This window comes from Rummeliibacillus suwonensis, assembly GCF_007896435.1.
GTDB classification, from domain to species: Bacteria; Bacillota; Bacilli; order Bacillales_A; family Planococcaceae; genus Rummeliibacillus; species Rummeliibacillus suwonensis.
Genome location: NZ_VCBL01000003.1, coordinates 34,144 through 149,486, shown reverse-complemented (window position 1 = coordinate 149,486; position 115,343 = coordinate 34,144). Strand labels below are relative to the sequence as shown.

The following is a 115,343-nucleotide window of genomic DNA, read 5'->3' as shown; positions in this document are numbered from 1 at the left end:
CTGCAGCCACGAATGCTTTAACACCTGGTATAATTCCCATTAAAGGATCGATTTTCGTATAATAAATACCGAAAATAACACCTGCTGCACCAGCTAAAGCAGAGCCAATGGCAAATGTGATTGAAATTGTATTATCGACATTAATCCCCATCAAGCGAGCTGCCTCTTCGTCATATGATACTGCACGCATCGCTTTACCGATTTTCGTCTTATGTACTATGAATTGTAGAATAATCATAAGAACAATTGAGACTGATAAAATCATAATTGATTGCATAGAAATCTGCGCACCTAAAAAATGAAAAGACTTATTAGGAATAACGTCCGGATACGCCTCCGGTTGTGCACCACGGAAGAATATCGTCGTATATTCAATTAAAAGAGAAACACCAATCGCTGTAATTAATGCAGCAATTCGCGTCGCATTTCTCAAACGTTTATAAGCTATACGTTCAATCAGTACCCCTAATATTGCACAAACAACCATTGCTAATATCAATGCTGGGAAAAAACCTAATCCCCATCTTGCAATAGCAAAAAAGCCTATAAATGCACCAATCATGAATACATCACCGTGTGCAAAGTTAATCAGCTTGATAATGCCATATACCATTGTATAGCCGAGAGCAATCAACGCATAGATACTACCGAGTGAAATACCATTAATTAATTGTTGCAACCACTCCATTAAAATCTCACTCCTTTTCCAGACCATAAATAAACGACAAAAGGGAGGACAGTGCCCCCCTTTTATAAAACTAAAAATTAAGGATTAACTTTAGAGTTGAACACTTGCTTACCGTCTTTAAACTCAAGAACTGTTGCTGATTTAACTGTGTTGTGTTTGTCATCTACTGAGAATTTACCTGTTACTAATGACAAGTCTTTCGTACTTGCTAAAGCATCTTTTACTTTTTCACCATCTGTTGAGCCAGCACGTTCGATCGCATCTTTTAACCAATAAACCGTATCGTAACCAAGTGCATTAAATGCATCAGGTGCTTGATCACTGTTTGCAGCCTTAAATGCTTTAACAAATTTTTGGATTTTTTCATCTGGGTCTTCAGAAGAGTAATGGTTTGTGAAATACGTTTTGTTGAGCGCATCTTTACCAGCTAACTCAACCATTTTAGGAGAGTCCCAACCGTCTCCACCCATTAACGGTACATCGATACCAGCGGCACGAGCTTGTTTAATGATTAAGCCTACTTCTTCATAGTAACCTGGGATATAAATGAAATCAGGTTTCTTTGATTTTAAACGAGTCAATGTAGATTTAAAATCTGTATCTTTGGCAACATAAGATTCTTGAGCTACGACTTTACCACCATTTTTTTCGATCGTATCTTTAAATGCTTTTGCCAATCCTTTTGCATAATCACTTGCGCTATCTGAGAAAATTGCTACATTTTTTGCTTTTAAAGTATCTAAAGCAAATTGCGCTGCCACTTGACCTTGGAATGGGTCAATGAAACATGTACGGAAAGCATATTCGTTTACTTCGCCTTTTTCATTAACAGTGACTGTTTCAGATGTTGCAGATGGTCCAATAACAGGCATCTTGTTTTTATTTGCAATTTGAACTGCAGCTACTGTATCACCAGAAGTAGCAGAACCAATTTGAGCTACAGCTTTTTCTTGCGTTGCTAATTTAATCGCAGCAGCTGTTGCTTCAGCTGCATCTGATTTATTATCAATTTCAACTGGCACGATTTTCTTACCATCGATACCACCGGCTTTGTTGATTTCATCAATGGCTAGCTTTGCACCTTTTGAAATGCCAGAACCATAGGAAGCTACGGGACCAGATAATTCTAAGTTCAAACCAACTTTGATCTCATCGCTATTTCCGCCTCCACCACCAGAGGATTTTTCATCTTTATTTCCACAACCTGCTAGAACGCCAACGACCAAAGATGATGCTAAAAACACTGATGCATATCGTTTTAATTTTTTTGAACTCAATATAATATCCCCCTTATGGAAACTATACTTTCTTCAATATTCAGATAAATACATATAATTCTGAATATTAATTTGATATAGCTTTAAAAACCTTGTTAGACTTTTTTACAAACCATATTGTAAATGATTCAGACGATTTAGTCTATATTAATTTTTTAGTAAATTTATAATATTAAAAATAGTATTTCCAATTTTTATTTTGAAAACATGAGACTACAACAAGCTTAGTCTCCTTAAACTTTCCGTGATCATGTGATAAATAAAAAACGGTCTGACGGCTCTAAATCATTTGTAGAATCAAGTTTTAACGTTATTTTCAGTCACCATTTAGATGACATGAATAAGTCCCTATATAGGCCTTCTTGAAATCTTTTATTCCATAGATGGCTTTTCCTTAGATTCAAAAATCAACACGCGCTCATGCATGTTATAAACAGAAGTATTCGGCACTAAAATATCTTTTATCATTTTAAATTGAGTTTCATCTCGCAAAAATTGAATGTATTCAAAGGATGGATAGTATAATATCACATATATTTTTCGGGGATATAATTGTTGTGATTTCCATATATGACGAATGATATGGCGAAAAATCCGAATGGAAAAAGGATTGAAGAAAAAGAAGATATTATCGGTCGGTTTTATTTTATATTGTTCAGCCTTAACATGAAGAAAATTTACGGGTGCAGCCACTAGATGATGTTCCTTCGAATATTGCGCCTTGTTTTGTAAGGCATCTTGCACATAGCTTTTGTTCATTTCAATCCCAAGTGTCTCAATATGATATCGATAATTCACATAAAAGACAACTCGGCCTTTACCGCATCCAAAATCGACAAAACAATCCTTTTTTTCCAATTCAATTTGGTCAAAACATAGATCTAATACAGTATAAGGTGTTGGCTCATAAGGATAATAATTGGCGAACAATTGAAAATTTTTTTGTTCTTCCGTCGTTTGTATGTGTAATAATTCATCATATTGTTGATCATTCATAGAGAGACACTCCATTTATTTTAGGGATAGGCTGAAGCCATTTCACAAATCTATTTTCAGTTTCAAAATACGAATTTTTAAACGGTGACAGCTAAATATTCAGATTTCATGAGGGATAAGGACTATTTACTATTACACAATAAAGTATACCAGAGCTTAGAAATGCATATTGCATCAGATGTGTTGATTATCCATTTTTATCCGTCTAAATATAGATAATTAGCTCTTCTACTATTGACCCGATATTGGGAAACTTGCTTTCTTTTATTGTGGGATAAGTGGAACGGACAAATGGCTATCCTGATCGCTGTGCTAGACGATCAATGATAGCCATTTACCAAGTATAAAGTGTAAAATTGGGTGGGATTTCACTGCCTGCATCGTCGAACAGATACAGGCAGTGACTGCATTACTCCATTACCATTTAGCTCGTATTTTCCCCCTACGTTTAAATATAAATACTGTAATGATTGCCAGTAGCAATACGACTACAGCTATACCATTCAAGATCATTGTTTGTTTAGAAGTGCCTGATGTCTCCTGATTTTTCTCCGCATTTGGAAATTGACCCTGTCCCATCATTCCATCACCCGGCTGTCCTTGGGCTCTACCACCGAATGTTTTTTCGCTGTTATCGTTTGGACTTATTCCATTCTTTTTAGAGTCATTAGAAGAATCATCTTGGTTAACAGTTGAACTATTTTTCTTTGAATCAATAGATGTTTGACTATTTGAGTTTACTGTAGTTGTTTCTCCATCTGATGCCTCAGCTGATAGTTGCTTTAATATAGCTACCGAGCGTTGTTTCGCAAATTGCGATAAGCTATTATCTCCTGAGACTGCCTTTTCAAAATCCTCTGTTGTATAGAACTTTGTGGGATCCTTTTCCACATATGGCTTGATCAGCTTGGCGATTTTAGCCGTTTCTTTGCTGATTTGTTCTTCAGTTAAATATTTTGTTGCTACTTCTTTTAAGTAGCTTTCATATTGTTTTTGATATTTATCATTAGATAACAAAACATTGAGTAAGGGACGCTCTTCTAAAGTTGTTCCAGATACTGGATTTGTGATACTAAAGTTAATACTAGATTCGGCTAGTAAATTATTATTAGATCCTCCTGCTGCTCTTTGCCCCTTAGCATCGCTCTTTTTGGTGTCCTTCTCTTGCTCTTGGTCCTGTGCTTTTTCTTCTTTTTGACCGTTATTATTTGCATTCTGATCATCTTGTTGAGTCGATGGTAACTCATCATTTTGTGGGGGTTGCATACCTCCTTGACCATTTCCATCCATTGGCATTTGACCTTCTGGAGGCTGCCCACTTGGAGGCGATGGCCTATTATCCTTCCCTATGTCGTTATTTTGTTTGGAAGAATTATTGCCTGTTGCTGAACGAGCGGTTTGTTGGTTATTATTTTGCAACTGTGGTCCTCCACCGCCGCCGCCAACACCAAAACCACCAAAGGACATATTGTAATCCCACGGAATGATATTAAATTTTCCATTTTCTTCATACAAATAATAGTTATGTTTTAAATTACTTTGGTAACTGTCCAGATTGACTAATGCTGTATTTACGGCAAAGTAACGCAGAAGATTGTCTACATTTGCTGTATCTTCAAGATTTTTTCCTTTATTATTAATCGCTTTTAGGAAATTAATGGTTGCCTTCTTTGAATCCTTATCCACCTTAGTTTTAGCATTTAATCCTGAATAGTCATCTAAATCATTACTAATCCATTTTAAATCACTGCCTGTACCATCTGGCTTATAAAGCGCCCCAGTATTTGTCTTAAAGTTCTTTGCTAAAAACGTTTCATCTACCTGTTCAACACCTAGAAATAAACCGCGATCCTTGCCGTTGACGGTTACATACATATAAGAATAGGATGGAGTCGGCAATCCCATCTTTTCCATCAATTGATAGGAAAGATATTCACGCATCAGTGTCGCATCACTATAATTGTTATTCAGATTCAATTTTTTCAAGCCATTTAAACTTTGTTCGTCATTGTAATAATCAAAATCTATTTTTAGACTATAACGGTCTGAATCTTCATCATTGGCGACTTCACGCAATGATAAATTTCCTTTCGTACGAACCCCAACATGCTCGACTTTTTTACCATTGACGGTAACGGTTGCTTCTTTCATTTCTTCTTTCAATGGATTATCAAGCATGTCCTGCCAATCTGTATCCGATAACTCAATATCTACTGTTGTTACTTTATCGTGATTAAACACTTGTGATACGTAACTGGTTTCCGTATTCTTTGATTTTATCGCTAAGTTTGGTAATATCCCGACAGCACAAATAAACACCATCACGAGTACAGCGAGAATACCATAAACTACTCTATTTTTAATCATGCTGTAACTCCTTTACACGATATTTATTACGCTGTGAAATTCCCATCATAGCTAAGCATTACCGCCGAACGAATACCTTGGATAGAGATTAACTCATTGATGAAATGCGAGTCATTTTCCTTTACACGTATTTCATAGGTGGCCTCTAAGTCATCTCCAGGCATCACAGATTTAGATTTTAATATATATTTTTTGGATTTTTCCTTAATAACATGTTCCATTGAGGCTTCTACTGAAGCATCATCATACTTCACGACCAACAAATAAGGATTCTCAATCGTAATCTTGTTCACAAAAAGGATGAGGACTAAGCCGATCAAAATAGATCCAATAATAACTAGCGGTATAAAACCTGCACCACATAAAATTCCTGATACGATAGCCCAAAACAAATAGACTAAATCCATTGGATCCTTAATAGGGGTACGGAAACGGACGATAGATAACGCGCCGACCATTCCAAGAGATAGTAAAACATTTGAGGAAATGCCCATAATAATGAGTGCCGTAGCCATTGTCATAATCATTAAGGAAATATTGAAGCTATGGGAATAAATAACTCCTGAAAAAGTTTTTTTGTAGACTGCATATATAAATAGCCCAACCAAAAACGCAACGAGCAATCCAATAAGTGAATCTGTCAGTGAAAAACTTGATGTTTTTTCAATAAAACTCGATTTAAAAATATCGTTAAAATTTATATTATCCATTTATCTTACTTCCTCCAATCTATTATCCATACATACGACTTAGTTGATATTTCGAATAGGCATCTGGTCTACGATCCATCATTTGTAAGGTCAGCTTAATGATATCTGGTAGATATTCATCATACTTTACCTCTAAAATCATTTGTGATGGATCAAATACAGGCACCATTGCTAAATCCGGATTGAAAAGATCAATATTTCGAAAACTCGACTTAATCTGACTATCAAATGTGATACGAACATTGCCATACGGGTAGGTATAAGCTTCCCGAACATAATCTACCACTGTTACAGGTTTAAGTTGATATAAAGACATTTGAATGTACAACTCGCGAATTAATAGTCTCTGATCGTTTTTCATCCATTCGATTTCACCAATACTCAGCCATTCATATTCATGTTTTGTTATGCAACATTTTTCCTTAAAGGTTAAATTGTTGCGTTTGCTTTTTTTCTCTAATTTAATGACACTTGAACTATTTCCGTATATACGAATACGATATTTGTCTCTTTTGAAATAGCCCTCTTTTTTCTCATTCAGAATTTTATTATCAAAATTATCAAAATAAACACTCCGAATAACATACCTACCATCTCGTCCAGCATTTGTATCAAGCTTCATAACATGCTTTAGCTTATTTTTTAAAATGGTATAATCCACTTGTGAGATGGCATGCTTTAACTCTTTGCGCCCTTTTACTGTAAAATCATCTTGATAACGCATGGATAGACACCTCTTTTAACTGTTGCTTGTACTACTATTGGATGTTGAGCTACTGTCTTTATCTAATTTATTTTTGATATTGTAATCTTTATAGAGGGAAGCTAACCATGAGCTATAATTATCATTGATTTTCTGTTCAATGACTGCGTCTTTTACTTTATCTTTTACATCTGCAAATTTAGCTTCTTTTGCATCCTTTTTACCTGTTACTTTAATAATGTGATAACCATAAGATGATTTCACGATATCGCTTGTTTCCCCCACTTTTAGTGAAAATGCCGCATCCGCAAAATCTTCATCCATATCACTTTTGGCAAAGTAACCTAGATTTCCTCCGTCTGATGCATTGCTTGAATCTTGTGAGTATTTTTTCGCTAGTTGATCCCAATTACCGCCATCATTTAATTTAGCTAATACCGTTTCAGCTGTTTTTTTATCGTTCAATAGGATATGGCTTGCCTCCACCTGTGCTGCCTGATTATATGTGTCTTTATTTTCTTTAAAATAACTTTTTAATTCTGAATCTGTAATATCGAGAGTGGGCACCATTAACTTTTTAGTTAACAAGTATATTTTTACACTTTTCTTGGCATCGCTCATTGTCATGTTATTAGAAGCAAGTGCTGATTTTAATGCCTCTTCGCTGCCATATTGTGTGGCTAAAGTATCCAACTGTGACTCAATTGCCTTTTTAGAAACATTGACATGCTGTTTCTCAGCCTCTAGCTCTATCACTTTATCTGAGATCAATGTATCTAGAACGGTTTTTCCATATTGCTTATTTAAAGCTGAATCCAATTCTTCCTGTGAGATTTTCACATCACCGATTTTCGCCACATAGTTATCTTTACTCACCAGATAATAAGTCACTACTGCTACGACACATATAAATGGAATACCAATAGCTAAAATCAGCTTTTTGCCTATTCCTTTTTTCTTATTTGAGTTCCATTCATTCATCTATATCTTCCTTCCTTTTAGGTGTTAGGTTATTTCACATCCTCTACAATAATTACTATACAAGCTGAATGTGTCAGTTGAATGTCGAGGAAAAAATCTTTAGAAAAATAAAACACTCTATCTCCCAGATGTATTTTTGAAGGAAAAAGTTTGGACATATTAGTATGTATTATGTTTTTCAAAGCGATTGGACATGAATTTCTCTTTGAAACAATTTTTAAGTACACAAAAAAGGGCATTCGATAAGTTTTGTATCCCATAACTTATCGAATGCCCTTTAGCTTTTCTATCCCCTATCAGCGGCTCGTAAAACCTACAACTGTGTGAAATTTCACCTTATAATTTTGGAATCATGACCTCAAAAATCGTGCCGCTTTCAGAACTCTTGATCAAACGAAGGTCTCCACCAATAGATTGTGCCATCATTTTACTTAATGGTAGCCCTAAGCCCAGACCATGAACTTCATATTTTTTATTTTCTCCCCGATAGAAGCGTTCAAAAATAAGTGTTTGCTCTTCCGCTAGAATTCCTCCGCCTGTGTCCGCAACACGAATAAGCACAGCATCCGTTGCTTCGCTGAGTGTAACGGTAATTTTGCCATGACCTTTCATTGCCTGTTTGGCATTTGTAAAAAGATTCGTAAATACTTGTTGAAATCTGACAAGATCAATTTCTACCTGTCTAGGCTCTGGTAATGTGATCAATGTCAATTCAATATCTTCTGTATCCTGTGTCAGCTCCCATTGTGTGACCGTCTCTTGTATCGTTTGATTGATTTCAAGTTTTTCAAGTTTCACAGGAATGGCATTCACAGAGAATGAATTAAACGCTAACAGATCTCCTACCATTGTTTTTAGCTTAGTCGTTTCATTGACAGCCATTCGTATAAATTCCTTTTGGTCTTCGCCTTCAACGACTCCATCCTGAATGGCTTGCAATAGACCACTGATAGAGGTGACTGGTGTTTTTAGTTCATGCGTTACCCCTGCTAATAGCTCAGTTCTCATGGCCTCTAACTGTTCTAATCTTGACGCCATTTCTTTGAAGGAATGCACGAGTTCATATATCTCTTCTTCTTTGATATTATCTGATAGTTGGATATTATAATTGCCATCTTGCACTTGCTTGGCTGCATAGGCCACATCCTTAATCGGTCTGGCTAAACGACGCGACAAGAAATAAATAGCCCCTAATCCTAGCAAGGCTAAACCAACAATCATAATCGCCAACTGACCATATTCTTGATTTAAATGTGTCAGATGCTCTTTTGTTTCCGTAATAATAATGTATCCGACTGTCTTATCATCGATTTCGATTTTCTTTTTAATCGCATAATACGATTGCATAGAATCTTCTGATTTGAATTTGATCGTTTCTTTTTTAGATGACATGACAGATTCAGGTATGGTCTGCTGCTCCATCGGTCCTTTTGGGCGATTGGTAGATAGAATATTCCCTTCCGTATCCACAATATAAATATTGGGGTTGATGCCCATATCGATAAAACGTTCCCGTTCTCTAAATACTCCAGGGTCTACTTTATTGCCGCTTGGAGTTCTCGAAGGCTCTGTGGATGAATTATTGGTAATATTATCTTCCAAACGGTTTGTAATTTCTTCCCCCATGAATTGAAGCATATCTAATCGATTTTGTAACGTTGTGTGGCGTATCCAGATAGCAGACAAAAACGCGACAATCGTTAGTCCGATACATAAAGTAAGCAAATAGCGACTTGTCCAATATTGCGTTAAAGAAACCCTTTTATGATTGATATGATTTGACACTTAATTGATACCCCAATCCACGCAATGTTTTGATTTCACCTTCTGTTGCAGGCCAATCCTTCAATGCCTTGCGTAGCCGTTTAATGGCTAAGTCTACAGCACGGTCACTACCATCATATTCCCATCCCCAGACTTGATCAATAAGTTGATCTCGCGAAAATGTATGATTAGGATGCTCTGCAAGAAACATCAGAACTGATAAATCTCTTGGCGTTAAATCAATTTCATGACCGTCTATCATCACTTGATGGGATTGTAGATTGATTTCTAGACTGCCAAATTGACGTTTGGGCCCTGTATCTCCTTGTGTTCTTCGAAGAACAGCCTTAACACGCGCCACGACTTCCTCTGCTACAAACGGTTTTGCAATATAGTCGTCAGCCCCTTCGTTTAGCCCTTCTAATCTATAATTGACATCACCTAATGCAGTAAGCATAATGACTGGACAATTACTCTCTTGTCGAATCTCTTTTAAAATTTGCCATCCATTTTTGCCCGGCAACATAACATCTAACAAAACAATGTTAGGACTACAAGCATGAAATTTTTCGATTGCTTCGGTACCCGTGAATGCCTGCTCTGTTTGAAAATGTACCTTTTGCAAATATGCCTTTAACACTTGGCTTATGGCAAATTCATCTTCAACAATCAATACTTTATCCATCGCTTGACCCCCATTCATCTTTTTTACTTATACATTATCATCTCAATAAGTCAGTAAGATGTCTAATCGCTGCTCTGTTTAAGATGGATTTAAACAAAAAAACTCTACTAATGTGAAATGGACCTTCACATCAGTAGAGCTATTATCTATCATTAAGCTAATTTTTCTTCATTTCCAAAATAATTGTCGTATTTTTCTTTATCAAGACGGCCTTCCCATTTAGCCATAACAAGTGAAGCAAGTGAATTACCTACTACGTTTACAGCTGTACGAGCCATATCAAGGATACGGTCGATTCCTAGGATAAAGGCTAACCCTTCGAGTGGGATATTAACAGCCGTTAAAGTGGATAGCAATACAACGAATGATACGCCTGGAACACCTGCAATCCCCTTAGAAGTTACCATCAATGTAAGAACCAATGTAATTTGTTGACCTAATGTTAAGTCTATACCATACATTTGGGCAATAAATAATGCAGCGATCGATTGATATAAAGTTGAACCATCCAGGTTAAAGGAATAACCTGTTGGAATAACGAATGATACGATATCTTTTGGAACGCCGGATTTTTCCATCTTCATCATAATACGTGGTAATACAGATTCAGAACTTGAAGTTGAATACGCTAACAATAATTCATCTTTCAAAATGCGAATAATGTGGAAAATACTTAGACCACAAATTTTAGCAACTACTCCAAGTACAATGACAACAAATAAAATCATCGCTAAATAAACAAGGATCGCTAACTTTCCTAATGGAATCAATGATTTTACGCCAAATGTTGAAACAGTTACTGCAATTAACGCGAATACGCCGAATGGAGCGAATTTCATAATTGTATTGGTTACCCAGAACATAGCTTCTGCTACGCCTGAGAAGAATGCTAAAACTGGTTTTCCTTTTTCACCGATTGCCGCAACACCTAAACCAAATAATACGGAGAAAAAGATAATGGCAAGCATGTTACCATCTGACATGGCTTGTACAATATTTGTTGGTACGACATTAATAATCGTCTCAGCAAAGCCGCCACCTTCTTTTACTGTTTTACTTGTCTCTACATAAGTTGAAATATCACCTTTTGTTAAATGAGACATATCTACGCCAACACCAGGATGGAAAATATCTGCTGCTGCGATACCAATGACAATAGCAAATGTCGTAATAACTTCAAAATAAACGATTGTTTTAATACCTAATTTACCAAGCTGTCTAAAATCCCCTTGACCAGCTACACCAACGATCAATGTTGATATGATAATTGGTACAACAATCATTTTGATCATGTTCATAAAGATTGTGCCAACAGGTTGAAGATATTTTGTCACACTTTCATTTCCGTAGAAAATAGCTCCAACTATTACACCAAGAATCAGCCCGATGAGAATTTGCCAAGCTAATCCTAATTTGAATTGTTTCATAAAATAAGTCACCCCTTCAAAATATGATTGCTTTCTATATCAAGAAGCAAAATCATAGCCTAATTATATGGGCAACTTATAAAATCCGACATTATCCGACATTTTAAATGATATAAAAATTCAAAAAAAATCATTTTTTATATAACTTTTCTATTAAATAGATAAGTATTATGCCGAAATGAGATTGATATTTACATATTATTACTTATTTTAATGAATGTTTGAATTTTTCGTTAGCTTCTACATATAAAACTTGTAAAAACTTTTTCACATTGATTTTGGTTTTTCTAGGTGCTGGTTCATTTTCCTGAATATTTTTCATCAACGTTCGTATTTCGGCAAATTCGAAATAACGAGGTGCATAGTATTCAAATTCTGGATTTGTATAATCCACCGCTCCAAGCGTTGCTAAATTACTCATTGCTATAGAGATTGTTCGACGGATACGCTGTTCAATCGCTTTACTTTCTTTCATGATTTCTATACTATTAAATTTCGTTTGGCTAGCCAATTGTTCATAAATATCTTTTAATGGCGGAATCTGAATAGTCTTTTCTTTGCTAGAAGACAAGAAATCGATAATAGATACGATATCGTCACTTCCTACTTCTCCGAGAATACCCATGTCATTTAGGATGGATGACACCATATCCTTAATCGTACGATGAGATTCCTCTTTTGTTTCTTCTTCAAAATGTAATATAGACTTTCGAATAGTCAGAAGAGATTTTTTTAGTAAAAGCCGTTCAGATGTTTTTTTCAACACACTTTGTACTTCAATGCGATTAATCGGTTTGTGTATAAAAAATTCAATATCTTTTTCATAAGCTTCACCGATCATTTCTTTATTTTCAACTTGCGATATCATGATAAAGTTTCCTTTAAATCCTTGATTACGAAGCTGATCTATTGTTTCGATACCATCTAAACTCGGCATCAGAAGATCAATTAGCACAAAATCTGGATCGCTCGATACAATCGGTTCCAATGCATTGACGCCGCTATCAGCTTCTCCAATGACTACACCCATATCCCCTTCTAGAATGATCTGTTTAAGCATACGTCGACTCGCTGCATCATCATCTACAATAAAGTATCGCAAGTTTACTTCACTCCTTTTTGTATGTTCTTGCGAGGTATCTTGATATGGAAAATAGTTCCTATGGATGGACATTCAACATGAATTTGGCCGTCTAGCATTTGAACAATCTCTTGCACATGAGATAAACCGATCCCCGTTGCAGCTACACCTTGTTGGTTATATTTTGTTGTAAAACCCGGTTCAAAAATAACATCCAAATCATCTTCGGCTATACCTTTTCCTGTATCTTGTATGACAAAATGAATCATCTCTCCATACTCAAAAATCCCAAGCTTAATATTTCCTTTTTCTTCTATAGCCTCAATCGAATTGGCTGTAATATTATTAAGAATTGCAAGTAGAGGTATTTGTTGTGTTAATGCAAAATCAACCGTATTGTCGGTTTTAAACTCAATATGCTTATTTAGCATTTCACTATATTTACTATTTGCAGTTATAACAAAATCAACGATGTTCGACAAATAATATACATCTTCTGTCTTAGGCATTGTTATATTCGATAACCCTGAAAAGATCCTCTGCGCATCTTTCTTTACCTCATGAATTTCCTGGGAAATGTGCAATGCCTTCACACTCTGTTCTTGTAATTGTTGTTTCTTTAACGTGCGATATAAATCGTAACTAGCTGCCATTATTTGTTCAATATGATTCATCATTTTTTGCAAATACACTGTTTCGACATATAAATCTGAGCTTAAAGTCAGTTGTTGGTTCAAGCTTTTACGTTGCTCAGATAGTATAATAGAGCTATAGATCCCTACCACAAAGAAACTTCTTAGGATCGCAACCATAACGATTAAAAGCCAATCAGAAAAATCTAAATAGTTATTAGGTAAAATGACATAACGAACAATATGTTCAGCACTATTTGAGATGATCTCAATAAAGGTCGCCATTATTCCTAATTTAAGAGGTTGATCGATCAATTGTTTAACTTTTAATAACTTAAATAAACAAACATACACGAAGTAAAACAAAAATGCAGGATAATGCTCTGTAAAACTATCAGAAAGTGTACCGCTATATATAAAAACGTTTGAAAATATACGAAAAAAAACGACCGTTAATCCTGTTATTATGCCCGTTCGAATGACTGATTTAGGTACACGTATTAAGACTAATAATAGAAAAGTAATACTTCCTAGACCGAAACGGAAATGTTCTCCATTAAATGGTATAATTTTAATTTCACTACTAATTGCTGTGAAGACCGCAATAAGCAATACCCATATCGTTTCGGACTTCAACCATTTGAATGATATTGGATTCATAGGAAATCACCTTTTGAAAAAGACTTAAAAATTCACATACAGTTTATTTTATCATTTTCGATAGGATAAAGAAAAATATTTATCAAGCGAGAAAGATAACCCTTTCAAAGAAAAATATCCCCCACACTCAAGTTGAATGTAGAGGATGTTTGGATCATTTAAATGAAACTGGGATTGTAAAAGACTTTGATTAATGCATCATATGTTGAATAATTTCACGATTGCGTTCTTTGAATATTTCATTGTGAGAGGATACCATACCAAAAGCATTAGCAGATGGTTCAATATAAGTTTTTGCTCTGTTGACCGCATTCACAGCATCTTGAAATGCTCCTGCAATCAGATGCACTTTGCCATCATAGCTCATAATATCTCCAGCAGCAAACAAACCTGGAACAGATGATTCTCCGAATGAATTTCCTTTAATGTAAAAATCATCTACAAGTTGGACGTCGATTGCACTATTACTTAATAACGAAGAATCATGTTCAAAACCATGACTAATAATCACTGCATCGACATCTATATTGATAGACTCTTTTGTTTTGTTATTCGTAAGTTCTACCGTTTTTATCAGATCTTTATGGCTATCATCAGCCAGTAATTTTGTAATAGATGTATTGCAGAATATCATGGCATCACTTGATAATAATTGTTCCACTTGTGATTCATGTGCCGGTAAATTTTCTTTACGATAACTGACATAAACTTTTTTAGCGACCTGTTGTAATTCATTTGCCCAATCAACAGCGGAATTACCACCTCCTGAAATCAAAACAACCTTGTCTTTGAATCGTTGTAGTGATTTGATCGTATAATTCAGGTTGGATACTTCAAATCTTTCTGCGCCTTCGATTTCAAGTTTTTGTGGATTTAAAATACCACTTCCTACCGCAACGATGACCGTTTTTGAAAAATGCTCCTCACCCTTTAAAGTTGTCAGTTTAAAAAGTGCATCTTCGGTTCGAGTAATAGTTTCAACCTTCTCACCTAATACAACAGTAGGTTGAAATGTTAGACCTTGTTCTATCAATTGCTCAATCAGCTGTTCACTAGCTAATGGTTTATGCCCGCCTACATCCCAAATCATTTTCTCCGGATAGACATGAAGTTTGCCACCTAAGTTTGGTTGATATTCGATTATTTTTGTTTTCATGCCTCTCAATCCACTATAAAAGGCTGAATATAAACCTGCTGGTCCTCCACCGATAATTGTAACATCATAAATTTCCTCCATTTGACCCATCCTTTTCACTCCCATGTTTATATACAAAATTTTTATCTCTTATTGACAATCATTATCAATTGAATTATGATTATTGTCAAGTATGATTGAAATTTATTCTCATTTATATCGTTAATTTTTTGCAAATAGGAGGTTTGTTCATAAATGGTGCGTCTACATACCGATGACTTAAGCGTTGGCTATGGTGAAAAGTTGATTTTGCAAAATTTAAATATCGAAATCCCTGATCAAAAAATCACGACAATTATTGGTTCAAACGGCTGTGGTAAGTCGACTTTGCTCAAAACAATGACCCGAATCATTAGTCAACAATCTGGTACGACTGTTTTAGATGGTGCAGATATCGCTAAACAAAAGACAAAAGATCTCGCACGTAAAATGGCGATCCTTCCACAAACTCCGGAAAGCATTAATGGATTGACTGTTGGGGAATTGGTTTCTTATGGACGTTTTCCTTATCAAAAAGGGCTTGGAAAATTGACAAAGAAAGACTATGAGGTGATTGACTGGGCCCTAGAGGTTACAGGCACTACCGATTATAAATACCGTCCCGTCGATGCACTATCAGGTGGCCAAAGACAACGTGTATGGATTGCAATGGCGCTTGCTCAAGAAACAGAAATCATTTTCCTAGATGAGCCGACTACGTATTTAGATATGGCACATCAATTAGAAGTGCTTACATTGCTTCAAAAACTAAACAGGGAGCAACATCGCACTATCATTATGGTGCTTCATGATCTAAATCAAGCTGCTCGATTTGCGGACTACTTAATTGCTCTTAAAGATGGTCAGATTATCAAGGCTGGAAATTGTGAAGATGTTATCCGTCCAGATGTATTAAAAACCGTTTTTAATATAGACGCCTATATTGACAAAGACCCTAGAACGCATAAGCCAATGTGTATGACATACGATCTTATCTAAAGTAAAAGTGAAAAGATTGTTCTCCCCCCAATTGTTATGAAAAATGATAAAGGGAGGCCTTATAAGCAAGTTCTTGCTTGTAGGCTTCTTTTTTATGAATTCAAAAGATTTGACTAATTAAAGGATTATCTTTAAAATTATCTTGAATTCGAGATAATTTTAAAATTGATTTTAAGGGAGCAATTACGATGCTAAGAAAAGTTGATCATAAACAAATGGGAACAAGTCATCTAGGCTGGTTAAATAGTACATTCCATTTTTCATTTGCTGAATACTATAATCCAAACAACATCCAATTTGGTGCACTACGTGTTATTAATGATGATTTAATCGCACCACACACTGGATTCGACCTTCACCCTCACCGTGACATGGAAATCATCTCTTATGTAGTCAAGGGTGCACTCACACACCAAGATAGTATGGGAAACAAACATACAATCACACGCGGTCAAGTGCAATATATGAGTGCGGGTACAGGTGTTTTCCATAGTGAACATAATAGAGGTGAGGAAGAACTTCGTATGTTACAAATCTGGATTTTACCAGATCGATATGGTCATACGCCTCATTATGGTGAATTCCTATTTACAATGGATGAACGAAAGAATAAATGGCTTCACATGGTTTCAGATAAAAAAGGCACTGCACCTATTCAAATAAACCAAGATGCAAATCTCTATGCCCTCGAACTGGATGCAGGCAAGGAAATCGACTTTGAAGTGGCAGAAGGCAGACAAGCATATCTCGTTGAAATAGAAGGCCGAGCAACCATCAATGACATCGAACTTGAAACGCGCGACGGCTTAGAAATCAAGGAAGAAGATATTCATATTAAATCACAAGACACTGCACATATCTTAGTAATTGAAATGGCTAAAATCGACTGATCTTTCTTAAAGGAAAGCTTCACACAGTGATGATTTTCTATACCCCAACTATGTGTTAGTTGGATCAATCGGAGCTTACAGGCAGAGTTGATCCCACACCTATCCTCACTTATTACCGGAGTCTTGATATAGAATTCCTATTACCTGATGAACGAGGAATAAAAAAGTTCCATTTTGATCAATCTTTTTCAAAATGGAGCTTTTTATTTTTGCTACTAAACCGGGGTTCATACGAATTTTTCACCAATCTTTATTTCATCCCACAAACGATTCAATTCTTTCTTCAAGAATGGTTGCTGAAAGTCGGTTCGGTAATAAGTTAAATAAACCATTATATAGACTCAACTACAATAACGGACCAGCCTTTTCCCTTATAGGCATTGTATCCTTTCGTTAGGCAATAGGCACAAATTTGGTTATTCTCTATTACATACCCACGGGTATCCGCGCCACTTATAACCTGATTGACGGCTTTCATATTGTTCAAATTCTTACTTAAAATATTTTCTCTATCTTTTGATGCGATCACGATACCTTCTTTATTGATCAAATATAAATTTGAATGTTCATCAATTTTGACATTATCAATAATATCGTAGATAAAATCCCAGTTGAAACGTGTAGATAATACACCAATGACATTGCCAAATTGATCGCGAATCGGACAAGAGTAGCCCATTGTGTATCCTTGGACAACTTCAGAATAATACATATCTGTTACATATACATCATTATTCGCAACAGTCTCTTTAAACCATTCACGATCCGCCATACTCTTACCAACTTCGCTTTGATTTTTTGCAGTCACTAAAATACTCCCATTCAAATCAACAACCAATAATTCAAAATATACTTCATAAATTTCGTATATATTTTTTAATAAAGCCTGTGCAGCCTGTTTCGTTTCAGCTGTTGGATCTAATACAGCATTTTTGACTGCATCAAAAGTAGCCCATGCTTGTACATCACAATTTCTTTCAAATAAATTACGATCAATTTTATCGATCGTATCAAAAGCAATATCTACTGTTCGGACAGCAATGATTTCATTCGCCTTTTGTTGAATAGAGTTAATAATTTCTTCACTTTCTTTACTTGCATCCATACTTGCTGCGGCAAACTTATTAATCTCTTTTGCTACTACCGAAAAGCCTCGCCCTGCTTCTCCAGCTCTAGCCGCTTCGATCCCTGAATTTAATGCTAATATTTTGGACTGCAAAGAGATCTTTTGTAATTTTTGCATAACTGTTTGCATTTCTTTATTTTGATATTTTAGCTCATTCATCAATGTTGATACATTAAGATTTTTTTCTTGTGTTTTTGTCATATAATAACCCCCTAATTAAAAACCTTTCTTTATAGTATAGCATGCTAATTTTAGAATTTTCCGACTAATAATTGTATTATTGACATTTCATTACTTAAAATTTAATCATAGCGCTTACATATTGTGAGTAAATTTGTTCCTTTATGTAATAAAACCTTACATAAAAAGCTGTCATTGATTAGATGACAGCTTTCGTTTTATTTTAACGCACGTTGTAAAAAAGCCTTTGTACGTTCGTGCTTTGGGTTGTTGAATACTTCATCTGGCGTACCGTCCTCAACAATCACACCCTTATCCATAAATACAATTCGATCAGATACTTCCCTTGCAAATTCCATTTCATGCGTAACAACGATCATCGTTAAGCCTGATTGCGCTAATTCTTTCATTACTTTCAATACTTCCCCTACCATTTCAGGATCAAGGGCTGATGTGGGTTCATCGAATAATAGCGCATCCGGTTGCATAGACAAAGCTCTAGCAATAGCAACACGTTGTTTTTGCCCCCCTGATAATTGACCAGGTCTCGCATTTAAATAACGATCCATTCCCACTACTTTTAGGTATTTCATGGCTACATCTTTGGCTTCGTCTTTTGAACGTTTTAAAACCTTTACTTGACCTAAGATGCAATTGTTTAACACATCGCAGTTATTAAATAAATTAAATTGTTGAAATACCATCCCTAGATGTGTTCGATACGTATTAAGATTTTGCCTATTACCTAGGATATTTTTGCCATTATAAATAATCTCACCGCCACTTGGCGTTTCAAGTAAGTTAATGCAGCGCAAAAGCGTTGACTTTCCTGATCCAGATGAACCAATGACACACACCACTTCACCTTTTTTCACGGAAAAGTTTATGTCTTTTAATACTTCATGTGTACCAAAGGATTTACTGAGATGTTGAATATCGATAATTGTTTCCATAGTTATTCTCTCCTTTGTACCTCTATTTTGTTTGTTCTGGTCCACGAATCAGTGCAGCATCATCTAACATTTGATAATTCGCGTCACCTGTGAGTTTACGTTCAAAGAATCGCAAAATTTGCGTAACAATAATGGTCATGACTAAATAAATAATACATGCTACGAAGAATGATTCGAAGTAACGGAAGTTATTCCCTGCAATCGATTTAGTTTGGAAGAATAATTCTGTTACACCGATTACATTTAACACAGATGTATCTTTGATATTCATCACATATTGGTTACCTGTCGCAGGTAAAATATTACGCAAAACCTGTGGTAAAACTACATGAACCATTGTTTGCCAATGATTCATACCAATAGCCCGTGCCGCTTCAAATTGACCTTGTTCAATACTTATTATTCCACCGCGTACGATTTCAGCCATATAAGCACCTGTGTTGATCGATACAATCAAAATAGCCGCAAAGGTACGGTTCATATCAATGCCAAACAATAAATCAGAACCATAGTAAACAACCATTGCTTGCACGATCATAGGTGTTCCTCGGAAGAACTCAACATAAACAGTTAAAATCGCATTAATGGTTCTTAAAGTCCATTTTTTAGCTCCACCATTACCCTTTGGAATTGTATTAATGACGCCAATAATCAAGCCGATTAATGCGCCAATAATAGTCCCGATTGTTGAAATAACCAGTGTCATCCAAGCGCCTCGTAAGAACATCGGCCAGTTATTTGTAATGATATTGATAAACCATTCTAAGCTCATTATTACTCCTCCTTAAAGCATAACAAGAACTACCAATTGCTATAAATCACACAATCGGTAGCTCTTTAAGTCTAAAAACTATTTAGCTGCTGGTTGATTTTTGATTGCATCATCCATAATTTGTTGACGGTCTTCTTCTGAAATACCTTTAAGAATTTTGTTGATTTTTTCTGTTAAATCGCTATCTTTTTGTAAGCCGACTGCGATTGCAGTATCTTCTTCTGAAGTTTTGAAGCCTTGATCATCCGCAAATTCAACCATTGCGAATTTATCGTTAGCTGCTGTAGCTGAAACTGCTTCAGGTTTTTCCGAAACGTAAGCATCGATTTTGCCTGATTCAAGTGCTACACGCATTGCTGGGAAGTTATCCATCGCTGTTTGTTTTTTAACGCCTTTAATTTGATCAATAACTGTGTAATGGAATGTATTTAACTGAGCAGTTACCTTTGCCCCTTTGAGATCGGCGATTGAAGTAGCACCATCAAACTTGCTACCTTTTTTTACAACCATTACTAGGTTTGATTTATAGTAAATATCTGAGAAATCAATGGTTTTTTTACGTTCTGCAGTTGGCGACATACCAGCAATAATGGCATCAATTTTACCTGAAGTCAATGCAGGTACAAGACCATCCCATTCTGTTTTAACGATTACTAATTTCTTGCCTAATCCATCAGCAATTTTTTGTGCGATTTGTACATCATAACCATTCGCATATTCTGCATTTCCTTTAATGGTAACACCACCATTTGAATCATCTGATTGTGTCCAGTTAAACGGTGGATATCCCGCTTCCATACCTACTGTAAATGTACCTTTACTATCCCCACTACCTGATGATTCTGATTTTTTAGAATCATCCGAACCACACCCTGCTAATACAAGGATGGCCATTAATAAAACACCTGACAATAATGTCCATGTCTTTTTCATATTTCCCTCTCCTTTGAAAAACAATCTCCTATGTGTAATAGAAAAAAGACTATAAAAAAGGAACCTGAGTTGAACTCAGGCTCCAGAATATATCTAGTCCTAAATCCTCCACTTTTATCCCATCATGAGATAGCTCAACTCAATAACTTCGGCAACTTATTGAGACAGTCCTGCAATTATTCACTGCAGACCCAGCATGTAATATCGAGATTATTACAAACTTCGGCAACATTTCCTTCTTCCTAGTTTCCTCGCCTTCTCTAACTCCACTAAGAACTATTAAATATTGCACCTCTACCTCACCGCAATACTAGTGAGGTTGTATTTATCAATTAATAGTGACAGTCTACATGACTAGCACTTTTCTGTCAACCGCTCTCTATTAAATTAGCATAAGATTAGTAGTATTCTAATAAATTCGAGCTATAAATTAGTGAAGGTTTATATCATTTTCCTTCTTTTAAAATATCTGATTCAATATACTGGATTTCACCAGTAGTTGCATCGATTTTTTCAATTTCACCATTTGCTGAGAAATCCATGACATAATTTAATCCATATACTGTAACTTCTTCATCTTCCTCATCATAATTGATCGTGCGAGCAAGCTTCATTTGCAAATGTTCTTTAAATATGGCATCTGCTTGTTCTAATGATAATACAGGATCCATCTTCATATTCAGTAGTTGTGTTTCATCTGGTAATATAATAGAACAATCACGGATAACACCAGTGTATATACCAACATTCACATAGATAGTATATTCCTCTATGCGAATCCCTTTGTAATGGCGTACGAATGTAAAGGTTGTAAATGGTTCGAAATTGTTATCCTCATCCTCTTCATCCAGATCCTCTTCGTTTTCTTCTTCCATCATTTCAAGTTCCTCAAAGAATCGGCGCTCTTCCTCCGTTAAATCTTCTTCTGTTAAAACTTCGAAGTCATCGCCATCTTGAAGTTGTTCTTCCAGTAAATATTTTTCATGAATATTTCCTATTGCAGCTTCTAAGAACATTTTCGCCTTTGTTTCAAGAAGCTCTAAAGGTAATTCCTCTTCTAATTCCTTCCATTCAACATTTGACTCATAATTTTGTTGCAACGCGTCTATCTGTTCCATCTTAATCGTTGGTTCAGTTTCTTCCATATTCCTTTCATCCTCTGATGGATACCAATAGGTGCCTACGTCGTTTTCTATTTTATGCATATCATTGGTAATGCCTAAGAGACTTTCTATAGATTCAGTTACATTGACTTGTTCAAACGCATGCGCATCGGCGACAAATTCATCCAAAAGCTCATCCGCTGTTACGACTTGCCCATCAACACGAACGGCTACATATTCACGTTTCGGATAATATGCAAGTTTCATCTCCCCACTATTTTCGAAGATGCCTAGTTCCACTAGAGGATATTGGCATAATATATTTTTTGCATCTTGTGCTGAAATTTGAATATCTGGATAAGATAATTGATAATACGATTGAAATAAGACAGCTGAGATAATAAATCCTTGCTTATTGATCTCAATAGTTGCACCTGAATTAGGCAAAAATAAATTTAATGCGCTATCCTTTGCTTCAAACACGATCATATAAGATTCGCCATTCCATTCTGTCATCTTTTTAAAATGCAGTTTTTCTTGGCAAAAATCTTGAATAAAATCTTCTGCACAACCGATCAATTCATCAGGCTCTAGCTCTTCATATTCTTCCAATGAAACATCATTGTTGTTTGTGATTTCTTCCATATCAATCATAAAAGATGTAAGTTTTTGATCATCAGATAACTCTATATGACCATATACTAATTTTCTATGTGCATCGATGATTACGCCAAAAGTTGGATCTTCCTCATCATGTTCAATCGAAATAACTGGTCGGCCCATAATATATTCTCGTAATACAAATTCCAAGTTTCTCATTATTTGCTTCCTCTCATTAATCTCTTTAAAAGCGAAGTTATTGTTTTTTATGTCCATCAATATAGAAAATCATTGAATATCTTTTTAAACAATCCTTAAAACCTGATTTTAACATAAATATATGTATTCGTCTTACGTTGCCCTTGTAAAAATATCTACATATAATAAGATAAAGTGAAACTCCATCAGTGGGGGTTTTCTTCATCCCCCATTGAAATAGAGGAACTCAGGTTAAGAACGCCACGTCCTGTGGCAACACCTGAGTGACCAACATCCTGCCCGTCCGAACCAATCGGACTTTTACGGGCAGTTTGATCTCCCATCTATCTTTCTCGTTTCTCTCTCAATCTTGAGATGGGGGTCTTACTGCCCGTTAAAGCGGGATAAAATTGTGGTGACATCTTCTGTTGAATCAAAATAAACCAATAGAATAGGTCTGGTTGATTGATTTTCCACTTCAAAAACTTCTTTATTTATAAATCAAGGAAAAATTTTTGACATCATAGCGAAAATAATGTAAATTACCAAAGGACGAACATTTTAAAGCTATTAAAAAATAATATTCGTTTTTAGGAGAGTGTGGACATGGATAATGTATTTGATTACGAAGATATTCAATTAATTCCCGCAAAATGTATTGTAAATAGTCGCTCTGAATGTGATACAAGCGTTATGCTTGGAGGTCACAAATTTAGACTTCCAGTTGTTCCTGCAAATATGCAAACAATTATAGATGAATCTCTTGCCATTAAATTAGCTGAAAATGGTTATTTCTATATTATGCACCGCTTCCATCCAGAAACACGTGCAGACTTCGTGAAAGATATGATCTCACGTGGATTGATCGCTTCAATTAGTGTTGGCGTAAAACCTGAAGAGTATACTTTTATAGAAGATTTGGCAAAAGCCAATCTAACACCAGATTATATAACAATTGATATTGCTCACGGTCATTCTAATGCTGTCATCAATATGATTCATCATATCAAAAGACTACTTCCTACATCTTTTGTGATCGCTGGCAATGTTGGTACACCTGAAGCTGTACGTGAACTCGAAAATGCAGGTGCTGATGCGACAAAAGTTGGTATTGGACCTGGTAAAGTATGTATCACTAAGATTAAAACAGGCTTTGGTACTGGTGGTTGGCAATTAGCTGCCCTTCGCTGGTGTTCAAAAGCTGCAACGAAACCTATTATTGCAGATGGTGGGATTCGTACAAATGGTGACATTGCGAAATCCGTTCGTTTTGGTGCAACAATGGTTATGATCGGATCACTATTAGCTGGTCATGAAGAATCCCCAGGTAAAACAATAGAGATAAACGGTAAGCTTTATAAAGAGTATTTTGGTTCTGCGTCTGAATTCCAAAAGGGTGAACGAAAAAATGTCGAAGGTAAAAAAATGCACGTTGAACATCGCGGTCATTTAAGAGATACACTAATCGAAATGGAACAGGACTTACAATCTTCTATTTCTTATGCAGGTGGTTCAAAACTTGAAGCAATTCGTAATGTCGACTATGTCATTGTGAAAAACTCTATTTTTAACGGTGACAAAGTATACTAATCGAGGTTTTTGATAAATTGAAACTTCACCAAGAAGGGGTTTTCTTCACTCCTACCAGATATTAGTTGAAGCATGGGTTTTACAGGTAGTTGATCTATACTTACCTCTGCTTGTTACTTGCATTTAATGTTGGAGACCATACTGCCCGTTAGCACGGGATAAAAATGCATCCTGATTATTGGAACGCCACTGTTTCTAATCATTCAGGATGCTTTTTTGCTGAATTTCTATTATATAGCATCAGGCTATTGATTATACTTGCAGTAACGGATGAACGTTGACACGATCGTTCAATGATGTCTTTGATTCAAAATAGTGTCTAAACATCTTCTAACAGAAGTAAACTTTCATAAGAGATTTCCCCTAAACCTGCACATAAAAAGTTTTTTATACAGAAAATACTTAAATTGTTACTCAAAATATGTATTTTTATGAATAAAGACTCAATACACTTCTTTCAAATCGTGGTAAAATTGACCTGAAAAATTAAAAATATGATATTATTTATGCTATTCGTCTGATAATTATAAATAGACTATAGACATAGATCAAAATCATATGAAATATAAATCTACATAGAGAGGTCATCTTTAAATGAAACTATTTTCTAATTGGAAGTTACGAAGTAAATTAATATGTGCATTTTTAGTCATTCTAATCATTCCTTCCACCGTTTTAAGTGTTATCTCTTATAGTAGTACTAAAAATCAAATCGAAGAAGATCAGATCAATAGTGCTAAAGTGAACATCAATCTATTAAATACCCAGATTACAAACACTATTCAAGCCAAAACACATGATGTAGAATACTTTTCCAAAAAGATTACATCGTCAACTTTAGATATCTCCAAAGACTCAGACTTACGTAAAATTTTAGATCAATATGTTAATGAGCATCCAGAGGCTGCAATGGCATACATCGGTACAGTAAAGGGACAAATGATTCGAATGCCATACTTCAAATATCCAAAAGACTATGACCCTCGAAAACGCCCATGGTATCAAGAAGCTATGCAAAATAACGGAAAGGTCATTATTACAGAACCATATACATCCTCAACTTCCGGTAATTTAGTCATAACGATTTCAAAAAAATTACAAGATGGTACCGGTGTTGTCGGTATTGACATTAATATCGATACTCTTCGAGAGATTGCAAATAAAGTGAAAATTGGTCAAAAAGGTTTTATCACTTTAGTCGATAATCATAAAACCATTATTTCGCATCCTCATAAGGAAAGCGGCACAATTGCTTCAGAGAAATATATGAAAACGGTTATGGCTAACGAAACAGGACAAACAGACAATCATAAACATCACATTATATATACAACCAATCAGTTAACAGGATGGAAAGTGATTGCTACAACATATGATTCCGAAGCTACAAAAGCCGTGATGTCAACACTATATACATTTTTGGCTGTACAGATTCTATTTTTAATTGTAGGGAGTATGTTAGTCCTTATGATTGTTCGTTCAATTGTGAACCCTATCAAGAAGTTGGAAACAAACGCTCATAAGATGAGTGAAGGAAATTTGACGGAGAGCATCGTCATTCATTCTAATGACGAAATTGGCGAACTTGCGAAATCATTTAATACTATGAAGGATAATCTCACATCTCTTATCCATAAAGTCAATACGAGTTCAACCCTTGTTCGTTCTTCTGCTGAAGAGCTTGCAGCAAGCACTGATCAAAATATGATAGCAGCACAGCAAATTGCTTCTGCCATGCAACAAGTTTCGATGAATACAGAACAGCAAACGACTAACATTGAGCATAACAGCAATGCTATAGAAGAAATTTCAAAAGGGATTACGATTATTGCAGATAATACTTCAGAAGTATCAGCACTATCTACACATGCAACACAGCAGGCTGAAGATGGACAGCATTCCCTTCAAGATACAGTCGCTCAAATGGATTCCATCCATCAATCAGTGACAAAATCTGATACTAAAATCAGATCTCTATATGATCGCACGAAAGAAATCGGTGCCATTCTAGATATCATCGGTAACATAGCCGATCAAACCAATTTGCTAGCGCTGAATGCCTCCATCGAAGCAGCACGTGCTGGGGAACATGGTAAAGGATTCGCTGTCGTTGCAGAAGAGGTCCGGAAACTTGCAGAAAGCTCTCAACAGTCTGCTAGCAAAATTGCAGAACTGATTACAGCTGTCCAACAAGATTCTGGAGAAACCGTCAATATCATGCTAAATACTTTAGAAGACGTACAAAAAGGGATCACCATTTCTCAAGATACAGCTACTAAATTCGAAGCGATTATCGCAAGTATGCGGGATATTACGCCAAAGATTGAAAATGTATCGGCTACTGCAGAACAAATATCCGCATCTGCCCAAGAATTATCGGCTACTGCACTTGAATTAAATGATCATGCTAAAGACAATGCTGCTGCCTCTGAGGAAGTAGCCGCTTCTACAGAAGAAACTCTATCCTCTATGGAATCTATGGAAGCATCGGTTGGACAACTCGTGAAATTATCTGAAGAATTGCAAATGGTCGTACAACAATTCAAAATAAAGTGAAACTCCATCCGTGGGGGTTTTCTTCATCCCCCACTGAACTAGAGGAACTCAGGTTAAAGGCCCACGTCCTGTGGCAACACCTGAGGGGCCAACATCTTGTTGGCCCGAAGCAATCGGGCCTATCAGGCAGTTGCTCCCCTATTTTTTGCTTGTTATTTATGGCTTGAAGAAGCGAGTGCTTACTGTCTGCTCCCTATGGTAGGAAAAATAATGATTTATTTAAAGCGGTTCTAATGGTAAAACTTCACCAATAGAACCGCTTTTATTTAAGAAAAAACCTTCTTTTTTCATATAAATGGCTACTCAGCATAAATTGATATAAAAAAGGTGTGATTGAAGATGAATAATGATCTCCAATTTATAAGACATTTTCTACCTCCCACTGCCTCTATTTTAGAATTGCCACAAATAGGTCCTGTTGTTCAACATGTTGATGTAGATGGAGATTCCATAGAGGAACTAGTTACCGCCTATGTTTATCAAGGGAATACTTTCCTTCTCTTGCTCAAACAGATCCATTCTCAGTGGCAGCCAATGATTCACCTTAAAATTGATGAACATACGATTGCCGGACTATATCCGATAAAAATCAAACGTAGTACAAAAAAGGCATTGGTCATTGAATGGCAGACCCAACAATTACCTTCTTATTTAGATTATTTACAATGGACGCCAAACGGTTTTGAAAGACTACCTGTAGATACTTCACAAGTTGTTATTGCCAAAAGTTATGGAGACGTCACAGGCGACGGCATGATCGATACAGTCTATTTAACCGGTACTAAAAAACCAGATAGCCCCTACTGGCAAAATATTAACCTTATTATCTTCCAGCATTCAAAAAATACTTATGAAAAAATAGCCTTAAAAGAAAATAGCGGATATAACCCAACTATTTTTCTTGGGGATTTCACAGGTAATCATGTCGATGATATATTGGTCACTATAGATACAGGGGGTAGCGGTGGAATCATCTACACAGAAATCTATACCTATGTCGATGGGAAAACGCGTCAAATATTTGATGGTGAGGCCTATCAGCAACAATCCAAATATACGGTCAATTATGAGGATTTTTATAAAATGAGCGTCACTAGTTCACATCCAAAGAAACGGTATATTTTAGATATTCGTTATAAAGGTAAAGAATATCTAGCAGAAATTTATAATCCCGATGGTACATTAAAAGCACCTATAGAGGGTTGGGTCGATCCTTTAAGTGGACTGTATCCGGTCGATTTTGATCGGAACGGCATATATGAACTTCTAGCATTTCAAAAGATTGCCGGCAGATATCACGCGGACGGTCTTGGTTATATACAAAATATATTGTATTGGGATGATCAACAATTTAAAACAGAAAGCCAAAGTGTCGCTATCGAAGGCAGGGACTCTTAAATATGAAACAGGGACTGCGACATGAGCTGAAAACCAATTGATTTTCGTGCAAATGCTGAAAATAAAACCGTATGAAATCAAGACTAATACATTTGATTTCATACGGTTTGTTTATTTTAATAAAGTTTTGTGCCGGCCACTTCTTTGTTAACTTTTATCCCATCTTAGCTGGCCAGTCATATTCCCACTTCACTTTATGCTATAAAGCAAGCTTCTGTTGTTCATAATCATAGGCATCTAACACAGTATCTAAGTAATTGCCTTGTGTTTTTTGTAAGGCCAACCCTTGGCTTACTAAACCTCTCCAAAGTGCCCTATCTAATGCATAAGGAGCTTCATGTTGAAGAATGTCTACAAGGTTTTTAGACAATGCGACTTGATACGTATTTTCCCCATTTTGAACGCATAATGAATAGATTCTCCATGTTTCAACTGAAACTTGATAACCTTTGTGCCATTCTTTTAGTTGACTTTCCATATCGCTCGCTACTCTTTTGAAAAATTTTCTAGTTGCAAAATTATTCGCCATTGTTGATCTAAAAAAGGCATTTGTATTCATCTCAACCTCTCCTTTGCTTTAATCTCTAGTTATCTTATTGGTATTATATAAAATTATGAATCAAATGTAAACGAATAATTAAAAATTACCTGCAAAAAAGTAAAAGCAGTTATCTCCCCTAACAATCACCTCATAATTTCATTATCTTTCGCATAAAAATTAGTACAGGTTATTTTTTAGCATTCTATCCTTTAAAAAAGTGGAATAGGAGAGAAAAATTGCAGAAAATGTTGCCGAGGAATCAGCCATTAAAATTGATACTGAGAAAAAGGCAAAAACAAATGTTAAGGCAAAAAAGATCTCAGCTCAGAAAACCCATTAAGAAAAAACACAAGGAGGCCGTAAGCCAAGAATCACTTCTACCCAATTAGTCAGATTTCAATATGTAATATAAGAAAAATTTTCTGGCATTTTTTAATTTGACCATAATCAAAATATCGTTGAATTAATCGTGCTTTTATAAATAATTACTTCCCCTCTTTATCCCTCCCATTTCTTGAAGAACAGGATCTTACTGCCGATTAATGCGGGATAAACAGATAAAAAGGTGACTTAAAAGTACAAATTACTGCTTTTAAGTCACCTTTAGCATGTATCAAGATCATACAAGTATTGAATTTCAGCTCCATCCCATTAAACTGCATGTGATTTAAATTTCATATTTATCAATAAAACAGGTTGCTGAACGGACGAGCTACCTGTTTTATTTTTATACTGCTTATATGACCAATTCAAATAAGCCAATACTTCTTATCCCCAAATATGGGATTTAAGAAGTATTTTTGTTTGAAGAGATTGTTTCCACAAGCGTCATCATCCTTCAATTAATACTGACAAGCCTCATCATTCTGTAAAGGTTGATTTCGCCGTTTTAGTTCCTTCCGTATTTCACTTGTCCATATTCCTTCTTCTAACTGATTGGCTATTTCGATTAAGATTTCAATATCTTGAAATGAATATTTTCTCATCCCTTTCTTCGACCTCTCAGGGAATACGAGTTTTCTGTCTTCATAATAACGAATTTGTCTTTCTGTAAGTCCCGTTAATTCACTGACTGTACCAATAGAAATTACTTTCTTCTCCTTATATGAATCATCATTCCAAGTAATAAAAATCCCTCCTTTAAAATTAACAGAAAATTATGATATTATTTTACATTTTAAAGCTTATAAATGCAACCTTGTTATGTTATTTTTTTTAACATGAAATGATTACATTTCTATCATTATTTTAAAATTATACTTGTTTTCTAAAAAAGTGTGTAATGTTTTCTTACATTATTAGTGTTTTTTTATAGTTTAATAAATATACTAAGGTAAATCCAATTTGCAAACTTCGTAATGGATTGAATAAAAACAGAGGGGGTTTATTATGAAATTTAAAAAATCTTTAACTCTATTACTTTCTGGAGCTTTAATCGCAGGGGTTCTTGCAGGATGCTCTTCCAAATCTTCTGATTCATCTGATGGGGATTCAGGCGGATCTGGAGGAAAAGTCATTAAAATCGCTACCCAATCGCCTCTTTCTGGGGGTTCTGCTATTTTAGGTGAAGCACTTAAACTCGGTGCACAACTTAAATTAGAAGAAGAAAGTAAAAAATTCGAAAAGCTTGGTTACAAGCTTCAACTTGAACCATATGATGACCAAGGTGACCCTAAAAAAGGTGTTTCTAATGCCAACGTAATTGGAGCAGATAAAGAAATTTATGGTATTATCGGTCACTTAAATTCTGGGGTTACGATTCCATCTTCGGAAGTATATGAAAAGTATCATGTAGCTATGGTTTCTCCAGCTGCTACAGCAGTTGAAGTTACAGAACGGGGATTGAAAACAGTCAATCGTATCGTTGCACGAGATGATTTCCAAGGACCAGCTGGTGCAGAATATGCAGTAAAAGAATTAGGTGCCAAAACAGCATTTATTATTCAAGATAAAACAGCTTATGGACAAGGTTTAGCAGATGAATTCAAAAAGGCAATTGAAAGTCAAGGTGCAAAGGTAGTAGGTTATGAAGGTATCACTGTTGGTGAAAAAGATTTTAACGGTGTAATCAATAAAGCTAAGTCTCAGAACCCTGACGTCATCTACTTTGGAGGTCTTTATGCTGAAGGCGGTTTAATTATTAAACAAGCTCGTGAAAAGGGCATTGATGTTCCAATTATGGGTGGTGACGGTTTAGACTCATCAGGTTTAGTCGACATTGCCGGTGATAAAGTTGCAAATACTTATATTACTTCTGTTGCTGGTGATAGTACAAAAACAGAAAGTGGTAAAAAATTCGTAGAAGATTATAAAGCGAAATTTAATAAAAAAGCCGAATCTTATTCCGTTTATGGTTATGACTCTATGGGGGTTTTACTGAAAGGTATAGAAGACGCTATTAAAGCAAATGGCGATAAATTACCTTCTAAAGAAAAAGTCGCTGAAGCCGTACGTGCTGTAAAAGATTACAAAGGGGCTCTAACAGAAGTTTCCTTCGATGATAAAGGGGACAACACGAAAGCGAAAGTATTCTTGTATAAATTCGATAAAGCTAGCTATCCTCCTGCACTTCAAGGAGAAGTTAGTCAATAATCAATTGTTTACATGGGGTGTTGAGATATTCCTCTCAACACTCTTATTTATCAAAAGAAGTTGTTTATAAAGGGGGATTATTATGCTTCATGAAATGATTCAGAGCTTGCCTCAAGTTTTAATAGATGGCCTTACACTTGGTACTGTTTATGCAGTTGTCGCCCTTGGATATACGATGGTTTACGGCATTTTACAGTTAATCAACTTTGCTCATGGTGAAATTTTTATGTCAGGTGCATTTATTGGCACTGCTATCCTTATTGCATTTTCAAGTATGGGATTACTACATTCTATCCCATCCATATTAGTGGTCATTATTATGTTAGTGGTTGCCGCTGTTCTAACTGGTTTTCTTGGAATGGGAATTGAAAGAGTTGCATATCGTCCTCTTCGGAACGCTCCAAGGCTTATCCCGCTTATAACTGCTATAGGAATTTCCTTTGTCCTTCAAGATGTTGTTCGTTTCATAGCAGAGCTAGCAAAAGGAAATTATATTATAACAGGCCCATCCTTATTTACAAAGCAAATTCATATACCTACTTCCTCCATTTCAAGTGTCTTTCATGATTCTAGCTTTAAAACCTCTTTCTTGCTTGTACTTATCATAGCGATAATCTTAATGATCGCACTTGACTTCTTTGTTAACAAAACAAAATACGGCACAGCCATGCGCGCAGTTTCTCTTGATCGTGATACCGCTGCCCTTATGTCCATTAATGTCAACAAAATCATCTCTGTTACTTTCTTTGTAGGCTCAGCATTAGGTGGCGCAACAGGCGTTTTGTTTGCTGTTCAATATGGAACCATTGACCCTTACATTGGATTTATCCTAGGTTTAAAAGCATTTACGGCAGCGGTATTAGGCGGTATTGGTAATATCCGTGGCGCCATGCTTGGAGGAATTATTTTAGGGATACTTGAAATGTTTGCAGCTGCTAACCTTTCATTATTAACAGGTGGCGTTCTAGGAGCCGAATATAAAGACGTTTTTGCTTTTGCTATTTTAATTCTAGTTCTAATCTTTAAGCCAGAAGGTTTATTAGGTAAACCTGTGGCTGAGAAAGTGTAGGTGAAAGATCATGAAAGAAAAACTCTCAGCTTTCAAGCTACATAAAACGCCCCAACTCATTTTATTTGTAGCATTTGTCATCGTGACATCTTTAGCACTGTATTTTTCACAAAAATCGGTTATATCTTTTTTACTTTTACTATCATCTCTATTATTTCTTTATTACATGAATCTTAAAAATCGCACAAAATGGATGATTGGTCTCATTTTGTTATTTATACTCATTCCATTTGCATCTAGCGGTGGTCCCGCTTTTCAATCCTATATGGAAGTTGCGACTATGGTTGGCATATATGTCTCAATGGCTTTAGGTCTTAATATTGTTGTCGGGATGGCCGGATTATTGGATATGGGATTCATTGCATTCTTTGCTGTTGGCGCATATGCCTATAGCATCTTTGCCACTCCTCAAGCCTCAAACTTTATGCCATTTGGTCACTATCCTTTAGATGGTAACAGCTTTTGGGCATTCTTAATCATTGGTGCAATTGCTGCTGCGATTACTGGTGTGTTAATCGGTGTTCCAGTATTAAGGGTTAAGGGAGACTATTTAGCAATTGTTACATTAGGATTTGGAGAAATTATTCGTATTGTATTTAACAATAGTGATTCTCCTATCAATTTTACTGGTGGTGCTATGGGGATCGCATCCGTTGCGCATCCTAAAATTTTTGGATATGAACTTTCTTTTCCAAATCAATTTTACTTTGTCACACTTGTCATTTTACTCTTTACACTCTTTGCTGTTCTAAGATTAGAACGTTCAAAGCTTGGACGTTCTTGGAAGGCTATACGTGAAAATGAAATTGCAGCTCAAGCGATGGGTATTCCACTCGTTAAAACAAAACTAATGGCTTTTGCACTTGGGGCATCCTTTTCCGGAATGATGGGCGTTGTCTTCGCAGCAAAACAACAATTTATTGATCCGACAAGTTTTACATTGATGGAATCCTTCACGATTCTAGTAATGGTCGTACTTGGGGGTATGGGGAGTGTTCCTGGGGTAATTCTTGGAGCAGCCGTTGTTACCATACTAAATTTGCAAGTCTTAACCGAGTTAACCAACTGGGTAAACCAACTAAATCTTAGTGGAGTTGTTTCAATCCCTGATGCATTATCCCCTGCTAAAATGCAAAAATTTATATTTGGCGCATTGCTGATCATTTTCGCATTGTATAAAACCAATGGATTGATTCCTGCTAAGAATAGGGTTTTTGACGAAAAAAAATTAGCATCTGACAAATCAAATTCTAAAGACAATGATCCAAAAGGAAATCCTATGACTACATTGAAAGACAAAGATTCTAAGGAACAGACAAAGATTTACTCTTAGGAGGAATGCATATGCCAATATTAGAGGTAACAAACATCACAAAGCAATTTGGTGGTTTAACAGCCAATAGTAATGTATCTATGACCGTTGAGGAAGACTCTATTACAGCTGTTATTGGACCAAATGGAGCTGGTAAAACGACTTTTTTCAATATGATAACAGGTGTTTATCAACCGACATCTGGAGAAATAAAATTAAACAACGAATCTATAGTCGGACTTAAGCCTGATATGGTCGCCAAAAAAGGCATTTCACGAACATTTCAAAACATTCGGCTGTTCGATGAAATGTCAGTTATTGAAAATGTTTTAGTCGGTATGCATAGTCATTTGAAAGCAAATCTCTTAAGTATTCTTTTGGATTTCCCTGTTACTAAAAAGGAAGAAATAGAAGCTGAAAAAGAAGCTTATCGTTTGTTAGAATATTTTGGATTATCTTCTCTATTAAACGAAAAAGCATGTAATTTAAGTTATGGTGCACAAAGAAAATTAGAAATAGCGAGAGCTCTTGCAACTAAACCCAAATTGATCTTATTGGATGAACCCGCAGCAGGGATGAACCCTAAAGAAACAAAAGAACTAACCGAAATCATCCGACAAATGGGAAAAGAATTTCATACATCTGTTTTACTCATCGAGCACGATATGAAGCTTGTCATGGGCATTTCAGAACATATCATTGTACTTGATCATGGAGAAAAAATTGCGGAAGGAAATCCTGATGAAATTCGATCAAATCAAAAAGTAATAGAAGCTTATTTAGGATCAGCTGCCGTTAATTAGTTAGCAAAGGGGCGAGTTTAAATGTCTATATTAGAAATCGATCATATTAATACTTATTACGGAGGCATTCATGCTTTACGAGGCATTACACTGGATGTGAATCAAGGCGAGATCGTTACATTAATCGGAAGTAATGGCGCCGGAAAATCAACCACTTTAAAATCTGTAAGTGGATTAGTAAAAGTAAAATCAGGTTCTATCAAGTTTAAAAATCAAGACATCACCAATAAACCCGCACATGAAACCACCTTGCTCGGTATGGCTCATGTACCAGAAGGCAGAAGAATCTTTTCAAATTTAACGGTAAAAGAAAATCTATTAATGGGTGCTTTTTCTGTAAAAAAGAAAAATGTAATCGAAGAAAGAATAGAACGAGTCTATGACTACTTCCCCATTCTAAAAGAAAGATTAAACCAAAAAGGTGGAACCATGAGTGGTGGCGAACAACAAATGCTTGCCATTGGTCGTGCTTTAATGATGAAACCTGAAGTGTTGATGTTGGATGAACCGTCAATGGGGTTGGCTCCAATTATTGTGGAGAAAATCTTTAATATCATCGATCAGTTAAATCAAGATGGCATGACGATATTATTAGTTGAACAAAATGCTTATCAAGCATTAAGTATCGCTAATAGAGGATATGTTATTCAAAATGGTGAAATTGTTTTAAGCGGTAAAGGACATGATTTAATCGAAAATGATGAAATCAGAGAAGCTTATTTAGCTTAAACAATATGGGGTATTCCCGGATACCTAAGTAAAAATAGTGTGCTTGGAGAAATCAAGCATGCTATTTTTTATGGGTAAAAATCCACACAGATTCTATAGGAAATCAGCTAATATTCAATATTTTAGTGGATGAAACCGGATCATCAACACACTTCTTATCGAAAATTATATATAAAGTTTCTTTAATTTCAGTAATCTTTATATCATTTCCACTCATAAAAAAGCTATTATTTTCGGAATAGTTCTTTTTATTTGACAAAACATCTGCAAATTCGACAAATATATTTGACATGCATTATATAAATGTTTAGAATTTTTATGTAATTAAAAATGAGACATGCTTATTTAGACAATTAAGTGAAACTTCACTCAGTTTATTTTTTACCTCTTACTGGGTGTTCGTTGAACCAATCAGGCTTTTACAGGCAGTTGATCCCCACTTGTCTTTACTTTTACTTGCATCTCAAAGTGGGTGTCTTACTGCCTGTTCATGCGGGATAAAGTGAATCTTCCATCAGTGGGGGGTTTTCTTCATCCCCCACTGAAATAGAAGAACTCAGGTTAAAAGCGCCACGTCCTGTGGCAACACCTGAGTGACCAACATCCTGTTGGCCCGAACCAATCGGGCTTTTACGGACAGTTGATCCCCCACCTATCTTTCTCTCTTCTCTCTAAACCTTGAGATGGGGGTCTTACTGCCCGTTAATGCGGGATAAATGCTAGAAAGTATGAATCAATATTTTAGATTTTTTAATAGAATCGAGTGTATCTAATGAAAAATACTATTTTCAGAAAAAAATCTGTTGATCAGTTGTTACATCAGCATGGTAAGGTTCGATTAAATAAAACACTTGGTGCATTTGACTTAATGCTACTAGGCGTCGGTGCCATCGTCGGGACAGGAATTTTCATCTTACCAGGAACGGTAGCAGCTGAACATGCAGGTCCAGGAATTATTTTCTCTTTTATCATTGCAGCCATCGTTTGTGCATTCGCAGCGATGTGTTATTCTGAGTTTGCCTCATCGATCCCTGTAACAGGAAGTGCATACACCTATACTTATGTGGTATTTGGAGAAGTGATCGCTTGGATCGTTGGATGGTCTTTATTACTAGAATATGGGTTAGCTGTTGCAGCTGTTGCTACAGGATGGTCTGCATATCTGAACTCATTGTTAGCCGGTTTTAATATCCATATACCAAAGGCTTTTTCCGGTGCATTTGATCCGGCAAATGGTACGTTTGTTAACTTACCTGCAATCGTCATTATCTTTATCACTGCATTCCTATTAACGATCGGAGTGAAAGAGTCGGCTAGATTGAACACAATCATGGTTGGCTTGAAGGTTTCAGTTGTTTTACTATTTATTGTAGTAGGGGTATTTTATGTAGAACCTGCAAACTGGAAACCTCTTATGCCATTTGGGATGAAAGGCGTTTTATCTGGTGCAGCTCTTGTATTCTTCGCTTATCTCGGCTTTGATGCTGTATCATCAGCCGCTGAAGAAGTGAAAAAGCCGCAACGTAATATGCCGATTGGGATAATTGGATCATTGCTTATCTGTACTGTTTTGTATGTAGCTGTTTCACTTGTTTTAACAGGAATGGCTCCTTATACAAAATTGAATGTTGACAATCCTGTCAGCTTTGCGATGCAACTTGTTCATCAAGATTGGATTTCAGGTATCATCTCACTAGGTGCAGTTATCGGGATGATGACCGTAATACTAGTTATGCTTTACGGTGGAACTCGTCTTATTTATGCATTTAGTCGTGATGGTTTATTGCCAAAGATCCTGTCTGAAGTTAACCCAAAACATCAAACACCCGCCAAAAATACATGGATTACAGCTACTCTCATCGTATTCTGCGCAGGTTTTGTTCCGTTAGATAAGCTGACTGAACTGGTTAATATGGGCACTTTATTAGCATTTACTTTTGTATCAATTGGTGTAATTCTTTTACGGAAGAACAAAGAAACCCCGAATGATGGATTCAAAGTACCGTTTTATCCATTCGTTCCTATTATCTCCTTTGTCTTGTGCATTTTCTTAATGTCACAATTATCCACACATACATTTATCTTCTGTGGTATTTGGATGGTTGTTGGCTTAGTCATTTACTTTATTTATGGTAGAAGACATAGCTTATTGAACAAATGATCAAAAGCAGCCCTTATGACTCGTTATCATAAGGGCTTTTTTTTCCTCTTACCAAATGCCTATACTTCTCGAAACCATTCATATATATTAAAATTAGGTGATGATTATGAAAACAAATATCTATTTGGATAATGAACGTTTTATTGCAGGAATTACGATGAGAGATCCTCATGAACCTGAAGAAGGAAATATGGCACTTCATACATGTTTAAACCCTGACCATATCATCCAAAATCGTAAAAAATTAGCTGCTACTTTAAATTGTGGTTTAGATCAATTGGTTTGCGCTAACCAAACACATAGCGCTAATATCCATAAAGTAACATTAGATGATCAAGGTAAAGGTGCCGAAAGTAACCATACAGCCATCCAAAATACGGATGCACTATATACTGACGAACCAAACCTCCTTCTGGGCTCTTTCACAGCAGACTGTGTTCCCATAACTTTTTATGATGCGGCAAAAGGGATTATAGGTGTTATTCATTCTGGTTGGAAGGGAACTATTCAGGAAATTTCGTTAAAAACATTTGAACTTTTAAAAAATGCTGAACATTGTCGTCCAAACAACTTGCATATCTACATTGGAACAGCATTGAGTCAAGAAAAATTTGAAGTGGATGAAGATGTATATCTCCAGTTTAAAGCACTTGGCTATGCAGATGACTTTATGTATTACAATGATCAAACTCATAAATATCATATTGATAATCAACAAACCGTAAAAAAGCAATGCGAACTGGCAGGCATCCCTACCGAACAAATTACAGTCGATCCCACGTGCACATATTTAAACCCTGAAGGCTTCTCTTATCGCCAGGATAAACAAGCTGGCAGACACTTAACCTTTATTATGAAAAAGGGATGAAGAAAACTCCATCAGTGGGGTTTTCTTCATCCCCCACTGAGCTAGAAGAACTCAGGTTAAAAACGCCACGTCCTGTGGCAACACCTGAGTGACCAACATCCTGTTGGCCCGAACCAATCGGACTTTTATGGGCAGTTGATCGCCCCTCTATCTTTCTCGTTTCTCTCTAAATCTTGAGATGGGGGTCTTACTGCCCGTTAAAGCGGGATAAATGCCTTTTTAGTATAGGCAATCATTTAGCATCTACTTCTTAGATCTTCTTTAAGTGTAATCATAGGCTTTATCTTTTAAATCATATATCGCTCCATATCATCATACAATTTGCTAGTAGCGGATTATTGCTTTCCGCCCTTTCTTTGAAGGATGATGATCCATTACACACTAATTTCATTGCATCTGGATACTTTTAAGCTTGCTTAATAAGCTCCTCTTCAGAATTTTCAATAAAATTTTTTCTTTCATTCATGAACCAAACAGCCGATTTTTATTACGTTTGGAGATGAATTGACCTTTTCAGTGACGAGGCTCCCACTGTTTTTATTGGCGTCTTGAATGTGGGCTTACAATAAACTCCACCCACCTATATCATATGTTTTTGTGATTAAAACTTTTATAGAGAGGGAGGAATAACTTGGACATATTTGTTAGACCCGGAGATTCACTATGGCTTTATAGCCAATTATTTCGAATTCATCTTCAATTAATCATTGATTCGAATCCAACGATCCATCCACAAAATCTTATCATTCATCAGAAAATCAAAATTCCAGGATTTATAACGAACAACTATCAGATTAAATCAGGGGATTCCTTATGGAACATTGCTAGAAAAAAAGGCATATCAGTGGATATGATTCTTATGGCAAACCTGAACCTCGATCCTTATCATCTACAAATTGGGCAAACGATCCAAATTCCTAAAAGAGTTACTTCAAAAATAATATTTGGAAAGCAAGATTATGACTACGATATTATGATGAATGATATTAGACATCTACAAAGCATTTATCCATTTTTAAAGGTTTCTACTATAGGGAATTCTGTTCTAGGTCATGAAATACCCGAGCTTAAAGTGGGAATTGGAGATAAAAAGGTTCATTACAACGCATCGTTTCATGCAAATGAGTGGATTACAACACCAATTGTTATGACGTTTTTAAATGATTATTTACTATCTCTAACAAATTCTAAAACCATTCGAGATATCTCCCCATCGAATCTCTATCAGCAAACATCATTATCCATTGTGCCAATGGTCAATCCGGATGGTGTTAATCTAGTGTTGAATGGTCCACCAGCTAATGAAGCATGGAGAAATCAAGTCGTTAGCTGGAACAATAATAGTTGGGACTTTTCAGGTTGGAAAGCAAATATTAGAGGTGTTGATCTAAATGATCAATTCCCTGCTGAATGGCAAAAAGAAAGAGCACGCAATCCTAAAAGTCCTGGGCCAAGAGATTATGGCGGCGAAAAACCTTTATCTGAGCCTGAAGCAATCGCGATGGCGGAGCTGACTAAAAAAAGCCATTTTGCTAGAGTACTTGCCTTTCATACGCAAGGCGAAGAAATCTATTGGGGATTTGAAAATCTGGAACCTGCTGAATCTGAAGCTATGGTGGAGGAGTTCAGCAGAGTGAGCGGGTACGAACCTGTTCGAAACATAGAAAGTTATGCTGGATATAAGGACTGGTTCATTCAGGACTGGCGAAAACCCGGATTTACTGTTGAAATCGGACATGGTGTAAACCCACTTCCTATCAACCAGTTTGATGAAATCTATCAAAAAGTATTAGGGATTTTTCTTGCGGGTTTATATCTTTAAAATGGATCATATAAATCAGCAATGATCGAAAGGTCTTCCTGTTTTCGGATATCAAGGATTATCCAAAAAGTTTTTAAAAAGTATAGTTCACATCAAAGTTGTTCTTGATTAAGAACTAAATATATTGGTTGTATAATTTTGGTGCTACACCAAAATTTGTTCTTGACATAGAAATTAGATAACCTATTGATTTCCGCTACGGATCGCTTGCTTTTTTCCTTGGGCGAATGCTGAGGTCACTGAAAAAGTCCAATATGTTCATTTAGCCGTTGAAAGTTGCATTTCATTGAACTTTCAACGGTCATTTTACTTTATAATGAAACTACCAGTACAGGTAGTGGTATTTCAATGATTTCTAATTAAGAAACTCTCAATTCCTCTTACTTCACTTGAGACTTCAAGCGGTGGCTTGCTGCCTGTTCATATGTGATAAAGCCTGAATCCCTAATTTTCAGACGATGCTATTTCAGATTTACTCTGACTAACAATATTTGAGAAGCTTTTGAATCTATAAATAATTATTGCACTCTGTTTTTAACTGTTTTTACTTCGTATAATTCGCCCTCTGTACGAATGATAAATTCTGGCTTTGGTTTTCCTCTGTTTGCTTTATGTCCAGCAATATGTGCATCGCTTTTTTCCCACTTCTTCCAATATTCTTCTGATTCCCATCTAATCATAATAACTACCTCTTCATCGCCACGATGAACCTTTTTGACCATTACAGTTGCATCAATGAAACCTTCCTGTTCTTCTACGATTCCTTTTCCACCAAAACGTTCAATTATCTTATCTGCATGACCCTCTGTAATAGTTATTTTTTTCATTTGAACAAACATGATAACATCTCCTATTCTTTTTATAGTGGTTTGAACCCATTTATAATGCAAAGTTTGAAGAATAAAGTGAAACTCCATCAGTGGGGGTTTTCTTCATCCCCACTGAAACAGAGGAACTTAAGTGAAAAGCACCACGTCCTGTGGTAACACCTGAGTGACCAACATCCTGTTGACCCGAATCAATCGGACTTTTATGGGCAGTTGATCCCCCATCTATCTTTCTCATTTCTCTCTAAATCTTGAGATGGGGGTCTTACTGCCCGTTAAAGCGGGACAAACTCAAACATCCTTTTCAAAATAATTTTTACTATCCCCATCTCAGTGATTATGGAGCGGAACATAAAACAATGAGATTAATCGCTATCTATTATGATTTAAAAATCATAGTCCATTTCTACAAAGCTTTGCTATTTATTTTTTCTCGGATATTGAACTGGCTTTCATACATATTGAAGTAAAATCCTTTTTTCTGTAAAAGCTCTTGATGTGTGCCCGACTCGATGATTTCACCATGATGAATGACCAAAATACGATCCGCATTTTCAATGGTTTTCAAACGATGCGCAATGACAAAACTGGTTTTTCCTTTCGTTAACCGATGGATACCTTTTTGAATTTCGACTTCGGTATTTGTATCGATGCTAGATGTTGCCTCATCAAGGACCAAAATATCCGAATTGGCTAAAATGGCTCTAGCAATCGCTAACAATTGACGCTGGCCTTGGCTTAAATTGGTTCCGCCGGACATAATGACTGTATGATAGCCTTCTGGTAAATGCTTAATATATTGGTGTGCCGATGCTAGTTTTGCTGCTACGATAACTTCCTTATCTGTCGCTTCCAAACATCCGTAACGAATATTTTCCATAATCGTTCCGGAAAATAAATAGGTATCTTGAAGCACGATCCCGATTTTTTTTCGCAGCCCGCTTATTTGATAATCCCGAATATCATGACCATCCACTTTGATCTCACCAGACGTCACATCATAAAACCTCATCAGCAAATTGATAATGGTCGTTTTCCCTGAACCCGTCGGACCTACAAGGGCAATTTTCTCACCTGATTTGACTTGGAAATCAATATTTTTTAAAATAGGTTTGCCTTCCTCATAAGCAAAGTGAACATGGGAAAACTCAACATCGCCTTTAAATGAATCTACGACAATGGCATTCTCTTTATCTATCAAATCCGGTGCCTCGTCCATGATCTCAAATACACGCTCCGCACCAGCAATAGCAGACTGAAACATATTCAGCAAATTAGAAAGTTGGTTGATCGGGCGAAAGAACTGTCGGGAATAGGTGACAAAAGCAGCTATAATCCCAATTGATGCCATATCATTCACAGTCATGATCGCACCAATCGCTATGACAAAACTAAGCCCAATATTGTTAATAAAGTTATTGACAGGTCCGAGAAATCCAGAAACCATATCAGCATCCGTAGCTGATTGACGCAATCTTTCATTGACTTCTGAAAATTGGTGATTTATTTTTTCCTCTTTTCCAAAAAGCGTTATCACTTCACTTCCTGAAATAGACTCTTCGACAAATCCATTTAACTCGCCTAAATCTCTCTGTCTTTTTATAAAATGACTGCTGCTATAAGTAATCAATTTTTTCGTAGAAAAAATGATTAATGGAATAATCAGAAATGTCGCAATGGCTAGCATCCAATTTAGGGAGAACATAGCTATCATGATACCCAAAACCGTTAAAACGGACGACAAGATTTGTATGACGCTTTGGCTTAGTGCATTATTCAGGCTATCTATATCATTCGTGACCCTGCTCATAAGATCACCATGAGTTCGCCTATCAAAAAATCTTAAGGATAGGGTTTGAAATTTATCAAATAAATCCTGTCGCAACTTTCGAATCGTTTGTAGTGATACGCGAATCATCATAAACATTTGAAGCCAAGTGAACACAGCGGTCAGTATATAAACTGCTGCCAGCAAAAATAAATGTTTGAACGTTCCCGTAATATCTTTTGGAATAATGTATTCATCAATAATGATCCCAATGAGATAAGGTCCAAGAAGACCGAGGAGAGTGGCAAGAATCACACAAATAATCGAAGCAACTAATGCTACTTTTTCCTTCTCCATATAGAACCAAATCCGTTTGATGGTTCCCTTCCGATCTCTTGCTTTTTCAACTGGACCTCTAAATCCTCTCGGCCCGCGCCCACGGCTCATGATATTAGGATTCGATTGTGAAGCGGGTTTATTCATATACTGTTAACCTCCCTTCCACTTTGCGAAAAATAGATATCACGATATACTTTACTTTTTGCTAGTAGCTCATCATGTGTACCACTGGCTTCAATTCTTCCATCCTCCATGACTAGAATCTGATCTGCATCGATAATGGAGGAAATTTTAGAGGAAACGATAAACAAAGTCGTATTGGCACCATTTTTTCTTAATGCCTGTTGTACGACTAATTCTGATAGAGCATCAATAGCTGAAGTTGAATCATCCAAGATTAATACACGCGGCTCACGGATAAAAGCACGTGCCATAGATATTCGTTGCTTTTGACCGCCGGATAAATTAGTCGCTCCCTGCATAAGCTGATGCTCATACTGTCTATCAAATCTACCGATAAACTCACTAGCAGCTGCTGCGTGTGTAGCTTGTTCCATGTCATCAGCCGTTGCATCATCTTTGCCAAAACGTAAATTGTTCGCAATCGTTCCTGAAAATAAAGTAGCTTTTTGCGGAACGAACCCAATGGCTGTGCGAAGTTTTTCAAGTGGTAAATCCTTTATATTGACCCCATCTATAAAAATATCGCCTGAATCGGGGTCATACAAACGTGGAATAAGCTTCATCAGTGTGGATTTTCCACTACCCGTTGAACCAATAATACCTATTGTCTGTCCTGCCTCTGCTTTGAATGAAATATTCCTAAGTACGTGCTCACCATTTTTACTATAGCTAAAATTCACCTGTCTAAATTCCACTTCGCCACATATGTTTTGCTTCGTCGCAAGGTGATTGTGCTCACTAATATCAATTTCTGTATCAAGCACTTGAACAACTCGCTCAGCAGAAGGAAATGAACGAGCAATTTGCATTAATACTTGGCTGCTCCCCATTAATCCATTCATCATAATGTTCAAGTAGTTAATAAAGGCTAAAATAACACCGACCTGAAGTGTTCCTTCACTTACCTTTATAACACCCAGCCAGAGACCGGCGATAATACCTATATTGACGATAAACATCATGATCGGCATTAGGGTCAAAATGAACTTTTCAGCCTTCATATTCCGTTTCATAAGTGAATCATTGACATTTTTAAAATGATTCTTTTCGTATTCATGACGATCGAATGCCTTAATGACCCGGATACCAGCTAATGTTTCTTGAAGCCTTGTATTCACCTGATCCATAGATTTTTGCACATTCAAAAAAAGACTCCCTGACTTTACGGAAAAGAAATAAATAATGGCAATGAGAATAGGGATTGTTACCAACAACACAGGGAATAATGGACGTGCTGTTAACCAAACGATAACGACAGAACCTATAAATAATAAAGGACCCCTTACCAAGATGCGTAATGTCATGATGACGGCTTGTTTTAATGCCTCAATATCATTCGTTACAATGGTGATCAATTTACCAGTGCCAAATGAATCGGTATTATGATTTGAAAACTGTCCAATCTTCTTGAACACATCACGGCGAATATCCGTAGCAAAGTGAACAGCTGCTTTTGTAGCATAAACAGAATTCCCTGCCCCTCCCACCAATCCAATAAACGCACTTAACAACATGATCAGTAATAATTTTGTGATATAAGCATTATCTTGATTGGCAATACCTGTATCAATGATCTTTTGCATAATAGTTGGCTGTAACAGATCCATTCCTACTTCAATGCACATTAAAATCGGTCCTAAAATCGCGAAAAATATATATGGCCTAATATATTGCCGTAATTTTTTCATAGCCTTCATGAAATTTCCCCTTACTTCACATTTTTCTTTTTTAAACGCTCGGTTATTTCATCGATAAAGGCGATTAGTTCAAGTACACCTTTTGGGTTTCCTCGTGTCTGTTTCATGGCTTTTCGAAATTCTTGTTCCCAGCGATTCATAGCTGCCCTTAATTGCATTGATTCCTCAGAATTTCTCCACGTCATTCTTTCTTTCCATTCAATCCAAAAATCGCCTTCTATAAACTTACTTTTTTCCTCTAACCTTTTCTCTCCATTGTCATTGATGCTATACACCTTTTTATCTGTTTCAGTGTCCAGTTCAATTAAATTTCGCTCTAATAATTCTTGAAGTGCCGGATACACGGTACCAGCACTCGCTGAATAAGCACCATTTGATCGTTCTTCCAATTCCTTCATGATTTGATAGCCATGCATAGGCTCTTCCTTGAGCAAATGCAAAATGGCAATTTGAATAAATCCTCTCCGTCCTCTCATTTCATACCTCCTCAATTATATCGATAATTATAATCGATATATCGTTAATTTTCAATCGTAATATATCGAAATATTTTAAACGATATACTTTTTGCAGATAAACCCCACATTTAGTCCCTGTTTTTCATGTATAGGTGTTGGGAGCAATCGCTTGTGGAAAGTTTTTAAGCCTTGAAATGGAGGATCATACCTCTCCACTAATGTGGAAGAAAAAAGGATTTGCCCCATTCAAAGGACAAATCCTACACTTATTCTAAATATGAATAATGATTGTTTTCGCTCAAGCACTAGGGCCTTACATTAATTACCTATTTTCTAAGTCTGATATTTCATGAAGTGAAAAATAATGGCTCCTCATTCCACCTTTTTGAGAAATGGCTTATTGTTCTTCTTTTAAAATTCCTACTGGCAAATAATAAGAAAGATTGTCCGTAATCGGGCCTCCCACTCTATAGCCAAGCGCTGCCGATTGACCATTTAGTAAAAAACATCCCAGCAACAAATTCCCTTGCTGTTGCCCTTTTTCACTATTAAATGTGATGGGGGGATGCTTGATCCATTGCTGATAAACGGGAACATACTCTGAATACGATTCTTGAGCATCTGCATGTATCAACTGACCGTTCCCATTGAATATTTCCACTGTGTCTCCTTCTCTTCCGAAAGCAGGTTTTTTCACATAAGAAAGCCCTTTTTGTAAAAAAACATCCGGTTCAAGATAAGTTGAAAGGAAATATTCATCTATCCATAAATGCTCTTCTTCTGTAAAGAAAGGATGATGTTCTTCATGTAACCCCCAAATAACAGCTTGTACTACTTTGTTTTGTAGCAAAAAGGATGACGGAGGGTTAATGATCGCCAGTTTCTTTTCTTCAACAAGCTTCAGCAACCATGAACCAATTGGATTTCCTTCCTCATCTTCATCCATGATCAAACTTTCGATAGGGAATGTTTGCCGATAAAGGACATCTATTTTCACCCCTTCTTCATCGAAAAGCCCCACATCCTTTTGAATCTGTAACTTATGGAGAGGTGTAAATTTAGATGGCGATATTCCATTTTGAAGATACAAAACCGTTTCACGATCTTCTATATTATCCTCATGAGCCGTAAAAACGATATGAGGAGACTTGTTCGCTGTACTTTGGTATATGCTGTCATGAACAACTTTCCCTAAAAGGCGATCCATTCCCTTATTTGGATCCTCTACGCCGAATTCTTGACATACCAGTCCATTGACATCAAACAATTCTTTTATAAATGTGGGCGTATCAGCATTGATTTCAATGCACTTATAGCTATTTTTGTATGGAATAAGGTCAAGTCGTGCAATAACACTTTCCGTTGAAAGGGTTTTTAACCTTATAAATGAAAGTGTCTCCCTTGGAAATCCCATTTCTAGTAAAGTTTCATCAGGTACTTTTCGAAGCAGCGAACCTATTTTAAAAAATATACTGCCAATACGTTCACTGATAAGCCGAATGCGGGAAACTTCCGTTTTGCTTAAAAGCTTTATATCATAAAGTGCATATTCCTCTCCATAAAGGTCCGCCCAAAAGCTTTCCATTTTCCCATAAAACTGCTGTCGCTTTGTATGATCCATCTATCTATTCATTCCTCTTCCAAGTCCTTGACGTATATCACATACACGCCTCGATCCTCGTCAATTTCTGTAGAGGTGACAAGCTTTTGTCCAACTAATGGCACATCCACTACATCTTTTAAAAGAAAACGAAGGACATCAAAATGAGAAGGACATGGAATACGTGCCAATAATCGAAAGTTCTCTTGTTCATACGGACTACGAAACTCAATATGTATGCCTGCACCACGAAAACTTTTTTCATCTTCTCCTGACAAATTTCTTCCCATTTCTTTGACGACTAGTATATCTTCTTCCCCATACATCTCATTTGAAATAAGTTCATATTGGGTTCCTCTCATAATAAAATAGGTACAAAGTTGTCTCGCGTAAAATTCATCTATCCCAACATTTGAAATGGAATATTCATAGAGCGGCTCATAGTGGCTATTGCCTTTATCAATGTAATACGTTAATTGTTTCAATCTACTTCCCCACCTCCGTTAGTAGGATAAACATTTAGCTAAAACCCAACCGACTGCTAATGATAGTGATAATAATATCGTACCAACTGCACGATTATCCTCTTCGATCGCTCGTTGAATACTAAATCGAATTGTAATGACTTCCGCTAAGAGAAAGACAATGATTTGAGAAACAATCCCGATCGCACCCCAAAGCGCCATATCGAACAGAGATACTGAATATTCAGCAGCCGCGCCTAAAACAAGTGCTAACCCCATGACTTTTCCACCGAGCGACATAGCCGCTGTGACATTTTTCTCAGCGATCAATTGAAATTCTTTGATCTTCGGTGTGCTAATCGCAAACAAAGCTACTCCTACAACAAGCAAAAGTAGAGCCACTCCTAAATATGATAGAAAATTGATATATAAATTCACATTCATCCTCCTTTTCAACTTTGCTCTTCATCACGTAGACATCATCCTCCAAAGCTTTTCAGTCCACTGCCAAACCCTGTACTGGCTTTAATCCCACCTTTAAATGAGGAACTTTTTTTATAGCTTTTATAATCATTGCTTTTTAATAGCGAATTTTTATTGCCATAATAATGACCGCCATAGTAATAATGACCATAATGGCTTGAACCACTGTCATCACATGTCCAAATACCGTCATCATCTTCCCATTCCCAATCATCACAATTTTTGTCTGATGGTTTAGGAGGAAGATTAGCACTGCTAGAGCCACATCCGGTAAGCCCCAATGTAAGTGCGGTCGTTGTAATACCTATCATCATTTTCTGCGTTTTCTTCATGATCCTCACTCCCTTCCTATTCGCACTATACTTTACGAATAAATATCAAAAAAGATTCGAGTATGAATCTGGAAATTTTTGTTTGAGTGTTTTTTCATTTTATTAGGATGTGTCTTGAATGATTTGTATATATGGATCCATCTTATAAATACCTTTTGGTTTAAAAATACGAACAATTTTCAGATACATTCAAATTATGTTTCGCTATGAACGGATGTGCACCCAATAAAAAACTACTTGTAATCTTCAAGTAACATTGCAAAAGTGATCTATAATGAAAACTTCCATTTTGATCATTCAATGATCCATTAACCATTTTCTACACCTGCATACACACAGACTTGATTACGGCCTTCTCTCTTTGCTACATACAAAGCCTTATCTGCCTTATTCAAAAGATGGTTTAATGTTTCTCCTGGCTGTTTTACGGCTTCCGCTACTCCACTACTTAATGTGACAGCAACGACTCCCTCGCTAGTTGTTAGTGGTTGAGACTCGACCTGTTGACGTAATTGATTTGCTAACGATTCTCCTACTGAGGCATTGTGCTTCAATGCAAGAATAAATTCTTCACCACCATAGCGGGCAAAAAGTATGTCTTTCCCTACCTGCATTTGACAAACTTGCGCTACATGTTTCAGCACTTGATCTCCAACATCATGACCATATGTATCATTCACTTTTTTAAAATAATCAATATCTATTAAAATAGTCGTAAATGGTAAAGAAGACTTCATCGCCTCATGAAACAATCGCTCACACTTTTGAAAAAATGCCCTGCGATTAAAAATTTGAGTAAGCTCATCATAATAAGCTTGATACTCTAATTCTAGTTGCAATCTTTTTAGTTCCGTAATATCCGTAAAGATAATTAATAGACCCTTACTATCATTTTGATGTTGCAGCAATGACGTACGGACCTGATAAATACGGCCAGTCGTTAATTCTATTTCCTGATTGACCATAGCAGGTTCTAAATTGGAGGGTATTTTCCTTCCCGATATTCCGAACCATACCTTTTCAAAGTCCGCCCCAAACATCGATCTATTTATTTTTGGAAACATGCTTTTACACGCCTTGTTATACTCAATTAAGCGATAGGATTCATCCAATACAATAACACCATCATTGATACTATTAAAGATTGCATTCTTCGCAATCGGTGTAATCGTAAACATTCGTGATGAGTTAATGGCCCATAAATATAAAAGCGAGGACACCCATAAAACCATAGGAACTTGGTCAATACCTGTAGGAGTAACTCCTATTAAATATAGAAAAGCAGTTATGATCGAAATAAATTGTCCAAACATTAATGCGATCAATTGTGGACGATAGACCTTAGCTGTCTCCCTCCAACGGGAAAGTGCCAGCAAAAAGGCGACAAACATACAGGAAAATATAAAAACCCCATGAATCATATACCATATGCCGATCTTCTCATAAACGTAAGGTGCACCCAAGATCGGATCGATTTTGAATTCCCTATAAAAAAAATGATGCAGATCATTCGTAGCAACCATTATGAAACTAATGAAGGGAATGGTAAAAAGAGCGATATACATTTTTTTCGATACATGAATGCCTAAATATTGCATGATAAACAATAAACCCAAAAGTGGAGCAAACGCTAAACCGATATAGAGAATAATAGTCCAGTATTTTATTTGTTGAAATGTTGTAGCCATTAAGCAAAAGGCAGAACCAAAACAATAAATAGCAATGGACAATGCATAAACGATAAAGAATCTAGCGATATTTGTATAATTGTGACGCTTTATAAATACGTATAAACATAAATACAAATTTAATACACCTGATACACAGATAAGCGTAATATAAGCTGTCAATTGCGCATTCACAATTTGAGATCTCCTTTGAAAAATACTTTTTAATTAATGTAACACGAATCAATTTCATAATCTCTGTTTATTTTTAAAATATGAAAATTTTTCTATTTGAATAATTCACTACAGCCGTGTGATTCTTTACTCTTACCTCTAGTTAAGTAGTTTTCATTCATATGGGATCCCTAATATAGTTTTCGATCATTCGTTCTTTGTCACCCATAGCGGAAATGTTACATAATTTAAAATAATCGTGTACAGAAGGTATTTTTTCATAAATTAAAGGAAAAGACTCTCTTCTTTTTCTTAGATAAACGATATTAATACAGAGGTTTGATGCTACGATGATGGATTCACCGAAATTTTATAAAGAAAGGAATGGCTATGGTTCATTTTAAATTTTTTCATGGGATTGTGACACAAATAAATGACTTTACGATCGGAGGAGGACAAAACGGAGAAGGTGAAGGTTGTTACAAGCTAATGACTGTAGAGGATGGAACTGGCAATATCGTCCATTTCGTCATCTCACCTACTACTTATTTCGTAGACAATGAAATCGTGTCTATCGGGGATTCCATTACTGGCTATTATGATGGAGATGCACCTGTCCCCCTCATTTATCCACCACAATATCGAGCGCTGGTCGTTGTAAAGGAAAACAATTATCAAAATGTAAAAGTTTCATTTTTTAATGACCAATTAATCAGTAGTGATGGTCAATTAAAACTGAATCTCTCTCCCTTTACCCCTATCTTATTAACAAATGGGCAGCCCTTTTCAAAAAATCCTGCCAATCGAAATCTAATCGTGATCTACGGTCCTACTACAAGAAGTATTCCTGCTCAAACTACGCCTTATAAAATAATCGTTTGGTGTTAAAACTATGTAATGAAAATATATTTGATTGTCATCCAATTTTAGTTGGATGATGATGAATGATTGATGAGAAATGTTCAGCACACACCTATTTTCTGCTTGAATACAATCTTGTTCATTCAAAAAAAAAAGGAACCCCCATATGTTTTTGAAACAGTGGGGGTAATGTCCTAATATTACCGTTCTTCCTTCTTTTGTACGTCATGTAATTGCTGCTTGATCAGTGCTAGCTGTTCTTTATTTTGTTGGACTATATCCAAATGCTCGCCATAATTTTCTGCATTCATGATCGCATTTTCCGCATGTGAGATTTGATCGAAAATATGTTCAACTGCCATTTCTTCTTGATGTGATTTTGCTATTTTCAACATACGTTCTGCCTTTTGGACAGAATTGCTAGACAAAGTGCTTGGATGGTCCTGTTTCCAACTTGTATCTGAGTGTTTAGCCAATTTTGCTTCTTCCCTTCCTACCAACTTAGGTAAATGATCTAAACATAGTATTGTAAAATGTCCAGAAAATATGCACAGCTGGAGGAATGAGCTCTTACACAATACCATCAATAAAAACAATACGATTTTAATGGCAAAACTGTGATTTCAATTATATATCATTATAGATTTATCACACATATTGATTGTCCAATTTTTCCACAAAATATAGTGTATTTGCTGATTTCCGCTACGACTTGCTCGCTTTCCTCCGGGCGAACGCTAAGCCTCCTCGCTTCACTGCGGGGTCTCAACTGTTCGCTTTTCCCGCGGGACATTGAATTTACTTCCTGAATCCACACCGCACGAAGGAAATGCTTGCATTTTCGAGGACTCGAGCAAGCCTTCACTCCAATCTACATAAATGGAGCTAAAAATACAGGTTTTTTTAGAATCACGCCAATTTATCACCTATTTTCCCCAAATCAACATGCCTGTAGATTTATATTTTTCTATTTAGTAAATGACGGCCCCAAAATGTTGCAGCGACAATACATAACCCACCTGTCCAATTCATGATCGATAGATATTCCCCGCCAATTAAAACAGAGAAGATCGCTCCAAATACAGGTTCCATCCCCATTAATAGACCAACTCTAGAAGGCGAAGTTTTTCTGATAAATACCATTTGTGCATAAAACGCAAAAATAGTACAAAATAAAGCTAAATAAATAGTAAGAAGCCAAAATTCTCTTGATTGTGGGAATTCCAAAAGAGTCGCATGCTCAAATGATATATTCATCATCCCAGATAAAATAGCGACAATAAATAATTGAATAAATGTTAAGGCACTATTATCAAATGTTTTGCCAATGGTTAATTTTTTGGTAAAGGTCATCTGTGTTGCCCGAAGACTTGCTGCTCCAAGAATTAATAGATCCCCCATATTAAATGAGAAAGTATCTTTTAAAGTTAATAATCCCGTCCCAATGACTGATAACCCAACAGCGATAAAAAATGGATATCCTGTGAATTTTTTGTTGACCATCCACTCCATCAGCGGAGTTAAGATTAATGTTAAACTAATGATAAAAGCAGAGTTAGAAGCTGTTGTATAATGAATTCCCCAAGTTTCAAAAGAAAAAATTGCAAACAAAAATAAGCCCAGCACTATTCCTGTTATCCATGTTTCTTTTGGCGCTTCTCTTAAATTTCTCCATACAAAAGGCAGCATGATGATGATAGTGATAAAAAAGCGATAAAATAAAAACATGAATGGTTCATAGTGATTTAATACCGTTTTAGCGGTAATATAACTTGATCCCCAAACCAATGCAACCAATAATAAAGTGACGTCTGCCATCCAAATATGACTATCTTTTTTAATTAATACTCCCTTATTTGTATTAGCCATTATATTCCCTTACCTTTATAACAAAATGGCTAAAGGTAAAAAACATATACAGTAATTTATTACCTTTAGCATTGCAATTTATCTTTTTATAAAACTGACCACTAATACATTTCTATAACATTATTGAAGAGATAATTACTATATTATAACTATATCCTATATTTGTAAACTTAATTTTAAAATATTTTAAATAATCAGAATATTTAAAGGCGATAAACCCCTTTAAGCAGCCAGCCTCACTCTTTTGTATTTAAAATCTTGACATAGATCCAAAATGAAGATGAATAATTCAACTTTTTATTTGGTTGTTTTTAGTATATCAAATACAATATGCTCTCCTATCACGGATAAATATGATTCTATAAAAAAACTGCTCACCCCTATCCATTAGAATGAGCAGTTTTTTATAGCCTGTTTTTATATTTTTTTGTAGATTTAAGTACTCTCCATCTATCAAAATAATAGATACTTTAATTTACCTACGATAATTATCTTCTATAGCTAGTCTTAAAGTGATTCGATGAATTTTTCTAATGATTGACATGACGTGATGATACACAAGACTAAATGCTTACTTCCAAACTTCTTGCAAAGTATTTCTGAACAAGTCATCTAATATTTTCGTTGGATCCTTTACTTCAACTCTGAGTGATCTCACATATTCTTCGAGTCGTTCCATTTCATTTTCCACAAAATCATTAATCACATCAATACGAGGTTCGATATCTAACTCGTCCCCAATGAGCTTTCGTTTTAAAAGATGTTCCACTGCATTTTTTAGTTCACCTTCTGGAATTATGTCTGCCAACAATTCATGAAAACTAATAGGGGGTGTCCGATTGTATTTCTCGATCCACTTACAAGCTAATATGGGTCGAAGTACATAAAAATATTTTTTGATTCTCACTTCTGAACCTTGTAAATATTCACGGTAATTATTTTGTGCCATGTGTAAATAATGATGAATCATCGAATTTGGATAAAATACAGTCGATTCCAAAGACCGCAAGTTATCGACGAATACGTATTTTTGATAATACACGATATCGCTGCGTAACCATTCTAAAAGTGGCGGATTATTTTTTCGAAAAAGACGTAGCGCTTTCGTGATTTCCCAGCCGCTTATATCTAATAAATCATTAATCGGTTCTTCAATTACATCTCTCTTTGCACCAATACCCTGAGGATCAATTGAGAGATACCATTCTAGTGGGTGAATATAAATAAACCGAACATCATAATCACTATCTTTTGAAGGAAAGCCCCATGCCCTACTTCCAGATTCAACCGCATATAAAATCTTTACGTTATATTTTTCTTCTATTTTCAATAATTTCTTTCGGATGATTTCCTTCATTTCGCATATCTCCTATAAAGTTTCATAAGTTTCCTCTAAATCCTCCCATGTTACTAATATAACTAAATACCTGAGTATAGTACATGAAGAAAATCATCACATAAAACTTAGATTCTATGAAATTACGTCATCGAAAAATACATCTATCACTATGCACGCCGCATATAAGCACGTACCGTAATGGGGGCAAAGATGGCCACTATGATTCCTGCTCCAATAAGAGAGATCGTGAAGTCCCAACCTATTGTCCCAGAATTGGTTAACTGTCTTACAGCTGTAACTAGATGCGAGATTGGATTAATCTTTACAAACCATTGAAGCAGGTCGGGCAGTGTATTAGTCGGTACAAATGCATTAGAGAGAAACGTGAGCGGAAACAGAATAATCATGGAGATTCCTTGTACACTTGAGGCTGTACGTGAAATGACTCCAAAGAAAGCAAAAATCCAGCTTATAGCCCAAGAACAAATAATGACAAGAATCCCTGCAAGGAATACAAAGCCTAAACCACCTTCAGGACGATATCCCATGATGTATCCCATTGTAAATGTAAGTACTGTTGCAATCGTGTATCGTACTGTGTCAGCCAGCAAAGCTCCCGCTAAAGGAGCTATCCGAGCAATCGGTAGTGATTTGAATCGGTCAAATACACCTTTATCCATATCCTCTCGTAACTGTACGCCCGTAACAATAGAGGTCGTAATAACAGTCTGGACGAGGATCCCTGGAATAATAACGGGTAAATAGTTTTGCACATTACCAGAAATCGCCCCACCAAAAATATAAGTAAACATGAGCGTAAAGATAATCGGTTGTAGTGTGACGTCGAATAATTGTTCAGGTGTACGCTTTATTTTTAGCAAACCTCTGTAAGCCATTGTTAATGAATTTCTTACTGTTTCCCGAAAGCTTGATTTGTCACGAAGCTTTCGCTCATTGAGTGCTTTTATTGTTGCGTTGCTCATATCAACTTCTCCTTTTTATTAGATTTATTGGATGTAGCACTTGTTTCATCTTCTAAACTAGTTTTACGACCAGTGATAGATAGAAAAACCTCATCTAAAGTTGGTTTTTGTACACTTAATTCTGCCAGTTGAATGCCAGCCTCTCTAAGTGTGATTAGCAAATCCGTTACTCTGTCTGCATCAGCCATGGGCGCTGTAATTTTCCCACCTTCCGTAGATACAGCTGACTGAACGTTAAGCACTCGCTCCACCATTAAGCGAGCTTCCTGCATATATTGTTCGTTTTGAATACTTAAATGCAAGGATGAGGTGCCGACCGATTCTTTCAGTTCATTTACTGTACCTTCTGCTACAACTTGACCACGGTCAATAACCGCAACTCTGTCCGCTAATTCATCGGCCTCCTGAAGATATTGTGTTGTTAGCAGTACCGTCGACCCTTCATTTACTAATCGCCGGATCGTTTCCCACATTTGGTTGCGAGTTCTTGGGTCTAATCCAGTAGTCGGTTCATCCAAAAAGATGAGAGGGGGTTGAGCAATAAGACTTGCGGCTAAGTCTAGTCGGCGGCGCATACCCCCTGAGAAATTTTTCAATGGGCGTTTTGCCGCTTCCATTAACCCAAATTCCTCTAGTAAATTCAATGCCTTACGCTTTGCATCGGTACGCCCCAGACCTAACAAACGGGAAAAAATAATCAGATTCTCCATAGCGCTGAGCGATTCGTCAACGGAAGCATACTGACCTGTCACTCCAATTAATTGACGCACAAGCTGCGGCTCCTTCTCCACATCATATCCAAAAATCTGTGCTGAACCGGCATCTGCTTTCAATAACGTTGCCAATATTCTAATCGTCGTTGTCTTCCCCGCTCCATTTGGACCGAGTACCCCATAGATCGTGCCGGCTCGAACGTTCAAATCTACCCCATCAACTGCGCGATTATCACCAAACGTTTTGACTAATCCATGTGCTTCCACAGCCCAATCTTTATTTTCTATAACGGTTCTTTTACTAGTTGTTCGATTCAATCTAAATCCTCCCTCTTATTCGTTATTGATTATGTAGAGAGAATAACCTATTTTTGTGAACTGAATATGAACTAAAAATAAAGTGAAACTCCATCAGTGGGGGTTTTCTTCATTCCCCACTGGTGGTTAGCTAAACCAATCGGATTTTAACGGGCAGTTGATTCCCCATCTATCTTTCTCGTTTCTCTCTATATCTTGAGATGGGAGTCTTACTGCCCGTTAAAGCGGGATAAAAAAAGAGACATAAATGCTGTCTCTTAATATTCATGATTTTTTATATTTGAAAGGTTTATTATTTCTGAGGAAATAATTCTTTTATGTTTACCTATATTTACAAACCATACAGGTTCCGTTAAAAAACCGTTAATTGGTTAAAAGTACTCATTAGTTCAATAATAACCAATACTTTATCATCGTTGAAGATCATATAGTGTTGTAATAATGTCACTTATATTTTCTTTAATTCCTTGAAGATATGAAACCTCCTTTGAGGAATTCCAAGCTATAATAGATAAACTGACCGCTATTATAGCAAGACTTACAACCTTTATATATTCCAGTTGGCCTTTTTTCATTTATAATAACCTCCCGTATTTTTTCCGCTATCTACCTTATTCATGAAAATTGATAATAATAATTAATTATTTCACTCATAAGCCTCACCTATGTTTTATCACTTTTAATACGATAAAAAATCTTTAAATCCTTCTTATGCTAAATGGTTCGATTCATAAAGAAAGACGCTTTTAAAAAAAGCGCCCTTTAGATAAAATTTTTCTTTCATAAACATGGAAGAAATAATTATATAGGTTTTTTTATTCATAACCCCTTTTTTAACTTTCTTATCCATACAACAATTAAAGAAAATTTCATATGTAACACAACTTTTTGGGGCCATTTATTTTTTAATCTTTTACTTTTATTGAGGTTCCTTGATAAGCTAAACCCCAAGTCACTCTTATAATAACACTATAATTTTTCGCTTTTTTCTAATTGTTTGACTTTTATTATTCAGCTTTGTTCATTAATTCTTTCATTGATGCCTCATTCATGGGACCTTCAATGATGTCAACCATGTTTCCTTTGGTATCGATCATATAAGTCGTTGGCAGCGTAAGTACTTGATATGTACTACTTGCATACCCTTCTTCATCTAACAAAACTTCAAAAGTTAGCCCTTGTTTTTTCACAAATTGGGCAACCGATTCTTTTCCCTTATCCTTATTTGTTACGTTAACTGCTAAAATTTCAACACCTTGATTTTTGTACTCTTCATAAACCTTTTGCATATGTGGCATTTCTTCTTTACAATGTGGACACCATGTTGCCCAGAAATTTAAAATCACCTTTTTACCTACATAATCTGATAAATGTACGGTCTTACCTTCTAACGTTTTCAACTCAAAATCTGGTGCTACATACTCTACTTTAGATGTCGTATTTTCTTTTTCATTAGTAGCTGTTGTTTCGGCTTTTTTAGCTGGTTCAGTTGTTTTCACTGTTTCTTTCTCACCTATTGTTTTTTTCTCGTTACCGAGGACACTTATTACAACCATCGTTATTAAACCCATGATTATAATGATAGAAATCCAATTTTTAACCAATGGAATACCTCCAATTTTATAAATGAATCCACGAATAAATCCTAAAGGGCAGTAATGATGAAACTTCCATCAGTGAGGGTTTTCTTCATCTCCCACTGATCCTGATGACCAATATCTTGTTGACCCGAACCAATCTGGCTATTACGGGCGTTTTCCCATACCTATTTCTTCACTTCTCTCTCACTCTTGAGGTATGGGTACTGCTCATTAATGCGGGATAAAACAGATTATTTTCAACTAATGACACAAAGCGAAAACCCCTAACGTGATTTGTCTCAACAACAATGACGACACACGAGTTTTCGCTTTTCTATTCATTCAAAATGGTAAATATTTAGCTTTTGTTATTGAAAATTACTGTGCTGCTTTATCAACCTCGTATTGATAATCCATTCCCTTATTATTCGTTTTCGCATATTCACTGATATTTTCTAATTTTTCAGCTACTACATTTTCTTGGCTCACACCTAGGTAGTTTGCTGCACTTGATAAATCTGTGAAATGGAAAAGTTTCCAACCCATGATTCCTTTAGCTGTTTCATCAGCTCTATATTTTACAGTTACTGCATTTTCAACTTCAATCCAGTTATTTAAGCGTGGGGTTGCTGCACCATAATCACGAACATATTTATGAACAAATGCTATACCATTTGCATGTTCTTGATGATACATACATCCAATTCTACAAAAATAATGCGTATATCCTTCTTGATCGATCGCCTTGGCAGTATACACTTTATTGGGGTCAGTGTTATAAAGATCCATCCGACATACTTCACAATGTACACCAATTTGTGTTATCTCTGAAAAGTCAGAGATCCCATCGACAGTAATTGTTTTTACGGCTTGATTCCCTAATTTGTCCTCTGCATACACCGTATAAACACCATTTTTTAGTGCGATAATTTTATCTTTTTGACTCGCACTTTGTAATGGCGCTATTCTTGATCCTTCATCAACGAAGTATTTTACATCCTTATTTCCATATGCCCATTTAAGATCTTGAATCCCATTATCATCAGTCGTTGAAAATTGTATTTTTTTACTGACGGCTGTTGTATCACTTTCTGGTATTGAAAGTGTGATTGCTGGTGCCGTTTTATCAATATTTGAGATGGTGATTGTTTGAACATGCGTGTTTCCTGCGCTGTCTTTAGCGTATACTGTGTATGTTCCATTTGTTTTAATGTTAAATGTGCTGCTTGTAAATTTTGTACCATTCTTTGTGAAGTACGCAGCTGTTTGATTACCACTTGCCCATTTTTTTGATATTACCTTCACATTATCATGAATCGAAGCAGTTACTGTTACATTTTTGTTTGTAACATTCGTTGTACTTGGATTTAATGAAATAGTTGGATTTGTTTGATCGATATTAGAGATTTTGATTGTTTTTGTTCTTTTATTACCGTTATTGTCTAGAGCGTACACTGTATATGTTCCATTTTTACTTACTGTAAAAGCGTTAGCTTTCATTTTTGTGCCTGTAGTTGAAAATTTATTTGCGGACTTTGCACCGATTGCCCATTTTTTAAGGGTCACTTTCTTATTATCTGTCACAGTCACTTTCACTGTGATATTTTTATTCGTTGGCTTTGTTGTACTTGCTTTTAATACAATACTTGGCGCCTCTTTTTTATATTTTGCCTTGGCACTAGCTTTAATGGTTGTTAATTTAACCTTTTTTAATATTACATTATGTTTCTTTTTATAATTTTTAATATATTTGTCTGCAGCTGCTGCTTTTGAGAAATAAATTTTTTTGGAAGCATTTATTTTAACGATTGTGACTGAATTTAACGCAACCCATTTTCTTGTATTATAATCTTTTACTTTCTTTGCGAATGTAACCCCTTCATTTAATTCATCATATAACAATGAATTGACATCCTTATAATAAACTACTTTTCCATTTTTAATAGCTTGCACATCTTTAGTTGCTGCAAATACACTCGAACTATGATTACCACTTAAAGTTGCTATTAAAAAGACACATAACAACAATTCGAATCCTAAATGTTTTCTCATTCTCTCTATTCTCCTTTTTATTTATATTTTTTTATATATTTATTGATATTTCTGAATACTTTCTTTTTGAACAGTTTGAAATGGAACAATTTTTGTACCTGAATGTTTGGCAATATAATTCTTTGCTTCATCTGCTTTAGCAAAATATATATAACCATCGTCCATTGGTGAAACTAGCGATGTTTTAACATAAGTTGCCTTTTCAGTTTGAATCCAATTCAATGTTTTGTAATCACGAACATACTTTTTATTCGTTTCGCGATTCTTCACTTCATCGTAAAGCAAGCAACTAATATCATCGTAATAGACAACTTTTCCGTTTTTTTTGATCGCTTGTGCTGAAAAAACCCCTAAAGGAACGTTTTGTTGATAAACAACCATATTGCAGAATGCACAATTCGTATTCTTCGGCACATCTTTCTCTAAACTTGATACAACTGTAGGTTTACTTGGCTTTGTTGTATTCTTTTTTTTTCCACATTGCTACTAAACTGACCTTTATATCTGTTGATCGCTTTTTTTCTAATGGTACTAAGTTTTACGATTTTACTTGTTTTGTGTTTAGCGACATATTTCTTTGCTTGAGACTTACTAGCAAAGGAGATATAGCCCCATCCCATAGGCGACTGCAAGTTTGTCTTGACGTATGTTGCCTTCTCCGCTTTGATCCATTTTAGCGTTTTATAATCACGCACGTACTTTTTATTTTTGGTTTTATGTTTGACTTCATCGTATAAAAGACACCCAATATCATCGTAATAAACAACCTTACCGTTCTTTTTAATGGCCTGTGATGAAAAAATACCCATTTTACTTTTCTTTTGGTACACAACCATATTACACAATGCACATTTTGAATGTTTAGGTACATCTTTTTTTAAACTAGATGTAGCTGCCTCAGCATCCACTTGGTGATGCTTATTGTCGATAGAACCTACAGAGATGATGCTTAACAATATAATTCCTGAAACGAATAAAAATAATTTCTTCAATGTTTACAATCTCCTTTCAATCAATGTCTGTCAATTATCAATAATACAAAACAGATGTGAAATAAGATAAAAGGAACTGTGAAATAATAGATAAATTTTACTAAAATAGTTGCTAACATAGGAATTTTTGAATACTTACTATTTCCGACTAAAAGAAAAGCGAAAACTCATACATCGTCATTGCCGTCGAGACAAATCACGTTAGAAGTTTTCGCTTTATGTTATCAGTCTATTAAATTTATTTTTGCCATTACCTTTTTTAGATTTTTCCATCAGAAAAGGAGTCAACTATATTTCAAGTAGAAGTCATACGAGAATATGAATTTTCTTACATAATAGGGAACGTTGGCTTCACGCTTATGCAACGGAACAACTTGAAAAAGAAAAGACAGAAGCTATTCATATGGGGAGTACGGGTCAAAACCCTCCCATACTCGTGATATGGTTCCCCGTAATATATCTAAATGAGGGTTTTATTACCCTTTTAAGTTATCAATAACGTATCATTAGCGTATTAATTATTTATTTAAAGTCCCAAAATAACGTATCATTAAGTTATTATAAATTGTTTTATAAAGGAAGGTGAATTATTTTGTACCAGCCTAAATTTAGTTATTCCCAATCGATTGTAAAAGATTTAATGTCAATAGAACGTTCTCGAGCAATAGTTGAGTTAATGCCCATACCAGCGCATATCGAAACTGACCTAAAAGAACAAGCTAAATTAAAGGCGACGCATTATTCTACGCGTATAGAAGGAAATACCCTTGATTTAGAACAAGTTGCTCGTATAGTTAAACAAAAACAAGATGATTTCAGAATTCCTGTTGAAGAAGAAGTAAGAAATTATTGGGAGGCTCTTTCCTTTTTATCGCGAGAAAAACAGAAACAAACTCCTATTACTGAGGTCTTTATTAAACAACTTCATTCTATTATCGTAAAGCACGGTGCTGGTAGAAAATCAACAAAAAGCAACTATCAGGACGCAATGCCACCCGGTGTATTATTTGCTGTATATGATAATCAAACAAGACAACCAGAATATATTCCTCCCGAATATTCAGATGTCCCACCATTAATGAAAGCATTGGTTAAATGGATTAACAGAGAAAAAGAAATTCCTGTTCCTATTAAAGCTGCTATTGCAACTTACCAACTGCTCACAATTCATCCATTTGAAGATGGTAACGGTCGAACAGCACGTGCCTTAGCCTCATACATTCTTTCAATAGCTAATTATGATGTTAAAGGATTTCATTCAATGGAAGAATACTACGTGGAAGACTTACAGGGATATTATAAGCATTTACAAATGGGATTACCTGCTCTTTATTATGATGGGCGTGAAAATCCTAAAGATTTAGCTCCTTGGATTGAATATTTTTTAAGAATCATGGCATTAGCCTATGAAAAGGTGGCTAATCTTTCAATTAAATTTGCCACTACTCCATCAGATCCAAGGATACTTTCATTAGAGCCAAAAGAAAAAACACTGTTGCGGTTCCTTATAGAACGTAATCGACCCACTAAACCTAAGGAAATTGCAGAGTTATTTCAAGTAAAGCCTATTACTAAATGGGCAGCAACTTGGCTAGATAAGGGTATTATTGAAGGAGCAAGTGGTAAGGAAAGAATCACCTCGTATCGAATTGGAGAAGCATATAAAGATTTAACCCTAAATGATTTAGGATATAGAGAAGACTAACGAGAAAAATAAAAAAATACAAGCCGATTTCTTATTTAAACATAAAAAATCGGCTTATATTATAAAATCTACAAAAACTTCATTTACTTATGATACGGTTCCCCGAAGCGAGTCTAAATGTGTTTTTTTCTGTTTTAACAAGTTACATAATTTTCTCACTCAAACAGACGAAGATCAGGTCAATCAAGGTCACCATGAAGAATTTTAAAACAGTTGAAACAAGCTGTGATCATAATTGAAATGTAATCCTTTTGATTCTGAGTGAGAGCGGGCTGTATAAAGCTCGAGTGACGATCCTGGAGAAGCACCAAGAAGCGGTTTCTGTAACAAAGAACCTTCCTCTGCTTAAATTTTGAAAGAGGTTTGCTGTATTCTCGTAGAGTTTTATCGTGCTTCCTTGTAGCAGGTAGGATCGATTCATTTAAATCAGCGGTTTTTCATATTTGATCTCTTTTGGTTCCGGTACACGGGCTAAGACAGCAATACCAACTAAAAATAGAATGATAAGACTAAATACCCCCATATTGGAATGTCCCGTCATCTGTGCAATCGCGCCAACTAATAAAGGGCCCATAATCGATGCAAATTTTCCAAAAATATTATAAAAACCAAAGAACTCATTTGAATTTGCTTTCGGAACTAATTTTGCAAAATAGGAGCGGCTTAACGATTGAATACCACCCTGAGAAGTTGCAACCAACATAGCCAGAATCCAAAAATCTAACGTGGTTTTTAAGAAATAGGCATAAATACAGACGATGATATAAATGATAATACCTACATAAAGCATCTTTTTACCGGTAAACCTGTCTGATAATTTACCATAAAGAATGGCAAAAGGTGCAGCAACAACTTGTGTGACAAACAGTATCACCAATAGATTCGTCGAGCTGATTCCAAGGTCAGATCCATAAGCTGTTGACATGGTAATGATGGTTCCAATACCGTCAATATAAAAGAAATAGGCAATTAAAAATAAGAATACACTACGATATTGTTTTACATTTTTAAATGTTTCCCCCAGCCGTTTAAAACTATTGATAACCGGGTTTTTTTCAGGTTCAATGAAGTATTGTTGCTGAACATTTTTGAGGAGGGAAATCGTAAATAATCCCCACCAGACAGCTGTAATCAAAAAGGCAATTTTACTTGCAATTATAGCGGAGATTGGCAAGACTCCCTGCTGTGCTAAGATAATAATGACAATACTAATAAGAAAGGGAATCGTACTCCCGATATAGCCCAGACCAAAGCCGTGGGCAGATACTGCATTCATTTTTTCTTCGCTCGTAATGTCTACAAGAAAAGCATCATAAAATACATTCGCCCCAGCAAAGCCAATCGCTGTAAAGGTATAACAGATTAATAATAAAAGCCATTTTTCAGAAGGGATAAAGGCAAGCATGGCAGTAGAGAGAACACCTACAAAAAAGAAGAATGTAAAAAATTTCTTTTTATAGCCTTTATAATCGGCAATGGTTCCAAGGATGGGCCCGAGCATAGCCAATATGAAGGTGGCAATGGCAATGGTGTACCCTAAATAGGCCGTAGAATTGGCAGCACTAATTCCTGCCTTCGTTGCTGCTGCCTTATAAAATAGTGGGAAAACAGCGGTAGAAATAATAATGGAATACGCTGAATTTGCCCAGTCATAGAACATCCAGCTGTTCTCTTGTTTTGTAAACCTCTTCATTATCTACTCCCCCCAGTTACATGTACACTTCCAATATGACATAAAACGGATTAAATAATGGGTAAATATTAAAATTTAATATAATTTTTACAGTTGTAATAATTGCTTGATCACGTTACCATCTGTTTCCTCGGTTCAAATCCCAGCAATCTAGAAAGTTGAGCCTTTATCTACAAGAAAATCTTCTTTTCTAGATGAGGCTATGAGCGTCTAAAAATTCTACAGGGACTGTTTTTGGCTTATCTTCCATGCTAGAGAATAAAAGGTCATTCCTTTTTTTATTACTATGGATATCTTTTAGAGGCCTCATTTCAATCTGCTCCTTTGTTATACTCATAGTATTATATTTTCCTCCTTCAAAAAATTAAACTTTTCTCTCTATTACCATAAAATTAGATGAAATTCTCTAATAAACCATACTCTTTTATTTATAATTAATTAGTAATTTTTGCAATTAATTCATTCTCCATATACAAACTAAACTGAATTGGCGATCTAAAATCAAATAATCCCATTTTAGGGTTATTTGTGATATGGTTCACCATGATGGATGTAAGTGCGTTTTTTTATTAATGCCATTCAATTTCATCTAATTTCTTTAATAATGTTTTCCAATTATTATCTTTATACCAAGTGATTTTCCCATTAGAGATTGTTCCAAGATTAACCTCCCATATAGGTTTGAGTTCTATAGAGTCCTCATAATATTTCCAATTTATTCCGTTAGTAAATATAACTTTTTTATATGAATTTAGATGTCCTTTTAGCTGGTCTATATGTTTTTCTAAATTTTCATCTATATATTTTACTTCAATAGCTCCTAAAATAGACGCTTTATTGCTTGCAACTCTTTCTCGAACAACAAAATCTGGAAATCCTGATTCCCCTTTAAATACATTAGAAAATTCAGTGCCTCTTCGTGCAGAAACATCTCTTAATGAAATTACTTTACTATGTTTTCTTTCTCTGATGATACAAGCAATTATGGAGTATAAATCACATTCAACACGGTTTTGCGCTCGTATCAAATCAATCTCATCAGTATACATAGCAAAATCATTTGCTAATGACATGTGCTATCACCCTATCTAATATATGATTTTCTTTTCTAATACGTATTGTATCAAATTATGGTATATATTAAAAATTAAGGTTTTTATATGAATTAGCGATTTAAAATCGAGCGTAGAGAACGATTTCCGCCACCACAAGAGCAAACACGTAAGTGAAAAAAACTATGATGATTAATAAAGCCGATGAAAACGATTTTCACAACGTTTTCATCGGCTTTTTCTTACCCGCACTTACTTATGATACGGTTCACCCTTCATAATCCGAAAACTACGATAAATCTGCTCGATTAAAACAAGCTTCATCAACTGGTGGGGGAGGGTCATTTTGCCAAATGATAATTGGTCGTCTGCGCGATTTAGGACATCTGTGTGCAAACCTAATGAGCCTCCGATGACGAAGGCAATTTTACTGTGACCATATGTAAGGAGATTTTCAAGATCTTGTGACAGTGCTTCTGAGCTGCGCATTTTGCCATTGATGGCGAGCGCAATGATATAGTGATCTGGCGTGATTTTGGCGAGGATTCGCTCTCCTTCTTTCTTTTTCACAATCTCCATTTCGGCTTCACTTAATTGTTCAGGGGCTTTTTCGTCAGGAACTTCTATGAGATCGATTTTGGTATATCCGCTAAGACGTTTGACATATTCCTCGATGCCCATTTTCAAGTACTTTTCTTTTAATTTCCCAACGCTTATAATAGTAATACTCACAGGTTATCCACCTTTACGTTAAATTTACAAACACATTATCCACAGGAGTTATGCACATATCCACAGGGTATTTCAATATATTGTGTACGCTCATTTGTTCGCCACAATATATGTCGCTTGCTCGTCGCAATAGCTACATTTTGTGGATAACTTTTTTTCCTCTTCTACTTTTTCCATAATTGGAATTTCTTTTTCTGTTGCAACAAACATATCCAAAGCCCGTCCTATATGGGTTTCACAGCTATATATTTTCAAAATATTTCATCCTTTCGATCTTTTAGATTTCCACAGACTTATACACATTTTATGAGATGTTATCCACAACCTATTGTAACAAAAGAAAAGCAAGCAGGAAAGACAGGGTTTTTCTTTCCTTACTCGCTTTGTATAATGTTTACATTAAATTTTAGTTATCCACATCATTGTGTTTTGGTGCTATCTGCTAATGTTACTGTTTTTTGAATTATTTCCCCGTTACGATAAGCTTTGATTTTTACTTGATCGCCTACATGCTTTTTGTTGTAAAGGATCTTACGTAGAGCAATCGAATTGTCGACCTTTTCCCCATCCATTTCAACAATCACATCATATTTTTTTAATCCTGCCTTTGAAGCTGGTGAATTGCTGACCACTTCACTAATAACAATACCAGATGTGACTTCCTCAGGTAATTTTAGAGTTTGTCTTTGATGATATTCTGGAACATCTGTTAAATCAATTAGCGCTACTCCAATTGAAGGTCTTTCTACTTTACCAGTTTGTTGTAATTCATCAATTACAGGAATCGCTGTGTTGATTGGAATAGAGAAACCTAACCCTTCAACAGTTGATTCGGAAATTTTCATAGAGTTAATACCAATAACTTGTCCTGCAAGATTTACTAAAGCACCACCACTGTTACCTGGGTTAATAGCTGCATCTGTTTGTAAAACTTCTGCTTGCCAATCTTCTGTGCCATCTTCGTTCAAGTCAACTGGAACTGTACGATCTTTACCAGAAATGACCCCTGTTGTTACAGAACCATAGAAATCCATCCCTAATGGATTACCAATCGCAATAACAGATTCACCTTGTTTTAATTTATCTGAATCGCCAAAAGTAGCAACTGTTTTTACCTTTTTACTTGAAATAGAAATGACAGCTAGATCCGTCCAAATATCTGTACCGACAAGTTTTGCTTGTTCCTTTGAGCCATCAGAGAAAGTCACTTCTAGTCTTTTGGCTCCCTCGACAACATGATTATTTGTCACAATATAGGCTTTATCGCCCGCTTTTTTATAAATAACTCCTGAGCCACTGCCAGCCTCTTGATTCGTTCCGTCATTAGTTTCACTGTTTGAAGAACCGCTATCCCTACCATCTTGGAATGGAAAATCACCCCATAAATCATTGGATGTTTCTTGAATATTGGTAATACCAACAACCGCATCCTTTGTTTTTTCAACGGCATCCGTAATATTGGTTGATACTTCAGTTGATACTTGAGGTGTTGTCGTTTTGTTTGTAGTGGTCGTTGTACCTGTGTTGGATGTATTCGTACCATTCGGTAAATAACCAACCATCGATGGAAGCAGAAGCCAAATAAGTAATGCACCAACGATGACTCCAACAATACCACTAAAGAAGTACCCGGCTTTACTACCACTTTTTCTGTTACTTCGTGTTTCATCATTATCATAATAGCCCATATGATTCATCCTTTCTATCGTTCTTCTGCCTTTTGATATTTTTACTTTATACTGCAAAGATTAAAATCAGATGAAAATAAATTTAAAATCAGTTCAAAATACAAGAAAATATCAGTGAACTTACTTTAAGTTCCCCATTTACACATAAAAAAACCCCCAAAATGGAGGCGGCCACTGAAAAAATGTAGTAACACAAAAATTTATAGTATATATATGATCTTAATTGAAGTAGAATTAGCTTCGCTTTCCGTGGGCGAACTGCCGAGCCTCCTCGTCCGCTTCGCTTCCTGCGGGGTCTCGTCTAGTCCGTTTTCCCACAGGAGTCTACGCTAATTCCACTTCAACAAAGATAGTAATATCGGATTTTTATTATAAAAAAGCAGTAAGACCTCATTCCTCAATTCTCTCGCTAAAGACCAGAGAAGAAAGCCTGAAATCAACTGACTGTAAATACCTGATTGGTTCAACTAACATACCATGGTGATAAAGAAAACCCATACTAGAGATTTTCATTTTACCCTGCGTTAACGGACAGTAAGACCCCCTACTTTAAGTTTTAGAGAAAAAAGATAGAGGGGAATCAACTGCCACATGCGTCCTATTAGTTCGAGCCAACAAGATGTTGGTCACTAAGATGTTGCCACAGAACGTGACGCTTTTAACCTAAGTTTCTCTAGTTCAGTGGGCGATGAAGAAAACCCCCATTGATGGAAGTTTCACTTTATACTGTAACAAGTTCTGTCGGCTCATTTGCATCCGTATCATATAAATGGACAAACTCACCAGGCGTAATGCCGCATGACTGCAAAGTTTGAGAAACGCTCATTCTTGCTAAATCCTTCATGTTATTATCTTTGCTTAAATGGGAAAGATATATACGAGTTGTTTTTTGCTCAACTACTTCGCTCATGGCAACAGCGGCATCTTCATTGCTAACATGTCCAAGATCACTTAAAATACGACGCTTTACGGACCATGGATAATGCCCCATTTGTAGCATGCTTACATCGTGGTTGCTTTCAAAGACATAGGAATCCGCACCTCTTATGATACCTTTCATACGATCACTGACATAGCCTGTATCCGTGATCACAACAAGCTTTTGTCCTCTTTCATGAAAGCAATAGAACATGGGATCTGCAGCATCATGAGAAACAGCAAAAGACTCAATATCTAAAGAGCCGAATGTTTTAACTGCCTCCATATCAAATTGAAATCGTTGTTCTACAGGAATATGGCCAACTAAACCATCCATCGCTTGCCATGTTTTTTCATTGGCAAAAACCGGAATATTATATTTTCTAGCCAATACACCAACACCTTTAATATGGTCAGAATGCTCATGTGTTACAAGAATCCCACTTAGTTTTTTTATATCACGATCCACTTTTTCAAAGAGCTGCTCCATTTTCTTGCCTGTCAATCCAGCATCGACGATAAACGCATGCTCTCCGCTCTCTACATAGATGGAGTTACCTGTACTACCACTAGCTAATACACTGAACTGCATTTAAAAGACCCCTTACTGCTGCTTTTCTAATTCTAATTCCTTTTCTTTTGCATTTTGTTCGATATCAACAATTATACCATCTACTGCATTCACAAAGTAATCGGCTTCCTCTTGTTCCCCATTTTCATCTTTCGGCAACACCACATGAATATACCATGTAGGGGCCAGCACTTGTGTTTCAGTTAATGGAACAAGTGTAGAATAGCCTAGTTGCGTTTTCGTCACTGTTGAGTTAGCAGGTAAATATCCCCTATCAAAAATGATCTCAATAGCTCTTAGGGCTTTGATTAGCGTACTTTTTGCTCCAAAACTCTTTAATGAATCGAACATTTTTTGCTCATAACGTGTTATTTCTAAATGATCATTCCAATGAACCTTGATGGTCGCATTTTGATTATAATAAATCATATAACGGTCCGACTTTTGAAAGAAAATAGCTTCTCTGTTTCTTTTGTCAATCTTCCAAAGGCTATACGAATTCCCTTTATAAACGTTCTTTTCTACAAAACTAGTGAGCGCTTCTTCTGTAATAGCCGGCAAAGCGGACAATTTTATCATTTTTGCTTCAACTTCTGCATCATCATGAATCTGGATATGCTGATTTTGCAGAGAGGATAACTCTCTTACTGTAAATTGATTAATCTTTCCTGAAATATAAGACACACTTTCGCTCTCTTTTTGTTGATCTTTAATGGTGATATTCTCATCCTTTAAACGTGTAGAAATATCAGCTTGGCCAATCAATTCGACTTGCTTATCCTCATTGTATTTGTTGACATACATCGAATAAAGAAAAACATTCAATATCGAGAAAACAATGATAAATATCGTTTTCGTTTTATTCCAATCCAACCTGGCCACCTCCTACTGTTGGTGATGACAAAGGTGACCATTTACCATTTGCCAAGTAGAACCATGTTGGTTTAAATATAAAAGCATTTTGCCCGTTTTTTGTTAAGAAATAACCTGGTCGGATTTCTTCAATATCTTTAAAATTAACGGTTTTTAACTTCATCAGATTATTGATAACCTCTTGACCACTCATCATTGATAAACTTGAACTCTCAAGGCTTGGTACAAGTTTGTAAAATGGTCGAGTATATCGTGCAATACGATTGTCTCCCCAAACGGTTACTATCTGTGTAGAGGTGTCTAAAGAGTCTGCATATACAGGATAATCCTCCACATATAGTTGATAATTGATCCTATTATTCTTGTAATCTAAAGATTCATATCGAAAGTCTCCCGTCCAGCCACCATGTTCATTGATAAAATCAAATGTACTTAAAATAAGCTTTGATTTTTCTAATACCTCATGATTATCTGAAGCAGCTGTATTGACAAAGTCTAATACTCTTTTATTATTATCCACTGTCATCATGGAAACGTCATCCGAATAATTCTCTTTTGCATTTGCATCGTTTATACTATTCTTTACAATCTTTGGATTATTAAATAGTGCGTTAGTAAACCGGTCAATAGATACATTATTAATAATATAGGCGGACTGTATCATCTTTGATTTTTTCGCTGGCAAATAAAGAGCACTATCTTTGTCACGAGTAAATACAGCGTAATTTTCTAAGCTATGTGATGAATTAACAACCTTTTTTTCAAACATCGATTTATTCTTCACATGTATTTCTGCTTTATATAATTGTTTTTTCTTTGTATTTGCAAAAAATACTGTCAATTCATCTGATGATGCCAGCTGATTCCAAGAAATAATCATTTTGTTAAATGATATATTAGGTGCTTTCTCTCCCGTAGTTGGTAATATATTTTGGAAAATAGAGTATGGTATTTCCGCTGAGAAGAAAAGCGTACAGCGTTTATCCTCTGCTACTAATTGATCCATTTTTGTATCATTGAAATTATTACTTACTAGTGTAGGATTTGTTACTCGCCAATTTTGCATTTGCTCCATCGTGCTTTTCATTTCCCCAAAACGTTCTGTTCCGCGCCAAACACCATTCTCATGAAATATCATTCGATATGGTTTAATAATATCTGTAATATGTGTTTTCTTATCTATTAGCATCTCAACTGCTTTGGTTTTTTCAATCGTTTCATAATTCGGTTTGTAAGTCCAAATAGAAAATGTCAACGTAATGCTTAAAAACACTAAGACAAAGAGTACGACAGACTTAATCTGTTCGATATATTTCAATCCCACTCACCTGCCTCATCATCTTCATACGGTAAAGTAAAGAAGATGGTTGTCCCGATTCCTTCTTCACTTTCTGCCCAAATATTTCCCCCATGCGCTAAAATCATTTCCCGAGAAATAGCTAACCCTAATCCTGTACCACCCATTGAACGAGCTCTTGCTCGATCCACGCGATAAAAGCGATCAAAAATACGCTCTACATTTTCTTTTGGTATGCCCATACCATCATCTGAAATCATGACCGTCAGTACGCCTTCATTTGCTGTCATACCAAAACGAATATTACCGCCATCTGGTGAATACTTTAAAGCATTAGAAATAATATTATCGATTACTTGAGTAATCTTATCTGTGTCGATCTCAACATAAATCGGCATAGTAGGGAGCATGCGTTTGAATTCAACATTTTTGGATCTGGACATTTCAAATCGGTCAATAATGCGGTTAAAGAATTTGTTGAAATCGATATAATCTGCATTGATCTCGTATTCACGACTATCCATTCTTGAAAGTTGTAATAAGTCATTGACTAAACGAATCATTCTTTCTGTTTCTGTTTGCGTGACATTCAAAAACTGTGGAGCCAGTTCTTTGTTTTGCCAAGCACCATCCGCTAATGCTTCTAGATAGCTTCGCATCGTTGTAAGGGGCGTACGCAATTCATGTGATACATTGGATACAAATTCACGACGTTCCATTTCAATCTTCTCTTGTTCCGTAATATCATGCAGCACCGTAATCACTCCATTAACAAACCCTGTTTCTTTTTGAATCACGGAAAAATTTGCACGCCAAATGTAAGGACGATCAGGTGAACTGAAATCTAGATTAATAGAATCCTTCATATGGATCAAATCTTCGAATGTATATTTTTTTTCTAAACCTAAAACAGATACCAATGGTCTTCCTGTCAATTCGTGATATTCGCCATTTAACAGTTTTCGAGCAGGTGTATTAATGAGGATTATTTTCCCCCTTCGATCTGTTGCAATAACACCATCTGTCATATTAGTCAATACGGAAGCCAACTTTCTTCGTTCACCTTCCGTAATCGATTGAGCTTCTTGCAACCTGTTTGTTAAATGGTTGAAAGCAATTGCCAGTTGCCCGATTTCATCATTCCCGTATACTTTAACCTTTCTCGAAAAGTTGCCCTTGGCCATCGCCTGAGCTTGTCTACGCATATCCGAAATCGGCTTCGTGATGGTCCTAAAGATAAAAATCCCTAAAATAATGGTAATCGCTAATGCTAATGCTGTACCACCTGCTAGGATCTGATTAATCTCATTCATCTGTTCAAATATTCGTTCAATATTTGATTTCACATAAACTGTCCCTATCACTTTGCCATTCTTGCCATTCGACTTGATAGGAGTCGCGACAACCCACACTCTTTTTCTAGTCTTGTCATCAAGGGCAATTTTTTCATATGGCGTTTGTGAATTGATCGATTGACGTACAAGCGATTCCATCGAACGCTGACCAACGATTGATTGGTTACTCATATCAGAAGTTGCCAAAATACGATAGTGAGCGTCTATTACCCTAATTTCTTTAATATCCTCTGAAGACAAATTCAATACACCCTTCAGACTCTGTTCAAGCGTTGGATCACTATCCGTACGCTCTTTTAATAACTCTTCTTTGACACTGAAATTTACAAGCTTCAAACGGTCTGTAATGGATGTTTCAAAATTATCTTTTAATGTTTGTTCTAACTGTTTTGCAAAATACAGCCCAATAATTTGCATTGCTATTAATATGAGCAACACATAAATCAACACAAGCTTGACCTGCACCGATTTAAAAAAACGAACCTTTTGCATTTTTCTTTACTCCTGTTCAGGATTTCTTAAATAATAGCCTACTCCACGACGAGTGACAATCCATGTTGGATGACTCGGATTATCCTCGATTTTCTCACGTAAACGACGGATCGTTACATCAACTGTTCGCACATCTCCAAAGTAATCATATCCCCATACGGTTTGAAGCAGATGTTCACGTGTCATTACTTGTCCAATATGCTTTGCTAAATAATGTAACAATTCAAATTCACGGTGTGTTAATTCGATTGCTTCCTCACGCTTTAAAACTAAATATGCATCAGGTTGTATGATAAGAGAACCAATAGCAATATCGTTATTTTCTTCAACGGCTTCTTCAGGCGTTGTCACCGTTTGATGCCTACGCATATTTGCCTTTACACGAGCAATTAGTTCGCGTGTGCTAAATGGTTTCGTCACATAATCATCAGCACCGAGTTCGAGGCCTAGTACTTTATCAATTTCTGAATCTTTGGCAGTCAGCATGATAATCGGAAGGTCATGTTTTTTTCGCACTTCTCGACAAACTTCCATACCATCACGCTTTGGCAGCATGATATCTAATAGCATTAAATCTGGTTTTATCTCCTCTACCTTTTCTAAAGCTTCATCGCCATCATAAGCACAGACTACTTTGTAGCCTTCTTTTGCTAAATTAAATTGTAATATATCTGCAATCGGTTTTTCATCATCTACTACTAAAATGGTTTCATCCACAGTCTTTTCCCCTTTCTTACTTATCAGTTTAGGTCATTCATTACTGTTAGATTCTATAATTATACATATTAACTCTACCATGCTTTTATATTATGTGCATCTTTAACAAATTCCAAAGTCTATCATTTCCCAGGCAATAATCGCCATTTATCGACAATAGAATATATCAATCCTTATTTAGTTTACCATAAAGTGAAACTTCACACAGTAGGAGGTTTTTCATCCTTCCTGCAGTGTGTTAGTCAAAATAATCGGGCTTTTATTCCTATTTATCTTCTACTTATTATCGGGATTTTGTAGACAGGAGCTTACAGCCTGCTAATAGGGCATAAACAGTCCATCTAATAATTACAGCATTGTGTAACTTCGTCCGGATTTTTTCGAGTTTGCTCGAAAAGCCCTTTTCAAAATCCGTGACATCTGCCGAACAATTTGTACATCTATAGAGAGGAGGCATCCTCTGTCGAATCAAAATAAATTTTGATGATAAAGATTTAAAAAACTCGCTTTCCCCTTGTTAGCTATGCAGATTTTTTAGGTGATTTTCTTCACTTATATATTGTGTTCAACTTATTAATTTCTAAATTTTCAGATAAAATATGTATATAAAAATTATTCTTTTAGGATTGGAGAGATCTTATGAATGATTCGAGTAGGAGCATAGAGTTCATGCTCTCGCAGGTAACAGAAGTAAACAAGACAAGTAAAAAAGTGCCCAAAAGAAAATTATTTCTAAGAATCATTATGGTGATTCTAGGGGCTTGTATCATGGCTATTGGTCTTGAACTATTTTTAGTGCCCAACATGGTGCTAGATGGAGGAATTGTTGGCATCTCTATTATCATTTCTCATCTAACCGCTTTACCTCTAGGCGTATTTATTTTCCTCTTAAACATTCCGTTTATCTTCCTCGGATATAAGCAAATTGGTAAAACCTTTGCCTTATCAACGGCTTTGGGAATTACAACTTTATCAGCTGTTACAATTGTATTTCATCGTTTAGAACCAATTACACGAGATCTATTGTTATCCACTGTATTCGGTGGTATTGTCCTTGGAATCGGCGTAGGTCTTGTGATTCGTTATGGCGGATCACTTGATGGTACTGAAATTCTATCTATTCTCTTCAATAGAAAACTACCATTTTCCGTTGGTGAGATCATTATGTTTTTTAATCTTATTATTTTCACCATTGCCGGTTTTGTGTTTACTTGGGAGCAAGCTATGTACTCAGGGTTAGCGTATTTCATCGCCTATAAAATGATTGACATTGTTATTCAGGGTTTGGATGAATCAAAAGTGGTATATATTATCAGTGAAGAATATAACGAAATCAGCAAAGCCATTATGGATCGTTTAGGACGTGGTGTTACTTATTTGAAAGGAGAGGGGGCTTACACTGGTGATTCTAAAAAAGTTATTTTTACCGTCATTACACGTCTAGAAGAATCTAAGCTGACTTCCATCGTTAGTGAATTAGATAACCATGCGTTTTTGGCCATTGGCAATATTGCTGAAGTAAGAGGCGGCCGCTTTAAGAAAAAGGATATTCACTAATAGGCAACTCGTTCCATGTTTCATCCATCTTTTTTGAGAAAAGAAACTACAAAAAGCATGAATGCTGATCGAACAACATTCATGCTTTTACATGTTCTAAAATATTGAGCGTAAATAAGCCCGATGTTTAGTTATCCTGCATAAAAACGCAGTTAGCACCACTGTGTGTAATTTTACTTAATATAGAGCTGCTAATCAAATGGGTTTACATTAGTTTTCCCAAACATCTACTAATACATTTGTTTGTTCACGGTCTGGACCCACTGAGAATGTCGCAATGCGAATACCTGTCAATTCACTCACACGTTTTACGTAATTACGTGCATTTTCAGGTAGTTCTTCTAATGTTTTGCATCCAGTAATGTCTTCTGTCCATCCTGGAAGTTCTTCATAGATCGGCTTGCATCCTTCAATGATGTGAAGATTGGCAGGATATTCCGTAATGATTTCTCCATTGTAATCATATGCAGTACAGATTTTCACAGTTTCAAGACCTGTTAATACGTCGATTGAGTTAAGAGCTAAATCTGTAATACCTGATACACGGCGAGAGTGACGAACAACAACTGAGTCAAACCAACCTACACGGCGTGGACGACCAGTAGTTGTACCATATTCACGACCTACTTCGCGGATTTGATGACCTACTTCATCAAATAATTCTGTTGGGAACGGACCATCACCAACACGTGAAGTATATGCTTTACTTACACCAATTACACGAGTCACTTTTGAAGGACCGATGCCCGCACCAGTTGCTACACCGCCTGCTACAGGGTTAGATGAAGTTACATATGGATAAGTACCATGATCCACATCGAGTAAAATACCTTGAGCACCTTCAAATAGTACCTTACCGTCTTTATCTAAAACATCATTTAATACTTTAGAAGTATCTGTCACATATTTAGCGATTTGTTGACCATAACCATAATATTCTTCAAAGATATCCTCAAATTTTAAAGGTTCTACTTCATAGAATTTTTCGAATAAACGGTTCTTTATCGCTAAATTTGAACGTAATTTTTCTTCAAAAACTTCTTTGTCTAAAAGATCTGCCACGCGGATTCCAATGCGTTGCACTTTATCTGTGTAACAAGGTCCGATCCCTTTACATGTTGTACCAATTTTTTTATCTCCGCGTGATGCTTCATCTACTTTATCTTGATACACATGATATGGAAGGATAACTTGTGCACGATTTGAAATACGTAAGTTATCTGTATTAATGCCACGTTCTTGTAAGCCCTTTAATTCTTCAACAAGCGATTTTGGATTGATAACCATCCCATTCCCCATAACAGAGTTTTTATCTTTATAAAAAATACCAGATGGAATCAAATGTAATTTAAAAGTTTCGCCTTCAAATTGAATGGTATGTCCTGCATTATCGCCACCTGAATAACGTGCGATTGCATCTGCCTTTTTAGATAGGAAGTCTGTAATTTTCCCTTTACCTTCGTCTCCCCACTGCGTTCCTACTACTACAACTGATGTCATGATCAGCACCTCCGTCAGACACTTTCGTCGTGTCCTGATTCAAACAGACTTATTGTAACAACGAAAACAAAGCAAGTCAATAAGAAATAGTAAAAAACACGAACATATCATATACGTCAGTCACCAATGTTCGTGTTTTTTATTTAATAGCCTCCTGCTGGTGCTTCAGCAGTCCAATCAACGCTAACAAATTTATTGAATTCTTTTTTAAATGCTAATTTGACCGTATCTGTTGGGCCGTTACGTTGTTTAGCCACAATAATTTCAATGGTATTCGCATCTTCTGTTTCTTTATCGTAATAATCTTCACGATATAAGAATGCCACGATATCGGCATCTTGCTCGATACTCCCAGATTCACGAAGATCACTCATCATCGGACGTTTATCTTGGCGCTGTTCAACACCACGAGATAATTGAGATAGCGCAATGACTGGAACTTCTAATTCACGAGCTAAAGCTTTAAGTGAACGTGAAATTTCTGATACTTCTTGTTGTCTATTTTGACCTGCTAAACCGCTTCCCTGTATTAGCTGAAGATAATCGATTAAGATCATTCCTAAACCATGTTCTTGCTTTAATCGCCGACACTTTGCACGAATTTCACTAACCCGAATACCCGCAGAATCATCAATATAAATGCCCGCACGAGAAAGGGTACCCGTTGCCATTGTTAGTTTACGCCAATCTTCTGAATTTAAAGCACCTGTACGTAAAACTTGCGCATCGATGTTCCCTTCTGCACAAAGCATACGCATAACAAGCTGTTCTGCACCCATTTCGAGCGAGAAAATAGCTACATTTTCATCCGTTTGGGTACCAACTGCCTGTGCAACATTTAATGCAAAGGCCGTTTTCCCAACGGATGGTCTGGCAGCAACAATGATTAAATCCCCTCGTTGAAAGCCAGCTGTTAAACGATCCAAGTCACGGAATCCTGTCGGAATACCAGTTATATCACCCTTGCGATTTTGCAAATGCTCTACATTTGCATATGTCTCAACAAGAACATCTTTTACATGCTTAAAGTCACCGGCATTTTTACGATTCGCCACTTCCATTACTCTACTCTCAGCTTCAGAGAGTAAAGTATCTACCTCATCCTCACGCGTATAGCCATCTTCTACTATTTTTGTAGCTACTCGAATCAAGCGTCGTAGCAATGCTTTTTCAGATACAATTTGAGCATAATGCCCAACATTCGCAGCTGTTGGTACAGCATTGGCAATTTCAGTAATATAGGAAATGCCACCGACGTCCTCTAATTCGTTATGTGATGATAATTCTTCTGTAACGGTAATGACATCAATGGCTTTCCCCTGATCACTCAAACGTAACATTGTTTGGAAAATCTTCTGATGAGCAGAACGATAAAAATCTTCAGGAATTAAAATTTCAGAAGCTGTGATCAAAGCCTGTGGTTCAAGAAATATTGCCCCAATGACTGCTTGTTCAGCTTCTTGGTTGTGAGGCGGAACGCGGTCCAATTGTGGATCGTTCATAAATGTCTCTCCTTACTCTTGCTCTGCAACGTGTACTGACAATATAGCCGTTACTTCATGATGAAGTTTTACAGGTACTTTCGTGACGCCTAAAGTACGTATCGCTTCTTTAAGTTCCATCTTACGTTTATCGATTTTAATACCATGGTCTTTTTGTAATTGCTCCACAATTTGTTTTGCCGTAATCGACCCAAATAGACGACCATCTTTACCGGGTTTTGCTGTTAACTCCACTGTCAAACCTTCTAAAGTTTGCTTTAATGCTTTCGCATCTTCTAATTCTTGCGCAGCATTTGCAGCGGCACGTTTATTTTGAGCTTTTAATTTTGCTAATTCAGCAGGTGTTGCTTCAACAGCACTTTTTTGCTTTAGTAATACATTACGTGCAAAGCCGTCTGAAACTTCTTTCGTTTCACCTTTTTTACCTTGCCCTTTAACATCTTTTAGGAAAATGACTTTCATACTTCCGTACTCCCTTCTAATACATCATCTATTGCTACCTTTAGTTTTTTGATGGCTTCATCGATTGTTTGTACTTCTAATTGACATGCAGCGTTTGTTAAATGCCCGCCACCGCCTAATTCCTCCATCACAAGTTGAACATTAATCTCACCTAAGGATCGTGCACTAATGCCAATTGTCCCATCATTCCGATGGGCAACTACGAAAGAGGCAGATATATCTTTCATCGTTAATAAAATATCTGCTGTCTGAGCGATTAACACCGAATTATATATTTTATCACTATCACCTCTTGCAATAGCGATTCCACTATGAACAAATTCAGCGGTCTGAACAATCTTAGAACGCTCAATATACGTACCTATATCTTCTTTTAAAAGTCGTTGTACAAGTACCGTATCTGCTCCATTTGTCCGTAAATAAGAGGCAGCCTCAAAAGTCCTTGCACCTGTACGTAATGTGAAACTTTTCGTATCGACGATAATACCAGCTAGCAAAGCTGTCGCTTCCAACATAGTTATTTTATCATTTTTTGGTTGATATTCTAATAATTCTGTGACCAACTCAGCTGTTGAAGAAGCATAAGGCTCCATATAAACAAGCATGGGATTTTTAACAAATTCCTCTCCTCGGCGATGATGGTCGATGACGACGACTTTATCAGATTTATTTAACAATCTTGCCTCTATAGTCAAACTTGGTTTATGTGTATCCACAATCACTAATAATGACTTATCTGTTATTTTATCCAGTGCTTCTTCTGGCGTGATAAAGCGATCATATAAATCAGATTTTTCCTTCACAACCTGCATTAAACGATTGATACTATTATCAATATTATCAAAGTCGACCACTACATAACCGTCAATATCATTCATATCGGCCATCTTACGAACACCGATAGCTGCACCGATAGCATCCATATCAGGCATTTTATGGCCCATTACAAAGATTTGATCACTATCCTGTATTAAATCCCTTAGTGCATGCGAAATAACACGTGCACGTACTCTTGTGCGTTTCTCAACAGGATTTGTTTTCCCACCATAGAATTTTACCTTTCCATTTGGTTGCTTGATCGCTACTTGGTCACCCCCACGACCCAGTACTAAATCTAAGCTAGATTGTGCGAGTTCCCCCAATTCTAATAGGGACTGTGAACCCGCTCCAACGCCAATACTTAATGTTAAAGATAATTTTTGCTGTGCCGTGATTTCACGAATATCATCTAGAATAGCAAATCTTTTCTTTTCTAATTCTTGTAAAATGGATTCATTCATAACCGCTATAAATCGATCGGAGTCTACGCGTTTCAGATAAATCCCATTGGTGATACTCCAATTATTTACAAGGGAAGTCACAAGGGAATTCGTTTGGCTACGTGTTTGATCATCCATACCTTGAGTAATCTCATCATAGTTATCAACAAACAGAATAGCGATTACTGTACGATCATCATAGTAAAGTGCTTCCATTTCTACTTGTTCTGTAATATCAAAGAAATAAAGAAGTTTTTCCTCCGGTTTATAAAACGCATGGTACTTACGATCTTTTAATGTAATATTAAGTTCATTTGACTCCTCATGTTTGATCAGGTTATACAAGTCGTCGGATAAAGAAAAAACTTCTTCACCAATCAATGAATCTTTTCCCAATATTCGTAGCATGTAGGGATTCGTCCACTCAATTTGAAACTGATCATTGATTAATACAATCCCGATCGGCATTTCAAGTAATGCTTCTTCTCCTACTTTTTTTAGACGGTAGGATAACATTTCAATATGTTTCTCCGTCTCTTTATAGGTGTCGGACTCAGCCTTCCAAGTAAGAACTAATATTAATATTAGAACGATTCCATACACAATTCCTGTCAATAGATTCCACATTACACATATGATAATACCTGCTATTCCGAGCAATGACAGGATGAAAAGAGGATATCGTATTGGTCGTTTTCTAAAAAGAGTACCCATAAATCTCAACTCCTTATTTTCTCGTCATGCTACTAATAAGCCCGCGGATATTAAAACCTAAATCTGTAATCCCCAGTAAAATAACAAATGAGCTTAGTGGAAAAGCTAAGATTGTACCAACATAGGCAGTCCATTTTGGCCATCCTTGCTGATACATGAAAAAGTGTATACATGAAATACCTTGTAACAGGAATAGCATACTTAAAAGAAAAGATAAATTTAATACAACTATATAAATAAATGATCCAACATCTGGCTTCATAAATAAAGTGATGATTAACACTGCAAGATAATACCATAAAATAGCGCGTGGCAATCGCAAATCTCTAAATGGCGCAAATTTTGGAACTTCTATACCCAAACGATGTAACAATGGCAAATTCACAGAAATAATAATAAACGTTAAAAAAAAGACTAGCGATGTTATAATCGTCGGCATGCCCATTTGTATAGTATCGATCATTGTATTCAATTGTTCAGCTGAGATTGGTGCCTGCCCTGTCATTGCCTTCGCGATCTCATTTGATTTCTCATAACTTTCGCGAATATTCATCGTCATTTCTTTCAAAATATCTATATTGAATAATTTAACAGAAACAATATACTCGATTGTAATAGAAATCAACACCACAAATGCTGTGGTCATCAATAAAAAGATTTTACTTTTCTTTGAACGTATTATATCACCAATAACAAATCCAATAACCGCAACCACAATAGCTAGAGGCAAAGTCATGATCCCACAAATCAAGGTTGACATGGCAACACTAACAATTGCGACTAATAGCGAGGAACTACGGCTATACTTTGCACTATACCAAGCAACTGGTAGAGAGATAAACCAAATGGTTACGATATTTAGCAGTGGTATATATGTAGAGATGGCTAATAATATCGTAAACAATGCGACCATCATAGCGCCATGCGTAATTCTTCTTGTCTGATTTTCCGGCATTTAAAACCTTCCTTTTCGTAAAGAAAATCTATTGTTTTATCTTACTATTGTACCATGTTTCATGATATCGAACAAAAGCTTGCGAGTATTAAATTAGACGATTATATGTGAATTATATGCCAATTATTCATTTAAAGGATATATTTTACAATTGAAATTATAAAGTGAAGTTTTGACATGGGGAGGATTTTTTCATTTTTAGTCTAACTGTTTGTTAGTTGAACTAATCCTGTTTTTTTACAGAGAGTGGATCGCCCACTTACTCGTTGCTTTTTGCTTGCATCTTGAAAACGGGAATCATACTATCTGTTACAGCAGTGGAGCAAGATAAAAAGACTAGCGCAAGACAGCCTTCTAGTAATCCTTTGGCTCCCAAGATTAAAATAGCAGCATCTCCAATTACTTTCAGACAGCAATCAAAGAAATAAAAAAACAAATAGAGAAAAACAGTTACTTTTCTCCACTTGCTATGTTTTAGAAACTTTCAGATGGCATTTTGCTTGATTGACTGTCACTCAAAATTTATTCGATTATCCTTTGGAAATGCCATCTATCTTCCAACTATTTCGTATGATTAGTTTTTGATCCTTTTTTTATTCTCTTTCATTTTCAATAGGCAGATCATTATAAGGATATTCGATAAAGTTAGCGATAAAATCCCAACCTTCCCCATCGAAACCAATCCAAAGGTAAAATTTTTCTTCTAATTGGTTCATCGAATAGTTGAAGATAAAGCGATACTGACCAACTTCATCATTTGGGGCAATTTCGATATATTTTTCGGAAGATAGTAAAACACTATCATTATTGTAAGCATCTAAATAAATCTTTTGAAAATGTTGAGCTAGATCTGCTTCGTTTTCTATTTTTGCTAGATGATGATAGTTTCCTTTACCTACTTTTTTCACTTCGGCTATTTCTGAGATATTAATATCAGTTGATCGATTAAGCACATGTACATATAGTGGATATCTATCTAATTTCCTTAAAAACTGTTGTAACAATACCTTATATGCCTCAATTAAATGTTCTTCACTAGGAGCAATAACAAAAGAAAATTCAACCTTTCCCCTTTTTCCATTTTTAAAAATATAGGAAAAATCGTCACCTATTAATAAATCACTTAAAGAAAACTCCATTTACCACACCACCTTATATTTTGAGGATGTCCTATGTACACACTTATTTTTAATAATTGTTTCGGCACCTGATTTCTAAAACTCAATCTCAAAACTTTGCAGAGACAATTAAGAATTCAAATCCTATTTTTTCCATTTTTTTTGAAACAACGGCTTTGTTGAGGATTAACGTAGCGTTAGTACAAAGAGGATAAATCCCTATCTGTGTCTATCTCAAGCACAACATAAATATTAAATTGACAAGTATTTTATTGGTTATTTTTAAAAAGCTTATTTCTTGAAAACTTTTAAAAATTACATAATAAATAATATAATTTTTAAAAATATTGAATTTTTCTCCATAAAATAGTAAAATAATACAAACATATTAAAATTATATATAATATGTTTATTTTAAAAAATAGGAGGATAAAAATATGAAAAAAAATGGTTTCAAAAAGATTTTTATTACTTTTCTAGTAGTACCATTATTTACTTTAGCTATACTACCTAGTTTTGCTAACGCACAAGAAGAAAAGAAAATCAACTTTGAGAAAAGAAATTACTCCCAAGATCAAATTTCCGATGAAAAACTAATGGAAATGGCAAAAAAAGGACAGACCATTAACACCCATGATACAAAAACAAACTTCCAAGATGGAGATATCTCTGTAACTGGTGTAAAGAAAATTCTTTCAGAGGATTTCGAAAATGGGGAACTTGTTAAACAAGAAGTAATGTCTTTACAAGAGATTGAAGTTAATGAAAAAGCACTAGACACACTAGATGAAAATTCGCTAAAAGAAATAGTTTATAATCCTGTAACTCCAAATACAACAGTATTAAAGTCTGTTACAACTGCCCCCAATACTGAATCAAATATTGCCGTTGCGGGAAATCCTACTGGCTCTAAAAGTCAAACAATTAATTCCGGTTCATATACAGTTAAAATGACTGTTAAAATGAATTATGAAATTTATATTAAAAATAACGTAAACCATTACAAAATAACAAGTGCGACTTATACGCCAACAATTCTTGATTCAAAATTCACTTTAACAGGTATTAATTCCACTATAGGATATTCTGGCTCTGGTTACATTTATAATTCTTCCACTGGTAAATATACAGCAACTTCTTATAAGGCAGTATCAACATCGTACTCAAAAACAAATCCTTCAAGTGGATCAACTTATTCAAAAAGTACAGGATTCACAATTTATGTACTTGTTTCTGATTATTCTGGTGGCGGTGTAAATTCATCATTGTCGTATAAAAGAATATCTGATGGTGCAACATATAAGTTAACGTTGCCACTATTATCATTATAATTCTTTAGGTAAAAATGCTTGTAACTCATGAGTACAAGCATTTTTAGTATTACTTAAATTCTAACTCACATTCTTCTGATCTATTATCCCACTTAATTTTAAATGGAATTTTTGTTTGTTTGTTAATAGAATCGACATTAATCTGCCCTGTATCTTTATATACGATAGATTTATCTGTAGGTAATCCATTCGGTCTTGTTTCAGAACGTTTTATTTCTGTTTGCCCATATTGAAAACTGTAATCTATTTGATGTACATTCTTTAGATCATCTAGATTGCCTTTGTATTCAATCCTTAATACATAATCTGCATTATTTGAATCTTTTGAAGTTTTATTCACTATTGTAGCTTTCCAGTTTTCCGATTCTCCAGTATAAGTTATTCCTTTGTTGTTAGAATCGTTATTTGAACAACTTACTAACATAATTAACAATATTGAAGTAAGTAATAATATGAATATTTTTTTCATAGTTTTCCCCTCCTCCTTTTATTGTTACATTTTTACACAAAAAATAAAAAAAGTAAATATAAATATTTTTATTTTCAAAAAATATATGAGTTTATTTTTTATTACATTACTTTACAGATATTGTATCTTAAATAATAAGAAGCCCCCAATTGAATCTCTTATAACTACTAATAAAAGACCAGCATAAAATTCTAGTACATGGCTTTTAAAATCAGAAAATGTAGCCAGTAAAGCCTGTCTAATATCGTCTTTGATCTTTCTGACTACGCATTTTAAAAATGTCTAATATTTAACCTTCTAGGAAAATTAGATTCCTGTGAATATGCAACGTAAACACATTTACCCTAGTAAGTAAATTTCGCGAAATTGTTGTCTTAAATAATTAAACTAAAAATAAGTATTGGAATTCCTAAATATAATAGTGAAGTAAAGCCTGTAAATGGATCTATCAAATATTCAATAACAGCAGAAATTTTTTCTTTCATACTTTTTTCATATTTTAAATCAGAGAGTAAATACATTATTGAAAATAGACAGAGTATTATGCCTAAGACAATCAAAATATATTCCATATTACACCTCTCCATACTTTATTGTCTTTCTTAATACTTTTAAATGTTTTCTAATTATCGTATTCATAGCTCGTCACTTAATCTTCATCTGCTTATTAAGAAATTGTATGAATTTTTCTTGCTGATTCTGTCGTTTGATCAATTGATTAACCCTTAAATTGTTTGATAAATATTTTCGTACATTTCGATTTTCAAAAAATAAATGTCGATATTTTTCTGATTCATAGATCTCTTTAAACCAGTCAATTTGTGATAATTTTTTTATATTCGCATCAATTTTTTTTGAGTTTAAACTTTTATCGCCGACAAATGGAAATACAGGACTTACTATTGACACGATACTTATTAAGACAGTGCTTACTATCAATATAATACGATTCCAAATATATTCCATATAGCATCTCCTAATAAAAATCTATTATTATCTCCTTAAGTATCTTTTCAAAGCTCTTTTACCACCATAGCGATAAATACTTTTTACATTTTCTTACCAAAATTACTGAAATGGCAATCGTAAAAACAAGCATACTATTTATTAATAAATAGTATGCTAGCTGCAAACCATAAAATATTGCAAAATCATCTTGGATAATAAAGAGCGCTAATACAATTCCTATTGAACCAAATAAAACCGCTAGTAATAATATTATAAAAGCAGCAAAATATAGATTTTTCTTTTTTATATAGGATATAAATCCAATAATATTTACACTAACAATAGCGTGTTGATTTTACAAAAATTAATGGCGTTTGTTTGGCATAATTTTTGAAAAACCCCGTATTTTTAGAACCATTTATATAGATTGGAGAGGAGGCTTGCTCGAGTCCTCGAAAATGCATGCACATTTCCTTCGTGCGGTGTTGATTCGATGAAGCAAATTCAATGTCCCGAGGGAAAAGCGAATAGATTAGACCCCGCAACGTAGCGAGGAGGCTCAACATTCGTCCGCAAGAAAGCGGGCAAGCCGTAGCGGAAATCAGTGAATTATCTAAATTCGAATGTAAAATTGGATAATCAACATGCCTGTTAGTATATTTTATGCTTATTTTTCAATATTGAAATCCATATTGGGACACCTAAGTATTATGAAGAAAATCTTCTATTACTTTTATTGAAAAATTAGGCTTTATTGTAATTTCAATTTTTGAGTAGAAACGATCATCTTCTTTATTTGCATAAACTGTAAATTTTGCGCATTTCCCCTTATCTGAATTAATTTCCATTTTATAAACAGTTATAAAGCGTAAATCAACAAAATCTATTTTCTCATTTTTAAATTGTACTTTTATAGAAAACTCGTCCATGCTAGGAAAAAACTTTATTATATAATGTAAATCCTCAACATAAAATTCATAAATATTCTCTCGATAATAGAAAGGCAGCGCCTCCTCCTTAGTACTTGGCTCAGTATTAAACAGGCTCATCCATTCTAACTCATTAGGAATCAAATTCATTTTTGCCACCTCTAACATAAATGTATTTACTTTTTTATTGCACTTAAAGGTCTCGTTGCATTTTTTGAGTATTTGTTTTATCGTACAATACCTCTAAATTATATTTTCTTTTTAAATTTATTAAAAATAAATTTGCCAAATTTTAATACCATGGTCCAACTCGTAATGCAAGCTGCCCTCTTTCTCCATTCAGATCCACATGCATATTATTTTGGCGGTAATACTCCCACCTCAAAATTCAGCGAAAGGAAAGAATTTAGGTGGGAGATAAATTGCCGCATGCGCCCGATTGGTTCAACTAATAATTAGTGGGGAATGAAGAAAACCCCCACTGGTTAAAGTTTCACTTTATGATATTTAATATATAATATTAGACTACCAATAATAAATTGAATGATTGTTACTAAATATAGTAAAGTCGAAATCCCAGCTGAAATAGCATCTTCTGAATATGGCATGCCATTTTTAAATGTAATACCTAAACCATAGAAATAAAGGTATAAACCTAAACCGTTCGCTATAAAAATCATGATACTATTTTGCCAAAAGTAAGCATTATTTCTTTCTGCTTCGATTGTATAGTTTAGCCAAAATAATATTGCTGGTGTAAATAAAATCAATATTAATTCTAATCTTACTAATTCTGTAGTATCCGTTATTTTAGAATAAGTGATCATTAATAAATGAATTAAAAGTAACGGTAATATATTGATTAAGAATAATTTGATTAATTTCATACAACATTCACTTCCTCCTTATCGAAAGTTTATCGTTTATATTTTGAATTACCAAATAAATAAGCATTACCTTGAAATGGCTGTACCTATGGCGGAACCTATAGTAATGCTAATAAACATAAAGAAAAAACCCATTGAGTCCCAACCATTTATGGTGAAATAGCTTACAACAGCAATTACAAGAGATGCCCTATTAATAAGGCACTTGGCATCCAATACTAAAACAACAATCCATCCAACATAAAAAAGACACAACAAAGGTTGGTTGAACCTTGTTGTGTCTTTTATTTAGATGTATTATTTATCTTCTGCAGTGAATGGTAGTAAAGCCATTACACGAGCCTTTTTAATAGCTAATGTAAGTTTACGTTGGTATTTAGCGCTTGTACCAGTCACACGGCGTGGAAGAATTTTTCCGCGTTCAGAGATGAATTTTTTTAATAAATCAACATCTTTGTAATCGATATGTTTAATGTTGTTAGCAGTGAAATAGCAAACTTTACGGCGTTTGCGACCTCCTCTACGTGGTGCCATTGTATAGTTTCCCTCCTTTATCAAATGAATGATTCATATATAACGTGCAATAAGCCATTTACTTAGAATGGTAAATCATCTTCTGTTACGTCGACTTTGCCATTGCTACTATTGTTGTTGATCGGTGCAAACGGATCTTCATCTACACGTGTATAATTTTGCTGACTAGGTGGTTGATTCTGTTGATAAGATGACTGTTGATAATTTCCCTGTTGTGGAGCACCACCATATGGCTGATTGCCACCACTATATGATGGTTGGCCTTGTTGGCGATCTCCAGTAGCACTACGTGGTTCTAAGAATTGAACACTGTCTGCTACAACTTCAGTTGTGTAAACGCGTTTACCATCTTGCCCTTCAAAACTGCCTGTTTGGATACGACCTTCAACACCCGCAAGACTTCCTTTACGCAAGAAGTTTGCTGTGTTTTCAGCCTGTTTACGCCAAACAACGCAGTTGATAAAGTCCGCTTGTCTTTCACCTTGTTGGTTAGCAAACGTTCTATTTACAGCAAGTGTAAAACGAGCAACAGCAACGCCACTTGGTGTGTAGCGAAGTTCTGGGTCTTTTGTCAATCTTCCAACTAGTACGACACGGTTAATCATCAGAATGCAACCTCCTTTTCTGCATTTTATTCAAATTCAAATTAGTTTTCTTCACGAACTGCAATATGACGAATAATATCTTCGCTAATATTTGCAAGACGCGTATATTCATCGATAGCTTTTGAATCAGCGTTAGCTTTTACGATTTGGTAGATACCTTCGCGGAAGTCATTGATTTCATAAGCTAGGCGGCGTTTGCCCCATTCTTTTGATTCGATGATTTCAGCACCGTTAGAAGTTAAGATTTCGTTGAAACGTTCAACTAAAGCTTTTTTAGCATCTTCTTCGATGTTTGGACGAATAATATACATTAATTCGTATGCTCTCATTAGTATAAGCACCTCCTTATGGACTTTGGCCAAAAGTTCAAAACAATCGGCAAGGAGTTAGTAATTGTTACCACTCACATCAACATATTTTAACATAGTACAAAATATTACGCAACTAACTTTGCTAGGCAAGAAAGAGTTCATTCCTTATACTAAAAATGAGGTGATCAAATGAGAAATTCTTCTGAACCAATTGATACGATTGAATTGGATCTTCCCAAAATGGCATGGCAGAACTTATTTTGGACGATATTTTTAATGATTACGTTCTTTTTGGTAAATGGATTCGTTCATCATCATTTTACTTTTCATATAACTTTTTTGAGCTGCCTACTCTTTATCGTTATATATATTGTACTCATTATTTCACATGAAATTTGTCATCTACTTGGTTTTATCCTTTTTGGAAAGGTACCACTTAGCAGTTTAAAATATGGAGTCAATTTCAAAATGGGGGTTGCCTATGCTACGACGACGAAATTATTATCCGTTAAAGCTATGAAAAGGGCATTATTACTTCCTTTTTGGCTAACAGGTGTCATTCCAGCTGCGATTGGTTTTATGGTCAACAGCAATTTGTGGCTCTTTTTAGGCGCATGGCTAATTGCTGGAGCCATTGGGGATTTTATGATGTATACCCAACTTCAAAAATATCCAAAAAATTATTTGGTTAAGGATGATCCACATTGTCCTAAATTATATATTTACATAAATGAATAGCTGGATTAACTATCCTAATTTTTCTATAAAAGATACTTTAAAAGTGAGAAACCACCTATTCATGCAACGAAAAAACAAGAGCACAGAATGACTGATTTTCAGCATCCGTACTCTTGGCATTCGCATATTCTATTGCTGGGCTCTGTAATAAGATATGATTATTTTTCAACCCTATACATTAAAACGGAATAACATAATATCGCCGTCTTGTACAACATAGTCTTTGCCCTCAAGACGCACACGGCCTGCTTCTTTGGCAGCATTCATAGAGCCGTATTCCATCAAATCATCATAAGAAACTGTTTCTGCACGGATAAAACCACGTTCAAAATCAGAGTGGATAATCCCTGCACATTGTGGTGCTTTCATGCCCTTTCGGAACGTCCAAGCTCTTACTTCTTGCACACCTGCTGTGAAGTATGTAGCTAATCCAAGTAAACTATAAGATGCACGGATTAGTTGATCAAGACCCGATTCTTCAATGCCTAGTTCTTCTAGGAACATTGCTTTCTCATCATCTTCAAGAACAGCAATTTCTTCTTCTATTTTGGCACAAATAACAATTACCTCTGCACCTTCAGCAGCTGCATATTCGCGAACAGCTCGTACATATTTGTTGTTATTCGCATCCGCTACTTCATCTTCAGAAACATTGGCAACATATAGCATTGGCTTGATAGTTAATAAATTCAAACCCTTAATCACTTTTCGTTCATCATCAGATAATTCTACAGAACGAGCGGGTTTTTCAGCCGCAAATGCTTCTTTGATTTTTGCTAAAATGGGTGCTTCCACCATAGCTTCTTTATCTTTTTGGCGAGCTAATTTTTCCACTTTCGCATAGCGTTTATCTACCGTTTCTAAGTCAGCGAGAATCAGTTCTAAATTGATGACTTCAATATCACTGATGGGATCTACTTTACCAGCAACATGCGTGATATTTTCATCTTCAAAGCAACGTACTACTTGAGTAATCGCATCTACTTCTCGAATATGTGCTAAGAATTTATTGCCTAAGCCTTCCCCTTTGCTAGCTCCCTTGACGATACCAGCGATGTCTGTAAATTCAAATGCGGTTGGAACCGTTTTTTTTGGTTGTACTAATTCAGTTAATTTATCTAAACGTGCATCTGGAACTTCTACAATTCCTACATTAGGATCAATTGTTGCAAATGGATAGTTCGCTGCAAGTGCTCCCGCTTTCGTAATTGCGTTAAACAATGTTGATTTACCGACATTCGGTAAACCTACGATACCGGCTGTTAAAGCCATTCTTTCCACAACCTTTCAACAAAATAAGTGCTATTTCAATTATTAATTATTCAACTTGTTCATTATAGATATTTGCTAAATAAAAGTCTATTCTTCGGATGGATTGGCAAATATCAATACTTTCTTCATTTTCTTTTCAAACTCTCTTCGTGGGATCATCACACTATGTTGACATCCTTCACATTTAATACGAATATCTGCACCCATACGAATAATTTTCCATTTATTCGTCCCGCATGGATGTTGTTTTTTCATCTCAACTATATCACCAAGTCCATATCTTTTCGCTTCCATCTTTACTCTCCTTCTTCAATTTTTTGATCATTATTGCGTTCATAAACCATCATTTTTGGATAAGGGATTTCAATGCCATTGCGATCAAAAATATCTTTGACATCCCGGCGAATCATTCGTGAAATAGCAAAATGCTGCATTGGCAATGTTTCAACAGAAATTCTTAATGTCACTTCCGCTCCCACGACATTTTGTACACCCAGTAATGTTGGTTCTGAAACAATTTCTTCATGCTTAGCTGGTAGCGTTTTTAAGTATTGCTCGATTAGTTTTTCAGCTTTTGTGATATCCGAATTATAGGCCACACTGACATCTATGATCGCAATCGAGTTATTGATGGAATAATTGACAACCTCTGTAATAGAACCGTTTGGAATAATATTGATCTCTCCAGACATTCCTTTAATCTTAGTTGTACGCAAACCGATTTCCATCACTGTTCCCTCAGTTGACGTAATTTTAATGTAATCACCTACACCAAATTGATCCTCAAAAATAATGAAAAAGCCAGTAATGATATCCTTTACTAAACTTTGTGCACCAAACCCAACAGCCAAACCAACAATTCCAGCACCAGCTAATAATCCTGCAACTTTAATGTTCATGACGGATAAAATGGCAATAATGGCCGAAAAGTACACGACGTAGCTAATCACGCTTTGCAACAATCTTAAAATTGTTCGATAGCGTCGTTCAGCAGTAGTATTTAAAGCAATTGGGCTTTTCATCCGGATATCGAAGAACTTTCGAATAGCTATCTTCGCAACGCGAACAATTATGATCGATAATAAGATAATCGTAATAATCTTCACTGTTGCAATTCCTATGGCATTCCAATTTTTCTCATCTGTCAATTCTTTCATAAAGTGATTATACATACTCTCAAATTTCACTTTTGCTACTCCTCTTGCATAAAAAATTTTTATCGGACGTATACTGCAGAAAAAGAAGAAGGTGAAGATCACTTGACACTTCCAATTTCTAATTCCGCTTTCTCATATGCATTACATTATAAGGACTCAGGTGCCATCTGGCGTTTAAGCTCATTCTTATTAGAGCATATACCATTTCATCATGAAAATCTTGTGTTTTGTTGTATTGGTTCTGATCGATCTACAGGAGATGCTTTAGGACCATTAACCGGCAGTTTATTGTCAAACTATGTTTCATTTCCCTATAAAATCATCGGATCCTTAGAGCAACCATTACATGCATTAAATTTAAAAGAAACAGTAGACTCTTTGCAAGAACACTCTACCAAACCATTTGTTGTAGCCATTGATGCTTGTTTAGGCGAACAGCAACGGATAGGTGAAATTCTTTTCCAGCCTGGGCCACTTTTACCAGGAAAGGCTGTAAAAAAAGAATTGCCACCAATCGGAGACGTTTCTATAAAAGGAATCGTCAATTTTGGTGGCTTTATGGAACATACCGTATTACAGACGACAAGATTAAATGTAACATATGAAATGAGCAATCGAATTGCACGTGCTGTCTATTTAGCTTTTCACCGCCATTCCCTAAAAAACATGCATCATCGTAACTACAATCGCAACAACTAAAATAGCTGGCAAGACATTGGCTACACGTATTTTGGTGATCCCCATCATATTTAATCCGATCGCTAAAATCATCACACCACCAGTTGCTGTCATTTGCTGAATAAAGGTATCCAGTAAAGCATCAGGAATTAGAATGCTTATTTGGTCTGCAAACAAAGCAATGGCTCCTTGATATACGAATACTGAAACTGCACCTAGTAGGACACCGATTCCTAAAGTTGAAGCTAAAAATATCGCAGTAAATCCATCGATGATCCCCTTTGTTATTAACACAGAATGATCATTTCGAAGACCACTATCAAGTGCACCAATAATCGCCATTGAACCAATAACAAAGATCAATGTGCTTGTGATAAATCCTTGGGCGATATCTCCGTTTTCGCCCTTGTTTCCTATTTTGTGTTCAATCCATTTGCCAAATCGATTCAACTGTAAGTCTAAGTCAATCCATTCACCAATAATGGTTCCAATGACGAGACTCACAATAATGACAATAAAATTATCGCTCGTAATTCCCATTTTGATACCGAGTACTGCGACAGCAAGCCCAATAATCTGCATAACTGTCTCTTTCATCTTGTCGGGGATTCCTTGTAAAAATCTACCGATAATAGATCCTACTGCAATAAGCAGCGCATTAATAATTGTTCCTAATAAAACCAAAAAAATCCTCTCAATCCTCTAGTAATTTTAATATGCGTTCTAAATCATCTTCAGAGAAAAATTCTATTTCTATTTTCCCCTTATTTTTTGATTTTTTTATCAAAACATTGGTACCAAAATAATCTCTTAATTGAGATTCTTTTTCCTCAATAAAAATATTCTTTTTCACTTTTTTCTTTGTTTCATGTGAAACATTGTCATTCAAGGAATGGACTAAATCCTCTAATTGACGGACATTCAGCTGCTGTTTCATCACTTTTTCTGCAACTAGTGGGATTTGTTTTTTATTTTTTAAGCCTAATAATGTTCTACCATGCCCCATAGTCAATTTTCCGTCATTTACAAGTTTTTGAACCTCTTTTGGTAATGTTAAAAGACGGACATGATTTGCAATATGAGGACGACTTTTACCAAGGCGCTTAGACAATTCCTCTTGTGTTAGATCTAAATGCTCCATTAAACTATGATAAGCTTCCGCTTCTTCTATTGGCGTTAAATCCTCACGTTGTAAATTTTCCAAAATAGCTAATTCCATCATTTTGGTATCATCAAAATCACGGATGACTGACGGGACTTCTGTTAAATGAGCTAATTTTGCCGCGCGAAAACGTCTCTCTCCTACAACGATTTCATATTTGGAACCTTTTTTGCGTAATATAATAGGTTGTAAGATCCCGTGCTCTTTGATAGATTGAGCCAACTCCTGTAAAGCCTCTTCGTCAAAAACTTTACGTGGTTGGAACGGATTTGCTCGAATATCACGAATAGCTGTTTGGACTACTTGATCACTTTCTAATAATCCTTGATCTTGAAAAAGTGCACCTAATCCCTTTCCCAATGCCTTAGTCATTTTTAATCACCTCTCTCGCTAATTCTAAATAGACTTCAGCACCACGGGATTTACTATCATAAAGAATGATCGGCTCTCCATGACTTGGTGCTTCACTTAAACGGACATTTCTTGGAATAATAGTTTTATACACTTTATCTTGAAAATACTTTTTCACTTCATCTATTACTTGTAATCCTAGATTTGTACGTGCATCTAACATCGTCAACAATACACCATCGATCCTTAACTGATTATTTAAATGTTTTTGTACAAGACGAATGGTTGATAACAATTGGCTTAAACCTTCTAATGCGTAATATTCGCATTGTACAGGAATTAAAACAGCATCCGCAGCCGTTAAGGCATTAATCGTTAGCAAGCCTAATGATGGAGGACAATCAATAATAATAAAATCGTATTCTTTTTTTATATCGTCAATAGCATGTTTTAAGCGGACTTCTCTAGAAAGTGTTGATACTAATTCGATTTCTGCCCCAGCCAGTGCAATTGTTGCTGGTACAGTATATAAATTTTCAACTTTTGTTTTACAGATAGCATTTTGAATGGGTTCATCATCAATCAGTACATCGTATATACATTTTTCAACTTCTCCCTTATTGATGCCAACACCACTTGTGGAATTTCCTTGTGGATCCGTATCAATCAATAATACTTTTTTCCCTAATGCAGCAAGGCATGCGCTTAAATTAACAGATGTTGTCGTCTTCCCAACGCCGCCTTTTTGGTTTGCAATTGCTATTGTTTTTTCCATGGTGCACCTGCTTTCAGAAACATTTTCATCAAAACATATAACATGCCTTTTTATACATTCTATCAAAAAAATGATTTCTCGGCTCCATTAAGCTAGATGAAATAAAGCGAAACTTCACACAATAGAGATTTTTTCAGCCTCTTACTTTGTATGAGCTAAAACAATCAGTCCTGTGCAAATAGTTGATACTCCACCGTTCTACATGCTTTTTACTAGGGTTCTACAGTGAGAAATGAATATCTGTTAATGCTGAATAAAAGAAAAACTCTTATTCTAAATTTCTATTAGAGTAAGAGTTTTAAAAAATAATTTTATGCTTTCTTTTTGGGGATCTTCACAGTAATTTGGTAGAATTCTTCATGCTCTTCTTCTTCTGTTTCTACATGAATCCCTGTTTTATTGACCATTGTGAGCGATTGGCGAATCGTATTAAGGGCTATTCGAATATCCCTACTGATCGCTTTACGATGAGGTTTTGCCTTTTTCGTTTTTTCTTCAGGATTTAATATTTCATTAATTCGCTGTTCCAACTGTCTGACGTTATAATCCTGTGCAACGATTTCATGTAATAATTTCAATTGTAGCTCTTCATCTTTTATCGGTACTAACGCACGTGCATGGCGCTCTGAAATTTCCCTTTTCAATATAGCTTGCTGAATTGCTTTGGGTAATTTTAAAAGACGTAGTTTATTGGCAATGGTAGATTGACCTTTTCCTAAACGTTGCGCAAGAGCCTCTTGTGTTAAATCATGTAATTCTAAAAGTTTCTGATAAGCTTGTGCTTCTTCAATAGAAGTAAGTTCTTCCCGTTGTAAATTTTCGATTAGTGCAACAGAAGCTGTTTCCTTATCATTCATTTTTCGGATAATTGCAGGCACTTCTGTCCAATTCAATGATTTCATCGCACGATATCGACGTTCACCCGCAATAATTTCATAATGATCTTCTTCTAATTGACGGACGACAATTGGTTGAATGACACCATGCGTATGAATCGTTCGTGCTAATTCTTCAATCTTCGAATCATCAAAAATTGTTCGTGGTTGGTAACGGTTTGGACTAATTTGCTCTATAGCAAGCTTCACAACCGACTCCGTATTCTCTACTTCACTTGTTGAGGTGTTTTCTACTTTCTCACCACTTCCAAACAAACGTGAAAAAGTATTTTTCATCCCTTGGCACCACCTTTAATGATATTTCTGTCTATACTCCAATTTTGTGCTAGTTGATTTTACTAGTTGCCTGTCGGAGATGAACGATCTATATCTATATATTTACTAACATTATACAAAAAGTAATTATGTTCATTTATCATTATAGTTTCTTTCGATAAAAAACGGTAGATTCCTTTTTTGTTTCATGTGAAACATGTATTAATGAATTGGTGATTTATTTGGTACTCCGGGCTTACGTGGATATTTTTTTGGCGTATTTTTTATTTTTTCAAAAATATAAATAGTACGTTCACTGTTTTCGATTGGAAGTGGAAATTCAAACTTTTCTACTAGTTTTGTACCGAGCGTTGCTATTGCTTTTTTAGCATCTCTTAGTTCTTCCTCACCACTTGCTGCTTTCATCGCTATGAAACTTCCACCTATTCTGACAAGTGGGATACATAATTCAGATAAAACAGATAATCTTGCAACCGCACGTGCCGTTACAATATCAAACTTTTCACGATTTGCTTCTATTCGCCCAAAATCTTCCGCACGTGAATGAATATAATTGACATTTTCTAAATGCAAAACTTTACTTAAATGATTTAAAAATTGAATACGCTTATTTAAAGAGTCAACAATCGTGATTTGCAAATGTGGAAAACAAATTTTAATAGGGATACTAGGGAACCCTGCACCTGCACCAATATCACATAATGACTGAACATTATTAAAATCAGTATAAAAAGCAGCACTGATAGAATCATAGAAATGCTTTAAATAAACCGACGGCTGATCAGTGATTGCTGTTAAATTCATCTTTTTATTCCATTCTACCAGTGTTTCAAAATAGCTATGGAATTGTTGAATTTGTTTTTCTGATAACTCAATCCCTCGTTCTTTTAAAGCTTGCACAAACTGTTCTTCGTTCATGGTATTCCCCTTCCATAAGTGCTACTGATATTTTTATATATCCCGCGTTAACGAGCAGTAAGACCCCCACTGATGGAAGCTTTACTTTATCCCGTGTGATCGCTCGTTTTACTTTTAAACCTTCGCAATTCTTCCATGTTCAATATACACTAGTAAAATTGAAATGTCAGCTGGATTAACACCTGAAATACGTGATGCTTGTGCCACGGATAATGGGCGAACTTCTTTTAATTTTTCTTTTGCTTCTGTTGCAATACCAGAAATGGCATCATAATCAATGTTTTCTGGGATTTTCTTATCTTCCATCTTCTTTAGTCTTTCAACTTGTTGGAGCGCTTTTTCAATATAGCCTTCGTATTTTACTTGAATTTCTACTTGCTCTCTCACTTCTGCATTTAATTCTACAGGTGAAGGTGTTAAAGAAGCTACTAAATTATAGTTAACTTCTGGACGTTTCAATAAATCGATTCCACGAACACCATCTTTTAATGGGCTGCTACCAACTGCTTGAATGGCGGCTTGTGTTTCTTCGTTTGGTTTTAGGATTATATTATGCAAACGAGCAATTTCTTCCTCTACTTGTGCTTTTTTCACAAGGAATTGATCATAGCGTTCTTTTGAGATCAAGCCTGCTCGATAAGCATGTTCGGTTAAACGCATATCGGCATTATCGTGACGTAATAATAAACGATATTCTGCACGAGATGTCAATAAACGATATGGTTCATTTGTCCCTTTGGTCACTAAATCGTCAATTAACACACCAATATAAGCATCAGCACGTCCAAGAATCATTTCTTCTTTTCCTAGAGCTTTTGCAGCAGCATTGATACCTGCCATTAATCCTTGACCAGCTGCTTCTTCATAGCCAGAAGTCCCATTGATTTGCCCAGCCGTATAAAGATTTTTAATCCGTTTTGTTTCAAGTGTCGGCCAAAGTTGCGTTGGAACAATGGCATCATATTCGATGGCATAACCGGCACGCATCATTTCAGCCTTTTCTAGCCCTGGAATGGTCTCAAGCATTTGACGTTGAATACGCTCTGGTAAACTGGTGGATAGACCTTGAACATATACTTCTTGTGTATTGCGACCTTCTGGTTCTAAGAATAGTTGATGTCGAGGTTTATCATTAAAACGCACAATTTTAGTTTCAATGGATGGACAATAACGCGGACCTGTACCCGTAATCACACCTGTATACATAGGTGATTGATCCAAGTTATCATTAATGATTTTGTGTGTTGCTGGACTTGTATAAGTCAACCAGCACGGAATTTGATCTGTGATAAATTCAGTCGTTTCATAACTGAAAGCTCGAGGTTCTGAATCCCCTGGTTGAATTTCTGTTTTGCTATAATCAATTGTTTTGCTATTGACACGAGGTGGAGTACCTGTTTTAAACCGAACCATATCGAAACCAAGTTCCCGCAAGTTATCGGCAAGTTTAATAGACGGTTGTTGGTTATTGGGACCACTTGAATATTTCAAATCTCCAATAATAATTTCTCCACGTAAAAAAGTGCCAGTTGTAATAACGACTGTACTTGCTCGGTAAATGGCGCCTGTTTGTGTGATAACTCCTTTTACTTGACCATCCTCTATGATCAATTCTTCAACCATCGCTTGATGGATAGCAAGATTTTCTTGATCCTCTAGCAATTTTTTCATCGCCCGTTGATACATAACTTTATCAGCTTGCGCACGTAATGCACGTACTGCTGGTCCTTTGCCCGTGTTTAACATACGCATTTGGATATTGGTTTTATCGATGATTTTTCCCATCGCACCGCCCATCGCATCAATTTCACGTACGACAATACCTTTCGCTGGTCCACCAACTGATGGATTACATGGCATAAAAGCAATCATATCTAAATTTATGGTTAATACTAATGTTTTGGCACCCATTCGTGCTGAGGCATATGCAGCTTCTACCCCTGCATGACCTGCTCCGATAACAACAACATCGAACGTGCCTGCTTCATAATTTGTTGGCATGCTCGTTACTTCCTTTCTCTATTTAAATTTATCTTTTCTTTCTAGATACTATCTATTTTCCTAAGCAGAATTGTGAAAATAACTGATTGATCAAACTATCTTGTACTGTATCACCGACAATTTCACCAAGGATTTCCCAAGTTCTTGTTACATCAATTTGAATCATATCGACAGGAACACCTGCATGTGCAGCGTCAATTGCATCGTTAATTCGATCAAGCGCTTGATGTAACAACGCAATATGGCGGGCATTTGAAACATATGTTAAATCTCCAGCTTCAACTGATCCTTCAAAGAATAATGAAGCGATGGCTTCTTCCAACTCATTTACCCCTTCTTCTTCCAATAAGGAAGTCGTTACTAGCTTGTGTGAACCAGCAAGTTCCTTCACACGGGGCAAATCAATTTTTTGAGGTAAATCTGTTTTATTGACAACAACGATATAATCCATATTTTGAATGGCTTCAAATAATCGCTCGTCTTCTTCCGTCAACTCATCGTTATAGTTTACAACAAGTAAGATTAAATCTGCCTCTTTCAAGACTTGTCGTGATCTTTCTACCCCGATCCGCTCCACAATATCTTCTGTTTCACGAATACCTGCTGTATCTACTAAACGAAGCGGGACACCACGAACATTGACGTATTCTTCAATAATATCACGCGTCGTGCCTGCTACATCTGTCACGATTGCTTTATTTTCTTGAACTAAACTATTTAATAATGAAGACTTTCCTACATTTGGTCTACCTAATATAACTGTAGATAAGCCTTCACGTAAAATTTTTCCTTGAGAAGATGTTTGTAAAAGTTTTTCAATTTCTTGTTTTACCCATGTAGATTTTTCTAACATCAAAGGAATCGTCATTTCTTCAACATCATCATATTCTGGATAATCTATATTTACTTCCACTTGCGCTAGCACTTCTATCAATGCCTGACGTAATTGATAGATCAAACGAGATAGTTTTCCATCCATTTGACCAAGAGCCATATTCATAGCTTTATCCGTTTTAGAACGAATTAAATCCATAACAGCTTCCGCTTGTGATAAATCAATACGCCCATTCAAAAATGCTCTTTTTGTAAATTCTCCAGGTTCAGCCATTCTTGCACCGTTTCGAAGCACTAATTGAAGCACACGATTCACTGACACAAGGCCACCATGGCAATTGATTTCTACTACATCCTCGCGAGTAAACGTTTTAGGACCTCTCATCATAGATACCATCACTTCTTCTACTACTTCACCTGTTTCTACCTCTTTTAAATGGCCATAGTGAATTGTATGGGATGGTTGTGTGGATAATTTTTTTTCACTTGGCGAATGAAAAATACGATCTGCTATTTCAATTGCTTGATCGCCACTTAATCGGACAATAGCAATTGCACCTTCTCCCATGGGTGTGGATATCGCTGCAATTGTATCGAATTCCATAGTTACTACCTCCTATATCAAAAGTTATCCACATGTGGATAACTGAGAACATCTAACTTTCTAAATTATTATAATACCATATAGCAAAAAAATGAGCCCTTCTCAGCTTTTGAGAAGGACTCTTTCACAATCCTTGATCGATTTATCTGCATTAATGAGCAGTATATTTCTCTTTATCGAATTGGTTCAATTACTAAATGACGTTTTAAATCTTCACCTTTTGAATAAGTTTCAACATCTACTCGATCTGCTAATATATGATGAATGATTTTACGTTCGTTCGCTGGCATTGGCTCCAGTTCTACTTTACGACCAGTATGAACTGCTTTATCTGCCATACGATTTGCTAACAATTCCAATGACTGTTGGCGTTTTTCACGATAATTTCCAACATCAAGTTTGACTAAAACAAAGCGTTTAATATACTGATGCGCAACTAATTGTGTTAATTGTTGAAGGGCGTTTAAAGTTTGACCACGCTTTCCAATCAGAAGAGCTGCCTTTTCACTAGATAGTTGAAAGTTTATATTTTTCCCCTTTTGCTCGACCTCTATTTCAAGATCTTGAACACCAAGTTGAAATGCGATATTTGTGATATACGTTTTAGCTTGCTTAATCGCTTCCGTATAATCAATCTTTTCAAATTCTTCCTGTTCTTCCCCATTTTCTATTTCATCTATTGCTAGAGATTCATCTAATGTAGAAATGGTACTAATTTTAGTGTCAACTATACTTTGACTTTGCTCTTCTTGCAAAATAGACGCTGATCCTAACGCTTCTTCAGGTTCTGTTTTAAATTCTTGTTCGGTACTTGGTTTTTCTACTTGTTTTTCGGTCACGCGAACTTGTGCTTTACGTGATCCAAAACCTAAAAAACCTTTTTTTGCTTCTTGAATAATTTCAACATCTACTTGTTTACGAGTAAGGTTAAGCTCATGTAAGGCTAGCAAAACTGCTTCCTCTACAGTTGCGCCTATTTGCGTAATCTGTTTCACTTTGGGCCCTCCTATCTTCGCAGGTTCTGTTGTTTTTTCAAAGCTTTCATAACAAGAGTCGATTCGTTGAGATCGATATTCAACGAAATCCCCTGCAAAATCATTTATTATTTTTTTATTATTCTATCATGGGATTTCTTGTTGTCTCTACTACTTCGTTTTAAAACCTTCGCAATTTTCAATACATGCTCTAAACTTTTCTTTGTTTCATGAAAATTCATGGTGGCCGCCGGATTTCGGGCGATAATGACGTAGTCCATATTTTGAGGAAGCTCATCGTTTAATTCTAAGAAGCTTTGTCGGACATAACGTTTAATTTGATTTCTTGTGACTGCCTTTGCAATTTTTTTACTGACAGATAATCCAATTCTAAATTCTTCTTGTCCATCTTTTTCAAGACAGTAGACAACAAATTGACGGTTCGCGAACGACTTTCCTTTTTTAAATACTTTTTGAAAGTCCTCGTTTTTTTTAATTCTGCGGCGTTTTTTCATTTTTGCACCTGCTTATTCTTTTTTCTTCTTCGCCCTCATATTATAAAAGAAAAAAGACCACTGAGTTTGTTCAGTGGACCCATGCTTATGCTGATAGTACTTTTCTTCCTTTACGACGACGAGCTGCGATTACTTTACGACCATTTTTAGTAGCCATACGTGCACGGAAGCCATGTACTTTACTATGCTTACGTTTTTTTGGTTGATATGTGCGTTTCATTTATATGACACCTCCTGATAAAAATCTATTATCTAATATTACAGACAGTCTTGTATATTATAGCTATTACCATCCTATTTTGTCAACTATCATGAAAAGCAAACTTCATATTCGCTTAACATTTTTCTTCTTTTTTATATCCAAGTTATCCACAATTTATCCTGCTCCTCATCTATTCTTCTGTGAACATTTTTCTGCACCAAAAAATTATCCACAACACTTATTCACGAATTTTACACAAGTCCATACGTTGTGGATAACTTATTTATGTATATTTATTCATTTTGTGGATAACATCTTAAAGCTCTTGTCATTCAATATTTTTCTTGATACAATTATTGTGTTTTATTCTGTCAATAAATCTTTCTATACAAAATCTTATCCACAATTGTTGATAACTTGTGGATAATTTTATCCACCAAGGTATAATAAGATTTATCCACAGAATGTGTTTACTGTGATTAGCAGTTAAACTATAATCTAATATTGCTATAATTTTTCATCCAACACACAACACAATCATCTGTAAAATTTTATAACTTTATAGAATAGTTTTTAAGAAAAGGAGAAAGAGCTTGGAACATATTGAAGAGTTATGGGATAAAGTACTCTCAGAAGCGAAGCAAAAGATCTCCAAACCAAGCTTTGAAACTTGGCTGAAATCAACGAAATTGTTGGCCTATACTGGTGATACTGTAACGATCGCGGCGCCCAATTCTTTTGGTCGTGAATGGCTCGAAAATCATTACGTTCACTTAATTGCAGCTATTTTAGCTGAATTGACCGGAAAAGATTTACGCATTCGTTTCGTTGTTCAACAGGATCCGAACATAGAGAATTTTGATATCCCATCTACACCCATTCAAAAAAATTATGATGAGCAACCGGATACTTCTTTGAGCATGTTAAATACAAAATATACATTCGATACATTTGTCATCGGATCAGGAAATCGTTTTGCACATGCAGCTTCATTGGCGGTAGCAGAGGCTCCCGCCAATGCTTACAATCCGCTGTTTATCTATGGTGGCGTTGGTCTAGGTAAAACCCACTTAATGCACGCTATTGGACATTATGTATTGGAGCATAATCCAAAAGCGAAAGTTGTTTATTTGTCATCTGAAAAGTTTACAAATGAGTTTATTAATTCGATTCGCGATAACAGAGCAGAAGAATTTCGCAATAAGTATCGCAATGTAGATGTGTTACTAATAGATGATATTCAGTTTTTAGCAGGAAAAGAATCAACTCAAGAAGAATTTTTCCACACTTTTAATACGTTGCATGAAGAATCAAAACAAATCATCATCTCTAGTGACCGTCCTCCTAAAGAAATACCGACACTGGAGGATCGTTTGCGTTCACGCTTTGAATGGGGGTTAATAACAGATATTGCCCCACCAGATTTAGAAACACGTATCGCTATTTTACGCAAAAAAGCGAAGGCTGATAACTTGGATATTCCAAATGAAGTCATGCTCTATATTGCTAATCAAATCGACTCGAATATTCGTGAATTAGAGGGCGCACTTATTCGTGTAGTTGCATACTCTTCTCTTGTAAATGAAGACATTACAGCTGAATTAGCCGCTCAAGCATTGAAGAATATTATCCCAAATGCTACTCCACGTACACTAACAATTTTAGATATTCAAAAAGCTGTAGGGGAACACTATCATATAAAACTAGAGGACTTTACAGCTAAAAGACGTACAAAATCAATAGCATTTCCTAGACAAGTAGCTATGTATCTATCCCGTGAAATGACGGATTGTTCTTTGCCCAAGATAGGTGATGAATTTGGAGGCCGTGACCATACGACGGTCATCCATGCACATGAAAAAATATCATCGCTCTTAAAAGATGATCAAGGTCTTCAACAAGATATTAAACAGATTAGAAGTATGCTAGGCAAATAAGTTTTACTGTGGATAACAAGAAAGATAACAACAAATTTATACACAGTCTATCTACATGTGGATAGACTGATTTTATTTGAGTTAGAAGACTTATCCACAAATCCACAGCGCCTATTACTATATCTACTATTTTTTAAATAATAATTAATATATTAAGTGAGGTCATTAACAATGAAATTTGATATCATGAGAGATCGTTTGCTTGACGGGTTAAATGATGTCATGAAAGCCGTAAGTTCAAAAACAACCATTCCCATTTTGACAGGCATCAAAATTGATGTATCAACAGAAGGCATGACATTAACAGGTAGTGATGCAGATATTACCATCCAAACTTCTATTCCTGTAGAAGAAGATGGAGAACAAATTATCCACGTACATGAAACAGGCTCTATTGTCTTACAAGCTAGAATGTTCAATGAAATTGTTCGTAAGTTACCTACAAATGAAGTAGAAATTGAAGTAACAAACAACTTCCAAACAAGAATCCAATCAGGTAAATCAGATTTCCACTTAATTGGACTAGATGCAACTGAATATCCAATGCTTCCTGAAATTTCACCGGATCGTCAAATCACATTGCCTTCCGATTTGCTGAAAGCGATTGTTCGTGAAACTGTTTTTGCTGTTTCTGCAAGCGAAAGTCGCCCCGTGTTGACAGGTGTAAAGTGGCAAATTAAAGAAGATGGTTTAGTCTGTGTTGCAACAGATAGCCATCGCTTAGCTCGTCGAAAGGTTACTTTAGAACATTTGCCTACGGAAGAAGCAGATGTTGTTATTCCTGGTAAAAGTTTAACTGAATTAAGCAAAATCCTAAGCGATTCAACTACACCTGTTGATATATTTATGACGAACCAGCAAGTTTTATTCAAAACTTCTGATGTTTTATTTTTCTCCCGCTTATTAGAAGGGAATTATCCTGAAACTTCTCGTTTAATTCCAGAAGAATACAATACAAATGTAACAATCAACGGAAAAGCTTTGTTGCAAGCGATTGATCGTGCATCATTACTGGCTCGTGAAGATCGAAATAACGTTGTTCGCTTTTCTACTTTAGGAGAAAATACAGTCGAAATCTCTTCAAATTCCCCTGAAATTGGGAAAGTTGAAGAAGAGATCCAAGTAGAATCTCTTGAAGGTGAAGAATTACGCATTTCATTTAGTGCAAAATATATGATGGATGCCTTAAAGGCAATCGATGGACAAGAAGTTATTATTCAATTCACAGGTGCAATGCGTCCATTTATCATTCGTTCTGTGCACGATGATGCTATACTACAACTCATTTTACCTGTACGAACTTACTAATTGTTTTATGAATATAACTTATTTCCTAAACGTAATTAGTACCTGGTGCTAATTGTGCGGTTTGCAAGAGATTTTTCTTAGAAAGGATGGTCCTTTAAGTGACTATCCTTTTTACTTATGGACAAAAGTTCGATAAAATAGATATAGGATTTGATTAGACGTAGAGGATGAAAAACAGTGAATGATATTGTATTAGAAAGTGAATTTATAACACTGGGGCAATTTCTTAAGAGGATGGATGTTATTAGCTCAGGTGGAATGGCTAAATGGTTTTTGCAAGAGAATGATGTCTATGTAAATGGTGAGATTGATCGTAGAAGAGGTCGAAAACTACGTGTAGGAGATTTAGTAAGTATTCCGGGATATGGTAGATTTCATCTGGTAGAATCTCAAAGCGAGGAATAACATGTATATAGAGCGACTAAAGCTGACTAACTATCGGAATTATGAATCTCTCGATTTATCTTTCTCTCCGAAGATTAACGTTTTCATTGGTGAAAATGCACAGGGTAAGACAAATGTGATGGAGTCTATCTATGTGTTAGCTATGGCTAAATCCCATCGGACATCAAACGAAAAAGAATTGATACGCTGGGAGAAAGACTATGGTAAAATAGAAGGTGACGTTCAGAAGAAATATGGTCATCTACCGTTAGAGTTGACGATTTCTAGAAAAGGAAAAAAGGCAAAAGCAAATCACTTAGAACAAAGTCGTTTAAGTGATTACATTGGGCAGATGAATGTCGTAATGTTTGCCCCAGAAGATTTAACTGTAGTGAAAGGCAGTCCTCAAATTAGAAGACGTTTTCTCGATATGGAAATCGGACAAATTTCTCCAGTATATTTACATGATTTATTGACTTTTCAAAAATTGTTGAAACAACGTAATCATTTACTTAAACAAAATCAAGGTAAACAAACATTGCAAGATGTAATGTTTGACGTGTATACAGAGCAGTATATTGAAGCGGCTGTAAAAGTCATCCATAAGAGATTCCACTTTATGGAATTGTTGCAGGGATGGGCAGACCCTATTCATTATCAAATTTCAAGGAATCTTGAAAAGATGAAAATCCGCTATCGTCCAGTTAGTGGCATGGATGGTGAATGGTCACAAGAACAAATGGCTATTCATTTAGCTTCGAAATTAAAAGAATCCTTGCCTCGAGAATTAGAAAGAGGCGTTACACTTATTGGACCACATCGAGATGATTTACAATTTATCGTAAACGGTTATGATGTACAAACATATGGATCACAAGGTCAACAACGGACAACGGCTTTATCACTTAAATTGGCTGAAATAGAACTTATTAAGCAAGAGGTTGGGGAAGCGCCCATCTTGTTACTGGATGACGTTCTTTCGGAGTTAGATGATTACCGTCAATCCCATTTACTGAATACGATTAAAGGTGAAGTACAGACTTTTGTGACAACCACAAGTGTAGAGGGGATAGATCATGAGACAATTCGTGAATCAGCGATGTTTCATGTGAAACAAGGTTCCGTGGATACTGAGAATATCTAGTATTCCGCGGATTTTATAGGTTTAAGAGAATTATAAATAATGCATACTAATGCCATGAAAGAGTAGGTGGAACAATAATGGCAATCGAAGACAATAACAAGCCTGTTGCATATGATGCCGAGCAGATTCAAGTATTAGAAGGTTTAGAAGCCGTTCGCAAACGTCCTGGTATGTATATCGGTTCAACCAGTTCCAAAGGGTTACATCACCTTGTTTGGGAAATCGTAGATAATAGTATTGATGAAGCATTAGCGGGCTATTGTACCGAAATTACAGTAGCAATTGAAAAGGATAATTGGATTCGAGTAGAAGATAATGGCCGAGGTATTCCAGTCGATATCCAAGAAAAAGTGGGAAAACCAGCTGTTGAAGTTATTATGACCGTACTTCATGCCGGAGGTAAATTTGGCGGTGGAGGATATAAGGTATCAGGCGGTTTACATGGTGTAGGGGCCTCTGTTGTTAATGCACTTTCTGTAGAAACCATCGTACAAGTCCATAGAGATGGCCATATACACGAAATTAAATTCAAACGTGGGAAAACTATTCAACCTTTAAAAGTTATTGGTGATACAGATCACAATGGTACAACAACAAGATTCAAAGCGGATGCTGAAATCTTCAAAGATACAACCACTTATGAGTATGATATTCTTGCCCATCGTGTTCGTGAACTTGCTTATTTAAACCGTGGAATTAGAATTTCTATTATTGATGAGCGTGATGAAGAAATCCGCCAAAACATTTACCATTATGAAGGTGGTATTAAATCCTATGTTGAACATATTAACGAGAAGAAAGAACCACTTCATGAAGCAATCGATTTAAAAGGTGAAAAAGACGGTATTTCAATTGAAATCGCGATGCAATACAATTCAGGTTTTTCATCCAATATTTTCTCCTTCGCAAATAATATCAATACTTACGAAGGCGGCACACATGAGTCCGGTTTCAAGACAGCGCTTACCCGTGTGATTAATGATTACGCTCGAAAAAATCATTTATTAAAGGATTCAGATGCTAATTTATCAGGAGAAGATGTTCGTGAAGGTCTAGTGGCTATTGTTTCCGTCAAACATCCAGATCCTCAATTTGAAGGACAAACAAAGACAAAGTTAGGTAATTCTGAAGTAAGCACTATTACGAACTCATTATTTTCTGAACGCTTTGAAAGATTCTTGCTGGAAAATCCGACAGTTGCTAGAACTATCGTAGATAAAGGTTTAGTTGCATCTCGTGCGCGTGTTGCAGCTAAAAAAGCTCGTGAAATGACTAGACGTAAATCAGCGTTAGAAGTATCAAGCTTACCTGGAAAACTTGCAGACTGTTCTTCTCGTCATCCTGATGAGTGTGAAATTTACATCGTAGAAGGTGATTCTGCAGGTGGTTCAGCAAAATCAGGCCGAGATCGCCATTTCCAAGCTATTTTGCCACTTCGAGGAAAAATTTTGAATGTTGAAAAGGCACGTTTAGACCGTATTTTATCAAATGCTGAAATTCGAGCAATGATTACCGCTATCGGTACAGGAATTGGTGAAGAATTTGATTTAGAAAAAGCACGCTACCATAAAATCGTTATTATGACAGATGCCGATGTAGATGGTGCTCATATTAGAACTTTATTATTAACATTCTTTTTCCGCTTTATGCGACCACTTATTGAAGCCGGCTACATTTATATCGCACAGCCACCACTATATAAAGTGGCACAAGGTAAGCATGTAGAATATTGCTACAGCGATAAAGAATTACAAGCTATTTTAGAGCGCTTACCTAAGCAACCAAAACCAGGTATTCAAAGATATAAAGGTCTTGGTGAAATGGATGCGGAACAATTATGGGATACAACAATGGATCCAGAATATCGTGTTCTATTGCAAGTTGAATTAGATGATGCCATTGAAGCGGATCAAACATTTGAACAATTAATGGGCGATGATGTTGAACCAAGACGTCAATTTATTCACGAAAACGCAGTTTATGTAGAAAACTTAGATATTTAGAGATTTCTGAAGGGAGGTCAAAATTTTGTCTGAAACAAACAACTCCGGAGTTAAAGGAGTTAAAATTACCAAAACAATTAAAACTTCATTTTTAGATTATGCAATGAGTGTTATCGTTTCTCGTGCATTACCAGATGTTCGTGATGGTCTTAAACCTGTACAGCGCCGTATTTTATATGGAATGCAAGAGTTAGGTAGTACTTCTGATAAACCATATAAAAAATCCGCTCGTATTGTTGGGGACGTAATGGGTAAGTATCACCCTCATGGTGACTCTTCTATTTACGAAGCAATGGTTCGTATGGCACAAGATTTTAGCTATCGTTATATGTTAGTAGATGGTCATGGTAACTTTGGTTCTGTCGACGGTGATGGAGCGGCAGCAATGCGTTATACAGAATCACGTATGTCTAAAATCTCAATGGAAGTGCTACGTGATATCAATAAAGATACGATTGATTTTCAAGATAACTATGATGGTAATGAAAAAGAACCAGTAGTGTTACCTGCTCGTTATCCAAATTTACTTGTTAATGGTGCTTCAGGGATTGCTGTTGGGATGGCGACCAATATCCCACCACATCAATTAGGAGAAGTCATTGATGGTGTATTAGCCGTTTCTAATAACCCTGCTATCACTACAGAGGAATTGATGGAAATTATACCTGGGCCTGATTTTCCAACTGGTGGATTAATACTAGGAAGAAGCGGTATTCGTCGTGCATATGAAACAGGCCGTGGCTCTATTATTATTCGTGCTCGAGTTGAAATTGAACAAAATTCAAATGGTAAAGAAACCATTATTGTTCACGAACTTCCTTATCAAGTCAATAAAGCACGTTTAATCGAGAAGATTGCGGAATTAGTACGCGATAAGAAAATCGATGGTATTACAAATATCCGTGATGAATCTGACCGTACAGGAATGCGCATCACCATTGATGTTAGAAAAGACGCAAATGGCAATGTTGTACTAAATAACTTATATAAACAAACAGCTATGCAAACAAGCTTTGGTATTAATATGCTGGCTCTTGTTGGTGGACAACCAAAAGTTTTGAGTTTAAAAGAAACCTTGTATCATTACTTAGAGCATCAAAAAGTGGTCATTCGTAGACGTACTGAATTTGAGTTACGCAAAGCTGAAAATCGTGCTCATATTTTAGAAGGCTTACGTATAGCACTTGATCATATCGATGAAATTATTAGTTTGATCCGTGCATCTCAAACAACTGAAGAAGCGAAAAGTGGTTTGATGGAAACATTTAGTTTAAGTGAACGACAAGCACAAGCCATTTTAGATATGCGTTTACAACGTTTAACAGGTTTAGAGCGAGACAAAATTGAGGCAGAGTATCAGGAATTATTGAAGCTTATTAAAGAATTAAAAGAAATATTAGCAGACGAAGCAAGAATTCTTCATATTATTCACGATGAATTGTTAGACATAAAAGAACGTTTTAATGATGCACGTCGCACAGAAATTACTTCTGGCGGCATGGAATTGATTGAAGATGAAGATTTAATCCCACGTGAAAATTCAGTGATTACATTAACGCATAACGGCTATATTAAACGTCTTCCTGCCAATACGTATCGTAGTCAACGACGCGGTGGTCGTGGTGTACAAGGTATGGGAACCCATGAAGATGATTTTGTAGAACATCTACTGTATACATCGACACATGATACGATTTTGTTCTTTACTTCAAAAGGTAAAGTATTTAAAGCGAGAGGTTATGAAATTCCTGAGTTTGGTAGGACAGCCAAAGGATTACCTTTAGTTAATTTGTTAAATGTTGAAAAGAAAGAAAAAGTAACGGCTATGATTCGTGTAGCATCATATGATGAAGATGCATACTTTATCTTTACGACACGTACAGGAGTTACAAAACGTACGCCATTATCGAACTTTGCCAATATCCGAACAAATGGTCTAATCGCTATTTCATTACGTGATGATGATGAGTTGATCTCCGTTCGTTTAACAGATGGTAAAAAGGAAATTATTATCGGTACACATGATGGTATGCTAGTACGTTTCAACGAGAAGGATATCCGTTCAATGGGACGTACTGCGGCTGGTGTTCGTGGTATTCGTCTAAGAGATGACGATTACGTGGTAGGTATGGAAATTATTGAACCAGATCAAGAAATTCTTGTTGTGACTGAAAAAGGTTATGGCAAACGAACTCCTGAGGGAGAATACCGTTTGCAAAATCGTGGTGGCGTCGGTATTAAAACTTGCCAAATCACAGATAAAAATGGCCCTCTAGTAGCTGTGAAAACAGTTGATGGTCAAGAAGATATCATGCTTATGACGATCAATGGCATGCTCATTCGTATGGATATCAATGATATTTCAATAACGGGAAGAAGTACTCAAGGCGTGCGTTTAATTCGTTTATCTGATGATGAGTTGGTTGCCTCCGTTGCAAAAGTCAAAAAAGAGTCTGACGAAGAAGAAGATAGTGAAATAGATTATTCAGAAGCAGCCGAAGAGAATGCTGATGCAGAGGATACCAATGCAGAGGATAAGGAAGACCCAGAAGAATAATTGATCCATATCAAAATGAATATTTAAAAACAAAAAGGGATGCGTGTCAGCTCCCTTTTTTGTTTTTTATATCACAAATATGGAGGGGGATTTAAAAAGATCTTATTCTCCTCTCTTTTCCCCTTTTTTCTGCCTCTCTCAGCCGTGTGCTGATGAGCTAAGCCTCCCCATTTTGAGGTAAATGTGAAAAGTTCTATGTAAAGTTTTTGATAAAATAATAGCTATATTTGAGGGTACCTATATTTTTTTATAGAATCTTAGTCGTTCAGCTGTAGTTAGTAGAAAAATACGTTATAATGAACGATAACCTGAAATAGAATGTTTAATATATTATTACTATATATACACATGAGTAGTAAGCCTTATATCAAGACTTAAGTAAATTTTCATGAGTAATTTGTACATAAGAAAACCTTTTATACAGAAAATCCATAAGGTGGCTAAATTATGCCGCCATCATCTAGTATGAAAAAAGTTGGTTAGAGGACAAGGTGGAAACAACTCTCTGTAAAAGCTCGATTGGTTCAACGAATGCATAGTTTGAGATGAAGAAAATTTCCATTTATGTGAAGGTTCATTTTGAATTTTGAGTGGGCTAATAGAGATCAGTTTGTTTTTTTACATGTTCTTAATAAAATTCAATGGTATTCATTCTATAATTACAATTGGAAAAAATTCAGTTACAATAAATCATAGACAAATCAAGTGCAAAGGGTGGTAATTTATTTGGATACTAAATTAGTAAGAGTGTCCGACTTGCGATTAGGCAGTATCATTGCAAAAGATATAAAAGCCAACACTCAATATCCGATTATTTATAAAAATACAAAGATTACTCGTGAACATTTACCGGTGTTGCAGGCCTTTCAAATTTCCCAAGTTCCTGTAATTACTTCTTCAATCGAAGCTAAAGAAAATGATGCCACCATATCAGAGGAGCAGGAGAACATAGTTGCCACTGTTGCTAGTACACCGTTTGAAAAGAAATACAGAGATGTTGTTGAAAAATTCAAAGTGGAGTTTTCAAACTGGGAATCGGGTAGCAATGTAAATATCACAAAAATTAGAGCGTATATATTACCTTTAATTGATAATGTATTAGAAAAAAGAGAACGAATTTTTATTTTAAATGAATTTTCAACAAGTAAGGACTACATATATCATCATTCAGTAGCTATTAGTTTAATCTGTGCGGTGATTGCTCAGAAAATGGGGTATAGCAAAGGGGATATACTTCAAATCGCTATAGCAGGGGCTGTAGCAGATTGTGGAATGGCGAAAATTAATAAAAAGATACGAGACAAAAATGGTCCTTTAACGGAATATGAATTTAAAGAAATCCAAGAACACCCATATTACAGTCTTCAAATGATCAACGGGATATCAACGCTTAAATCAGAAATGAAAATAGCCGTATATCAACATCATGAAAGATTAGATGGCAGTGGTTATCCAAAAGGCGAAAAAGGAAATAAGATTTCAATCTTTGCACATATCATTGCTGTAGCTGATGTTTTTCATGCGATGACATGTGAAAGAATATATCGTTCAAAAGAGTCACCATTTAAAGTTTTAGAGATGATCCGAGAGGCTGAATTTGGAAAGTTTAATATTCAAGTTGTGCAAGCATTAATTACTTGTGTGGCGGATTTATCATTGGGATCTAAAGTTGAATTATCAAATGGTCAAGAAGGTTCTATCGTATTTACGAACAAGACTTCTGCCACCAGACCTGTTATTAAATTAGATGGATCCAATGATATAATCGATCTTTCAAAGAATAGAAGGATATATATTGAACGCCTGCTATTAGAAGAATAAAGAATTTCTCAACCTGATGTTTATTTATAAAAATTTTATATTCTCTAAAAAAGTGTTGACATTTTAAAAATAAATAGATAGACTATATAAGCCGCTAACAATTGATGATAAGTTAATTAAATAGCCAAAAGCATTTTGTCAGATATAAATTAAATAATTTATTGACAACTAATGCTATTGTTGGTATAATAATTAAGTTGTTAAATGATAGCAATATGAACCTTGAAAACTGAACAAGCAAGACGTTAATCAATAAAATTTGTTCACTAACCTCCGTTAGTGACAAAGACAAAATAGATATCATCTTCGGATGATACGCTAGCAAAGCAAATGAGCTTTCAAACTTAACTTTTATGGAGAGTTTGATCCTGGCTCAGGACGAACGCTGGCGGCGTGCCTAATACATGCAAGTCGAGCGCATGACGAGGAGCTTGCTCCTCTGATTGAGCGGCGGACGGGTGAGTAACACGTGGGCAACCTGCCCTGTAGACGGGGATAACTTCGGGAAACCGGAGCTAATACCGGATAATCCTCTTCCCCACATGGGGAAGAGTTGAAAGGCGCTTTCGCGTCACTACAGGATGGGCCCGCGGTGCATTAGCTAGTTGGTGGGGTAACGGCCTACCAAGGCGACGATGCATAGCCGACCTGAGAGGGTGATCGGCCACATTGGGACTGAGACACGGCCCAAACTCCTACGGGAGGCAGCAGTAGGGAATCTTCCACAATGGACGAAAGTCTGATGGAGCAACGCCGCGTGAGTGATGAAGGTTTTCGGATCGTAAAACTCTGTTGTAAGGGAAGAACCAGTACGTCAGGCAATGGACGTACCTTGACGGTACCTTATTAGAAAGCCACGGCTAACTACGTGCCAGCAGCCGCGGTAATACGTAGGTGGCAAGCGTTGTCCGGAATTATTGGGCGTAAAGCGCGCGCAGGTGGTTTCTTAAGTCTGATGTGAAAGCCCACGGCTTAACCGTGGAGGGTCATTGGAAACTGGGAGACTTGAGTGCAGAAGAGGAAAGTGGAATTCCAAGTGTAGCGGTGAAATGCGTAGAGATTTGGAGGAACACCAGTGGCGAAGGCGACTTTCTGGTCTGCAACTGACGCTGAGGCGCGAAAGCATGGGGAGCAAACAGGATTAGATACCCTGGTAGTCCATGCCGTAAACGATGAGTGCTAAGTGTTAGGGGGTTTCCGCCCCTTAGTGCTGCAGCTAACGCATTAAGCACTCCGCCTGGGGAGTACGACCGCAAGGTTGAAACTCAAAGGAATTGACGGGGGCCCGCACAAGCGGTGGAGCATGTGGTTTAATTCGAAGCAACGCGAAGAACCTTACCAGGTCTTGACATCCCGATGACCGCTCTAGAGATAGAGTTTTCCCTTCGGGGACATTGGTGACAGGTGGTGCATGGTTGTCGTCAGCTCGTGTCGTGAGATGTTGGGTTAAGTCCCGCAACGAGCGCAACCCTTAATCTTAGTTGCCATCATTTAGTTGGGCACTCTAAGGTGACTGCCGGTGATAAACCGGAGGAAGGTGGGGATGACGTCAAATCATCATGCCCCTTATGACCTGGGCTACACACGTGCTACAATGGACGGTACAAAGAGTCGCTAACTCGC

The 115,343-nt window shown here is 35.9% G+C and carries 104 protein-coding genes, 1 riboswitch and 2 other annotated features (1 of these 107 running past the window's edge); of the genes, 26 read left to right on the top strand and 78 right to left on the bottom strand.

Annotation, left to right across the window (positions count from 1 at the left end):
* The 13 genes from FEU33_RS16120 to FEU33_RS16060 all read right to left on the bottom strand — a co-directional run.
* A protein-coding gene (locus FEU33_RS16120) for a branched-chain amino acid ABC transporter permease (protein WP_146550508.1) crosses the window boundary here: on the bottom strand, positions 1 to 688 show its 5' portion. 188 nt of this gene lie to the left of the window's left edge; the window shows 688 of its 876 coding nt (coding positions 1–688); its start codon is at positions 686 to 688; its stop codon lies beyond the left edge, outside the window.
* Positions 689 to 765: 77 nt separating this feature from the next.
* The gene (locus tag FEU33_RS16115; RefSeq protein WP_146550507.1) at positions 766 to 1,968 is read right to left on the bottom strand and encodes an ABC transporter substrate-binding protein; all 1,203 of its coding nucleotides are present in this window, start codon (positions 1,966 to 1,968) and stop codon (positions 766 to 768) included.
* A gap of 369 nt (positions 1,969 to 2,337) precedes the next feature.
* Positions 2,338 to 2,961: a class I SAM-dependent methyltransferase gene (locus FEU33_RS16110; RefSeq protein ID WP_146550506.1), complete on the bottom strand. Its 624-nt coding sequence runs from the start codon at positions 2,959 to 2,961 to the stop codon at positions 2,338 to 2,340.
* A 417-nt stretch (positions 2,962 to 3,378) separates the two neighbouring features.
* Positions 3,379 to 5,328, bottom strand: coding sequence for a CotH kinase family protein (locus FEU33_RS18915; RefSeq protein WP_186731460.1), 1,950 nt, complete (start codon positions 5,326 to 5,328; stop codon positions 3,379 to 3,381).
* 26 nt (positions 5,329 to 5,354) lie between these two features.
* The gene (locus tag FEU33_RS16100) at positions 5,355 to 6,038 is read right to left on the bottom strand and encodes a DUF4956 domain-containing protein (protein ID WP_146550505.1); all 684 of its coding nucleotides are present in this window, start codon (positions 6,036 to 6,038) and stop codon (positions 5,355 to 5,357) included.
* Between the two features lie 22 nt (positions 6,039 to 6,060).
* A complete protein-coding gene (locus FEU33_RS16095; protein WP_146550504.1) occupies positions 6,061 to 6,762 on the bottom strand; it encodes a polyphosphate polymerase domain-containing protein in 702 nt (233 codons plus the stop codon).
* A 15-nt stretch (positions 6,763 to 6,777) separates the two neighbouring features.
* A complete protein-coding gene (locus tag FEU33_RS16090; protein WP_146550503.1) occupies positions 6,778 to 7,722 on the bottom strand; it encodes a peptidylprolyl isomerase in 945 nt (314 codons plus the stop codon).
* A 336-nt stretch (positions 7,723 to 8,058) separates the two neighbouring features.
* Complete coding sequence (locus tag FEU33_RS16085; protein WP_244951064.1) at positions 8,059 to 9,507, bottom strand: sensor histidine kinase; 1,449 nt, start codon at positions 9,505 to 9,507, stop codon at positions 8,059 to 8,061.
* Positions 9,485 to 10,171, bottom strand: coding sequence for a response regulator transcription factor (locus tag FEU33_RS16080; RefSeq protein WP_146550502.1), 687 nt, complete (start codon positions 10,169 to 10,171; stop codon positions 9,485 to 9,487). The genes FEU33_RS16085 and FEU33_RS16080 overlap by 23 nt, the downstream gene beginning before the upstream one ends.
* A gap of 152 nt (positions 10,172 to 10,323) precedes the next feature.
* Positions 10,324 to 11,598 carry a cation:dicarboxylate symporter family transporter gene (locus FEU33_RS16075; protein ID WP_146550501.1) on the bottom strand — a complete coding sequence of 425 codons (1,275 nt, stop codon included), beginning with the start codon at positions 11,596 to 11,598 and terminating at the stop codon, positions 10,324 to 10,326.
* 205 nt (positions 11,599 to 11,803) lie between these two features.
* Positions 11,804 to 12,700: a response regulator gene (locus FEU33_RS16070; RefSeq protein ID WP_146550500.1), complete on the bottom strand. Its 897-nt coding sequence runs from the start codon at positions 12,698 to 12,700 to the stop codon at positions 11,804 to 11,806.
* A 2-nt stretch (positions 12,701 to 12,702) separates the two neighbouring features.
* Positions 12,703 to 13,971, bottom strand: a complete 1,269-nt coding sequence (locus FEU33_RS16065; protein ID WP_146550499.1) for a sensor histidine kinase — start codon at positions 13,969 to 13,971, stop codon at positions 12,703 to 12,705.
* Positions 13,972 to 14,161: 190 nt separating this feature from the next.
* Positions 14,162 to 15,208 carry an NAD(P)/FAD-dependent oxidoreductase gene (locus FEU33_RS16060; RefSeq protein ID WP_425127976.1) on the bottom strand — a complete coding sequence of 349 codons (1,047 nt, stop codon included), beginning with the start codon at positions 15,206 to 15,208 and terminating at the stop codon, positions 14,162 to 14,164.
* Between the two features lie 153 nt (positions 15,209 to 15,361).
* Between FEU33_RS16060 and FEU33_RS16055 the strand changes: the two genes are divergently transcribed.
* Both FEU33_RS16055 and FEU33_RS16050 read left to right on the top strand, forming a co-directional pair.
* Complete coding sequence (locus tag FEU33_RS16055; protein WP_146550497.1) at positions 15,362 to 16,144, top strand: ABC transporter ATP-binding protein; 783 nt, start codon at positions 15,362 to 15,364, stop codon at positions 16,142 to 16,144.
* Positions 16,145 to 16,332: 188 nt separating this feature from the next.
* On the top strand, positions 16,333 to 17,034 hold the full coding sequence (locus FEU33_RS16050) for a pirin family protein (protein WP_146550496.1): 702 nt from the start codon (positions 16,333 to 16,335) through the stop codon (positions 17,032 to 17,034).
* Between the two features lie 331 nt (positions 17,035 to 17,365).
* On the opposite strand, the gene FEU33_RS16045 is transcribed toward FEU33_RS16050, so the two are convergent.
* The 6 genes from FEU33_RS16045 to FEU33_RS18910 form a co-directional block, all read right to left on the bottom strand.
* A complete protein-coding gene (locus FEU33_RS16045; protein WP_146550495.1) occupies positions 17,366 to 18,361 on the bottom strand; it encodes a methyl-accepting chemotaxis protein in 996 nt (331 codons plus the stop codon).
* Positions 18,362 to 18,558: 197 nt separating this feature from the next.
* A complete protein-coding gene (locus tag FEU33_RS16040) occupies positions 18,559 to 19,293 on the bottom strand; it encodes an amino acid ABC transporter ATP-binding protein (RefSeq protein WP_146550494.1) in 735 nt (244 codons plus the stop codon).
* Between the two features lie 22 nt (positions 19,294 to 19,315).
* Positions 19,316 to 20,065 (bottom strand): amino acid ABC transporter permease, encoded by a 750-nt coding sequence (locus FEU33_RS16035; RefSeq protein ID WP_146550493.1) that lies wholly within the window; start codon positions 20,063 to 20,065, stop codon positions 19,316 to 19,318.
* Between the two features lie 78 nt (positions 20,066 to 20,143).
* A complete protein-coding gene (locus FEU33_RS16030; RefSeq protein ID WP_146550492.1) occupies positions 20,144 to 20,998 on the bottom strand; it encodes a transporter substrate-binding domain-containing protein in 855 nt (284 codons plus the stop codon).
* A 122-nt stretch (positions 20,999 to 21,120) separates the two neighbouring features.
* Positions 21,121 to 21,303: riboswitch (Lysine riboswitch) on the bottom strand.
* 141 nt (positions 21,304 to 21,444) lie between these two features.
* Complete coding sequence (locus FEU33_RS16025) at positions 21,445 to 22,920, bottom strand: PepSY domain-containing protein (protein WP_146550491.1); 1,476 nt, start codon at positions 22,918 to 22,920, stop codon at positions 21,445 to 21,447.
* A gap of 185 nt (positions 22,921 to 23,105) precedes the next feature.
* Entirely contained in the window at positions 23,106 to 23,243 is a 138-nt protein-coding gene (locus FEU33_RS18910) for a hypothetical protein (RefSeq protein ID WP_186731459.1), read from the bottom strand.
* Positions 23,244 to 23,505: 262 nt separating this feature from the next.
* Here FEU33_RS18910 and guaC point away from each other — a divergent pair, with 262 nt between their 5' ends.
* The 3 genes from guaC to FEU33_RS16010 all read left to right on the top strand — a co-directional run bounded on the left by guaC (position 23,506) and on the right by FEU33_RS16010 (position 28,443).
* Entirely contained in the window at positions 23,506 to 24,489 is a 984-nt protein-coding gene (gene guaC, locus FEU33_RS16020) for a GMP reductase (RefSeq protein WP_146550490.1), read from the top strand.
* Between the two features lie 594 nt (positions 24,490 to 25,083).
* Positions 25,084 to 27,045: a methyl-accepting chemotaxis protein gene (locus FEU33_RS16015; RefSeq protein WP_146550489.1), complete on the top strand. Its 1,962-nt coding sequence runs from the start codon at positions 25,084 to 25,086 to the stop codon at positions 27,043 to 27,045.
* Positions 27,046 to 27,384: 339 nt separating this feature from the next.
* Positions 27,385 to 28,443: a hypothetical protein gene (locus FEU33_RS16010; protein ID WP_146550488.1), complete on the top strand. Its 1,059-nt coding sequence runs from the start codon at positions 27,385 to 27,387 to the stop codon at positions 28,441 to 28,443.
* A gap of 199 nt (positions 28,444 to 28,642) precedes the next feature.
* Here the strand turns inward: FEU33_RS16010 and FEU33_RS16005 are convergent, their stop codons facing one another.
* Positions 28,643 to 29,002, bottom strand: a complete 360-nt coding sequence (locus tag FEU33_RS16005; RefSeq protein ID WP_146550487.1) for a hypothetical protein — start codon at positions 29,000 to 29,002, stop codon at positions 28,643 to 28,645.
* An 824-nt stretch (positions 29,003 to 29,826) separates the two neighbouring features.
* Positions 29,827 to 30,111 (bottom strand): MerR family transcriptional regulator, encoded by a 285-nt coding sequence (locus FEU33_RS16000; RefSeq protein ID WP_146550486.1) that lies wholly within the window; start codon positions 30,109 to 30,111, stop codon positions 29,827 to 29,829.
* A 262-nt stretch (positions 30,112 to 30,373) separates the two neighbouring features.
* On the opposite strand from FEU33_RS16000, the gene FEU33_RS15995 reads away from it, so the two are divergent.
* The 8 genes from FEU33_RS15995 to FEU33_RS15960 all read left to right on the top strand — a co-directional run bounded on the left by FEU33_RS15995 (position 30,374) and on the right by FEU33_RS15960 (position 40,340).
* Positions 30,374 to 31,576: a branched-chain amino acid ABC transporter substrate-binding protein gene (locus FEU33_RS15995; RefSeq protein WP_146550485.1), complete on the top strand. Its 1,203-nt coding sequence runs from the start codon at positions 30,374 to 30,376 to the stop codon at positions 31,574 to 31,576.
* Between the two features lie 82 nt (positions 31,577 to 31,658).
* Entirely contained in the window at positions 31,659 to 32,645 is a 987-nt protein-coding gene (locus tag FEU33_RS15990; RefSeq protein WP_146550484.1) for a branched-chain amino acid ABC transporter permease, read from the top strand.
* Positions 32,646 to 32,655: 10 nt separating this feature from the next.
* Positions 32,656 to 33,978: a branched-chain amino acid ABC transporter permease gene (locus tag FEU33_RS15985; RefSeq protein WP_146550483.1), complete on the top strand. Its 1,323-nt coding sequence runs from the start codon at positions 32,656 to 32,658 to the stop codon at positions 33,976 to 33,978.
* Between the two features lie 11 nt (positions 33,979 to 33,989).
* Positions 33,990 to 34,760: an ABC transporter ATP-binding protein gene (locus FEU33_RS15980; protein WP_146550482.1), complete on the top strand. Its 771-nt coding sequence runs from the start codon at positions 33,990 to 33,992 to the stop codon at positions 34,758 to 34,760.
* A gap of 21 nt (positions 34,761 to 34,781) precedes the next feature.
* Positions 34,782 to 35,489, top strand: a complete 708-nt coding sequence (locus FEU33_RS15975; protein ID WP_146550481.1) for an ABC transporter ATP-binding protein — start codon at positions 34,782 to 34,784, stop codon at positions 35,487 to 35,489.
* Between the two features lie 772 nt (positions 35,490 to 36,261).
* Complete coding sequence (gene bcaP, locus FEU33_RS15970) at positions 36,262 to 37,650, top strand: branched-chain amino acid transporter BcaP (protein ID WP_146550480.1); 1,389 nt, start codon at positions 36,262 to 36,264, stop codon at positions 37,648 to 37,650.
* Positions 37,651 to 37,756: 106 nt separating this feature from the next.
* Positions 37,757 to 38,518 (top strand): peptidoglycan editing factor PgeF, encoded by a 762-nt coding sequence (gene pgeF, locus FEU33_RS15965; protein ID WP_146550479.1) that lies wholly within the window; start codon positions 37,757 to 37,759, stop codon positions 38,516 to 38,518.
* A 631-nt stretch (positions 38,519 to 39,149) separates the two neighbouring features.
* A complete protein-coding gene (locus FEU33_RS15960) occupies positions 39,150 to 40,340 on the top strand; it encodes a M14 family metallopeptidase (RefSeq protein ID WP_146550478.1) in 1,191 nt (396 codons plus the stop codon).
* 518 nt (positions 40,341 to 40,858) lie between these two features.
* Here FEU33_RS15960 and FEU33_RS15955 read toward each other — a convergent pair.
* The 10 genes from FEU33_RS15955 to FEU33_RS15910 form a co-directional block, all read right to left on the bottom strand.
* Positions 40,859 to 41,179 (bottom strand): antibiotic biosynthesis monooxygenase family protein, encoded by a 321-nt coding sequence (locus FEU33_RS15955; protein ID WP_222433435.1) that lies wholly within the window; start codon positions 41,177 to 41,179, stop codon positions 40,859 to 40,861.
* 40 nt (positions 41,180 to 41,219) lie between these two features.
* Positions 41,220 to 41,405, bottom strand: coding sequence for a hypothetical protein (locus tag FEU33_RS15950; RefSeq protein ID WP_146550477.1), 186 nt, complete (start codon positions 41,403 to 41,405; stop codon positions 41,220 to 41,222).
* Between the two features lie 168 nt (positions 41,406 to 41,573).
* On the bottom strand, positions 41,574 to 43,382 hold the full coding sequence (locus tag FEU33_RS15945) for an ABC transporter ATP-binding protein (RefSeq protein ID WP_146550595.1): 1,809 nt from the start codon (positions 43,380 to 43,382) through the stop codon (positions 41,574 to 41,576).
* A gap of 32 nt (positions 43,383 to 43,414) precedes the next feature.
* The gene (locus FEU33_RS15940) at positions 43,415 to 45,154 is read right to left on the bottom strand and encodes an ABC transporter ATP-binding protein (RefSeq protein WP_146550476.1); all 1,740 of its coding nucleotides are present in this window, start codon (positions 45,152 to 45,154) and stop codon (positions 43,415 to 43,417) included.
* An 11-nt stretch (positions 45,155 to 45,165) separates the two neighbouring features.
* The gene (locus tag FEU33_RS15935; RefSeq protein WP_146550475.1) at positions 45,166 to 45,630 is read right to left on the bottom strand and encodes a PadR family transcriptional regulator; all 465 of its coding nucleotides are present in this window, start codon (positions 45,628 to 45,630) and stop codon (positions 45,166 to 45,168) included.
* A gap of 379 nt (positions 45,631 to 46,009) precedes the next feature.
* Positions 46,010 to 47,233 (bottom strand): glutathionylspermidine synthase family protein, encoded by a 1,224-nt coding sequence (locus tag FEU33_RS15930; RefSeq protein ID WP_146550474.1) that lies wholly within the window; start codon positions 47,231 to 47,233, stop codon positions 46,010 to 46,012.
* Positions 47,234 to 47,241: 8 nt separating this feature from the next.
* On the bottom strand, positions 47,242 to 47,697 hold the full coding sequence (locus tag FEU33_RS15925; RefSeq protein ID WP_146550473.1) for an RNA helicase: 456 nt from the start codon (positions 47,695 to 47,697) through the stop codon (positions 47,242 to 47,244).
* A gap of 18 nt (positions 47,698 to 47,715) precedes the next feature.
* A complete protein-coding gene (locus tag FEU33_RS15920; RefSeq protein WP_186731456.1) occupies positions 47,716 to 48,120 on the bottom strand; it encodes a DUF350 domain-containing protein in 405 nt (134 codons plus the stop codon).
* 35 nt (positions 48,121 to 48,155) lie between these two features.
* The gene (locus FEU33_RS15915) at positions 48,156 to 48,491 is read right to left on the bottom strand and encodes an aminotransferase yhxA (protein WP_146550471.1); all 336 of its coding nucleotides are present in this window, start codon (positions 48,489 to 48,491) and stop codon (positions 48,156 to 48,158) included.
* A 308-nt stretch (positions 48,492 to 48,799) separates the two neighbouring features.
* Positions 48,800 to 50,353, bottom strand: a complete 1,554-nt coding sequence (locus tag FEU33_RS15910; RefSeq protein WP_146550470.1) for a histidine kinase N-terminal 7TM domain-containing diguanylate cyclase — start codon at positions 50,351 to 50,353, stop codon at positions 48,800 to 48,802.
* A gap of 369 nt (positions 50,354 to 50,722) precedes the next feature.
* Between FEU33_RS15910 and FEU33_RS15905 the strand changes: the two genes are divergently transcribed.
* Complete coding sequence (locus FEU33_RS15905) at positions 50,723 to 51,220, top strand: hypothetical protein (RefSeq protein WP_146550469.1); 498 nt, start codon at positions 50,723 to 50,725, stop codon at positions 51,218 to 51,220.
* A gap of 173 nt (positions 51,221 to 51,393) precedes the next feature.
* On the opposite strand, the gene FEU33_RS15900 is transcribed toward FEU33_RS15905, so the two are convergent.
* From FEU33_RS15900 to FEU33_RS15860, 10 genes are all read right to left on the bottom strand, one after another.
* Positions 51,394 to 51,669: a hypothetical protein gene (locus tag FEU33_RS15900; protein ID WP_146550468.1), complete on the bottom strand. Its 276-nt coding sequence runs from the start codon at positions 51,667 to 51,669 to the stop codon at positions 51,394 to 51,396.
* Positions 51,670 to 52,150: 481 nt separating this feature from the next.
* Positions 52,151 to 53,062 (bottom strand): DMT family transporter, encoded by a 912-nt coding sequence (locus tag FEU33_RS15895; RefSeq protein WP_244951063.1) that lies wholly within the window; start codon positions 53,060 to 53,062, stop codon positions 52,151 to 52,153.
* 571 nt (positions 53,063 to 53,633) lie between these two features.
* Positions 53,634 to 54,419, bottom strand: coding sequence for a nucleotidyltransferase domain-containing protein (locus FEU33_RS15890; RefSeq protein ID WP_146550467.1), 786 nt, complete (start codon positions 54,417 to 54,419; stop codon positions 53,634 to 53,636).
* Between the two features lie 149 nt (positions 54,420 to 54,568).
* Positions 54,569 to 55,384, bottom strand: a complete 816-nt coding sequence (locus tag FEU33_RS15885; RefSeq protein ID WP_146550466.1) for an ABC transporter permease — start codon at positions 55,382 to 55,384, stop codon at positions 54,569 to 54,571.
* Complete coding sequence (locus FEU33_RS15880) at positions 55,381 to 56,415, bottom strand: ATP-binding cassette domain-containing protein (protein ID WP_146550465.1); 1,035 nt, start codon at positions 56,413 to 56,415, stop codon at positions 55,381 to 55,383. Before FEU33_RS15880 ends, FEU33_RS15885 begins: the two co-directional genes overlap by 4 nt.
* Before the next feature lie 410 nt (positions 56,416 to 56,825).
* Positions 56,826 to 56,990: a hypothetical protein gene (locus FEU33_RS18905; RefSeq protein WP_186731455.1), complete on the bottom strand. Its 165-nt coding sequence runs from the start codon at positions 56,988 to 56,990 to the stop codon at positions 56,826 to 56,828.
* 432 nt (positions 56,991 to 57,422) lie between these two features.
* The gene (locus FEU33_RS15875) at positions 57,423 to 58,019 is read right to left on the bottom strand and encodes a peroxiredoxin family protein (protein ID WP_146550464.1); all 597 of its coding nucleotides are present in this window, start codon (positions 58,017 to 58,019) and stop codon (positions 57,423 to 57,425) included.
* 354 nt (positions 58,020 to 58,373) lie between these two features.
* On the bottom strand, positions 58,374 to 60,047 hold the full coding sequence (locus FEU33_RS15870; protein ID WP_146550463.1) for a hypothetical protein: 1,674 nt from the start codon (positions 60,045 to 60,047) through the stop codon (positions 58,374 to 58,376).
* 39 nt (positions 60,048 to 60,086) lie between these two features.
* Entirely contained in the window at positions 60,087 to 60,461 is a 375-nt protein-coding gene (locus FEU33_RS15865) for a nitrous oxide reductase accessory protein NosL (protein WP_146550462.1), read from the bottom strand.
* A gap of 8 nt (positions 60,462 to 60,469) precedes the next feature.
* Positions 60,470 to 61,039 carry a nitrous oxide reductase accessory protein NosL gene (locus tag FEU33_RS15860; RefSeq protein WP_146550461.1) on the bottom strand — a complete coding sequence of 190 codons (570 nt, stop codon included), beginning with the start codon at positions 61,037 to 61,039 and terminating at the stop codon, positions 60,470 to 60,472.
* Positions 61,040 to 61,631: 592 nt separating this feature from the next.
* On the opposite strand from FEU33_RS15860, the gene FEU33_RS15855 reads away from it, so the two are divergent.
* Positions 61,632 to 62,744 carry a Fic family protein gene (locus FEU33_RS15855; RefSeq protein ID WP_222433434.1) on the top strand — a complete coding sequence of 371 codons (1,113 nt, stop codon included), beginning with the start codon at positions 61,632 to 61,634 and terminating at the stop codon, positions 62,742 to 62,744.
* Positions 62,745 to 63,165: 421 nt separating this feature from the next.
* Here the strand turns inward: FEU33_RS15855 and FEU33_RS15850 are convergent, their stop codons facing one another.
* The 10 genes from FEU33_RS15850 to yycF form a co-directional block, all read right to left on the bottom strand.
* A complete protein-coding gene (locus FEU33_RS15850; protein WP_146550460.1) occupies positions 63,166 to 64,440 on the bottom strand; it encodes an MFS transporter in 1,275 nt (424 codons plus the stop codon).
* A 566-nt stretch (positions 64,441 to 65,006) separates the two neighbouring features.
* The gene (locus FEU33_RS15845; protein ID WP_146550459.1) at positions 65,007 to 65,510 is read right to left on the bottom strand and encodes a hypothetical protein; all 504 of its coding nucleotides are present in this window, start codon (positions 65,508 to 65,510) and stop codon (positions 65,007 to 65,009) included.
* A gap of 231 nt (positions 65,511 to 65,741) precedes the next feature.
* A complete protein-coding gene (rlmH, locus tag FEU33_RS15840) occupies positions 65,742 to 66,221 on the bottom strand; it encodes a 23S rRNA (pseudouridine(1915)-N(3))-methyltransferase RlmH (RefSeq protein WP_146550458.1) in 480 nt (159 codons plus the stop codon).
* Between the two features lie 90 nt (positions 66,222 to 66,311).
* On the bottom strand, positions 66,312 to 66,476 hold the full coding sequence (locus tag FEU33_RS15835) for a CxxH/CxxC protein (protein WP_146550457.1): 165 nt from the start codon (positions 66,474 to 66,476) through the stop codon (positions 66,312 to 66,314).
* Positions 66,477 to 66,640: 164 nt separating this feature from the next.
* Complete coding sequence (locus tag FEU33_RS15830) at positions 66,641 to 67,909, bottom strand: S1C family serine protease (protein ID WP_146550456.1); 1,269 nt, start codon at positions 67,907 to 67,909, stop codon at positions 66,641 to 66,643.
* A 721-nt stretch (positions 67,910 to 68,630) separates the two neighbouring features.
* Positions 68,631 to 69,419, bottom strand: coding sequence for an MBL fold metallo-hydrolase (locus tag FEU33_RS15825; protein ID WP_146550455.1), 789 nt, complete (start codon positions 69,417 to 69,419; stop codon positions 68,631 to 68,633).
* A 12-nt stretch (positions 69,420 to 69,431) separates the two neighbouring features.
* Complete coding sequence (locus FEU33_RS15820; protein WP_146550454.1) at positions 69,432 to 70,271, bottom strand: two-component system regulatory protein YycI; 840 nt, start codon at positions 70,269 to 70,271, stop codon at positions 69,432 to 69,434.
* On the bottom strand, positions 70,258 to 71,595 hold the full coding sequence (locus FEU33_RS15815; RefSeq protein ID WP_146550453.1) for a YycH family regulatory protein: 1,338 nt from the start codon (positions 71,593 to 71,595) through the stop codon (positions 70,258 to 70,260). Before FEU33_RS15815 ends, FEU33_RS15820 begins: the two co-directional genes overlap by 14 nt.
* Positions 71,586 to 73,415: a cell wall metabolism sensor histidine kinase WalK gene (gene walK, locus FEU33_RS15810; protein WP_146550452.1), complete on the bottom strand. Its 1,830-nt coding sequence runs from the start codon at positions 73,413 to 73,415 to the stop codon at positions 71,586 to 71,588. The genes FEU33_RS15815 and walK overlap by 10 nt, the downstream gene beginning before the upstream one ends.
* A gap of 6 nt (positions 73,416 to 73,421) precedes the next feature.
* Complete coding sequence (gene yycF, locus FEU33_RS15805; protein WP_146550451.1) at positions 73,422 to 74,132, bottom strand: response regulator YycF; 711 nt, start codon at positions 74,130 to 74,132, stop codon at positions 73,422 to 73,424.
* A gap of 669 nt (positions 74,133 to 74,801) precedes the next feature.
* On the opposite strand from yycF, the gene FEU33_RS15800 reads away from it, so the two are divergent.
* Positions 74,802 to 75,689, top strand: a complete 888-nt coding sequence (locus FEU33_RS15800) for a YitT family protein (protein ID WP_146550450.1) — start codon at positions 74,802 to 74,804, stop codon at positions 75,687 to 75,689.
* Positions 75,690 to 75,899: 210 nt separating this feature from the next.
* Here FEU33_RS15800 and FEU33_RS15795 read toward each other — a convergent pair whose 3' ends face one another.
* The 6 genes from FEU33_RS15795 to FEU33_RS15770 all read right to left on the bottom strand — a co-directional run bounded on the left by FEU33_RS15795 (position 75,900) and on the right by FEU33_RS15770 (position 83,220).
* A complete protein-coding gene (locus tag FEU33_RS15795) occupies positions 75,900 to 77,189 on the bottom strand; it encodes an adenylosuccinate synthase (RefSeq protein ID WP_146550449.1) in 1,290 nt (429 codons plus the stop codon).
* A gap of 143 nt (positions 77,190 to 77,332) precedes the next feature.
* Positions 77,333 to 78,691: a replicative DNA helicase gene (dnaB, locus tag FEU33_RS15790; protein WP_146550448.1), complete on the bottom strand. Its 1,359-nt coding sequence runs from the start codon at positions 78,689 to 78,691 to the stop codon at positions 77,333 to 77,335.
* A 12-nt stretch (positions 78,692 to 78,703) separates the two neighbouring features.
* Positions 78,704 to 79,153 (bottom strand): 50S ribosomal protein L9, encoded by a 450-nt coding sequence (gene rplI, locus FEU33_RS15785; RefSeq protein ID WP_146550447.1) that lies wholly within the window; start codon positions 79,151 to 79,153, stop codon positions 78,704 to 78,706.
* Positions 79,150 to 81,126: a DHH family phosphoesterase gene (locus FEU33_RS15780; RefSeq protein ID WP_146550446.1), complete on the bottom strand. Its 1,977-nt coding sequence runs from the start codon at positions 81,124 to 81,126 to the stop codon at positions 79,150 to 79,152. The genes rplI and FEU33_RS15780 overlap by 4 nt, the downstream gene beginning before the upstream one ends.
* Before the next feature lie 13 nt (positions 81,127 to 81,139).
* Positions 81,140 to 82,081, bottom strand: coding sequence for a YybS family protein (locus FEU33_RS15775; RefSeq protein WP_146550445.1), 942 nt, complete (start codon positions 82,079 to 82,081; stop codon positions 81,140 to 81,142).
* A 593-nt stretch (positions 82,082 to 82,674) separates the two neighbouring features.
* On the bottom strand, positions 82,675 to 83,220 hold the full coding sequence (locus FEU33_RS15770) for a hypothetical protein (protein WP_146550444.1): 546 nt from the start codon (positions 83,218 to 83,220) through the stop codon (positions 82,675 to 82,677).
* A 416-nt stretch (positions 83,221 to 83,636) separates the two neighbouring features.
* On the opposite strand from FEU33_RS15770, the gene FEU33_RS15765 reads away from it, so the two are divergent.
* Entirely contained in the window at positions 83,637 to 84,530 is an 894-nt protein-coding gene (locus FEU33_RS15765) for a hypothetical protein (protein ID WP_146550443.1), read from the top strand.
* 49 nt (positions 84,531 to 84,579) lie between these two features.
* Here the strand turns inward: FEU33_RS15765 and FEU33_RS15760 are convergent, their stop codons facing one another.
* The 8 genes from FEU33_RS15760 to rpsF all read right to left on the bottom strand — a co-directional run bounded on the left by FEU33_RS15760 (position 84,580) and on the right by rpsF (position 89,231).
* Positions 84,580 to 84,999 carry a hypothetical protein gene (locus tag FEU33_RS15760; RefSeq protein ID WP_146550442.1) on the bottom strand — a complete coding sequence of 140 codons (420 nt, stop codon included), beginning with the start codon at positions 84,997 to 84,999 and terminating at the stop codon, positions 84,580 to 84,582.
* A gap of 374 nt (positions 85,000 to 85,373) precedes the next feature.
* Positions 85,374 to 85,571 carry a hypothetical protein gene (locus FEU33_RS15755; RefSeq protein ID WP_146550441.1) on the bottom strand — a complete coding sequence of 66 codons (198 nt, stop codon included), beginning with the start codon at positions 85,569 to 85,571 and terminating at the stop codon, positions 85,374 to 85,376.
* A gap of 73 nt (positions 85,572 to 85,644) precedes the next feature.
* On the bottom strand, positions 85,645 to 85,965 hold the full coding sequence (locus tag FEU33_RS15750; protein WP_244951062.1) for a hypothetical protein: 321 nt from the start codon (positions 85,963 to 85,965) through the stop codon (positions 85,645 to 85,647).
* A gap of 683 nt (positions 85,966 to 86,648) precedes the next feature.
* On the bottom strand, positions 86,649 to 87,026 hold the full coding sequence (locus FEU33_RS15740) for a hypothetical protein (protein WP_146550440.1): 378 nt from the start codon (positions 87,024 to 87,026) through the stop codon (positions 86,649 to 86,651).
* A 335-nt stretch (positions 87,027 to 87,361) separates the two neighbouring features.
* Positions 87,362 to 87,763: a hypothetical protein gene (locus FEU33_RS15730; RefSeq protein ID WP_146550438.1), complete on the bottom strand. Its 402-nt coding sequence runs from the start codon at positions 87,761 to 87,763 to the stop codon at positions 87,362 to 87,364.
* Positions 87,764 to 88,060: 297 nt separating this feature from the next.
* Positions 88,061 to 88,297 carry a 30S ribosomal protein S18 gene (gene rpsR / locus FEU33_RS15725; protein ID WP_146550437.1) on the bottom strand — a complete coding sequence of 79 codons (237 nt, stop codon included), beginning with the start codon at positions 88,295 to 88,297 and terminating at the stop codon, positions 88,061 to 88,063.
* Positions 88,298 to 88,359: 62 nt separating this feature from the next.
* Positions 88,360 to 88,902 carry a single-stranded DNA-binding protein gene (ssb, locus tag FEU33_RS15720; RefSeq protein ID WP_146550436.1) on the bottom strand — a complete coding sequence of 181 codons (543 nt, stop codon included), beginning with the start codon at positions 88,900 to 88,902 and terminating at the stop codon, positions 88,360 to 88,362.
* A gap of 41 nt (positions 88,903 to 88,943) precedes the next feature.
* The gene (gene rpsF / locus FEU33_RS15715; RefSeq protein WP_146550435.1) at positions 88,944 to 89,231 is read right to left on the bottom strand and encodes a 30S ribosomal protein S6; all 288 of its coding nucleotides are present in this window, start codon (positions 89,229 to 89,231) and stop codon (positions 88,944 to 88,946) included.
* A 171-nt stretch (positions 89,232 to 89,402) separates the two neighbouring features.
* Here rpsF and FEU33_RS15710 point away from each other — a divergent pair, with 171 nt between their 5' ends.
* Positions 89,403 to 89,951 carry a DUF3267 domain-containing protein gene (locus tag FEU33_RS15710; protein WP_146550434.1) on the top strand — a complete coding sequence of 183 codons (549 nt, stop codon included), beginning with the start codon at positions 89,403 to 89,405 and terminating at the stop codon, positions 89,949 to 89,951.
* A 171-nt stretch (positions 89,952 to 90,122) separates the two neighbouring features.
* On the opposite strand, the gene ychF is transcribed toward FEU33_RS15710, so the two are convergent.
* The 3 genes from ychF to FEU33_RS15695 all read right to left on the bottom strand — a co-directional run bounded on the left by ychF (position 90,123) and on the right by FEU33_RS15695 (position 92,395).
* Positions 90,123 to 91,223 (bottom strand): redox-regulated ATPase YchF, encoded by a 1,101-nt coding sequence (ychF, locus tag FEU33_RS15705; RefSeq protein ID WP_146550433.1) that lies wholly within the window; start codon positions 91,221 to 91,223, stop codon positions 90,123 to 90,125.
* Positions 91,224 to 91,310: 87 nt separating this feature from the next.
* The gene (locus FEU33_RS15700; protein ID WP_146550432.1) at positions 91,311 to 91,517 is read right to left on the bottom strand and encodes a DUF951 domain-containing protein; all 207 of its coding nucleotides are present in this window, start codon (positions 91,515 to 91,517) and stop codon (positions 91,311 to 91,313) included.
* 2 nt (positions 91,518 to 91,519) lie between these two features.
* Positions 91,520 to 92,395, bottom strand: a complete 876-nt coding sequence (locus tag FEU33_RS15695) for a mechanosensitive ion channel family protein (protein WP_146550590.1) — start codon at positions 92,393 to 92,395, stop codon at positions 91,520 to 91,522.
* 87 nt (positions 92,396 to 92,482) lie between these two features.
* On the opposite strand from FEU33_RS15695, the gene yyaC reads away from it, so the two are divergent.
* Positions 92,483 to 93,079: a spore protease YyaC gene (gene yyaC / locus FEU33_RS15690; RefSeq protein WP_243881391.1), complete on the top strand. Its 597-nt coding sequence runs from the start codon at positions 92,483 to 92,485 to the stop codon at positions 93,077 to 93,079.
* Here the strand turns inward: yyaC and FEU33_RS15685 are convergent.
* The 10 genes from FEU33_RS15685 to rpmH form a co-directional block, all read right to left on the bottom strand.
* Positions 93,038 to 93,742, bottom strand: a complete 705-nt coding sequence (locus tag FEU33_RS15685) for a DUF554 domain-containing protein (RefSeq protein WP_146550431.1) — start codon at positions 93,740 to 93,742, stop codon at positions 93,038 to 93,040. The two genes, yyaC and FEU33_RS15685, sit on opposite strands and share 42 nt — an antisense overlap.
* A 10-nt stretch (positions 93,743 to 93,752) precedes the next feature.
* Positions 93,753 to 94,592 carry a ParB/RepB/Spo0J family partition protein gene (locus tag FEU33_RS15680; protein ID WP_146550430.1) on the bottom strand — a complete coding sequence of 280 codons (840 nt, stop codon included), beginning with the start codon at positions 94,590 to 94,592 and terminating at the stop codon, positions 93,753 to 93,755.
* Complete coding sequence (locus FEU33_RS15675) at positions 94,585 to 95,346, bottom strand: ParA family protein (RefSeq protein WP_146550429.1); 762 nt, start codon at positions 95,344 to 95,346, stop codon at positions 94,585 to 94,587. Before FEU33_RS15675 ends, FEU33_RS15680 begins: the two co-directional genes overlap by 8 nt.
* A 311-nt stretch (positions 95,347 to 95,657) precedes the next feature.
* The gene (noc, locus tag FEU33_RS15670) at positions 95,658 to 96,518 is read right to left on the bottom strand and encodes a nucleoid occlusion protein (RefSeq protein WP_146550428.1); all 861 of its coding nucleotides are present in this window, start codon (positions 96,516 to 96,518) and stop codon (positions 95,658 to 95,660) included.
* Positions 96,519 to 96,719: 201 nt separating this feature from the next.
* Positions 96,720 to 97,436: a 16S rRNA (guanine(527)-N(7))-methyltransferase RsmG gene (rsmG, locus tag FEU33_RS15665; RefSeq protein WP_146550427.1), complete on the bottom strand. Its 717-nt coding sequence runs from the start codon at positions 97,434 to 97,436 to the stop codon at positions 96,720 to 96,722.
* Positions 97,437 to 97,550: 114 nt separating this feature from the next.
* Entirely contained in the window at positions 97,551 to 99,437 is a 1,887-nt protein-coding gene (gene mnmG / locus FEU33_RS15660) for a tRNA uridine-5-carboxymethylaminomethyl(34) synthesis enzyme MnmG (RefSeq protein ID WP_146550426.1), read from the bottom strand.
* A 52-nt stretch (positions 99,438 to 99,489) separates the two neighbouring features.
* The gene (gene mnmE / locus FEU33_RS15655; protein WP_146550425.1) at positions 99,490 to 100,875 is read right to left on the bottom strand and encodes a tRNA uridine-5-carboxymethylaminomethyl(34) synthesis GTPase MnmE; all 1,386 of its coding nucleotides are present in this window, start codon (positions 100,873 to 100,875) and stop codon (positions 99,490 to 99,492) included.
* Positions 100,876 to 101,048: 173 nt separating this feature from the next.
* Complete coding sequence (gene jag / locus FEU33_RS15650) at positions 101,049 to 101,870, bottom strand: RNA-binding cell elongation regulator Jag/EloR (RefSeq protein ID WP_146550424.1); 822 nt, start codon at positions 101,868 to 101,870, stop codon at positions 101,049 to 101,051.
* A 107-nt stretch (positions 101,871 to 101,977) separates the two neighbouring features.
* Positions 101,978 to 102,364, bottom strand: coding sequence for a ribonuclease P protein component (rnpA, locus tag FEU33_RS15645; RefSeq protein ID WP_146550423.1), 387 nt, complete (start codon positions 102,362 to 102,364; stop codon positions 101,978 to 101,980).
* An 85-nt stretch (positions 102,365 to 102,449) separates the two neighbouring features.
* On the bottom strand, positions 102,450 to 102,584 hold the full coding sequence (gene rpmH, locus FEU33_RS15640; RefSeq protein WP_066791201.1) for a 50S ribosomal protein L34: 135 nt from the start codon (positions 102,582 to 102,584) through the stop codon (positions 102,450 to 102,452).
* Positions 102,585 to 103,159: 575 nt separating this feature from the next.
* On the opposite strand from rpmH, the gene dnaA reads away from it, so the two are divergent.
* The 7 genes from dnaA to FEU33_RS15605 all read left to right on the top strand — a co-directional run bounded on the left by dnaA (position 103,160) and on the right by FEU33_RS15605 (position 113,720).
* Positions 103,160 to 104,503 carry a chromosomal replication initiator protein DnaA gene (gene dnaA, locus FEU33_RS15635; protein ID WP_146550422.1) on the top strand — a complete coding sequence of 448 codons (1,344 nt, stop codon included), beginning with the start codon at positions 103,160 to 103,162 and terminating at the stop codon, positions 104,501 to 104,503.
* Positions 104,504 to 104,674: 171 nt separating this feature from the next.
* A complete protein-coding gene (gene dnaN, locus FEU33_RS15630) occupies positions 104,675 to 105,811 on the top strand; it encodes a DNA polymerase III subunit beta (protein ID WP_146550421.1) in 1,137 nt (378 codons plus the stop codon).
* Between the two features lie 177 nt (positions 105,812 to 105,988).
* On the top strand, positions 105,989 to 106,216 hold the full coding sequence (yaaA, locus tag FEU33_RS15625; protein WP_146550420.1) for a S4 domain-containing protein YaaA: 228 nt from the start codon (positions 105,989 to 105,991) through the stop codon (positions 106,214 to 106,216).
* Between the two features lies 1 nt (position 106,217).
* Positions 106,218 to 107,339, top strand: a complete 1,122-nt coding sequence (recF, locus tag FEU33_RS15620) for a DNA replication/repair protein RecF (protein ID WP_146550419.1) — start codon at positions 106,218 to 106,220, stop codon at positions 107,337 to 107,339.
* A gap of 77 nt (positions 107,340 to 107,416) precedes the next feature.
* Entirely contained in the window at positions 107,417 to 109,342 is a 1,926-nt protein-coding gene (gene gyrB, locus FEU33_RS15615; protein ID WP_146550418.1) for a DNA topoisomerase (ATP-hydrolyzing) subunit B, read from the top strand.
* Between the two features lie 25 nt (positions 109,343 to 109,367).
* Complete coding sequence (gene gyrA / locus FEU33_RS15610; RefSeq protein WP_146550417.1) at positions 109,368 to 111,899, top strand: DNA gyrase subunit A; 2,532 nt, start codon at positions 109,368 to 109,370, stop codon at positions 111,897 to 111,899.
* A gap of 726 nt (positions 111,900 to 112,625) precedes the next feature.
* On the top strand, positions 112,626 to 113,720 hold the full coding sequence (locus tag FEU33_RS15605) for an HD-GYP domain-containing protein (RefSeq protein ID WP_146550416.1): 1,095 nt from the start codon (positions 112,626 to 112,628) through the stop codon (positions 113,718 to 113,720).
* A 358-nt stretch (positions 113,721 to 114,078) separates the two neighbouring features.
* Positions 114,079 to 114,958: a sequence feature (16S ribosomal RNA rRNA prediction is too short), on the top strand.
* 60 nt (positions 114,959 to 115,018) lie between these two features.
* Positions 115,019 to 115,313: a sequence feature (16S ribosomal RNA rRNA prediction is too short), on the top strand.
* Positions 115,314 to 115,343 lie beyond the last annotated feature (30 nt).

Excerpts from the sequence above, each read along its gene's own strand:
- FEU33_RS16065 (WP_146550499.1), bottom strand. The coding sequence starts at position 13,971 with ATGAATCCAATATCATTCAAATGGTTGAAGTCCGAAACGATATGGGTA.
- FEU33_RS16055 (WP_146550497.1), top strand. The coding sequence starts at position 15,362 with ATGGTGCGTCTACATACCGATGACTTAAGCGTTGGCTATGGTGAAAAG.
- FEU33_RS15695 (WP_146550590.1), bottom strand. The coding sequence starts at position 92,395 with ATGTATAATCACTTTATGAAAGAATTGACAGATGAGAAAAATTGGAAT.
- FEU33_RS15930 (WP_146550474.1), bottom strand. The coding sequence starts at position 47,233 with ATGGATCATACAAAGCGACAGCAGTTTTATGGGAAAATGGAAAGCTTT.
- FEU33_RS15980 (WP_146550482.1), top strand. The coding sequence starts at position 33,990 with ATGCCAATATTAGAGGTAACAAACATCACAAAGCAATTTGGTGGTTTA.
- mnmG (WP_146550426.1), bottom strand. The coding sequence starts at position 99,437 with ATGCCAACAAATTATGAAGCAGGCACGTTCGATGTTGTTGTTATCGGA.
- FEU33_RS18905 (WP_186731455.1), bottom strand. The coding sequence starts at position 56,990 with ATGAAAAAAGGCCAACTGGAATATATAAAGGTTGTAAGTCTTGCTATA.
- FEU33_RS15940 (WP_146550476.1), bottom strand. The coding sequence starts at position 45,154 with ATGAAGGCTATGAAAAAATTACGGCAATATATTAGGCCATATATATTT.
- FEU33_RS16035 (WP_146550493.1), bottom strand. The coding sequence starts at position 20,065 with ATGAGCTTAGAATGGTTTATCAATATCATTACAAATAACTGGCCGATG.
- FEU33_RS16015 (WP_146550489.1), top strand. The coding sequence starts at position 25,084 with ATGAAACTATTTTCTAATTGGAAGTTACGAAGTAAATTAATATGTGCA.
- FEU33_RS15680 (WP_146550430.1), bottom strand. The coding sequence starts at position 94,592 with ATGACTAAGGCATTGGGAAAGGGATTAGGTGCACTTTTTCAAGATCAA.
- FEU33_RS16025 (WP_146550491.1), bottom strand. The coding sequence starts at position 22,920 with ATGAGAAACTTGGAATTTGTATTACGAGAATATATTATGGGCCGACCA.
- FEU33_RS16050 (WP_146550496.1), top strand. The coding sequence starts at position 16,333 with ATGCTAAGAAAAGTTGATCATAAACAAATGGGAACAAGTCATCTAGGC.
- FEU33_RS15995 (WP_146550485.1), top strand. The coding sequence starts at position 30,374 with ATGAAATTTAAAAAATCTTTAACTCTATTACTTTCTGGAGCTTTAATC.
- FEU33_RS16110 (WP_146550506.1), bottom strand. The coding sequence starts at position 2,961 with ATGAATGATCAACAATATGATGAATTATTACACATACAAACGACGGAA.
- FEU33_RS15985 (WP_146550483.1), top strand. The coding sequence starts at position 32,656 with ATGAAAGAAAAACTCTCAGCTTTCAAGCTACATAAAACGCCCCAACTC.
- rpsR (WP_146550437.1), bottom strand. The coding sequence starts at position 88,297 with ATGGCACCACGTAGAGGAGGTCGCAAACGCCGTAAAGTTTGCTATTTC.
- FEU33_RS15775 (WP_146550445.1), bottom strand. The coding sequence starts at position 82,081 with ATGCCGGAAAATCAGACAAGAAGAATTACGCATGGCGCTATGATGGTC.
- pgeF (WP_146550479.1), top strand. The coding sequence starts at position 37,757 with ATGAAAACAAATATCTATTTGGATAATGAACGTTTTATTGCAGGAATT.
- FEU33_RS15920 (WP_186731456.1), bottom strand. The coding sequence starts at position 48,120 with ATGAATGTGAATTTATATATCAATTTTCTATCATATTTAGGAGTGGCT.
- dnaN (WP_146550421.1), top strand. The coding sequence starts at position 104,675 with ATGAAATTTGATATCATGAGAGATCGTTTGCTTGACGGGTTAAATGAT.
- FEU33_RS15710 (WP_146550434.1), top strand. The coding sequence starts at position 89,403 with ATGAGAAATTCTTCTGAACCAATTGATACGATTGAATTGGATCTTCCC.
- bcaP (WP_146550480.1), top strand. The coding sequence starts at position 36,262 with ATGAAAAATACTATTTTCAGAAAAAAATCTGTTGATCAGTTGTTACAT.
- dnaB (WP_146550448.1), bottom strand. The coding sequence starts at position 78,691 with ATGAACGATCCACAATTGGACCGCGTTCCGCCTCACAACCAAGAAGCT.
- FEU33_RS15905 (WP_146550469.1), top strand. The coding sequence starts at position 50,723 with ATGGTTCATTTTAAATTTTTTCATGGGATTGTGACACAAATAAATGAC.
- FEU33_RS18910 (WP_186731459.1), bottom strand. The coding sequence starts at position 23,243 with ATGGGAGATCAAACTGCCCGTAAAAGTCCGATTGGTTCGGACGGGCAG.
- FEU33_RS16010 (WP_146550488.1), top strand. The coding sequence starts at position 27,385 with ATGAATAATGATCTCCAATTTATAAGACATTTTCTACCTCCCACTGCC.
- FEU33_RS15890 (WP_146550467.1), bottom strand. The coding sequence starts at position 54,419 with ATGAAGGAAATCATCCGAAAGAAATTATTGAAAATAGAAGAAAAATAT.
- gyrB (WP_146550418.1), top strand. The coding sequence starts at position 107,417 with ATGGCAATCGAAGACAATAACAAGCCTGTTGCATATGATGCCGAGCAG.
- ssb (WP_146550436.1), bottom strand. The coding sequence starts at position 88,902 with ATGATTAACCGTGTCGTACTAGTTGGAAGATTGACAAAAGACCCAGAA.
- FEU33_RS18915 (WP_186731460.1), bottom strand. The coding sequence starts at position 5,328 with ATGATTAAAAATAGAGTAGTTTATGGTATTCTCGCTGTACTCGTGATG.
- rsmG (WP_146550427.1), bottom strand. The coding sequence starts at position 97,436 with ATGAACGAAGAACAGTTTGTGCAAGCTTTAAAAGAACGAGGGATTGAG.
- ychF (WP_146550433.1), bottom strand. The coding sequence starts at position 91,223 with ATGGCTTTAACAGCCGGTATCGTAGGTTTACCGAATGTCGGTAAATCA.
- recF (WP_146550419.1), top strand. The coding sequence starts at position 106,218 with ATGTATATAGAGCGACTAAAGCTGACTAACTATCGGAATTATGAATCT.
- FEU33_RS16090 (WP_146550503.1), bottom strand. The coding sequence starts at position 7,722 with ATGAATGAATGGAACTCAAATAAGAAAAAAGGAATAGGCAAAAAGCTG.
- FEU33_RS15975 (WP_146550481.1), top strand. The coding sequence starts at position 34,782 with ATGTCTATATTAGAAATCGATCATATTAATACTTATTACGGAGGCATT.
- FEU33_RS15950 (WP_146550477.1), bottom strand. The coding sequence starts at position 41,405 with ATGAGAAAGATAGATGGGGGATCAACTGCCCATAAAAGTCCGATTGAT.
- FEU33_RS15945 (WP_146550595.1), bottom strand. The coding sequence starts at position 43,382 with ATGAGCCGTGGGCGCGGGCCGAGAGGATTTAGAGGTCCAGTTGAAAAA.
- FEU33_RS15770 (WP_146550444.1), bottom strand. The coding sequence starts at position 83,220 with ATGGAGTTTTCTTTAAGTGATTTATTAATAGGTGACGATTTTTCCTAT.
- FEU33_RS15750 (WP_244951062.1), bottom strand. The coding sequence starts at position 85,965 with ATGGAATATATTTGGAATCGTATTATATTGATAGTAAGCACTGTCTTA.
- FEU33_RS15885 (WP_146550466.1), bottom strand. The coding sequence starts at position 55,384 with ATGAGCAACGCAACAATAAAAGCACTCAATGAGCGAAAGCTTCGTGAC.
- FEU33_RS15895 (WP_244951063.1), bottom strand. The coding sequence starts at position 53,062 with ATGGCTAATACAAATAAGGGAGTATTAATTAAAAAAGATAGTCATATT.
- mnmE (WP_146550425.1), bottom strand. The coding sequence starts at position 100,875 with ATGGAATTCGATACAATTGCAGCGATATCCACACCCATGGGAGAAGGT.
- FEU33_RS15830 (WP_146550456.1), bottom strand. The coding sequence starts at position 67,909 with ATGGGCTATTATGATAATGATGAAACACGAAGTAACAGAAAAAGTGGT.
- FEU33_RS15765 (WP_146550443.1), top strand. The coding sequence starts at position 83,637 with ATGAAAAAAAATGGTTTCAAAAAGATTTTTATTACTTTTCTAGTAGTA.
- walK (WP_146550452.1), bottom strand. The coding sequence starts at position 73,415 with ATGCAAAAGGTTCGTTTTTTTAAATCGGTGCAGGTCAAGCTTGTGTTG.
- FEU33_RS15955 (WP_222433435.1), bottom strand. The coding sequence starts at position 41,179 with ATGTTTGTTCAAATGAAAAAAATAACTATTACAGAGGGTCATGCAGAT.
- guaC (WP_146550490.1), top strand. The coding sequence starts at position 23,506 with ATGGATAATGTATTTGATTACGAAGATATTCAATTAATTCCCGCAAAA.
- FEU33_RS15795 (WP_146550449.1), bottom strand. The coding sequence starts at position 77,189 with ATGACATCAGTTGTAGTAGTAGGAACGCAGTGGGGAGACGAAGGTAAA.
- FEU33_RS16100 (WP_146550505.1), bottom strand. The coding sequence starts at position 6,038 with ATGGATAATATAAATTTTAACGATATTTTTAAATCGAGTTTTATTGAA.
- noc (WP_146550428.1), bottom strand. The coding sequence starts at position 96,518 with ATGAAAAATACTTTTTCACGTTTGTTTGGAAGTGGTGAGAAAGTAGAA.
- FEU33_RS15780 (WP_146550446.1), bottom strand. The coding sequence starts at position 81,126 with ATGGGTACTCTTTTTAGAAAACGACCAATACGATATCCTCTTTTCATC.
- rplI (WP_146550447.1), bottom strand. The coding sequence starts at position 79,153 with ATGAAAGTCATTTTCCTAAAAGATGTTAAAGGGCAAGGTAAAAAAGGT.
- rpmH (WP_066791201.1), bottom strand. The coding sequence starts at position 102,584 with ATGAAACGCACATATCAACCAAAAAAACGTAAGCATAGTAAAGTACAT.
- FEU33_RS15825 (WP_146550455.1), bottom strand. The coding sequence starts at position 69,419 with ATGCAGTTCAGTGTATTAGCTAGTGGTAGTACAGGTAACTCCATCTAT.
- FEU33_RS15700 (WP_146550432.1), bottom strand. The coding sequence starts at position 91,517 with ATGGAAGCGAAAAGATATGGACTTGGTGATATAGTTGAGATGAAAAAA.
- FEU33_RS15760 (WP_146550442.1), bottom strand. The coding sequence starts at position 84,999 with ATGAAAAAAATATTCATATTATTACTTACTTCAATATTGTTAATTATG.
- FEU33_RS15800 (WP_146550450.1), top strand. The coding sequence starts at position 74,802 with ATGCTCTCGCAGGTAACAGAAGTAAACAAGACAAGTAAAAAAGTGCCC.
- FEU33_RS16095 (WP_146550504.1), bottom strand. The coding sequence starts at position 6,762 with ATGCGTTATCAAGATGATTTTACAGTAAAAGGGCGCAAAGAGTTAAAG.
- FEU33_RS15675 (WP_146550429.1), bottom strand. The coding sequence starts at position 95,346 with ATGGAAAAAACAATAGCAATTGCAAACCAAAAAGGCGGCGTTGGGAAG.
- FEU33_RS15845 (WP_146550459.1), bottom strand. The coding sequence starts at position 65,510 with ATGTCATTAGCAAATGATTTTGCTATGTATACTGATGAGATTGATTTG.
- FEU33_RS15915 (WP_146550471.1), bottom strand. The coding sequence starts at position 48,491 with ATGAAGAAAACGCAGAAAATGATGATAGGTATTACAACGACCGCACTT.
- FEU33_RS15730 (WP_146550438.1), bottom strand. The coding sequence starts at position 87,763 with ATGAAATTAATCAAATTATTCTTAATCAATATATTACCGTTACTTTTA.
- FEU33_RS16075 (WP_146550501.1), bottom strand. The coding sequence starts at position 11,598 with ATGAAACAATTCAAATTAGGATTAGCTTGGCAAATTCTCATCGGGCTG.
- FEU33_RS16005 (WP_146550487.1), bottom strand. The coding sequence starts at position 29,002 with ATGAATACAAATGCCTTTTTTAGATCAACAATGGCGAATAATTTTGCA.
- FEU33_RS16040 (WP_146550494.1), bottom strand. The coding sequence starts at position 19,293 with ATGGAAACAATTATCGATATTCAACATCTCAGTAAATCCTTTGGTACA.
- rnpA (WP_146550423.1), bottom strand. The coding sequence starts at position 102,364 with ATGAAAAAACGCCGCAGAATTAAAAAAAACGAGGACTTTCAAAAAGTA.
- FEU33_RS16030 (WP_146550492.1), bottom strand. The coding sequence starts at position 20,998 with ATGAAAAAGACATGGACATTATTGTCAGGTGTTTTATTAATGGCCATC.
- FEU33_RS15755 (WP_146550441.1), bottom strand. The coding sequence starts at position 85,571 with ATGGAATATATTTTGATTGTCTTAGGCATAATACTCTGTCTATTTTCA.
- FEU33_RS15990 (WP_146550484.1), top strand. The coding sequence starts at position 31,659 with ATGCTTCATGAAATGATTCAGAGCTTGCCTCAAGTTTTAATAGATGGC.
- FEU33_RS16080 (WP_146550502.1), bottom strand. The coding sequence starts at position 10,171 with ATGGATAAAGTATTGATTGTTGAAGATGAATTTGCCATAAGCCAAGTG.
- FEU33_RS15870 (WP_146550463.1), bottom strand. The coding sequence starts at position 60,047 with ATGAGAAAACATTTAGGATTCGAATTGTTGTTATGTGTCTTTTTAATA.
- FEU33_RS16060 (WP_425127976.1), bottom strand. The coding sequence starts at position 15,208 with ATGGAGGAAATTTATGATGTTACAATTATCGGTGGAGGACCAGCAGGT.
- FEU33_RS16045 (WP_146550495.1), bottom strand. The coding sequence starts at position 18,361 with ATGACAAAAACACAAGAAAAAAATCTTAATGTATCAACATTGATGAAT.
- FEU33_RS15935 (WP_146550475.1), bottom strand. The coding sequence starts at position 45,630 with ATGAGAGGACGGAGAGGATTTATTCAAATTGCCATTTTGCATTTGCTC.
- rpsF (WP_146550435.1), bottom strand. The coding sequence starts at position 89,231 with ATGAGAGCATACGAATTAATGTATATTATTCGTCCAAACATCGAAGAA.
- FEU33_RS15740 (WP_146550440.1), bottom strand. The coding sequence starts at position 87,026 with ATGAATTTGATTCCTAATGAGTTAGAATGGATGAGCCTGTTTAATACT.